The 115,343-nt window shown below is 44.3% G+C and carries 96 protein-coding genes and 3 tRNA genes; 19 read left to right on the forward strand and 80 right to left on the reverse strand.

Translation table 11 applies throughout. The features are described 5' to 3' along the window. Window positions 1–343: 343 nt before the first annotated feature. The gene (locus KSW37_RS01190) at window positions 344–1,513 is read left to right on the forward strand and encodes an ATP-binding protein (protein ID WP_217313103.1); all 1,170 of its coding nucleotides are present in this window, start codon (window positions 344–346) and stop codon (window positions 1,511–1,513) included. Between the two features lie 78 nt (window positions 1,514–1,591). Here KSW37_RS01190 and KSW37_RS01195 read toward each other — a convergent pair whose 3' ends face one another. From KSW37_RS01195 to xyl3A, 6 genes are all read right to left on the reverse strand, one after another. Beyond that, a complete protein-coding gene (locus KSW37_RS01195; protein ID WP_233401147.1) occupies window positions 1,592–1,690 on the reverse strand; it encodes an AAA family ATPase in 99 nt (32 codons plus the stop codon). 161 nt (window positions 1,691–1,851) lie between these two features. Then, window positions 1,852–4,389 (reverse strand): glycoside hydrolase family 31 protein, encoded by a 2,538-nt coding sequence (locus KSW37_RS01200; protein ID WP_217313104.1) that lies wholly within the window; start codon window positions 4,387–4,389, stop codon window positions 1,852–1,854. Between the two features lie 66 nt (window positions 4,390–4,455). After that, a complete protein-coding gene (locus KSW37_RS01205) occupies window positions 4,456–5,946 on the reverse strand; it encodes a family 43 glycosylhydrolase (RefSeq protein WP_119238019.1) in 1,491 nt (496 codons plus the stop codon). 20 nt (window positions 5,947–5,966) lie between these two features. After that, the gene (locus tag KSW37_RS01210; RefSeq protein WP_217313105.1) at window positions 5,967–6,671 is read right to left on the reverse strand and encodes an acetylxylan esterase; all 705 of its coding nucleotides are present in this window, start codon (window positions 6,669–6,671) and stop codon (window positions 5,967–5,969) included. Between the two features lie 13 nt (window positions 6,672–6,684). Then, window positions 6,685–9,201 (reverse strand): glycosyl hydrolase family 8, encoded by a 2,517-nt coding sequence (locus KSW37_RS01215; RefSeq protein WP_217313106.1) that lies wholly within the window; start codon window positions 9,199–9,201, stop codon window positions 6,685–6,687. A 23-nt stretch (window positions 9,202–9,224) separates the two neighbouring features. Then, a complete protein-coding gene (xyl3A, locus tag KSW37_RS01220; RefSeq protein WP_217313107.1) occupies window positions 9,225–11,831 on the reverse strand; it encodes a xylan 1,4-beta-xylosidase in 2,607 nt (868 codons plus the stop codon). 273 nt (window positions 11,832–12,104) lie between these two features. On the opposite strand from xyl3A, the gene KSW37_RS01225 reads away from it, so the two are divergent. Both KSW37_RS01225 and KSW37_RS01230 read left to right on the forward strand, forming a co-directional pair. Next, window positions 12,105–14,015, forward strand: a complete 1,911-nt coding sequence (locus KSW37_RS01225; RefSeq protein WP_217313108.1) for a sialate O-acetylesterase — start codon at window positions 12,105–12,107, stop codon at window positions 14,013–14,015. A 1,011-nt stretch (window positions 14,016–15,026) separates the two neighbouring features. Beyond that, on the forward strand, window positions 15,027–15,995 hold the full coding sequence (locus tag KSW37_RS01230) for an Rpn family recombination-promoting nuclease/putative transposase (protein WP_217313109.1): 969 nt from the start codon (window positions 15,027–15,029) through the stop codon (window positions 15,993–15,995). Window positions 15,996–16,238: 243 nt separating this feature from the next. Here the strand turns inward: KSW37_RS01230 and KSW37_RS01235 are convergent, their stop codons facing one another. Next, on the reverse strand, window positions 16,239–17,708 hold the full coding sequence (locus KSW37_RS01235) for a DUF1593 domain-containing protein (RefSeq protein ID WP_217313110.1): 1,470 nt from the start codon (window positions 17,706–17,708) through the stop codon (window positions 16,239–16,241). Window positions 17,709–17,976: 268 nt separating this feature from the next. After that, window positions 17,977–19,476 carry a glycoside hydrolase family 43 protein gene (locus tag KSW37_RS01240; RefSeq protein WP_217313111.1) on the reverse strand — a complete coding sequence of 500 codons (1,500 nt, stop codon included), beginning with the start codon at window positions 19,474–19,476 and terminating at the stop codon, window positions 17,977–17,979. Between the two features lie 670 nt (window positions 19,477–20,146). Here KSW37_RS01240 and KSW37_RS01245 point away from each other — a divergent pair. Continuing rightward, window positions 20,147–21,271 carry an ATP-binding protein gene (locus KSW37_RS01245; protein ID WP_118141050.1) on the forward strand — a complete coding sequence of 375 codons (1,125 nt, stop codon included), beginning with the start codon at window positions 20,147–20,149 and terminating at the stop codon, window positions 21,269–21,271. A gap of 110 nt (window positions 21,272–21,381) precedes the next feature. Here KSW37_RS01245 and KSW37_RS01250 read toward each other — a convergent pair whose 3' ends face one another. From KSW37_RS01250 to KSW37_RS01305, 12 genes are all read right to left on the reverse strand, one after another. Further along, window positions 21,382–22,839, reverse strand: a complete 1,458-nt coding sequence (locus KSW37_RS01250) for an alpha/beta hydrolase family esterase (RefSeq protein ID WP_217313112.1) — start codon at window positions 22,837–22,839, stop codon at window positions 21,382–21,384. A 3-nt stretch (window positions 22,840–22,842) separates the two neighbouring features. Then, entirely contained in the window at window positions 22,843–23,772 is a 930-nt protein-coding gene (locus KSW37_RS01255; RefSeq protein ID WP_217313113.1) for a hypothetical protein, read from the reverse strand. A gap of 199 nt (window positions 23,773–23,971) precedes the next feature. Further along, a complete protein-coding gene (locus tag KSW37_RS01260) occupies window positions 23,972–25,309 on the reverse strand; it encodes an ATP-binding protein (protein WP_217313155.1) in 1,338 nt (445 codons plus the stop codon). Window positions 25,310–25,459: 150 nt separating this feature from the next. After that, window positions 25,460–26,719, reverse strand: coding sequence for a DUF6057 family protein (locus tag KSW37_RS01265; protein WP_217313114.1), 1,260 nt, complete (start codon window positions 26,717–26,719; stop codon window positions 25,460–25,462). 27 nt (window positions 26,720–26,746) lie between these two features. Further along, window positions 26,747–28,207 carry a TolB family protein gene (locus KSW37_RS01270; protein ID WP_217313115.1) on the reverse strand — a complete coding sequence of 487 codons (1,461 nt, stop codon included), beginning with the start codon at window positions 28,205–28,207 and terminating at the stop codon, window positions 26,747–26,749. A gap of 363 nt (window positions 28,208–28,570) precedes the next feature. Then, entirely contained in the window at window positions 28,571–30,754 is a 2,184-nt protein-coding gene (locus KSW37_RS01275) for an endo-1,4-beta-xylanase (RefSeq protein ID WP_217313116.1), read from the reverse strand. A 14-nt stretch (window positions 30,755–30,768) separates the two neighbouring features. Beyond that, complete coding sequence (locus KSW37_RS01280; protein WP_217313117.1) at window positions 30,769–31,752, reverse strand: DUF5627 domain-containing protein; 984 nt, start codon at window positions 31,750–31,752, stop codon at window positions 30,769–30,771. A 33-nt stretch (window positions 31,753–31,785) separates the two neighbouring features. After that, window positions 31,786–33,579, reverse strand: a complete 1,794-nt coding sequence (locus KSW37_RS01285; RefSeq protein ID WP_217313118.1) for a RagB/SusD family nutrient uptake outer membrane protein — start codon at window positions 33,577–33,579, stop codon at window positions 31,786–31,788. Window positions 33,580–33,601: 22 nt separating this feature from the next. Then, window positions 33,602–36,436 carry a SusC/RagA family TonB-linked outer membrane protein gene (locus KSW37_RS01290; RefSeq protein ID WP_217313119.1) on the reverse strand — a complete coding sequence of 945 codons (2,835 nt, stop codon included), beginning with the start codon at window positions 36,434–36,436 and terminating at the stop codon, window positions 33,602–33,604. A 53-nt stretch (window positions 36,437–36,489) separates the two neighbouring features. Beyond that, window positions 36,490–38,430 (reverse strand): RagB/SusD family nutrient uptake outer membrane protein, encoded by a 1,941-nt coding sequence (locus KSW37_RS01295; protein ID WP_217313120.1) that lies wholly within the window; start codon window positions 38,428–38,430, stop codon window positions 36,490–36,492. 14 nt (window positions 38,431–38,444) lie between these two features. Continuing rightward, complete coding sequence (locus KSW37_RS01300) at window positions 38,445–41,579, reverse strand: SusC/RagA family TonB-linked outer membrane protein (protein ID WP_437183104.1); 3,135 nt, start codon at window positions 41,577–41,579, stop codon at window positions 38,445–38,447. A 142-nt stretch (window positions 41,580–41,721) separates the two neighbouring features. Further along, window positions 41,722–43,119 carry a cellulase family glycosylhydrolase gene (locus KSW37_RS01305; protein WP_217313122.1) on the reverse strand — a complete coding sequence of 466 codons (1,398 nt, stop codon included), beginning with the start codon at window positions 43,117–43,119 and terminating at the stop codon, window positions 41,722–41,724. A 485-nt stretch (window positions 43,120–43,604) separates the two neighbouring features. On the opposite strand from KSW37_RS01305, the gene KSW37_RS01310 reads away from it, so the two are divergent. Together KSW37_RS01310 and KSW37_RS01315 are read left to right on the forward strand one after the other, a co-directional pair. Continuing rightward, window positions 43,605–47,711 (forward strand): hybrid sensor histidine kinase/response regulator transcription factor, encoded by a 4,107-nt coding sequence (locus KSW37_RS01310; RefSeq protein ID WP_254368525.1) that lies wholly within the window; start codon window positions 43,605–43,607, stop codon window positions 47,709–47,711. Between the two features lie 207 nt (window positions 47,712–47,918). Continuing rightward, complete coding sequence (locus KSW37_RS01315) at window positions 47,919–49,589, forward strand: glycoside hydrolase family 43 protein (protein WP_217313123.1); 1,671 nt, start codon at window positions 47,919–47,921, stop codon at window positions 49,587–49,589. Between the two features lie 88 nt (window positions 49,590–49,677). Here the strand turns inward: KSW37_RS01315 and KSW37_RS01320 are convergent, their stop codons facing one another. After that, window positions 49,678–50,511, reverse strand: a complete 834-nt coding sequence (locus KSW37_RS01320; protein ID WP_254368528.1) for a bifunctional metallophosphatase/5'-nucleotidase — start codon at window positions 50,509–50,511, stop codon at window positions 49,678–49,680. A 71-nt stretch (window positions 50,512–50,582) separates the two neighbouring features. Continuing rightward, window positions 50,583–51,314: a 5'-nucleotidase C-terminal domain-containing protein gene (locus KSW37_RS01325; protein ID WP_217313157.1), complete on the reverse strand. Its 732-nt coding sequence runs from the start codon at window positions 51,312–51,314 to the stop codon at window positions 50,583–50,585. 313 nt (window positions 51,315–51,627) lie between these two features. Here KSW37_RS01325 and rplS point away from each other — a divergent pair, with 313 nt between their 5' ends. Further along, a complete protein-coding gene (rplS, locus tag KSW37_RS01330; RefSeq protein ID WP_117727195.1) occupies window positions 51,628–51,993 on the forward strand; it encodes a 50S ribosomal protein L19 in 366 nt (121 codons plus the stop codon). 139 nt (window positions 51,994–52,132) lie between these two features. Here the strand turns inward: rplS and KSW37_RS01335 are convergent, their stop codons facing one another. Next, entirely contained in the window at window positions 52,133–52,357 is a 225-nt protein-coding gene (locus tag KSW37_RS01335; RefSeq protein WP_153082714.1) for a hypothetical protein, read from the reverse strand. 212 nt (window positions 52,358–52,569) lie between these two features. Between KSW37_RS01335 and KSW37_RS01340 the strand changes: the two genes are divergently transcribed. After that, window positions 52,570–53,754 (forward strand): phosphoribosylaminoimidazolecarboxamide formyltransferase, encoded by a 1,185-nt coding sequence (locus KSW37_RS01340; protein ID WP_217313125.1) that lies wholly within the window; start codon window positions 52,570–52,572, stop codon window positions 53,752–53,754. Between the two features lie 21 nt (window positions 53,755–53,775). Beyond that, window positions 53,776–53,976: a hypothetical protein gene (locus tag KSW37_RS01345; RefSeq protein WP_006848784.1), complete on the forward strand. Its 201-nt coding sequence runs from the start codon at window positions 53,776–53,778 to the stop codon at window positions 53,974–53,976. Window positions 53,977–54,121: 145 nt separating this feature from the next. Here KSW37_RS01345 and KSW37_RS01350 read toward each other — a convergent pair whose 3' ends face one another. The 5 genes from KSW37_RS01350 to hpt form a co-directional block, all read right to left on the reverse strand. After that, a complete protein-coding gene (locus KSW37_RS01350) occupies window positions 54,122–55,312 on the reverse strand; it encodes a peptidoglycan DD-metalloendopeptidase family protein (protein WP_217313126.1) in 1,191 nt (396 codons plus the stop codon). 151 nt (window positions 55,313–55,463) lie between these two features. Further along, complete coding sequence (pgeF, locus tag KSW37_RS01355; RefSeq protein ID WP_217313127.1) at window positions 55,464–56,303, reverse strand: peptidoglycan editing factor PgeF; 840 nt, start codon at window positions 56,301–56,303, stop codon at window positions 55,464–55,466. Window positions 56,304–56,308: 5 nt separating this feature from the next. Next, window positions 56,309–57,469, reverse strand: a complete 1,161-nt coding sequence (obgE, locus tag KSW37_RS01360; protein ID WP_118064531.1) for a GTPase ObgE — start codon at window positions 57,467–57,469, stop codon at window positions 56,309–56,311. Window positions 57,470–57,536: 67 nt separating this feature from the next. Further along, the gene (locus tag KSW37_RS01365; protein WP_022122168.1) at window positions 57,537–58,109 is read right to left on the reverse strand and encodes an adenylate kinase; all 573 of its coding nucleotides are present in this window, start codon (window positions 58,107–58,109) and stop codon (window positions 57,537–57,539) included. 161 nt (window positions 58,110–58,270) lie between these two features. Beyond that, window positions 58,271–58,810: a hypoxanthine phosphoribosyltransferase gene (hpt, locus tag KSW37_RS01370; protein ID WP_153138214.1), complete on the reverse strand. Its 540-nt coding sequence runs from the start codon at window positions 58,808–58,810 to the stop codon at window positions 58,271–58,273. A gap of 166 nt (window positions 58,811–58,976) precedes the next feature. Here hpt and KSW37_RS01375 point away from each other — a divergent pair, with 166 nt between their 5' ends. Further along, entirely contained in the window at window positions 58,977–60,491 is a 1,515-nt protein-coding gene (locus tag KSW37_RS01375) for an NAD(P)H-hydrate dehydratase (protein ID WP_153084624.1), read from the forward strand. A gap of 29 nt (window positions 60,492–60,520) precedes the next feature. Here KSW37_RS01375 and KSW37_RS01380 read toward each other — a convergent pair whose 3' ends face one another. Beyond that, window positions 60,521–61,528 (reverse strand): transcriptional regulator, encoded by a 1,008-nt coding sequence (locus tag KSW37_RS01380; protein ID WP_217313128.1) that lies wholly within the window; start codon window positions 61,526–61,528, stop codon window positions 60,521–60,523. A 487-nt stretch (window positions 61,529–62,015) separates the two neighbouring features. Between KSW37_RS01380 and KSW37_RS01385 the strand changes: the two genes are divergently transcribed. The 8 genes from KSW37_RS01385 (at window position 62,016) to KSW37_RS01420 (ending at window position 73,816) form a co-directional block, all read left to right on the forward strand. Further along, window positions 62,016–62,600, forward strand: a complete 585-nt coding sequence (locus tag KSW37_RS01385; protein ID WP_217313129.1) for a DUF3575 domain-containing protein — start codon at window positions 62,016–62,018, stop codon at window positions 62,598–62,600. A 12-nt stretch (window positions 62,601–62,612) separates the two neighbouring features. Beyond that, complete coding sequence (locus KSW37_RS01390; RefSeq protein WP_217313130.1) at window positions 62,613–64,040, forward strand: DUF3868 domain-containing protein; 1,428 nt, start codon at window positions 62,613–62,615, stop codon at window positions 64,038–64,040. A gap of 160 nt (window positions 64,041–64,200) precedes the next feature. After that, window positions 64,201–65,667, forward strand: coding sequence for an Mfa1 family fimbria major subunit (locus KSW37_RS01395; RefSeq protein WP_217313131.1), 1,467 nt, complete (start codon window positions 64,201–64,203; stop codon window positions 65,665–65,667). A gap of 340 nt (window positions 65,668–66,007) precedes the next feature. After that, the gene (locus KSW37_RS01400; RefSeq protein ID WP_217313132.1) at window positions 66,008–67,123 is read left to right on the forward strand and encodes a FimB/Mfa2 family fimbrial subunit; all 1,116 of its coding nucleotides are present in this window, start codon (window positions 66,008–66,010) and stop codon (window positions 67,121–67,123) included. A gap of 34 nt (window positions 67,124–67,157) precedes the next feature. Then, the gene (locus KSW37_RS01405) at window positions 67,158–68,903 is read left to right on the forward strand and encodes a hypothetical protein (protein ID WP_217313133.1); all 1,746 of its coding nucleotides are present in this window, start codon (window positions 67,158–67,160) and stop codon (window positions 68,901–68,903) included. Between the two features lie 24 nt (window positions 68,904–68,927). After that, the gene (locus tag KSW37_RS01410) at window positions 68,928–70,817 is read left to right on the forward strand and encodes a hypothetical protein (protein WP_217313134.1); all 1,890 of its coding nucleotides are present in this window, start codon (window positions 68,928–68,930) and stop codon (window positions 70,815–70,817) included. A gap of 14 nt (window positions 70,818–70,831) precedes the next feature. Continuing rightward, window positions 70,832–72,715 (forward strand): hypothetical protein, encoded by a 1,884-nt coding sequence (locus KSW37_RS01415; RefSeq protein ID WP_217313135.1) that lies wholly within the window; start codon window positions 70,832–70,834, stop codon window positions 72,713–72,715. Window positions 72,716–73,009: 294 nt separating this feature from the next. Beyond that, window positions 73,010–73,816, forward strand: coding sequence for a DUF5106 domain-containing protein (locus KSW37_RS01420; protein ID WP_217313136.1), 807 nt, complete (start codon window positions 73,010–73,012; stop codon window positions 73,814–73,816). Between the two features lie 164 nt (window positions 73,817–73,980). Here the strand turns inward: KSW37_RS01420 and KSW37_RS01425 are convergent, their stop codons facing one another. The 5 genes from KSW37_RS01425 to KSW37_RS01445 form a co-directional block, all read right to left on the reverse strand. Further along, window positions 73,981–74,463, reverse strand: coding sequence for a hypothetical protein (locus KSW37_RS01425; RefSeq protein ID WP_153138239.1), 483 nt, complete (start codon window positions 74,461–74,463; stop codon window positions 73,981–73,983). A gap of 438 nt (window positions 74,464–74,901) precedes the next feature. After that, window positions 74,902–75,915, reverse strand: a complete 1,014-nt coding sequence (locus tag KSW37_RS01430; protein ID WP_153139364.1) for a class II fructose-bisphosphate aldolase — start codon at window positions 75,913–75,915, stop codon at window positions 74,902–74,904. Window positions 75,916–76,178: 263 nt separating this feature from the next. Continuing rightward, entirely contained in the window at window positions 76,179–77,399 is a 1,221-nt protein-coding gene (locus KSW37_RS01435) for a sugar MFS transporter (protein ID WP_217313137.1), read from the reverse strand. A gap of 42 nt (window positions 77,400–77,441) precedes the next feature. Continuing rightward, window positions 77,442–79,004, reverse strand: a complete 1,563-nt coding sequence (locus KSW37_RS01440) for a glycoside hydrolase family 43 protein (protein WP_217313138.1) — start codon at window positions 79,002–79,004, stop codon at window positions 77,442–77,444. A 279-nt stretch (window positions 79,005–79,283) separates the two neighbouring features. Next, entirely contained in the window at window positions 79,284–82,325 is a 3,042-nt protein-coding gene (locus KSW37_RS01445) for a PEP/pyruvate-binding domain-containing protein (protein ID WP_217313139.1), read from the reverse strand. 97 nt (window positions 82,326–82,422) lie between these two features. Between KSW37_RS01445 and KSW37_RS01450 the strand changes: the two genes are divergently transcribed. Next, entirely contained in the window at window positions 82,423–83,010 is a 588-nt protein-coding gene (locus tag KSW37_RS01450) for a septal ring lytic transglycosylase RlpA family protein (protein ID WP_217313140.1), read from the forward strand. Window positions 83,011–83,118: 108 nt separating this feature from the next. On the opposite strand, the gene KSW37_RS01455 is transcribed toward KSW37_RS01450, so the two are convergent. The 46 genes from KSW37_RS01455 to KSW37_RS01680 all read right to left on the reverse strand — a co-directional run bounded on the left by KSW37_RS01455 (window position 83,119) and on the right by KSW37_RS01680 (window position 115,335). Then, complete coding sequence (locus KSW37_RS01455) at window positions 83,119–83,943, reverse strand: glycine zipper family protein (RefSeq protein WP_217313141.1); 825 nt, start codon at window positions 83,941–83,943, stop codon at window positions 83,119–83,121. 174 nt (window positions 83,944–84,117) lie between these two features. Continuing rightward, window positions 84,118–84,612 (reverse strand): 50S ribosomal protein L17, encoded by a 495-nt coding sequence (gene rplQ, locus KSW37_RS01460; protein ID WP_022122155.1) that lies wholly within the window; start codon window positions 84,610–84,612, stop codon window positions 84,118–84,120. A 31-nt stretch (window positions 84,613–84,643) separates the two neighbouring features. Beyond that, on the reverse strand, window positions 84,644–85,639 hold the full coding sequence (locus KSW37_RS01465; protein ID WP_022122154.1) for a DNA-directed RNA polymerase subunit alpha: 996 nt from the start codon (window positions 85,637–85,639) through the stop codon (window positions 84,644–84,646). 12 nt (window positions 85,640–85,651) lie between these two features. Further along, entirely contained in the window at window positions 85,652–86,257 is a 606-nt protein-coding gene (rpsD, locus tag KSW37_RS01470; protein ID WP_006848811.1) for a 30S ribosomal protein S4, read from the reverse strand. Between the two features lie 57 nt (window positions 86,258–86,314). Continuing rightward, window positions 86,315–86,704: a 30S ribosomal protein S11 gene (rpsK, locus tag KSW37_RS01475; RefSeq protein ID WP_022122153.1), complete on the reverse strand. Its 390-nt coding sequence runs from the start codon at window positions 86,702–86,704 to the stop codon at window positions 86,315–86,317. 21 nt (window positions 86,705–86,725) lie between these two features. Further along, window positions 86,726–87,106, reverse strand: coding sequence for a 30S ribosomal protein S13 (gene rpsM / locus KSW37_RS01480; protein ID WP_006848813.1), 381 nt, complete (start codon window positions 87,104–87,106; stop codon window positions 86,726–86,728). Between the two features lie 99 nt (window positions 87,107–87,205). Then, complete coding sequence (rpmJ, locus tag KSW37_RS01485; RefSeq protein WP_006848814.1) at window positions 87,206–87,322, reverse strand: 50S ribosomal protein L36; 117 nt, start codon at window positions 87,320–87,322, stop codon at window positions 87,206–87,208. A 17-nt stretch (window positions 87,323–87,339) separates the two neighbouring features. Further along, window positions 87,340–87,558, reverse strand: a complete 219-nt coding sequence (infA, locus tag KSW37_RS01490; RefSeq protein WP_006848815.1) for a translation initiation factor IF-1 — start codon at window positions 87,556–87,558, stop codon at window positions 87,340–87,342. Between the two features lie 287 nt (window positions 87,559–87,845). Next, entirely contained in the window at window positions 87,846–89,183 is a 1,338-nt protein-coding gene (secY, locus tag KSW37_RS01495) for a preprotein translocase subunit SecY (protein WP_006848816.1), read from the reverse strand. Between the two features lie 4 nt (window positions 89,184–89,187). Next, window positions 89,188–89,634 (reverse strand): 50S ribosomal protein L15, encoded by a 447-nt coding sequence (gene rplO, locus KSW37_RS01500; RefSeq protein ID WP_006848817.1) that lies wholly within the window; start codon window positions 89,632–89,634, stop codon window positions 89,188–89,190. A gap of 26 nt (window positions 89,635–89,660) precedes the next feature. Beyond that, entirely contained in the window at window positions 89,661–89,837 is a 177-nt protein-coding gene (gene rpmD / locus KSW37_RS01505) for a 50S ribosomal protein L30 (protein ID WP_006848818.1), read from the reverse strand. Between the two features lie 16 nt (window positions 89,838–89,853). Continuing rightward, entirely contained in the window at window positions 89,854–90,366 is a 513-nt protein-coding gene (gene rpsE / locus KSW37_RS01510; protein ID WP_006848819.1) for a 30S ribosomal protein S5, read from the reverse strand. A gap of 6 nt (window positions 90,367–90,372) precedes the next feature. Beyond that, on the reverse strand, window positions 90,373–90,717 hold the full coding sequence (rplR, locus tag KSW37_RS01515; RefSeq protein WP_022122151.1) for a 50S ribosomal protein L18: 345 nt from the start codon (window positions 90,715–90,717) through the stop codon (window positions 90,373–90,375). 18 nt (window positions 90,718–90,735) lie between these two features. Beyond that, window positions 90,736–91,308, reverse strand: coding sequence for a 50S ribosomal protein L6 (gene rplF / locus KSW37_RS01520; RefSeq protein WP_217313142.1), 573 nt, complete (start codon window positions 91,306–91,308; stop codon window positions 90,736–90,738). 14 nt (window positions 91,309–91,322) lie between these two features. Continuing rightward, on the reverse strand, window positions 91,323–91,718 hold the full coding sequence (rpsH, locus tag KSW37_RS01525) for a 30S ribosomal protein S8 (protein WP_006848822.1): 396 nt from the start codon (window positions 91,716–91,718) through the stop codon (window positions 91,323–91,325). A gap of 74 nt (window positions 91,719–91,792) precedes the next feature. Beyond that, complete coding sequence (gene rpsN / locus KSW37_RS01530; protein WP_006848823.1) at window positions 91,793–92,095, reverse strand: 30S ribosomal protein S14; 303 nt, start codon at window positions 92,093–92,095, stop codon at window positions 91,793–91,795. 5 nt (window positions 92,096–92,100) lie between these two features. Further along, the gene (gene rplE, locus KSW37_RS01535) at window positions 92,101–92,655 is read right to left on the reverse strand and encodes a 50S ribosomal protein L5 (protein WP_022122149.1); all 555 of its coding nucleotides are present in this window, start codon (window positions 92,653–92,655) and stop codon (window positions 92,101–92,103) included. Beyond that, window positions 92,655–92,972, reverse strand: coding sequence for a 50S ribosomal protein L24 (rplX, locus tag KSW37_RS01540; protein ID WP_006848825.1), 318 nt, complete (start codon window positions 92,970–92,972; stop codon window positions 92,655–92,657). Before rplX ends, rplE begins: the two co-directional genes overlap by 1 nt. 20 nt (window positions 92,973–92,992) lie before the next feature. Beyond that, window positions 92,993–93,358 carry a 50S ribosomal protein L14 gene (rplN, locus tag KSW37_RS01545; RefSeq protein WP_006848826.1) on the reverse strand — a complete coding sequence of 122 codons (366 nt, stop codon included), beginning with the start codon at window positions 93,356–93,358 and terminating at the stop codon, window positions 92,993–92,995. A 2-nt stretch (window positions 93,359–93,360) separates the two neighbouring features. Continuing rightward, window positions 93,361–93,627, reverse strand: a complete 267-nt coding sequence (rpsQ, locus tag KSW37_RS01550) for a 30S ribosomal protein S17 (RefSeq protein ID WP_006848827.1) — start codon at window positions 93,625–93,627, stop codon at window positions 93,361–93,363. A gap of 2 nt (window positions 93,628–93,629) precedes the next feature. Beyond that, a complete protein-coding gene (gene rpmC, locus KSW37_RS01555) occupies window positions 93,630–93,824 on the reverse strand; it encodes a 50S ribosomal protein L29 (protein ID WP_006848828.1) in 195 nt (64 codons plus the stop codon). Window positions 93,825–93,826: 2 nt separating this feature from the next. Next, window positions 93,827–94,255, reverse strand: a complete 429-nt coding sequence (gene rplP, locus KSW37_RS01560; RefSeq protein ID WP_006848829.1) for a 50S ribosomal protein L16 — start codon at window positions 94,253–94,255, stop codon at window positions 93,827–93,829. Between the two features lie 16 nt (window positions 94,256–94,271). Continuing rightward, window positions 94,272–95,003 (reverse strand): 30S ribosomal protein S3, encoded by a 732-nt coding sequence (gene rpsC / locus KSW37_RS01565; protein ID WP_006848830.1) that lies wholly within the window; start codon window positions 95,001–95,003, stop codon window positions 94,272–94,274. Between the two features lie 9 nt (window positions 95,004–95,012). Continuing rightward, a complete protein-coding gene (rplV, locus tag KSW37_RS01570) occupies window positions 95,013–95,417 on the reverse strand; it encodes a 50S ribosomal protein L22 (RefSeq protein WP_006848831.1) in 405 nt (134 codons plus the stop codon). A gap of 35 nt (window positions 95,418–95,452) precedes the next feature. Beyond that, window positions 95,453–95,719: a 30S ribosomal protein S19 gene (gene rpsS / locus KSW37_RS01575; RefSeq protein ID WP_006848832.1), complete on the reverse strand. Its 267-nt coding sequence runs from the start codon at window positions 95,717–95,719 to the stop codon at window positions 95,453–95,455. A 10-nt stretch (window positions 95,720–95,729) separates the two neighbouring features. Then, window positions 95,730–96,557 (reverse strand): 50S ribosomal protein L2, encoded by an 828-nt coding sequence (gene rplB / locus KSW37_RS01580; protein ID WP_022122147.1) that lies wholly within the window; start codon window positions 96,555–96,557, stop codon window positions 95,730–95,732. Between the two features lie 8 nt (window positions 96,558–96,565). Then, entirely contained in the window at window positions 96,566–96,859 is a 294-nt protein-coding gene (rplW, locus tag KSW37_RS01585) for a 50S ribosomal protein L23 (RefSeq protein ID WP_006848834.1), read from the reverse strand. Window positions 96,860–96,876: 17 nt separating this feature from the next. Further along, the gene (gene rplD, locus KSW37_RS01590; protein ID WP_022122146.1) at window positions 96,877–97,506 is read right to left on the reverse strand and encodes a 50S ribosomal protein L4; all 630 of its coding nucleotides are present in this window, start codon (window positions 97,504–97,506) and stop codon (window positions 96,877–96,879) included. Continuing rightward, entirely contained in the window at window positions 97,506–98,120 is a 615-nt protein-coding gene (gene rplC / locus KSW37_RS01595) for a 50S ribosomal protein L3 (protein ID WP_022122145.1), read from the reverse strand. The genes rplD and rplC overlap by 1 nt, the downstream gene beginning before the upstream one ends. Before the next feature lie 19 nt (window positions 98,121–98,139). Then, on the reverse strand, window positions 98,140–98,445 hold the full coding sequence (rpsJ, locus tag KSW37_RS01600; protein WP_006283658.1) for a 30S ribosomal protein S10: 306 nt from the start codon (window positions 98,443–98,445) through the stop codon (window positions 98,140–98,142). 111 nt (window positions 98,446–98,556) lie between these two features. Further along, window positions 98,557–100,671: an elongation factor G gene (gene fusA, locus KSW37_RS01605; protein WP_217313143.1), complete on the reverse strand. Its 2,115-nt coding sequence runs from the start codon at window positions 100,669–100,671 to the stop codon at window positions 98,557–98,559. A gap of 27 nt (window positions 100,672–100,698) precedes the next feature. Next, complete coding sequence (gene rpsG / locus KSW37_RS01610; RefSeq protein ID WP_006848838.1) at window positions 100,699–101,175, reverse strand: 30S ribosomal protein S7; 477 nt, start codon at window positions 101,173–101,175, stop codon at window positions 100,699–100,701. Between the two features lie 183 nt (window positions 101,176–101,358). Next, window positions 101,359–101,739 carry a 30S ribosomal protein S12 gene (rpsL, locus tag KSW37_RS01615; protein WP_006848839.1) on the reverse strand — a complete coding sequence of 127 codons (381 nt, stop codon included), beginning with the start codon at window positions 101,737–101,739 and terminating at the stop codon, window positions 101,359–101,361. A 243-nt stretch (window positions 101,740–101,982) separates the two neighbouring features. Further along, window positions 101,983–102,309 (reverse strand): DUF3467 domain-containing protein, encoded by a 327-nt coding sequence (locus KSW37_RS01620; RefSeq protein WP_217313144.1) that lies wholly within the window; start codon window positions 102,307–102,309, stop codon window positions 101,983–101,985. 231 nt (window positions 102,310–102,540) lie between these two features. Further along, window positions 102,541–106,875: a DNA-directed RNA polymerase subunit beta' gene (rpoC, locus tag KSW37_RS01625; protein WP_217313145.1), complete on the reverse strand. Its 4,335-nt coding sequence runs from the start codon at window positions 106,873–106,875 to the stop codon at window positions 102,541–102,543. Window positions 106,876–106,906: 31 nt separating this feature from the next. Beyond that, the gene (gene rpoB / locus KSW37_RS01630) at window positions 106,907–110,719 is read right to left on the reverse strand and encodes a DNA-directed RNA polymerase subunit beta (RefSeq protein WP_217313146.1); all 3,813 of its coding nucleotides are present in this window, start codon (window positions 110,717–110,719) and stop codon (window positions 106,907–106,909) included. Window positions 110,720–110,830: 111 nt separating this feature from the next. Next, entirely contained in the window at window positions 110,831–111,208 is a 378-nt protein-coding gene (gene rplL, locus KSW37_RS01635; RefSeq protein WP_006848843.1) for a 50S ribosomal protein L7/L12, read from the reverse strand. 56 nt (window positions 111,209–111,264) lie between these two features. Then, window positions 111,265–111,783 (reverse strand): 50S ribosomal protein L10, encoded by a 519-nt coding sequence (rplJ, locus tag KSW37_RS01640; protein WP_217313147.1) that lies wholly within the window; start codon window positions 111,781–111,783, stop codon window positions 111,265–111,267. Between the two features lie 18 nt (window positions 111,784–111,801). Further along, a complete protein-coding gene (rplA, locus tag KSW37_RS01645) occupies window positions 111,802–112,494 on the reverse strand; it encodes a 50S ribosomal protein L1 (protein ID WP_217313148.1) in 693 nt (230 codons plus the stop codon). Between the two features lie 21 nt (window positions 112,495–112,515). After that, window positions 112,516–112,956, reverse strand: a complete 441-nt coding sequence (rplK, locus tag KSW37_RS01650; RefSeq protein ID WP_006848846.1) for a 50S ribosomal protein L11 — start codon at window positions 112,954–112,956, stop codon at window positions 112,516–112,518. A gap of 58 nt (window positions 112,957–113,014) precedes the next feature. After that, window positions 113,015–113,557 (reverse strand): transcription termination/antitermination protein NusG, encoded by a 543-nt coding sequence (nusG, locus tag KSW37_RS01655; protein ID WP_006848847.1) that lies wholly within the window; start codon window positions 113,555–113,557, stop codon window positions 113,015–113,017. Between the two features lie 12 nt (window positions 113,558–113,569). Next, on the reverse strand, window positions 113,570–113,758 hold the full coding sequence (gene secE / locus KSW37_RS01660; RefSeq protein ID WP_006848848.1) for a preprotein translocase subunit SecE: 189 nt from the start codon (window positions 113,756–113,758) through the stop codon (window positions 113,570–113,572). Window positions 113,759–113,774: 16 nt separating this feature from the next. Then, a tRNA-Trp gene (locus KSW37_RS01665) sits at window positions 113,775–113,847 on the reverse strand. Between the two features lie 63 nt (window positions 113,848–113,910). Next, window positions 113,911–115,107 (reverse strand): elongation factor Tu, encoded by a 1,197-nt coding sequence (tuf, locus tag KSW37_RS01670; RefSeq protein ID WP_022122139.1) that lies wholly within the window; start codon window positions 115,105–115,107, stop codon window positions 113,911–113,913. 69 nt (window positions 115,108–115,176) lie between these two features. Beyond that, window positions 115,177–115,248, reverse strand: a tRNA-Thr gene (locus KSW37_RS01675). Between the two features lie 14 nt (window positions 115,249–115,262). Further along, window positions 115,263–115,335 (reverse strand) — tRNA-Gly (locus tag KSW37_RS01680). Window positions 115,336–115,343 lie beyond the last annotated feature (8 nt).

Below are 115,343 nucleotides of genomic sequence, written 5' to 3' on the forward strand. Positions count from 1 at the left end.
ACCTTTCTAGGGATAGCTCCTTAAAAAGAGTAACCTAGTTAGGTATAATGGGTATTCGCTGACAACCCATATAGTGATAAAATAAAAAATGCGTAACTCATTTAGTGATAAGAAAAATAGATAGTAACATATTTAGTTTAACCATCCTAAAGGTGACAACTTTTTCACGTATAAGACAAAATCAAATTTGCTTCTCTAAGTATTTTATCGCTACAACCTTATATATATTCGTAAATTGCACTGAGTAGAGTGCAATTTACGTTAAAAATTGCACTCTACTCAGTGCAATTTCGTATTTAATTTGTATATTTGCACCCATAAAGAACAATATAACAGCCATAATATGGAACAATTACAAGCTACATTCGACAAATTGCTGAGAGAAACGAGTACTACGTTTCATCGCTATATGTATAATCGCATCAATTGGGATGCTCGTATGATTGGATTAATGGGACCAAGAGGTGTCGGTAAAACAACTTTGGTGCTTCAACACATCAAAGAACAACTACCAAGAAAAGACTCTCTCTATGTACAGGCAGAAGATTTTTATTTTGCCAGTCACAGACTCACCGAACTGGCAGATTCATTTGCAAAGATGGGAGGAAAGTATCTTTTCATTGATGAAATCCATAAATACAAGGATTGGGCAAGGGAGCTGAAATTGATATATGATTATCATTCTGAACTCCATATAATGTTTACAGGGTCATCTGTTCTCGACATAGCAAAGGGGGCATTTGACCTGAGCCGTCGTGCACTTATGTACGAGATTCAAGGACTCTCGTATCGCGAATATCTAGAACTCTTTCATGGAATCCATTTTCCTGTATGTACGTTAGACCAGCTCATGCAACAGGAAGTCGATATACCAAATGGTTTCTTGCCTCTAGAACATTTCGCGGACTATCTGCAACGAGGATATTATCCTTTTTCTGATGGCGATATCAGAATGTATATTCAGCAAGTAGTCAATGCAACGATAGAAACCGATATTCCACAATATGCAGACCTTACGGTTTCAACAGCAAGAAAGCTCAAAAGACTACTTGCCATCATCGCTCAAAGTGCGCCATTCAAGCCTAACATGAGCCAGATAGGAGGTCAACTTGAAGTTTCAAGAAACAATATAGCCGACCTTTGCGCCTACTTGGAGAAAGCAGGACTTATAGGGCAACTCCGTTCTTCAACAGGTGGCATTCAAGGACTAGGCAAAGTGGATAAGATCTATCTGGATAATCCAACACTCATTTATACCCTTGCTGGAAAGAGTGTGGAGATAGGAACAGTTAGAGAAACTTTCTTCTTCAATCAGACACGCTCTCTCATGCCTGTCACAGTATCCCCTATATCAGATTTTCTGATTGACGGGAAATATACATTCGAGGTTGGCGGAAAGAAGAAAAAGCAAAATCAGCTACAGAACATAGAGAATGGATATGTGGTAAAGGATGATATAGAAACGGGCTATGGCAACATCATTCCATTATGGATGTTTGGCATGCTCTATTGATAGATAATCCTTGATTACAGAAAAGATGACCCCACATTTTTTGCTCGGTCATCTTTTCTGTTGCTATTCCCCAAACTTTCACCAATCCAATACGATAGTCTTATCTACATAGAGAAAGTCCTCCTCTCGAATCTCAGAGAAAGTCTGCATGCCTATTGGATATAACTTCGTTGCCATATTATCAACAATTTACTATTTACGTTGGCAAAGATAAGCAAAAATCCCGAAACCGCCAAGCGATTTCGGGATTTATTATGTATTCAACTGTGCACCCAATACCTTAAAGGGAATTTGATCACTCTATCAACGTCTATCAAAGAGTTTATATGATGTAACACTTACAGCTGTATCTTTACAGCCTTTCCGTCATATTCCACACTCTTGTTTGCCTGCATAGGCTGATCGCCCGCTCCACTATTGGCATCCACCAATACGATATGGAATCTGCGATGCTGGAGCATTCCCTTATAGCTGCCCTTGCGTGGAGCGATGTTCAGGGTTCGGTCTGCTTCATTCCAAACAAACTGGATTTCAGAGAATTTACCCTTCTCGTAATTATAGTTGTCGCCCTCGTCCTCATAGAGCGTAAATTTACCATCAGCACCAGGATAGACACGGATTTCCAGCTCATCCCAAGGCTTCTCTGAACTATACTGCACTTCAGGACCGAATGGCAGGATGGTACCTGCCTTGATGAATACAGGCATGATGTCGATAGGACAAAGGCGCTGGATATCCTGACCGCCCTCATACTGGGTGTTGCTCCAGAAATCATACCATTTATTACCCTTTGGCAAGTAAACATTCACAGGCGCAGCTGCCTTCCTTACATCAGGATAGATGGTATGGCCCTTCTTCTCCTTATCCTTCCAGGTGTATAAAGGATTGGTTACCGGCTTCACCAGGATGTTGCGGCCGAAGAGATACTCATCGTTCAGGCGGGAAGCCTTCTTGTCTGCCGCATAATCCATTACCAGGGCACGCATCATGCTTCCGCTATTCTGTACACAGTCGCCAGCCGTACTGTAGATATAAGGCAAAAGTCGATAGCGCAGCTTGATGGCCTTAATCATAGCATCATAAGCCCAGTCGCCCTGCTTTCCGAATTCATACAGTTCGCTTACCATCGGCGAAGAACAGTGGTTGCGCATCAATGGCATGAAGGTTCCCCACTGCATCCAGCGGGTCTGCAGTTCCTGAATGGCAGGGTTCTTTGGATTCTGTTCAAACTCCCAGTAGAAGAAACCACCCAGGTCGGTATTCCAGAATGGGATACCGCAGAGCGAGAAGTTCAAGCCCGATGGAATCTGATTCTTCATCTCGTTCCAGGAAGCCAGCACATCACCGCTCCAGCAAATGGTGCCATAATGCTGAATACCGAGACTGCCGCTTCGGGTCATCTGGAGCGAACGCTTTGTGTTGCCCTTCATCGCTCTCTGGTGCTCATAGATGCTCTTGTTGTGCAACAATGGGAAGGCGTTCTTCACGCCCAACCATGAACCATCGAAGGTCTGATAGTTCTCATCGCCCGGCTTCTCAAAATGGTCTGGCTCCGTAGAATCGGTCCACCAGGCATCAAAGCCCATCTGGTAGAGATGACTAAGATACTTCCAGTAGAGGTTGCGAGCCTTCGGATTGAAGACATCGTATGGCATCACGCCACTGTTTCTTGGCCACGTTTCAAAAGGAAGGAGGGCATTCATCTTCTTCAGTTCACGATACTGCTCTGTCCAAGGACCGAAACTTGCCCAGATGGAAATCATCAGATGGGCATCGTTCTTATGAACATACTTCACCATCTCTTCCGGACTCTTCAGGCGAGGTTCTCCCTGTGCCTTCATCTGCTTCATATCGGTAGGAAGATACTTGGCATAGGCTGGATCGCCCACCTTATTAATATAATATGGGTTCTGGAACTTCATCGCATTCCAGTTGGAGTCGCATCCCCAATACTGCCAGTCCTGCACGATAGCATCGGTAGGAATCTTCAGTTCGCGATACTTATCCAATACGCCAGCCAGTTCATCGCTGGTCTTATAGCGTTCACGGCATTGCCAGAAGCCCATCGCCCATTTCGGGAACATCGTAGCCTGTCCGGTCAGTTCTCGGATGCTGGCGATGACTCCATCCTGCGTACCATCCTTGTACATGAAATAGTAGTCGGCGCAGGTTCCCACTTCGCTGGTGAAGGAAGTACATGATGGCTGGTTGCTATTGTTCTTGGATGCTACAATATCATTGAAATAAGTTTTTCCCGCATTGTCCCAGTAAAGACCATAGCCCTTCTCACTGGTGAAATAAGGGATGGCGATATAAGTGTTATGATTCCAGAGTTCAATATTCTGTCGACCACGCTGATTCATGTAAACATCGCGCAACTGTCCCAGGCCATAGATTGCCTCGTCATCAGCAAGACGGAAGTCCTGCTCTATGCGGTACTTGCCCTTGTTGGCTTCATCCTTGCGAGCTTCCAGACGAGTCTTCGTATCGGTAAGCAGCAGCTTTCCATCCTTCGAAAGGAAGCGGATTTCGCCAGTCTGCTGATTCAGTTCGACGGAAATAAAACTAGAATTGATTTTTACAATATCTCCGTTTTCCTGTATTTGAACGCCCTTCATCTGCTGAGGTTTCAAGATGACAGAATAGCTTTTCTTCTGAACAGGAGCACCAAGTCCGGCATCAGATTTCAAGATGCGGACGATGGATGGAGAATAAAATTCGATGGTTACATTCTGCTGAGCCACCTGACGGGTGATAGACTTGGCAGCCGTACCTTTCTGGGTGCCTGCCACCTTTACGCTCTTGGCGCTGAGTTCACTTGGAACGCCAACGACAGCGATGCCCAAAAGGGCAATGAGAGATAAATTCTTTAGCATACTTCTGTTTATTTTATTAGAGGGTTTATGATTGGGACGCTTCTCGATTGTCAATTCATCATGAATTTATTGTTGCCTGAAATTCCATTTAGAATTATCGCTATTGAAATCGAAGGGAGCCAAGCCTGGGGTACAATCGCCGAGTGAAACCAATGCCAGTTTCTCTTCTGTGCCTGGCACAGCCTTCGGCATGATGCGATAGGTACCATCGGTAAGCTGCTCGATGCGCCAAAGCTGGGCATCTTCACCCGTAAACTCAGGTTTGGCAATGACATCATGCTGAGCGGTTGCGGTAAGATAGCGAGTAGTGCCTTCTATGCAGATTTTATAATAAGGACCACCCAGATAACCACCCTTTCCGGCAGGCATGATACTCCACTTCTGATGAGGGCGGAACATATAATCGTTCATTCTTACCTTCACCTCGCCCTTAGGCCATTCTGCCTCTACCTCCTTCAAGGTCTGAGGTTCGATATTCTTCAGAGGCTTGGTCGGCTTGATCCAGAAAGGTTCGATATCCCGCTGCATTCTCACGAAATCTACGGCAATCTCCAGGGCATAACCTCTTCGTTCCGATTCTATCTCGTAGGTTCCGGCATGAAATTCATCACCAGCCACAGGCCAGTCGTTCTTCCACAACAAAGGACGGATAGCCAACACGCTTCGTCCTCCCTGTCTGAAATCAGACTCATAGTGGAACGACATCTTTTCTACACCCTCTTCCTCAATATAGCGTCCGAAGTGACCGGGACCCGTCTTCAGATTGTTGGCAGCAATCACCATCTTTCCACCGCCCTGCAACATCTCTCTGCCCACATTATCTACGTATGGACCGGTTATCTTTCGCGAACGTCCCACCACGATATTGTAGGTAGAATTAGGACCATCGCAACAGGTGCCATGAGTGCCGAGAAGATAATACCAACCATTGCGGTAAATCAAATCAGTAGCTTCACAGTCGATGGCGATATTGACGGGTTCGTTGCCTTCCATCCGCTTACCTGTCTTCGGGTCGAGTTCTACCAGACGGATAAATCCGAAATAGGTACCATAACTGAGCCAGAGTCTGCCGGTAGTAGGATCGAGCAACAAGCCCGCATCAATGGCATCACAATCTTCATCATCTAAGGATGAGGCAACCACCACCGGTTCAGTATATTTGAAATCAGGCGATTTCGGATCGAGCGTTTTGTTCCACATCGTCAGGACATCACCGCGATGACTGCCTCCCAATCCACCACCCGTAGCACTGTAGGCTACAAGATAACGGTCGCCAATCTTCAACACATCAGGAGCCGCTCCTCTGCCGGGACGAACAGCACCACCCTGCCAGGTCCAGCCATCCTCCGACCAGATTCCACCTTCACCCGTTCCAAAGGTATAATACTTTCCATCACACAGGGCAATGGTAGAAGGGTCATGAATGAAAGGTTCGCCCACCTGGGCTTCTGCCTCGTAAGCAGAGGAAGACAACAAGGCAACCAAAGCAGCGACATAAAGTTTCTGCTGAGCAGCAACCGGGCTAAAATATCTGAAAAATATATTGTTCTGTTTCATAACTTTCTTTATTGATTGCACTACTTCACGTGAATAGACAGGTTTCTGACAGGCTTGCCCTGTCCGTCGATGAATCGGACACAGAAGTCGCTCATACCAGGACCATTGATTACCGCACCACGAAGGATATTCCTACCTTTCTTCAAGGTAAGCTTCTTAGAAACCACATCATCGCGAACCATTCTTCGGTCGCCTTCGAGCATCACCGCCTCCTCGCCATTGAGCCACCACATGGAAGCACCATTCGAGCCAACAGACAAGCGGACGTCTTTCATCTCCTCAGGGCAATCGATAATGGTAACCGCCCAGAACAAAACACCATACTTGGGCTTCTTAAACGAAGTAGCGAAACGGAAGAGCTTCACATTAAACAGCTTACTGTCCAGCGCATGCCATTTCAGTTTTTCCTTGCCCACCTTCACGACGGCTCCATCCTTAGGAACTGTTTCCATCTGTTTAGGGAAATACTGCGTATGGAATATCTCCTTCAGATAAGAATCAGTAAAAACGACATTGCTCTTGACCGGCATAGAGATGGGTTCCAGAAGCAACCATCTCTGAATAAAGCCAGCCGCATTAGGCATGACAGGCTGCTTGCCGACAGGTCCGAAATAAGGATTAATGTCTACAGGTAATTCCTTATTTTGGGCATCCGCAGAGGAATGTCCAAAAAGGAATACACATAAACAAAACAATCTAACTATTTTATTGAAAAAGTTGTTCATAGACTATTCATTATTATTGAGGTTCGATAATCTGATAACGGCCACTCAGATGCATGAAGGCGAAGAGACGCAACAGTCCGTCGTAGTAGCCATCGAAGAAGCCTTCTTTATCTGGTTCATGCTTGGCATTCCAGAAATGACTGACGAATTCCCTGCCCTTCACATGATTGCTGACCAATGATGCCGCAGCCGAAGTGGCAACAAAACCGATAGAATGGCGGAGTGCCTTAGGAGCTGTACCTGCCGGCAGAATATCTTCTACCATTGTGCCATCTACATTATACTGGTCCAGGAAAGAATCAATGCCCTTACTATACAGGAAGTTCTGCAGCGTATTGGCATATTTCTGCTGCCACTCCTTATCCTTACAAGCCCAGGAATAATCGAGCGCTATGTTCATTGGCACTCGCCATGAGTCATAACGGAAAGCATCACCCAACAACTGACCGGTCTTCATCAGACTGCCATCATAGTTGCAATAGTCCGGGTTCAAGCCCGTCTTCTCATTGATGCACTTATGCAGGAACTCACGGCTTTTCTCAGCACACTCCTTCCAGAACTGGGAACGTCCGTCGTTAGCCCATTTCGCCCAAACCTCGTAAAAGGCAGGGAGATGGTAAGAAGGATCGGTAAACTTCCCGCCCCAATGATCGGGCGTAAAGGTGATGAGCTGATGTTCAAGATTGATAAGCGGAGCTGTGCGGTCCATTCCCGCCTTCTGCATGCTGCAATCCAGAATATGCTGCGCTTCCTTCAGATAGTTGATGTCTGTATCATTGCCCCATCGGTTGGATGCAAAGATGAGCGAAGTTACGAAATAGAGTTCACCATCCGATGCGGCTCCCTGCGCATTTCTCGTTCCATCAGTCTTGCAGCTCCATGCGAAATAGCCCTTATAAGGTCCTTCCTGATGCTGCATGTATTTCTTGCTCCATCGCCAGAGACGGTCGAAGATGTCCTTCTTGTCAAACTGCACGGCAGCCATCATTCCATACGACATGCCTTCGGTTCTCACATCATTGTTCTTTATATCGCTGACATATCCCATGGAATCGCCCACCTCGAAATAAACCTTGTTTTTACCATAGAACACATCATTGAACACTTCGTTCACCTTCTTGTCAATATCAGCCTGCTTATAGCCCATCTCGGCAAAGAGATTACGATACTGGTGAGTTTCGAAAGCTCCCTTTTCCCAAGGCAAAGCATCAAAGCCCAGCCAGTCAACCTCTACGTCGGCACCACTCTGCAAGGATACATGGAGAGCATGAACGCCCAAAGGAGCATGGAGCACCTGGGCACGGATATTCTTCCAGCCAGCCGACTTTGGAATCTTCACCTTAGCGATGATATTACCCTTCTTGCCATCGGCTCTGACTACGAGCACACCGCCCTTTGAAGACTTGGCACGAACGGTGATTTCTTCCACCTTCTCATTACCGAAATCCACCTTATTATATATAAGAGCAGTATTCGATTTAGAGAAGAGAGTCTTCCATCCGGCGAAACAGTTGTTTTTATCCAGATAATCAATACCAATACCCTTGCCTTGCAGCGCAGAATAGCGGTCAATCTGAATATGCGAACGTGCCTTCGTCAATCCCACACCTCTTAGTGTAGGTATCACCTTCTGTATCGTTCCGTCAGGATTGAAGTTCAGAGAGTCGACTCGCACCGAGCGGTTCTTGTCGAACTTAGGCGAATAATCATTATGATGATAGAAGAGATACCACTGTCCCTGATATTCCACGATGCTATGATGATTGGTCCAGCACTTCGTAGGCGACTCATCCATGATGATGCCCTTGAATGTGAAAGGTCCCATCGGATGGTCAGCCATGGCATAAGCCAGCGTTTCGGTTCCATCCTTTTCACGTACCCAAGGGAAGGTGAAATAATACTTACCGTTGCGCTCGAAGGCAAATGGGCCTTCCTTGAATCCCTCAGGCAATCCCTCTACAGGCTTAGGTTCCGAGGCAAGTTCCATCATGTCAGGTTTCAGCTTAGCCATGTGCAGACCAGCACCAGCCCAGTAGATATAAGCCTGTCCGTCCTTATCTATCAGCACACAAGGGTCTATGCCGTGCACACCCTCTATGGGGTTCCACATCGGCATAAACGGTCCTTCCGGTTGGTCAGCAACTGCCACGCCTATTCCGAATCCCTTCTCCTCCCCCTTGGGAGCGGCAGGGAAATAGAAGTAATATTTCCCGTCTTTCTCTACACAATCAGGAGCCCACATCGTATAACTCCCATCCTGTACCCAAGGTACTTTATCCTGCGAAACGATGACTCCATGATCCTGCCATTCTGTAAGATTGGCAGAAGAGAAAACGTGATAATCTGCCATGCAGAACCATTCCTTCAGTTTCTCGATAGGACTCGGAATGTCATGAGAAGGATAAAGATACATCTTCCCATTGAACACGCGAGCCGTAGGATCAGCAGAATATTGTCCGCTGATTACCGGATTCTGAGCCGAAGCTCCTGTCGATAACGCCAGCATCAAGGCGCACATCCATGTCTTCATACTATTAATTATGATACAGTTACTTAATATTCAACAGAAACATCCAGTTTCTTCAAATCCTTATCAGCCGAACTGCTGCCGTAATAAACCTCATACTTTCCAGCCTTGGCACGGACGGTATTGGTTGCAGCATCGAAGAGTTCGAAGTTTCTGCTATCCAGCGTTATGACAGCCTCAGCAGTCTTTCCTGCCTTCACCTCCACTCTCTCGAAAGCCTTCAAGCTCTTCAATGGTCCTTCGGTATCGGCAGGATTCTTCACATACACCTGCACCACCTCGGTTCCATCCTTCTTTCCAACATTACTTACCGGTATCTTCAGCGTAATCTTCTCACCCTTCTTCAGGATAGAGTTGGAAAGTGTAGCATCGCCAATACGGAAAGAAGTGTAGCTCAAGCCGTAACCGAATGGGAAGAGCGCATCGTTCATATAACGATAGGTTCTGCCCTTCATGCTGTAATCCTTGAAATCAGGCAACTGCTCTGAATTCTTATAGAACGTAATAGGCAACTTGCCGGCAGGATTGTACTCTCCGAAGAGTACACGAGCCACTGCCTCTCCACCTTCCTGACCAGGATACCAGGCCTGGAGAATGGCATCGCAACTCTCTGTCTCTGGAGTCAAGGCGATAGCCGAACCCGAACAGTTGACAAAGACAACCTTCTTGCCCGCCTCCTTCAAAGCCTTCAGGAAATTGCGCTGAACCTTCGGCAACTCGATGTTGGTGCGGTCACCACCCTTGAAGCCAGAAATCTCGATAGGCATTTCCTCACCTTCCAACTGTGGAGAGATGCCACCTACGAAGACTACAGTCTCACAATCCTTCAACTGCTTGAGCGAAGCCTGATAGTCGATAGGATTCTCGTGTCCGATATTGAACTTTATATCCGCATTATAGTTAGGCATCTCGTGATAGCGAATCTCTATCTTATACTCCTTACCCTTCTCAGCTTGGAACTCGATACGACTCTCGGTAGTGCGCCAGATGGAATGCTCTGCCTTCTTCTCACCATTCAGATAAACCTCGTAGTGACCGCAACCAGCCACGTCGAGCAACACCTTGTCTGTCTGCTTAGGACGGAACACGGTTTCATATTTTGCAGAGAAGCCCACCAGCTTCACATTAGGAGCGAAAGAATGCTGACCATAGGTAGTTACCTGCACAGGATTCTTCTCCTGGGTGATGGTAACAGGCTTGCCTTCCATCTTGCGGTTGTTCCAGAAAGTACCCTTAAAGCCCAGCTTGCCATCCATGCTACACTGGTCGAAGTAAGAATCCAGAATCTGGTCGTTCACCAAGTCGCACCCTTTAAAGGTGACGACCTGGTTTTTCTTCAAACGACTCTTGATACCATCCAGGATGGTAATTGTCTGTCGTGGGGTACCATTATAGTTTCCCCACATCATCGGTTCGTTATCCACATTTGGTCCGATGAAAGCAATCTTCTTTACCTTTTTATCGAGAGGTAATACCCCATTATTGTTTTGGAGCAGCGTCATGGTCTGCAGAGCCATATCGAGCGAGAGCTGGCGATGCGCCTTGCTGCAAAGCACCGATACAGGGATCTTCGACCATGATACAATCTTGTTGTCATCCATCTCCCCCAAGTCGAAACGACCTTCGAGCAGACGAATCACATGCTTATCAACTTCTTCTTCAGTCAAGGCACCATACTTCACAGCCTCAGGCACTGACTTATATACATAATTATATCCACACTCCACATCCGTACCAGCCAGCACGCCCTTGACAGCCGCATTTCTGGCATTGCTCGAAACCTTATGATTCTCCCAGAAATCGGTAACAGCGCCACAGTCGGAAACCACCAGATACCTGAATCCCCATTCATCTCTCAAAATCTGCTGCAGCAATCGGGTACTGCCGCAGCATGGTTCATCATCCCAACGCTGATAGGCACACATCACCTCACGCACCTTGGCATCCTGCACCAGTGATTTGAAGGCAGGCATATAAGTTTCCCAAAGGTCGCGCGGTGTAACATCGGTAATATTGTCTGTATGGCGAGCCCATTCTGGTCCGCTATGAATTGCATAGTGCTTGGCACAAGCCCAGAGTTTGCGGTATTTCGTATCTTCAGGTCCCTGCAATCCGCGCACCACGGCACATCCCATCCTACTGGTAAGATAAGGATCCTCACCATAGGTTTCCTGTCCACGTCCCCAGCGAGGATCACGGAAGATATTCACGTTTGGAGTCCAGACCGAGAGGGCATGGAAACGGGTTACATCTCCACCCTTCTGCTGCAGTTCATTCCATTTGGCACGCATCTCATCAGATGTTGCATCAAAGACGCTATACACCATTCTATCGTTAAACGATGCAGCCATTCCGATAGGTTCCGGAAACACGGTTACATCTCCCATATTCGCCACACCATGCAGCACCTCGCTCCACCACTGGAATCTCTTGATTCCCAATCGTGGGATAGCCGGCGAATCATCCAGCATCAGAGAAGCTTTCTCTTCCAAAGTGAGACGACCACACAAATCTACCGCTCGCTCATGAGCCGAGAGGGATGGATTCTGATAAGGCAACTGATGAGCCAAAACATTACCAGCAAACATGAGGGAAATAAACAGCAAAGCTGCATATATAACATTCTTATTCATTATTTTACTTTTAAGCTATTAGTAATCGGATTGTTATTTATCGATGCAAAGGTAAGCAAAAAAGCAGTATTCTACTTTATTACATGTATCAAATACATTTTATTATGTAACAATGCCAGAGAAAAGACAGAAACACCTTTTATTATATAGAAGAATGAGAGATAGGGAAAAGTTATTGATATATGAGACAAAGCACGTATGAGAATCTTTTCATAACTTTGCAAACAGAACAGAAGATGAAAATCAATCTAATAATTTAATTAAATATAAACTATGAAGAGATTATCAATCTTAGCATCGATGCTCGCGATGGCGTGCCTGCCGATGATGGCACAGAAAACGGGCAGTAAGGTTCAGGAAAAGCCTGATCCTAATTTTCAGATTTATCTCTGCTTCGGACAGTCGAACATGGAAGGAAATGCGGCTATCGAAGACATCGACCGAACGGGCGTGAACCCGAGATTCCAGGCTATGTATGCCGTGGATGATAAAAAGGCGGGATGGAAGAAGGGACAATGGCACACCGCCGTGCCACCACAGGCAAGACCCTCTACAGGACTGACTCCTGTTGACTATTTCGGAAGAAAGATGGTGGATAACCTGCCAGACAGCATCAAGGTGGGAACCATCACCGTGGCCGTGGGCGGAGCCAGCATCGACCTCTTCGATAAGCGAACCTATAAGGCTTATCTCAAGAAACAACCCGACTGGATGAAGAACTTTGCATCCCAGTACAACGGAAATCCATACGCCCGACTGATAGAACTGGCAAAAATAGCCAAGAAGCAGGGTGTTATCAAGGGCATTCTCCTGCATCAGGGCGAAACCAACAACGGCGATGCCAACTGGCCTAACCGAGTAAAGACAGTTTATAACGACATCTTGAAGGATTTGAATCTGAAGGCAGAAGACGTACCTCTGCTCGTAGGCGAAACCGTACAGAAGGATATGGGCGGAAAATGCTGGGCACATATCGCCATCGTTGATGATATTGCCAAGACCATTCCTACAGCCCACGTCATTTCTTCAAAGGGCTGTCCGCAGCGTGGCGACGGTCTCCACTTCATCGCAGAAAGCTACCGCACCATGGGCAAGCGCTATGCAAACATGATGCTCGCCCTGCAGGGAATCATTCCAGACAGCAACTATCCGCGTGTAGATAAGGACCGCAGAGCTTATGTAAAGCTCCATGCTCCTGAGGCAAAGAAAGTAATCTTCGACATCTGCGGCAAGCAATATGAGATGAAAAAGGATTTGGATGGCGACTGGTACGGCGTTAGCGATCCGCTGGTAGTAGGATTCCACTACTATTTTCTGAATGTAGATGGCGTGCAGGTTGTTGACCCTGCCAGCGAAACCTACTTCGGCTGCTGCCGTGAAGCAGGCGGTCTGGAAGTTCCAGAAGGAGCTGAAGGCAACTACTATCGTCCTCAGCAGGGCGTAGCCCATGGTCAGGTTCGCTCAGTATCTTACTATGCAGCCTCCCAGAAGCAGTTCCGCCGCGCCATGGTTTACACCCCTGCCGAATATGAAACCAACACCACCAAGCGCTATCCTGTGCTCTATCTGCAGCATGGCATGGGCGAAGACGAAACGGGCTGGAGCAAGCAGGGAATGATGCAGCACATCATGGACAACCTGATAGCAGAAGGCAAGGCTGAGCCTATGATTGTGGTCATGGAGAGTGGCGATGTAAAGAAGCCTTTCGTTGCCCGTCCAGGCAAGAATGTAGATGAAGAGCGCAACCACTATGGAGCTTCTTTCTATGATGTGATTATCAAGGATCTGATTCCGATGGTTGACAAGACATTCCGCACTTATACCGACCGCGAGCATCGTGCGATGGCTGGATTGTCATGGGGCGGTTGCCAGACATTCAACACGGTATTGCCTCACATGGACAAGTTTTCTGCCCTTGGAACCTTTAGCGGTGCACTCTTTGGCGTGGATGTAAAGACCTGTTTCAATGGAGTTTTTGCCGATGCAGAGAAATACAACAAAAACATTCATTATATGTTTATGGGCTGCGGTTCGGAAGAGAACTTCGGTACCGAGAAGATGGCACAGCAGTTGAAGGAACTGGGCATCAAGCTCGATGTTTACGTATCACCAGGCACTCATCATGAGTGGCTCACCTGGCGCCGCTGCTTCAAAGTGTTTGTTCCTCATCTCTTTAAATGGTAAACAAATTAAGTGGTAAACAAACTATCAGACATAATAAATCCCAGAACCGCTTGGAAGAGCGATTCTGGGATTATTTATATACTTCTTGCCATTGAATTCCCGCACTGAAATTACGTCACGACGTATCTTTTACTACGTCCGGACGTAACTTTTGCTGCGTCGGGACGTAGCAAATCCCTCAAAAACACCGTTATTTTGCTGATTTTATGCAAAAAGTGGTAATAGGTGGCAATAAAGTGGTAATAAAAACACCCCTTATTGCCACACGTTATCTTCTAATAATCATAGAGTTAAGTATAAGTGTGGCAAATGTGGCATTAAATTAGAAAAAAAAATACACATGTAACACTACAGGATACTGATATAGCTCAGTAAGCTAACTCAAGTAGTTCAATCAGCTAACCCAAGTAGTTCAGTAAGCTAACCCAAGTAGTTCAGTAAGCTAACTCAAGTAGTTCAATCAGCTAACTCAAGTGACTCAATCAGCTGACGCAGATATCTCGACAAGCCGAAGGATACGTCTCCGTTAGCCTACGGAGTCGTATCCGTAACCCAATGCAGTCATATTCTTAACCCAATGCAGTCGTATCCTTAACCCCACGCAGTCATATTCTTAACCCCACGCAGCCATATCTGTAGGCAAACGGAAGCACATCATGGCAAACTATCAGACATAATAAATCCCAGAACCGCTTAGAAGAGCGATTCTGGGATTTTTTTATACCATTTGTTCATTATTTATATTATATAGATTAATTCGTTACTGAAGTTTCGCATGTAAGCCCCACACGCCCTGAACCAACGGTCACCGGCCGAAGGGAAAGGTAAAGGGCGTGTGGGTAATTTCAACCGTACAGGTCGAAAAGTTTTAGAAAAAGTTATCAGATAGTATTGGGGATAGCAAAACCTTTACTTTTTTACCTTTTTACTTTTTTACCTTTAAAAATCCCAGAAATCTCTTGCAGATATGAAAATAAAACCGTAACTTTGCGGCATGGATTTTTAATACAGATGATTATGAAACAGGTAGAAGAAAGATACATCAGCTTGCTGACCGACTTCGGTTTCAAGCGAATTTTCGGAACAGCAATGAACAAGGATTTGCTCATTTGCTTCCTCAACAGCTTGTTTAATGGCAGACAGGTTGTAAAGGACGTATCGTATCTGAACCCGGAGCATGTGGGAGATGTCTATACCGACCGCAGAGCCATCTTTGATGTATATTGCGAGGGCGAAAACGGCGAGAAGTTCATCGTTGAAATGCAGAATGCGTACCAGACGTATTTCAAGGATCGCGCCCTCTTCTACTCCACCTTCCCTATCCGAGAACAGGCGCCCAAGGGGAATGAGTGGGATTTCAAGCTCAATCATATCTATACCGTTGCCCTGCTCAACTTCAGCATGAACGAGGATGCATTCGACAAGGAGAAAATCCGCCATCATGTGCAGTTGTGCGACACTGCTACCCACAAAGTATTTTACGACAAACTCGAATATATCTATGTAGAGATTTCCAAGTTCAACAAATCCCTGGAAGAATTGGATACACTCTACGAGAAGTGGCTCTATGCACTGAAGAATCTCTATAAGCTTACCCAGCGCCCTAAAGAACTGTGCGATAAAGTCTTCGACCGCCTCTTCGAGGAAGCCGAGATAGCCAAGTTTACTCCGCAGGAAATGAGGGAGTACGAGACCAGCAAGATGGCATATCGCGACATCAAGAATTCCGTTGACACCGCTAAGCGTGAAGGTATAGCTGAGGGTATGGAAAAGGGAATGGAATTAGGTATGGCGAAAGGTAAGCAAGAAGGTCTTGCGGAAGGTATGGAAAAAGGTATGGAGAAAGGTAGAGCAGAAGGCAAGCATGAGGCCAACACAGAAACAGCACAACGATTGCTGGCAATGGGACTTTCTGCCGAACAGGTTTCCAAAGCTACCCAGCTACCTTTGGAAATCATTAAGAATCTGAGCAATACATAAAAAATATAATAGCGGAGATATTGATGACAAATATCACCATAATAAATCCCAGAACTGCTTGGAAGAGCGATTCTGGGATTTTTTATACCATTTGTTTAATATTTATATTATATAGATTCTACATCATCGTTCACATTATTATATATAGTACGATGCGAGCATTGTAAAACGTCTCATTTGTTATATGTTAAATATCAATTACTGAATTATCTTTTTCTGATAACATTGCCTTTATAGTTATGTTTATCGCTGCCCAGAAAGGTTGAATGTCTCGCCAAGTTTTGGGCGGATGATGACCCTTCTGTAACTGGTCAGTGCCGGAGTCCCATTGTCTGTCACTTCACAGATTATATGCAGTTCTTTTCCTGCCGCATCCTGGGGGATACGTAGAATGGCATTAGCTTTGTCTGCCTCTCTGATACTTACCATTGAGGTGTAAGTACCCGCTTCCGGCAATATCCACCAGTGGAATGTCAGTTTATCTTTATCCGGATCCACAGATTTTGAAGCGTTTAATTGGAGTTCCTCTTCTGTTTCTGGTTCAATTATAATCGGGTTCAATCCCTTTTCACCATTTACGATAACTATCGGGTTACGGTTTCCTTTGCCGTATGCAGCCCAATCCATACGTGCCATGAAGTTGGCGAATATTGCGGGATAGAAGTATTTTTCATATTTCTCCGATATGCATCTGACTGCCGGATCTGCATTTGTGTAACATGTTGTCAGACTGTCTGGTGACAGTCCCCATCGGAAATAGCCACCCCAACCAGCCTGGCTACATACGGTCGGATCGTTTAATCCATTTGGGGTTACATGTAGGAAAGAAGGAGTGTCGCCTTCCACTCCGTATTTGTTTTTCGGATATATTTTCCCTAGATTCCCGTGATTTTGTATATGAGTTGCGTATTCGTTCCAATTCTGGCTTCCTATGGCGTTCTGCACGATCCAGGCGCTGTCGTCCCAGAAAAAGCGGATATCCTTGCCGCAAGTCTTGCGGATCCATTGATGAGAACTGAAGGCATAATCCACAGGGGGACCTCCGCATACATCTTGGTCTGTAATTGTATAAACACACAACTTATTCAGAAACTTTCTAACTTCCGTTTCGCTTCGTTCCTGCCTGACAGTCCATATCGCTTGAGCCAGTGTATTTGCACCGCCCCAAACCATAACCCATAAGGGACGGTCGTCCTTTTCGTCAACCAGGTCGATAATCATTTGGCTACCTTGTGAGCGATTCTCCTCTCCAAGTTTGCTTACGCCTAAATCTCTGCTGCCAAATGCAGTCCTGCTACGCAAATAGGCAGCACTTGGCCAATAACCCAACGTTTGTTTGCCAGCTTCCTTTTCTACTGGCAGGAAACCCTTTTGTCCGGATCGTTTCATTAGATTCGGTAGATCCTCCTCGTAGGCATTAATTACTTTCTGCATGTTTTCCATCCATTCGTCCGGATAAGATCTCCCGCAGCTGTTCCATCCTCCTGTCGCAATCAGTCCCTCTATTTCATAAAGGTCAGCATGGACCAGCAGGCGGACCATTGATTCCATGTCATCGGGTTCAAGGTCTGTCGGTGCAATATCCGTAAGTACGACAATACGTGGTTTCAGGGAGGAATCCGCAACTGTTTTCGCTGCAGTTTGCATTGAACATAGAAGCAAGATGCCCAGCATTCCAGCGATTTTCCATTGTAGTTTAATAATATGTCCCATAGTCCTTAATTACGCAACACTATTATAAATTAAACTTTTTAAACACCTGAGCAGCAAAAAGTTCTTGAACAAGTCAAGCGGCAGAGCCGAGCGGCCCAGGATTTTGCCATGTCGAAGAATTCACTTATCTTAGTGTTGCAAAAACAAACAAGAGAATCCAACGATAGCACAGCTTCCATGCATAGTCTCCTCAGCGCGGGATACGTACAGGAAGTTAAGGAGAGTGCATCATAATGGGCAATGCACCCTCCTTGTCATCAGGAAGTTATCATTTGAACTTCCATTCGTCGAATGTGATATTGTTTCCTTTCAGGACAAAACAGAGGTCCATTGTGCCTGTCATATTCTTTTGAAGTTGGGATTCTATGAGTTTCATTTGCGGGGTACCGACTTTGATTGAAGCTATGACTTCTCCGTCCGGCCTATCCCGGCGAACTTCTATGATTCCGTTTCCGGATGCCTTAATTTCCAGACTGGAAGGTACTTTGTTGAATTCCACACCTCTGACAGCAATGATGCCAGTCTTGTTGGGAACGGTAACGGCATACATGTCCCCGATGCTTTTTCCATTTGTGAACTTGACACCTTGTGTGGCTGCTGTGGTTTCGGCCTGCTGGATGATGAACGGATTCATAGGCTGTATCTGTTTTACGCCTTTCAGAGTCTGATTACCCATGTGGATATTCACAGTATTCTCGTCAACTTGTATTTCATCGACACAAACATTACGAAAACCAGCTGTTGTATTGAAACTATGTTGCAAACTCATTGTGTGATAGAATACATACCATTTCCCGCGGAATTTGTGTAGATGTGTATGATTGTTGCTGTAGTCAAATCCATAATCTCCAGGGTTTTTCATATAGTTGTGCTGGTATTTCCAACTTTTGGTTACCAGCGGAGTTTTGCTAGTCATGTAACTCATGCAACAGGTGGTTGGTTTCTCTGTCGGGAGAGGCCAGTCGCTAAAATCTTGCCAATCTATGTTATAAGTATAAACGTATGTGCCGTTGATGTAGTTTAATTCGTTAGCTTCGAAATGATGGGGAGCCCTGATGGGCTTTATCGGGCCATCCACACTAATCATGTCTTTTCCCAAACGCATAATGCGAGCACATCCTCCGCCTACTGTCAGCCAACCTTTTCCTTTGTCATCGATGACTACACCCGGATCGAAAGCGGCTTTGCATTCTCCTGCTATGCCGGGAGTGTTTGTGTCTACCAAACTATGATTCAGCGGGCTTGACCACGGTCCTATAGGGGATGTGGATGTCAGCACCGCGGTTCCACCCCCGCTATTGGAGAAATAGAGGTAGAAGTGAGTCTTGCCGTCCGCTTCCTCACGTTTTGCGATCGACGGTGCCCATGATGTTTGTATCCATGGGGCGATGCTGTCTGTTTTAATAATTCCGTGATAGGTCCAGTTTGTCATGTCATCGGAAGACATCATCACCAGAGATTTGATGTATTCGTAGGAGTTTTTTCCGTAACCGCCTATTGAATCATATTGTTGCTGATCGTTTGTTGCGTACACATAAATTCTGCCTTTATATTCTACTGCAGTTGGATCCGCTGTAAACATAAAATCCAGCAGGGGATTTCCATCTCCTGTGGTGAGTTTAGGGGAAACGTCCGGCATGGTTACATAAGGTACGGAATCATTTTTCAGGGACGGATTTTCTCCGGCCTGCGCATTTTGCTGGTGAGATATCATACATGCAGCAATGGCCATTGATAAAACGGGGGTCTGGATATTTTTCTTTTTCATTCGTATATGATTAAATTGTTTATTCGTTGCAAAATTACAAGAATAATCCGACATAGGCTTTGCGCCATATATCAAATACTTTATCAAACGTATCAAAATGCACTGGGAGGGCAGGTTTGTTACCTGCCCTCCCAGTACTGAATGATTACAAGCGTAGGGCTTGATGCCTACAAGTGACGTAAGTAATAGTGAGAAGAATGCCTTCCGCATATCTTTTGGCGGTCGCCAAAAGATATGCGATTCTAGGACTTGCAATCATTAGGAACAGGAGTTAAAGGCATTAGCTTCTGGAACAACAATCATCAACTCCTAGGGCTACAAGCAACAGATACTAGATTAAGAATTTTCACAACCCATAACATTGGGTATAAACTAAAGTTACATGGCACCCTATTAACAAGGCAAAAATAGCTCAAAAATGTCCCTAATCCAAAAAATCAGTACGAATTTTCGGATTATAATCCAAAAAAACAGTGTTATTTTTTGGATTAGCGAATATTTTCATTACCTTTGCAGAAGATTAGCTGCACTCGGCAATTTGAAAGCGAACTTTCATTGCGCTCATTTGCATAATCTTTGCAGAAGATTAGCTGCACTCGGCAATTTGAAAGCGAGCTTTCATTGCGCTCATTTGCATAATCTTTGCAAAAGATTTAAACATAAGAATAAAATGATAAGAAGGAAACTACAAGAAACGATAGAGGCCAGAATGTTTGGTGGTAAAGCTATTATTATAATAGGTGCCAGACAAGTAGGAAAAAGTACGCTTTTCAAAATGATACTTGAAAAACGTACGGAACCTATATTGCAATTAAACTGTGATGAGCCAGAAGTAAAAGAAATGCTATCCCAGGTGAATAGCCAAGAACTAAAATTGCTCATTGGCAAACACAAGATTGTCATGATAGACGAGGCACAAAGAGTAGAAAACATAGGGCTAACCCTAAAATTGATTACCGACAACTTCCCTGAAGTACAATTACTGGTAACAGGCTCTTCCTCATTTGAATTACAAAACAAGCTCAATGAGCCACTGACCGGCAGAAAGTTTGAGTATCATCTCTTTCCATTGTCCACTGGTGAATTACTCGAATCTCAAGGCTTACTTACAGTAAAACAAACACTAGAGAATCGCCTCATCTATGGCTCATACCCAGATGTCATCAATCATACAAAAGATGCAAAAGACATCTTGTACAATCTGTCCAACAGTTATCTCTATAAGGACTTGCTCACCTTAGAGAGTATACGCCGACCTGCATTGCTTAGCAAGCTACTCACTGCTTTAGCACTGCAAGTTACTAGCGAAGTTTCATACAATGAGCTGGCACAGACAGTAGGTACGGACAGCAAAACCGTGGAAAAATATGTAGACTTGCTAGAAAAATGCTATATCATCTTCAAGCTAAATGGTTTTAGCAGAAACCTGCGCACAGAACTGAAACGAGCCAAGAAGTTTTACTTTTACGACAATGGTATCCGAAATGCCATATTGCAAAACTTTGCGCCTTTGGCCCTTCGACAAGATGTTGGTGCCTTGTGGGAGAACTTCGTTATCAGCGAAAGAATAAAAGCTAACCAGTATGAAGGAAGATATGTAAACAGCTATTTCTGGCGAACCAACCAACAGCAAGAGATAGACTACATCGAGGAAAGCGACGGACAGTTTACTCTCTTCGAAATGAAATGGAATCCAAAGAGAGCAAATACTCAGTTTCCTGCTTCCTTCCTAAACACATACGATGTGAAGGATAAAACGATCATCACTCCCGAGAATTGGCTAGAGCACCTATAAGAAACAAAAAAGTCCTTTCACCTTTCATCTATCTGAAATGCAAGAAGATAGATGAAAGGTGAAAGGACATCTAAACAACAAAACTATTTTTATTTTATCACAAAACCTAACTACTTCATCACAATTTTTCTACCCTTGTGAATAAAGATTCCGCTTGTAGGATGGCTGACACGTACGCCCTGAAGCGTATAGTAAGCATCATCCTGCTGGGAAGGCTGGGCTACTACCGATGGCTGAGTGATGCCAGTAGACTGGTAAGCATCATTGGCAAGATAATAGCTTGGACCATTCCAGTTGGTGCTCCAGCCCTGAATATTGCGGGCTGAGAAATCGGCGTTGGCTATCAGATTCTCTGATGTTCCTTCCTTCACCAACACCATGTCGTCAATATCGAGTGTACCACCGTATTTGCCAAATACAAACTGGAAGGTATCCAAGGTGAAGTTGGCTGTGAAATTCCAGGTCAGCGTCTTCCAGTCGCCAGCCTCTACATGATAGGCTGCCAGATACTGCACATCATCGCTTCCACCCCACTGGTTCTTGTGGTCGCTTGCATTCCAGATAGGCCAGAATCCCAGCTCAGCGCAATCTGCAGAAGTTCTCACCTTCATGGTCAGCGTATACTTGGCACCCTTCTCCAAAGCCTTTGGCAAGGTGTAGATAGCCTGACGGTCCCAGAGGTTCTCGCCCACAGTACTCTCGTAACGGATGAAATAGTTGCGGTTTTCCACAGGCACCGAATGCTGGTTCAACTGATGAAGCTTGAAGAAGTTCCACAGTTCCTGGGTAGAATTTACCCCGTTAGGCTCATTGGAATGCCAATGTCCCTTACCGTCGATGGCTATCAGGGTTACCTCTACCCCGTCGTTCACATTATTATATATAGTGCGTGTGGCTTTCGGACCTGTGCAATTGGCAGGATAAGGGCGGATTACCTGCGGGTTGCTTGCATCACATCCCTCGTAGGCAGCCCACTTCTTTACATATTCCTCAATGCTAGGATAACCGCCAGCCATGTGATAAGGATCGCCCGTATATTTGAACACATCATCACCGGTTCCGTGAATATGCATGATAGGCACCTTGCGGTTAGCTTTAGGCTGCTTACCGATATCCACACCACTAACCGGTCCGAAAGCGGCAATCTTATCACCCAAGGTTTCCAGGCAGTGATAGCCCAGCCAACTGCCCATGGAGAAGCCCGAGAGATAGATACGGTTCTTATCCACATTGTGCTTCAGCTCCATATCCTTCATGATAGCCTCCACAAACTTCACATCACCCATACCGCCGGTATCCCACATTCTGTTATTACCCAACGGATAGGTAACGATAAAACCTTCGGTATCAGCCAGCGCACTCCATTGCGTCTGCTTCTGCTGATACTCAGGGTCCTGATTCATACCATGAAGAGAGATTACCAAGGCTGGTGATTTCTCTACATTCTTTGGTACATAAGTGAGGGTCTTACGAGTAGAAGTCCCCACTTTCACCTCTTCCCAAGTCTGTGCCGCCATCTGGAGGCACAGAACCATGAGGAGAGATGCGAGCATTGTAAAACGTTTCATCTGTTACTTGATAACCATCTTTTTACCATTCTTGATAACGACACCCTTGTAACCTTTGCCTACCTGCTGACCTGCAAGGTTGAATGCCTTGCCATCCTGCAGCTTGACGCTCTCGATGTTAGAGATACCTGTGGTTGTAGTAACCAACCAAGCACCGAGTACAGATACCTGGGCAGGATTTTTGTCTGGGTCGGTATATTGTATACCCATAGTCTTGATGACAGCACCTTCCTTGGTGGTGAAGGTAATCTCATCGCTGCCGTTGAATGAAGGCCACTCAGAACTATTATCCTCGTAATCTACACACATCTGAACATTTGGGGTTGGCTCTGCCAATTTCACTTTCACGGTAACATTGCTCTTGCCAGCCAAACCATTGATAGCGAGCTGCTGCCATTGTGAATTGTAAGAAACTACACCCTTATAAGCTACTGTGTTATCAGTACCAGCCCAACCGGTAAAGGAGGCATTAATTTTCTTTTCAGTACCGTCAGCGGCAACCAAAATCATCTTCTTAACTTTCAGGTTCACTTCCTCAGCATCGGTATGCTGCACGCTTACACCTACGATGTAAGGATGCTCCTGGTCGAAAGAAAGCTCAAACTTCTTGGTAGCTCCATCGCCCACAGCTCTTCCGTAGGCAGGAGTTGGATCGCCTTCAGCATCAGCAGAAGCCTTCCAAGTATAGTTTACCTGGCAGTTGGCAGGAAGCGGCTCTTCGAACTCGAGGATATACTTAGGATAATCTGCAGAATTGACATTGCAGGCAAACTCTGCTGCACCCCACTGCTTGGAGATAGTGAAGTCATAAACATCAGCATCGTAGGCAAAACCTGCATTCCAACCACCACCCAAAACAAGAGGAGTCTCTGTCTGAGCATTCACACTTACAGCCATGAAAGCTGCTACAATCAAAGTAAATAACTTTTTCATAAGCTTTACAATTTGTTATTAAGTTAATAAATTCAGTTATAAGATTGAGTTGTTTCTCTAATCTGTTGGCAAAAGTAACAGAAAAGGCAGAAAAAGACTTTGCGTGGTATAACAAATACTTTGTGAGAAGTACCAAATAGGTTTGATAGCCAACATTATAACGAAAATGATACACCATCAAACCTATTTGAAGAGGAAATCACAACAAAGGAGTCATATAAATCGGTAAGAGGAGCGTTTGTCCATCTTTCTTCAAATCCTTTGTATACATGAGATATCTCTTATCTATTCGATCAGAATATTTAGCACAAAACTCGTCTAGTGACTTATGAGTATTATATCCTGAGGATTTCACCTCTATCGGATAAATTTTCTTTCCTCTTGAAAGAAGGAAATCCACTTCATAACTTTTATGGCTAGTGGCATGAGGGAAAGTATAATAATAAAGTTTATTGCCAGAAGCTACTAACATCTGCGCTACAAGATTCTCATATACATATCCCATATCACTACTCAGCTTATCACTCAAAAGCTTTTCATAAATAATATTTTCAGTATGATCTTTGTCCCAAAAGGCGAGAGTCACAAAAAGCCCCGTATCTGCCGTAAACATTTTATAGAAATTACCATCACTATGAAGAGCCAGACCTACATTCGGATCATTGGCATGATAGGCAAAATTTACAACCATACTATCCTTCATTTCCTCCAATATACCCATTATGTTCTTACGTTCAGAATCATCCAACACACTAGCTACTTGGTATCTAGATGCATTATTATTCAGCTGAGCAGGTATATTAGCAAAAAGTTTAGCTGCTCGTCCACTATTGTCGATCTTTCTAAAATCATCCAAATAGAGTTCCAAAATTTCCCTTTTCACAGCATCCGTCTTACTAAGATTATTCGTCTCAAGATATTCTTTTACAGCTTGTGGCATTCCACCAACAAGCATATAAAGGCGAAGCCGACGCATAGTTTCTCGATGAGCAGCTTCCAAAGGGATCCGTGAATCAAAAAATTGTTTGAGCAAGGGCATCGTAACTTTATCCCCTAAAGCCCAGCAAAATTCCTCAAAGTCCATTGGATACATTTCCAAACGCGTCTCTTCACTTGGGATGATAATATTAGCTACATTCTTTTTTATACTAATTAGAGAACCCGTCTCTATATAATCGTATCTACCATCAGCCACTAGATGTTTAATAGCTTGGCGAGCCTTAGGACAAAGTTGCACTTCATCAAAAATAATCACAGACTTTCGCTTCTCCAAGACCACCTGATAAATAGACTGAAGGCGAAGAAAGATAAAATCTAAATTCATTAAATCTTCAAAAAGATCTGTAACAGCCTTTGAAGCCATAGAGAAATCAATCAATATATAGCTTTTGTACTCTCGCTCAGCAAAAGTACGCACTATAGTAGATTTTCCTATGCGTCTTGCTCCCTTGATAAGAAGCGCAGACTTCCCCTGACGCTCTTGCTTCCAAGCAAGCATCTTATCATATATTTTTCTTTCAAACACAATATTTGCCATAACATTTTGATTTTGAGTGCAAAGATACAAAATATTCCAGATTCCCCAAATGTTTTTGCCCAAAATGTTCCAGATTCCCCAAATGTTTTTGCCCAAAATGTTCCAGATTCCCCAAATGTTTGGTCAAAACAGAGGAAAAATATACAGAGCCTAATACATCACATCCTTCTCTGGGAAGCTATGGGATAGCGGACCATAGAGGGGATGGGCATCCAAAAGCTTGACACTGCGGGTGAGAGGAAGCACATCCTCCGCCCACTGGCGATAGAAGGTGGCATCATGCAAGATGTAGAGATACTTGCGCGCCAACTGCTCATGGCCACTCACCAGTTCGGTCTCAGCAAGACGCTTCAGCATTCTGCCGCTCTGGTTACCATTGGCAATGAGCTGCTTAAACTCGAAGGCATATCGGCGAGAAGCATTCACCAAACCAAGATGGAAGAAGAGGTCACTCTTCATGCAGATATTGATGGGATGATCCAGCTTGCCATACGAAGCCATAAACTGGCGCATCCCATCATCACTCAATGCCCCCGTCTTCCATTGCGCCAACTTCACAGCCGCCTCGCTCGCCGTAGCCATCGGAGCCTTCTTAGCAGCCTTATCCAAGATGGCATGCCAATCCTGTCGGCGCACCAACATACTATACTCCATCTGCTCATATACATCAGAGGTATACCACTCATGAGGGAAGAACGCCGTAGGATCGCGCAAATAATCAATGCCACGAAACACACGAGCCTTGGGATAAGGCAGCATTCTGGCACTATCCAACTGCACAAACAAGCCTACCACCAGCACAGCCACCAAGCCCATCGCCCAGTTCTGCTTATCCTTCTGCCTGCACAAGGCATAAGCCACCAAGCACATTGCTGCCCATATCGCCATCGGTCCCACTAGCCAATAGCCCAAAGTGAGCAATAGCAGCAGATAAATAATGGCAGGTCTCCAAGCCGAGAAGATGTTACTAGGCATCAGCAGCAACATAGCCTCAGTAAGCAGCAAAGCCATAGGCACAGTAGTCATCACATCCTTATCGCCCATGATCGCCCACATTACAATAGGCGGCAGAAACGACAGGAGATAACATCTCATACCGTCCTTACAGCCCATCCTTCTCATCAAGAGCCAGGTGATCCGTTGCAAGCCGCCCATGAGTAGCGCCAGGAGCAAGGCGCCCAGCGGCAGATTGTTATAGCACTGCACCAGCATCTCAGCCAAATAGCGAGCCACGCCACCTGGTTCTGCCAGTCTATCCATCAGATAATCCCCATTCCATAAGAAGAGCTGCATCTGCTCATGATAAGCCAATGCGCAGGGATAGGCATATCGCCAGAAGATGTACAGGGCAGCCATGAAGCCAGCCGCCACCATCCATCGGCTTCTATCATTATTCTTCGTATCTTTCATTTTCCGTATACCTTATTATATATAGCATTACTTAGCCACCCGCCATTCCATACGTTTAGGGTTGTTGATATGCCCAGGCATATCCTCTATCTCCACCTTGCGCAGCGTGAAGTCGGGCGTATTATATGAATACATGCGGCGCAGATTGTCCTCCCTAGGTCGGCGTTGCGGCAGGAGGAAAGGCTTGGTAGAATGGCCCTGCCTGTCCACGCTAGCCAGATAGATGCGAGTATACAGGCCGTCCTCTCGCCTACTGGTAAAGAGATACCATCCGCCACTCTTGCTCCAGTTGTGGAAACTGTCAGAGTCATCACTGTTGGCAGCGTCCAGGGCATGAGCCTTGCCAGTCTTCAAGTCTAACAGCCATAGGTCAGCCTCCGGATGCCAGATAGAGAAGTAGCCATAATCCAGCGTGGTAAACATCAGATATCTGCCATCGTATGACGGACGAGGCCAAGTGATGCTCTTGCCCAAAGCCACTGCACTGATGAGCGTATCCACCATTTCGCCCAGCTTGCCCGTCTTGGCATCGAAGCCCACACGGCAGAGGCTATATCGGCTCTCACGGAAATGCTGCTTCGGATCTCTGAAAGGCGCGGTGATATAATAGAGCCACTTACCGTCTGGCGAAAACACAGGGCAGTTCTCCAGATTCTCCTTGGTGGCAAAGCGAGCATCCACCATCGCCTCATGCGTCTCGGGATTGTAGATGAAGATATCAGAGCTCATATCGAAATACTCGATGCGCTTCTTAGCCTGAGAATGAAAATACTGCTGCGTATCATTGGTACTGAAGGCGATAAACTTGCCCGATGGATGCCAACAAGGGAACACCATCGGACCACCCACCTCCAGATTCTTCGACTTCATCCAGTCGTCCTTGCCCTGATGGCGAATCAAGGTAGCACCCTTCTCGCCACGGATATGCAGCGTAAACTCATCGGGATTGGTGGCATTGGCGGTATGACAATTCACACAACTGCCCGGCACCTCGGTGGTGCGATAGATGGCAAACTCATCAAAGTTGGAGAGGCAACGCTGAAAGAGTCCCTGCATACCATAGAGCTCATAGCCAGGAGCCACCATGCGATAAGTGACGCCCCACTCCTTCATCCTCTGCTTATCCACGAAGATGTCAAAAGGCTTGAATTGTCTCCACTGTCCGTCCTTCTTGGCGACAACAGTAAGGGTCAGTTTTCCGCCTCGATTATCACGTAGCAGTTGATGCCATTGTTCGATGTCAAACTCCGCATCCTCTCCCGATGTCTCCATCGCTCCCTTCCTGGATCCCTTTATCTGTACCGACATAGCCGTATATCCCTCATCTTCCATGCAGAAGTTGAGCGGAGCGATATTGGCAGGCACGGTAACGCCCACGTAGTCGGGATAGATGGCAGGCAACTGGCTCACCATCGTTATGTCATGTGGCTTTTGCGAGCAGCCCACCAGCAGCAGGCAGCCCATCAGCAAATAATATATCTTTTTCATGGGTACAAAGATACTACTTTTTTCAGAAACACCCTTTGCGTCATGTAACAAATACTTTATCAGGAATGCAAATGTGCAACCAAATGAAATACTTTGGCAGTTGTTCTAAAACAAACGTTCCCCTCTATGCAGCCAGAGCCTATGTGAAAGATTTTGGCACGAAAACGCACTTTTTCTCGAAAAAAAGTGAGAAAAAGTGCGTTTTCGTGCCATTTTAAGTAAAAAGGTCGGTCGTGTCTTCTCGACACAACCGACCTATCACGACTAACATCATTTCGGTTAATCCTTTATATGATAAAACCTAAACTAATGTTTCTTTATATTAGATGGCGTGAGCCATAGGATAGGCTCACACCACAAATATTACTTAGCATCATTCCAGTACTCTGGAGCACCGAGACCAGCTGCGAAGCCACCATAGGTGTGCTTGCGGTAGTAGTCCTTGTCCCAAAGACCAGTAGGAGCACCAGCACGCCATCCGCTGTTAGCAGGAGAGTCTGTAGGACACCACTGACAGATACCCCACTGCTGAGCCTCAGGGATGATTTCGAAGTACTTCTTGATGACGAACTCATAAAGCTCACGCATCTGCTTGTGCTGCTCCTCAGTCATATCGTTGGTGTTTACACTCTTGCCTGTTTCATCCACATAACCCATATCCAACTCAGAGATACGAACCAACTTGCGAGAGTCAGCCATCAACTTCAACATGTTGACAATAGCATTCTTCTTTGACTCCTGAGTCTTAGGATTAGCATAGCAAGAGATGTGCATCTGGCTACCGATACCATCAATCTTGGTAACACCATCAGCCTCCCAATCCTTGATCCACTGAATCAAGCTCTTGAGTTTGCCATTCTGATCCCAATCACTCTCCAAGTTATAGTCATTGATGAAAAGCTTCAAATCCTCAGGGTTGCCATTGTGGGCAGCAAAGCCTTCACGAGCAGCCTTTACTGCAGTGCGAACATAGTCGAGGTCGCCAAGATAATCCTGCCAGTAGAAATTGCTGGCTGCATCCGCTGCAGATACATTACCACGAGTAGCCGACTGAAGGTCGTACTTACCATCACCATCTTTATCAGCTCCAGAAAGAGCCTCGTTGACAACGTCCCAAGCCTTTACCTTACCATCACAAGCTTCCATCATACCATCTACCCACTTGTTCATAGCCCAAGTCAAAGTATCCTTCTTCTCTTCATCTGTCAAAGGAATCTTATTTGCCTTCTTCATGTAGTAAACCTCGAAGTCATCGATGTAAATGGTACCCACATACTTACCAATGTTCAGCAACAGACGTTTTGCATTGTCACCATTACAAGTAGTAGCAACATCCACTTCCTTCCAATCGGTAGTAAACTTGATGGTTGGGAAGTCGCCACAGCCCTTGTAGCCATCAGGATTCTGGAAACCAGCTCCAAATGAACCATCAACAGAACCCTTGATCTTCATCTTCAAATGATAATTCTTACCATTTTCGAAAACAAATCCTGGCTCATAGTTAATCTGAGACTCCCAAGCATTGCCTCTTGCGGTAACATTACCAACTTCGCAGACACCATTTACATTTGTTGGAGCCTTGTCCATACCCCATCCACCGAGGCTTTTGTCATCATCGAAAGTAAGATGTCCTACGGAAACAGGGACTTCCATGACTGGAGCCTCAGAGTGAGTGAAAGTGACAGACTTCCAGTAAATCTTACCAGCAAAATCACCATGCTGGAACATAAGACCATTATTGTCCATGGTAGGAGTAACCTTCAGTAGAATCTCCTTGTAACCAGCATTAGCAGGAATCTTAAAGGTCTTCTGGTCTCCACCACCCCAATCGCCTACCTTGAAGTGAATGTTGGCATCCTCGTCTCCTTCTGCCTTGCAGACAATCTTCACGGTATACTCCTGACCTGTCTTAAGTGCTATACCGTTTACCATCCAATACTGAAGGCGATAGAAAGGATCTATTTTAGCAGGGTTAGTGATAACCATGGCACCATCCTTGTTCCACTCCGTTGTAACAGAAGCAGGAGAACCGGTCCAACTGTATGCCGTAAGGGTGGAACAATCCAAGTCGTAGTCGATCTTCTCAACCTTTGCTCCTGGATCCACCTTGATTTCCCTACCCTCAATCAAGCCATTCAAGTACTTCAAAGGCTGCTGAGAGTGCCATGCCAAAGTATGTCCATAAACAGAAAGACCTGCGTTTGTGGCATTTTTAACATAAGTCTTAACCTTCTCGAAGTCCATGCTTCCATCATCTGCCACACAAGAAGCCATTTTCATGGCATTACCTGCCACGGTCTCATTGAAGTTGCTATTGGTCAAGGCATATACTAACTCTTGTTTGTTATACTCATCAACCGTAGTTCCAATACCGAGATGGAAGTTTGGCTTGTCAGCAATGTAATCCTTGAGAGCATCATACTTTTCCAAATAGCCATATTCAGCCAACTTATCAGGACGCACCGTCTCGAAGTTCTGGTCGAAGTGGTCTGCACATGAGGCCAAAAGCATGGCCCCAAATGCAGATATTATTATTTGTCTTTTCATAACTTATACGATCATTAATTGTTATAGGTAAATGAGAACTCCTCCTTGGTTACTCCACTGCGCTGCCAAACGAGTTTCTCGTTGAGATTCTTCTTCACCCCACCAGCGAAGGTAATCTCAGCATTGAGTTCCATCAAGTCACGATACTTGTTGTTCCAAGACAACAAGGCATCGTCTGCCCAAGAACCTGTACCTGTAGCCTTCACACCATCGGTAAGAGAAGTGATGGTACACTTGTCATTGGAATCGAAGGTCAACAAGAGGTCAGCCTTCAAGATCTTACTGTCTTCCTGGAACTCTACAGAATAAACTGAGCTATTCAAGCTACGAGTATTAATCTGCACCTTAGATGCCTTCTCAATGTTATCGGTACTTGTATTGTGATTGGTCAACCACCAGCCACTATACTTGTTCTGATACTTCACGCAATACATCACATAATCCTGTGGAGCAGTCTCCCAAACAGAAGCATTGGTACGAGAGCCTGTTCTACCTTCCTTCAAAGTACCAGTAGCGATTCTATCGAAACCAGTCTGATTCTGCATGACCAAAGGAATCACGTATGTATTCTTGACAGCATCAGGATCATTGAAGAAAGCATCAGTGAGCTGCACCTCAGTACCGCCCTGCATACCACCATTGAAATTGAAAGTAGTGGTTGCGAGCTGATAATACTCAGCAGGCATAGCCTTCACAGGAGTTCCATCGGCAAATGTCAAGTGATCACACAAGCTGTTGTCAACGGCAACATTAACCGCTGCTTTTCTGCCATTGTATGAGCCTCCGAAGGTAGCCAAGATTTTGCACTTGTGCGCCTTGTCCAATGTTGTATCATACTCATCATCACCCAGCACAATGGTACGAACTGGTGATTGATAAGCAAAGTAAGCAGTAGTTCCACCCTCGTAATCATCGAAAGTTTGGTCTCCATTCTCACATGCAGTGAAAGAAGCCATCAGTCCTAAGAGGACAGCTACCATTTTGATATAACGTTTCATAATCATTAGTCTTATTTTAATGTTAGTCGTTTATTATTTCCATCCCTCGTTCTGCTTGAGATTACTATATTTCAAAATCTCAGAATAAGGAATTGGACCATAGAACATATAGTCATCATACTTACGCTCCTCTGCCTCGAAGGTCTTATAGACGAAAGCACCAGTTGTCTCGTCTGTTGTGATGTTGATACCCTTGGCAGCCTCATTGAGATTAGCCTTCCAGCGACGCAAGTCCCAGAAACGATGATTCTCGAAGCAGAGTTCCAGGCGACGCTCATTGCGAATCAACTCACGCATTTTCTCCTTGCTCTGTGCGCACTCTTCCAAGTATGGGTCTTCACCAAACTCGCCTACGCCAGCACGCTCACGAATTGCCTTGATGACATCGTATGCAGAATAGTCTGCTCCACCTACCTTAGCCTTAGGACCTTGAGCCTCATTGGCAGCCTCAGCATAATCAAGAAGAATCTCTGTCGTACGGATACGAGCATTCAAATGCTTCTGCTTGGTAGTTGAGTTAGGGTTGAGGTTGATGTCTGAGCGGAGCAACTTGCGGAGATAGTAGCCAGTCTTGGTTGACTTTCCATTCTCCTTGTTAAGTCCATCTGTAGTCTTAGAGTCTGCCGCAGAGTTTACCTCGCCATCTGTAGAACCTATCTTATCGCCATTCACCAAAATGTAAGCCTTCAGACGAGGGTCACGGTCAGCATAAGGATCATTGGCATTATACTCAGAGTTTGCATCTGTGATAGGATAGCCATTCGCCATTGGAAAGGCATCCACCAAGTTCTGGGTTGGGTTCACACGACCCTTACCATAGAGAGTTGGAGGATAGTTGTCACTCTCCAAAGAGTTGTTCTCATCAATGCCACCACGCCAGATTATCTCCTTAGGGTTCACAGAAGTTGCACCCAAGCCCTCGATTACGCTCTTGTTGTCGAACCACTTCCATCCATCAGGATCGCAAGCACTCAAACCACCGAAGTTCTTCAAGCAGTCTGCAGCAAGCTTGGCTGCATCCTCGTAGGTAAATGTACCAGCAGAGGCATAAGCTGGAGATGCTGCCATGATAGCAACCTGAGCCTTGAAGGCTGAAATGATTCTACCATCAATCTTACCACGGTGGTTGTCACCGAAAGCACGGTTATACTCTGCATTGGAAGCACCTTCCTGTGCATACTTGGCTGGAACCTTGTCCTCATCCACATCACCATACTGCTCTGGGAGATACTTCAAAGCTTCATCGAAGTCGGACATAATTTGGTCAATGCACTCCTTGAAAGTGTTACGAGGCAAGTTGAAATCAGAAGAGGCTGTCTCTGATGCGAGATGGATAGGCACACCCATCAACTGACCATCTACCATACCGGCATGAGCACGGAGCAAGTAGAAAAGATGCAAGCCTCGCAAAGCATAGGCATTGCCCTTGTAATTGTCACAATACATCTGGTTGAGCACCGGTGTAGAATAAGACCACTGTACCTTGTCGCAGTTCTCCAACATCAAGTTGCAGTACTGGATGGCGTGATAGCGACCGTCCCACTGTGACACAGGGTTCATGTTTGCATCCCAAGAACCAGTTGCCATCTTCTTGTAGTTATCAGAGTTGTTGTTGGTGACAGCATCATCTGTAGCAACGTCTGTAACTGGAGAATTGGCATAAGGCAATGCCAAGTATGCATTGTCAAGAATACCACGAGCAAACTGTGGATCCTTGTACATCTGGCTGATATCTTGGTTATTTTCCAAGGCTGGTTCAAACAAGTCGTCACAAGATGTGAGCGAGATTGCAACCGCACTTATCAATAATAATCTTGATAATTTCATAATTTTATTCTTTTTATAAATCTTAGAATGATACCTTAGCACCGATGCTATAGAAGCGATTCAAAGGTGCCGAACCTGAATTGTTAACATTCATCTCCAGTATCTTGCGCTCCTTGGCGATGGTCAGCAAGCTGTTACCATTTACAAAGAGTTGGAGACCGCGAACGAAGCTCTTCATGAACATTGACTTAGGGAAGTCGTATGTGAGCTGTACCTTCTGCAGGTCGAAGCGGTCTGTAGAGTACATCCAGAAGTCTGAATTCTGGTAGTTATTGGTACCAGCCTCTGTGGTCAGACGTGGGAAAGTGGCTGTGGCTGCAGTCTCCTTGGTCCATCTACCACGCATCTCTGCTGTATATTTGGCATCACCGCCTACCCAGTAATAGGTAGAGTTCTTAACAGCCTTGGCACCAAAGTTACCTGTACCGAGCAAGAAGAGAGTGAAGTTCTTGTACTTCAAGGTCACGTTCAAGCCGAGTGTGTAAGGTGTGCCATACCATCCACCCTTGCCCAGGTAAACCTGGTCCTTGCTATCGATAACGTTATCACCATTCTGGTCCTTGTACTTCAGGTCGCCCGGACGGATGGTTCCGCCAATAATCTGGGTTGGAGAGTTCTTGATATCATCCTCATCCTTGAAGAAGCCCTCACACTCGTAACCCCAAATGGCATCGAGAGGCTGTCCCTGACGATACTGGTAAGCATCAGCATACTGTGAGTCATCACGCTTGGTAGCCTCAGTGGTATAATAAGTAAAGTTTGCACCTACACCGATGCCTAACTCACCAATCTGCTTTTTATAGTTCACACCCAAGTCGAAACCTGTACGCTTATCCTCATTGTAGTTCATATATGGTATGAATGAAGACTCCGGATAGTAGCTAAAGAGATAGCTAGGCATCTGGTTGCGAGCCTGGATGATACCATTGGTCCACTTTGACAAGAAATAAGATGCATCCAAGCTCAAAGACTTATCAAGCACCTCGGCATGAAGAGAGACTGAGAATTCCTTGCGATGCAAGTAATTGAAGTCTTTGTTCTCACCATGCTTTGACTGAACTGCTGAGTGACCAGAACCTCCGTTCCAATCCCACCAACCACCATTTTGGTATACACCTAAGTACATATAGTAGTTGTCGATACCCAAATCGGTCTTCAAGTCAGTATAGCTTGCGCTCAAGGTCAAATCATCAAAGAATGAATTCTCCAAGAACTTCTCCTTAGACAAGCGCCAACCCAATGTTGCTGATGGAGAGAAACCCAATCGGTTAGAAGAAGGCAACTTTGCAGACCAAGGTGTAGCCAAAGAGAAATCGGCATAATACTTATGGTCGTAGTTATAAGAGAGCTGCAAGCCCATGTTGGCATTGCTTGTCTTATGATACTGACCAGAAATTGTCTGCTGATAACCGTTAGCCACCAACATGGCACTTACGTTGTGTACGCCATCGAAGGTGCGGTCATAATCAAAGTGCGCATTGAATGCGATGGTCTGGTTGTCGGTAGAACCAGAGATATTCTGCACACCAGACTTCTTATCCACCGTGCCATTGTTGTTAAGACCTACGATGACATCCTTGCCATTGAAGTTTGCCCAAGTTGGCTGGAAGGTAGCGTAAGTATTATTAAACGATGTGGTATAGAGCGTAGCATAGTCGATGGCCACCATCGTGTGGAAGCTCAAGCCCTTGAGTACAGATGAGAGGTCGAAGTTGACACCTGCATCAAACTGGAACTGACGGCTATGATAAGTATTGGTACCAGAAGCATAGATGTCACCAAAGACATTACTCTGATCCAAGTTTGTACCACCCAAGAAGTATTTGCCATCGATGATGTTGTTGGTTGCCCCAATCATGGTCAAGGCATTCTTCGCATTAGGGTCAATCATGTCAATCGGAATCAGCGGAGCCACACGGTTAGGACGGAAAGTACGAGCCAACTCCCAATACTTATAACTATTGTTGGCAGACTTAGAGCCATAATAGGTAGCATTGGCGTTCACGTAAGCCGTTATAAAACTATTCAAGAGAATATCGACATTACCTCTCACGTTGAAGCGGTCTGTATAATCCTTCTTAGCAGCACCAAAGTTCAAGTTGTCGCCTGCACGGTTATAACTGATATTGGCATAGAAGCGCGCACGCTGGTTACCACCTTCTATCTCTGCAGAAACCTCAGAGCGATTAAATGCCTTCTTGACATAATCAGAGGAATAGAAATCTACGCTTGGATAACGATAAGGATTCTGACCTGACGCAAAGTTGTAGATGCTCTCCGAACTGTATGGAAGGTTGTTTGGGTCACCACCATCGTTGAGGAAAGCCTCGTTGTAAAGGCTCATGTACTCAGCTGAACCAAGATACTCAGGGAAAGCCTTGGCAACATTCCAACCTGTGTTGGCATTGACCTTCACTTTCAATCCTTCTGTCACACGACCACGTTTGGTAGTAATCATGATGACACCATTGGCAGCGCGGCTACCATAAAGCAGAGATGCCTGAGCCCCCTTGAGGAAAGAGATGTCCTCAATCTCGTCAGGACGTACATTGTTTGCTTCACGAGGCACACCATCAATCAAGACGAGGGCATTAGAGTAACCCCACATGCCGTTGCCATTGTAACCTGCCACATAGCCCTGCATGTTATCAAGACTATAGGTATTATAGTTCTTCTCTGTCAATTCTCTGACATTGATACTACCGACACCACCGAGCACGTCAGTCTTCTGTACCTTCTTGAAGGCAACGTTGACCAATGCGCTGTCAGCTGTTTCCTGAGCTGACGCTGGCAACTGTGCAAGAAGTGCCGTAACGACTGTCAAAGCAGAGTATATTTTGTTTTTATTACTTTTCATATATGATATGATATTTTCGAAGTTTATGTTTAAGAAAACACTCATCTATCGGATTACCATCCTGGATTCTGACCAAACTCTGGATACAAGTAAACATCACTTTGCTTCAATGGCAAGAGATAGTGTTTCTCGGAGAAATCACGAGTAAGAATTGTCTTCTCGCTCCAACCAGTAACCTCTGCATCACGAGGATCTTTCTTGGTGAAGTCATAATTACCTACACGCTTAAACTCTTGTGAAGTCTTGATGTTATATGGATACTCTGTGAGGAGCAACCAGCGCTGCAAGTCGTTCCAACGGAAACCCTCGAAAGCCAACTCTACGGCACGCTCACGACGAACCTCATCCATAAACTTCTGCTGATTTGCAGCATACTTATCAGCCACATGACCTGCCTCTACACGATCACGAAGCACGTTGATGGCATCGACTGCTGTCAGATTACACTTGTTGCTCTTGTAGTTGGCACCCTGTACGGCAGCACCTGCCTCTGCATACATCAAATAGATGTCAGCAAGACGCATATAAGGCAAATCGCACTGCAAAGCACCACCCCAGTTATACATTCCATCATACTTGTTAGCCTGGTGAGGAACCAACTTCTGGCAATAGTAGCCAGTACGGCAACCCTGTGATGAAGAACTACGCAAGTTACTGCCCGTGTACATCTGAACATACTTGAACTGATAGTCAGGATCATCCTTACCAATCGTTGTATTGATATACTGGAAGCCATCAAATACGATATCATGATAGAAACGTGGGTCACGACCCTTGAATGGGTGTGTAGGATCAAAACCAGACTCAGGATCATCTAGAGGAAGACCATTTGCCATACCATAATAGTTGACATAGTTGGCTGTAGGCTGGTGAATCAACGCATCATGCTGAACGATTTCATTGATCTTGATACCCCAGTTCTTGGTAAAGTTCCAGTTAGAACCATTTGCGCCAATATAAGGAGCACGCAAGATAGCCTCTGTAGAACCTGGCTGTTTCCAACCCTTACCTGTGGTACGGAAGATGTCAGAGAAATTGGTCTTAGAATCTTCTGATGCCACATGGTCGTAAATGTTGTCATACTTATACTCTGCCAACGCATAAGGTGTACTGCCTGAATTAACCTGAGAAATAGCCTCTGCCAAAGCATCAGCTGCCTTGGCTGCAAACTCCACATTATATCTATAGGTATCACCATTCTTGGAAGCTCCTACCTCTGCACCAAGATTGTTTAAAGGAGAAGCCGCCCAAAGCAAGACCTTGCCTAAATAACCCAAGGCACAAACCTTTGTGATACGAAGGTCGTTCTTGCCCAAAGTTTTCTTACCAATAGTTGTCTTATCCCAATCATTAGGGAGAAGGTCGGCTGCTGCACGGAAATCTTCAGCACACTTAGTGGCACACTCTTGGAATGAAAGGCGAGGCAAAGTCAAAGCCTGGCTACCATCCAACACGGTATCTACGTATGGCATACCACCATAAAATTCCATCAACTCCTCATGCCACCATGCACGGAAGAAGAGCAACTGTCCCTTGATGATATTTTTCTCTTCCTGGGTACAGTTTGTCATCTTCTCTAAATTTTCAAGACCCAGGTTGCACTTACGGATGCAATACCAGGCATGCTCCAAAGAGTGACTGAACTTGTCTGTTGAAGTAGAGCTAAGTCCATCGGAATGCAAGAAACTCTGTGGGTCATTGTACCAATAACGATAATCACCCAAGTCGAAGTGAGCGGTCTCGTGGCTATCACCCAAACCAGTATTCAAGATTTCATCCTCACCCCAATTGAAAGAACAGCACCAATAGTTGGACTCCTTGTTTGGAATACAGTTGTAAACCTCCTCTACAAAGCCTTGGAAGTTGGTGAAGTTCTTGAATGCCTCGTCAGCATTAACTGTAGAATCTGGAGTCTTGTCCAAATAGTCTGTACAAGAAGCGAATCCACAAGTAAGACTCAGAGCACAAAAAAGATTTAATATATTTCGTTTCATTATATTATGCTTGTTTAAAGATTAAACTTGACACCGAAGTTAACACGCTTCATGGTTGGATAAGCACCATAGGCACCACCATTACTTGAGAAGTTAGACTCACGGTCGTCTGGCATGCGGGTCCAAAGCCAAAGGTTGTTACCACTTACGTAAATCTTGAGGTTGTTCAAACCAAGCTTCTTGATCCAACCGCCATTCCAAGTATAAGCGATTTCCACGTTCTTTAGACGGATATAGGAGCCATCACAGAGATACTGCGTGCCATAATAAGCTGCACTACTCATTGGCTTAGAGAGGTATCGAGGGGTAAGAACATCCGCATTGATGTGGTCATTGCTCCACCATGTACCCTGATTGTAAACGTTGTTAACCTCGTCCTGAGAGAAGCTAACCATCGTTACATCACGAGTAACGTTGGTTACACCATAGAACTGTGCAAAGCAACTGAATCCCTTATACTCAAAACCAAGTGTGGCATTGTAGGTGTTCTGTGGACTACCTGTATACCCGTAAGGAACGATATCGTTCACATTATCCACCTTACCATCACCATTGAAGTCAACGATATAGTAATCACCAGGCAGACGCTGGCTATCATTAGAATCCATCTTTGGAGAACCATAGAGTTCATCATAATTCTGTATGAATCCCTTGTCCAGATAAGTGTAGGTCTGACCGATAGAGTGACCAGCCTGCTTGCGATATGAAGGAAGAAGTGCCGCATCATCCTTTATCTTAATCTTATTTGTGGCATGGGTCATATTGAAGTTTGCCCACAAACGCATCTGATTAGCAAATACCTTGTTGAACTTCAACTCCAATTCATAACCACTTGTTGTAACCTTACCTAAGTTGGAAACCGGAGCGTTCTGTCCGTAGTAAGATGGAATAGAACGGTCATAGCCCATAACGAGAATATCGGTACGTGTGTCGTGGAAGATATCAACGGCACCTGTAATCAAGCCGCCCAAGAAACCATAGTCGAGACCGAAGTTCACTTTCTTCACTTTCTCCCAGTGTACATTTGGATTACCTACAGAAGCCTCACGATACCATTGATAGATAGAAGACTTGTCACTATCCGTTGTACCCATACTGGTGGTGCCACCGTATGCCCACTGGCTCATATAGAGGAAACGGTCACCGACATTGTCATCACCAATCTCACCGTATGATGCACGGAGTTTCATCATATCCACAATCTTATGCTCACGAAGATACTTCATGAATGGTTCCTCAGAGATCATCCATCCCAGCGCTCCAGAACTGAAGAATGCGAAACGGTTGTCTGGAGAGAACTTCTCAGAACCATTGTAAGCACCATTGTACTCGAAGAAGTAACGAGAGTTCCAATCGTAAGTGGTACGGAATACCCAGTCCTCACGATAAGAAGGAATCATGGCACCCGTTGCATGCTCTTGTCGGCCAAAGAGACCCATCGCAGTAACATTGTGCTTACCAAACTGGCGTCCCCAATTGAGCTGGAGCTGATAATTGAGATTGCGCTGAGTAGCCCAGTCTTTTACGCTACCACCATTCACGGTCCACTTGTTACCCATGGTATAGTCGAACTTATCATAATTCTCGTATGCCTCCTTATAAGAGACGTTACCTGTCTCAGGATCAATCCACTTAAGCTGAGGATTATTATTCATATCATTGATACCACGATCGCTATCCAAGAAGGTATTGTCCCAAGAAATCATGCCACGTGCCGAGAGTCCCTTTGTAATAAAGTCAAGTTTCTGCTCCAACACAAAGTCTGTAGTGATACGAGTGGTGGTAGATTCCATTGTACCACCGAGAGCTATCTGCTGGGCAGAGTTTGTCACGTTGGTAGTACCAGGCATATATCCCCAAGATCCATCGGCATATTTCGGCATGAAGCAATCTGGAGCGATGTTGTAGGCACCAGACCACTGCTGGCTTATTTGCCAATCGCTATAGCCACCGCTACTGTTCGCCCATGGAGCCTTGCGAACACCATTGGAACCTGCGATATTCACCTTAAATACAGTTGACTTTGTGATATTGAAGTCGAGGTTGGAACGAACGTTCACACGATTATAGCTATAACCTGTATCATAATTACGTCCATTGCCGAAGTCCTTGTAAAGGTCACCCTCTGACACGAAGTCAACGCTTGCGAAATACTTCACGAATCTTGTACCACCAGCAACATTGACATTGGCATTATAAGACATCGTGTAGTCTTTGAACAAATATTTCTGCCAATCTACATTAGGATAACGCTCTTTTTGCTCCAAAGTAGTCTGATTGCGATAGTTCTCGATGAAACTCATAGGTTTCATCTTGTCAAAGCTACCAGGAGCGATGTTCAACTCATGCTCGATGGCAGTATTTCTTGCGACAAGAGCATCGTATGAATCTAACTTGTCTGGGAGCTTAGAAGGAATCTTCATGACAGCATTGGCAGTAACACTAATCTGCGCCTTTCCTTCAGTACCACGCTTGGTGGTAATCAAGATAACACCATTGGCACCTTTCACACCATAAACAGCAGTAGCAGAAGCATCCTTCAAGACAGAGATGGTAGCTACAGACTGCATATCAACGCTTGACATTGGTCGCTCGATACCATCTACCAAAACGAGAGGAGAAGAGTTGTTCCAAGAAGAAGCACCACGAATCTGAATCTGAGGTTCCTCTTCACCCGGCATACCACTAGATGCAGTTGTAACAACACCCGGAAGGTTACCTGTCAGGGCTGCGCCGATATCACTAATACCCGCAGCTCTCTCCAACACCTTACCAGTGGTCTGGGTGATGGCACCCACGACAGAAGCCTTCTTCTGCTGACCGTAACCAACGACTACAACTTCGCCGATGGCATTGTCGTCTTCAAGAGTAAGTTTGAACTCTCTCTTCTTACCAATTTTTACTTCCTTGGTCTTCATACCTACGTATGTAAATACGAGGATAGAATTCTCTGAAGGAACACTGATACTGAAATTACCATCAAAGTCGGTGACCGCACCGACGCTGGCATTACCTTTCACTTTTACAGTGGCACCTATCAGAGGCTCACCTGTACCGTCAACAAGATTACCCTTGACCTGGATTTTCTGTGCCTGAGCATTCAGGCTGCAGAAAGCTCCCACCAAGCATAAGGCTGCTGTCCGTTTCATTGTTAACACTTGTTCAATCATGTTCTATTCATTTTTGATTTATGCTTTAAAAATTTAGGCGTGCGCTAAAACTGTTTATTCACGGCGGCAAAGGTATGGATTTCTTTCGAAACAAACTTTGCGTGGTGTAACAGAAAGTTTATCATTTTAGAAAAACCTTGCGAGAACGTATTTTTCCATTACTTAACAGTTGTTTTATTATATAAACACCTGCAGTTGGCTTTTCAACCTCTTTTCCTTCTATATTATAATATAAGGTGGAAACCACGTCTGCCGGGGTTTCTAATTGTTTAATTTCTGTTGTATTTTGTTTCAAATACCACTCTTTATACCAGTTCATACAGGCATAGCCGCAACATTCTTCGAACAATCCGTGTTTCTTGGCATTCTGGAAACCAGGAATCACCTTGCCCGTTCTAAGATATTCATCAATATCGTAATATTCCTGTGGATGGGTAAGGGTCATACCGATATTGCCAAAGTGGTCGTGAACTGCTTTCCATGCCAATCCCCATTTCGAGGTAGATGCTGTTGCCCAGCTTCCCAAGTTAGGTTGTGTCCACTGTCCCCACTCATTGTAGTGACCTTCGCTCGCCTTGTCAGGATCTTCCGGACTCCAGTCTATCTCCGTTACCATGATAGGTTTACTGGTAACCATAGGCACTTGAGCCTGGAATTGCTTGATGAAGGCATCGTGATTACAGTTCTTGTCGCTGGCATTATACCATCCTGAATAAACATGTACAGCATAAGAGAAGTTGTCCTCGCTATCGGTGATAGGATACTTGGTGTAATCCTGATACTGGCTCTGATAACCTGCGCCCGGAACCCAGATGATTCCCTTGAAGCCCTGCTCGCGAATCACATCCACCACCGGCTGGAAGTAATCATGCAATGCTTTATCCGAATTAGAGCCATCTTTCAGATGAACCCTCACCGGCTCATTGGCAAGTTCGATAGAGATAATACCCGAATTCTGCTGGATATACTCATCGGCAGCAAAGGTCTTCCAGATAGCCTTCAGATAGCGGTTGTACTTGTCGTCAACACGGATATCACCAGGACAGACACCCGGCGGACGTACGATGACGTAGAGTCCATGTGCTATAGCATCCTTGATGAGAGGAATATAGAGTTTCTGGAGATAGAGACGATAGCGCTTCATGTTGAATGCCGAGATATCTGCCTCGTTCTCTGCTTTCTTTGTCGGATCGTTGGTCCAGCATGGATCCATGTGCAATCGGAACACGGTACAATAAGCACCCTGCTTCTTGTCGGTAATAGCCGAGAACTGCTTAGAGAAATATTCCAAGCAAGGCTGAATGTCGGCTTCAGAATAGTCAGCCTTCCACTGCTGCCATCTCCAACCGTTGAAGTAGCGGTTTGGCGTATCCATTACGCCATGCAAGACAACAGTCTTGCCATTGGCATCTACCAGATTCTTACCCTGCACACGGAGTGCCGGCAGATTATCTGCAGCCAGCCCCGCCATTGACAGCATAGCCATAGCGAGTGATATTAACAATTTCTTTCTGTTCATTGTTATAATTATTTTTAGATTTATCATATATTGTCAGTCACCTTATTATATTATGAAGGATTGTCAGGTTCCAGTTTACAGAAAAGGATGCTGGTCTTTTAACATAGAATGGCGCGTAATCACTACGCACCATTCCCGAAAACCAATTAATCATGATTCTATATAAAAACCATAATATCTAAATCCTTTGAAAATCTTAAACCTAATTTCATAAACCTATTTATAAACCTAACTAACCTACATAATCAAAACTGTTAAAAAACAACCTAATTAAAAACGATGCAAAGATACTCCTAATCTTTCATATACACTTTATGATAAGTAACCAATACTTTTGCTGTCGTATCACACGTAGCATTAACTTTACCCTACGTAACATTTTAACATCTTTTTTGATACATTCTCGTAAAAAACATACTCTTCCATGCATTATTCTCCCATTTATTTTGTATTTTTGCAAACGAATATAAAAAAATCGAAAGACAATGAAACCAAAAATCATGATGATTTCCATGAAATCAAACCTCAGAATAGTGAGATACATCGCTCTTTTACTGATGTTTATCTTCTGTCTCACTGCACAGAACATGATGGCGCAGCGAGGAAAATTTTTCAATTCAGACAACCAGCTTTCGAGCAACCTTGCCACTCAGGTGTTCCAGGATTCAAATGGTTTCATTTGGATTGCCACCCGTAACGGCTTGAATATCTATGATGGCTATAACTTTATGGTCGTCAGAAAAGCCAACAACAACTGTAACGGGCTCAACAGCAACTATATCAACTGTATAACACAGGATGAAAAGGGGCGTATTGTGCTGGGAACAAACAAGTCGCTACTTATACTTAATGGTAAAAGGTTCTGCAACGTACCTATGCTCGATTCAAGAAATAAGCCTATAAGCACTTACGTTACCCAGGTAAGCCGTTTGCACAATGGCGATATTGCTGTCGTTACCTCCGGTTACGGCATCATGACCAAGAAAATAGATGCAGACGCCTGTTACACCATGAAAGGAGAAGTGGAGAACCTGAAATACATACATAAGATTCTGGAAGACAAACAAGAAAGGCTCTGGATTATCCTGGAAAACGGAAAGCTGTTACGGAAAGAAAAGAACGGCAAGCTTGTTTCACGCATCATGGGAACAGAGCAACTTAACACACAAGATATCAGGCAAGACGACAAGGGCAACATCTATCTTGCCACCAAGAATGAAGGTGTTTACCTTCTCAAGGCAGGTTCAACCGCCTTCACCAAGATAGCCGGCATAGGCAATCTTCCTATTGACAACATCTATATCAGCCGCGACCAGCGCTTGTTTATCGGTTGCGATGGTATGGGTATCTTCGTGTATAATCCTGTAACAGGATTCTTGCAAAATAATCCTCTGTTCAGCCGTGAAGTAAATCTTGCCAAGAGCAAGATTAACAGCATTATAGAAGATTTTACGGGAAACATCTGGGTGAGCATGCTCCAGAAGGGCGTATTCATGCAATCGCAGGCCCAATGCGATTTCAACTATATGGGCTACCGTTTGGGCAACCGCAACGTGATAGGTGAAAACAGCATCACAAGTCTGTGTGCCAACCAGGGCAATCAAGTCTGGGTAGGCACCGACAAGGATGGTCTCTACCTCTTTGACCTAAAAACCGGTAGTATCAACAGCCATTTATTAAGCAACACCACGGTACTGACACTCTGCAAAGACCATAAGGACAGAACATGGGTAGGAACCTATACTGACGGTATGGGATTTATAGACGCGGGGGGATCTTTCCATCCATTCAGCCTAGGCATTGGCAACCAGACGGGCATCTTCGATATCCAGGAAGACCCGCAGGGCAATATATGGTTTGCTACCATGGGCAAAGGACTTTTCCGCCTTTCTCCAGATGGAAGCATCAAGCAATGGAAAAAACAAGAAGGTGCTGACAACAACCCGAAAAAGAATAGCATTCCTAATGATTACCTCGTAAAACTTAGCATCTCAAAAGATGGTAAGCGGGTTTTCGTAGCCACTTCTGTGGGTCTGGCTTGCTATGACCAGCAAAAAAACAGCTGGACTTCCACTTTCGGTGGCGTCAACTGTCTGAACAAGGGCAGTTTCTCACATTGCGTTTATTCTGACAGCAAGAACCGCGTATGGTTTGGCACTGAAGACGGCGCAATCTGCTATGATCCGAAGAAGGGATATGCTCATCCGAAGATCTATAACACTGAACTTGGACTTTCAGACAACAGCGTAGCCAGCATCATAGAAGATTACAAGGGTAGAATCTGGATAGGAACTACCTGTGGCTTGAACCAGGTAGATACAGAAAAAGGTACCATCAACAAGTACTACTCAGACAATGGCTTACAGAGCAATGAGTTCAGCGATGCAGCAGCCTGCACGCTCTGGGGAGGAGAGATGCTGGTGATGGGCGGAACCGGTGGTATCAACTGGTTTGATACGGACAAGGTGAAACAGCATCCTTGGCAGGCAAAAGTTACCATATCAGGACTTCTTGTGGGCAACAAACCTGTATACCAGGATATGAAATCGGGCATCTATACTATCACCGACAAAGACGCCTACAACAGCGACGAGTTCTCCTTATCTCATGAAGACAACACCTTCACCATCCACCTGTCTACTCTTACATATAATAATGTAGAGCAGATCAGTTACGCCTACAGCATCAATGGTGAGGATTGGCGAACCATACAGTCTGGCATGAACGAGCTGTCATTCTCACACATGCCAGCAGGTACCTATAAGTTCCGTGTCAAGGCCATCTGCAACGGATACGAAACCCCTGTCAAGGAGTTCTCCATTATCGTTCACCCAGCCTGGTACGCCAGCATCTGGGCAAGACTCTGCTATCTGCTTGCCTTCCTGGCGCTCTGTCTGCTCTACATCAAGCACCGCAAACGCAAGATGGAAGACCAGCTTATATTGCAGCAGCATATCCATGCGGAAGAGATGGGCGAAGCAAAACTGAAATTCTTCATGAACATCAGCCACGAAATCCGTACCCCATTGACCCTTATCCTCACTCCGCTGTTCACGCTGATTAAGGAAGACAAAGACGCTCACCGACAGGGCATCTACGATATGATGCGTAAGAACTCGGAACGAATCCTGCACCTGATTAACCAGATGATGGACCTGAGAAAGATTGACAAGGGACAAATGGTGATGCACATGAGCGAAACTGATATGGTTGCCTTTATTGGCGATGAATACAAACTCTTCTGCCAGCAGGCGATAGCCAAGAGTATCCAATTCACCTTTGAGCACGAAGACGAGACCCTCCCGGTATGGATAGACCGCGACAACTTTGACAAGGTATTGATGAATGTCCTGTCAAACGCTTTCAAGTTTACACCGACAGGCGGCAGAATCCGTATCACCCTCTCCCACTCGCCTCATCATGTCCGCATCGCCATCAAGGACAGCGGCAAGGGCATTCAGGAGGAAAAGCTCGAAACGATTTTCCAGCGTTTCTATCAGAGTACCACCACTTCTACTGACCGGAATGTAGGTACGGGAATCGGTCTCGACCTGACGCGCTCGCTCGTGGAACTGCACTACGGAACCATTACAGCCGCCAACAACAAGACACTTGATGAAGCCGACTGGAAGGAAGGAAGCCAGTTCCTCATCACGCTGCCTCTGGGCAACGAGCATCTGAAGCCGGAAGAAATGATAGATGCACCGGAGCCACAGGCTGCTGAAGACATCAGGGAACTGGAAGAAAACATGGAGGAAGGAAATAAGGAGAATAGTGCCGATACTGCCAATGACGCCGAAGAAGATTTCATAAGCAAGGCAAAGAGCACCATCGCTGTGGTAGAAGACGATGAGGCAATACGTAATTTCCTGAAGACCCAACTACAGGAAACTTACAATATCCTTACCTTCTGCAACGGAAAGGAGGCGCTGCCGGAGATTATCAAGCAGAAGCCAAACCTCGTTATCTCAGACATCATGATGCCAGAGATGGACGGAAACACGCTCTGTACCAAGATCAAGAACAATGTGAACACCAACCACATTCCGGTGATTCTGCTCACAGCGATGAGCAGAGAGGAAGACCAGCTGACCGGTTTGCAGTCGGGTGCCGATGCCTATTTGGTGAAGCCGTTCAATATGGACATTCTGCGCCGCACCATCATCAACCTGCTCAACGTGCGCCGTACTTTGAAAAACAAGTTTATGGGCAACGAGAGCCAGAGCGACAGGCAGATCGCGATAGAAAAAGGCCTGTCGCCAAAAGACCAGCTGATGGAACAGGTGATGAAGGTAATCAATGATAACATGGATAATGAGGACCTGAGTGTGGATATGATTGCCCGCGAAGTAGGACTGAGCCGTGTGCATCTGCACCGCCGAATGAAGGAACTGACCAACCAGACACCACATGCCTTCATCCGCAATACCCGTCTGCAATATGCCGAAAAGTTGCTGAGCCACTCTAACAAGACGATATCAGACATCATGTTTACCTGCGGTTTCTCCAACCCAGCAAGCTTCAGCACCATGTTCAAGAACTTCTATGGCTCTTCGCCTCGCGATTATATGCAGGCTCACCGGAAAATCTAGCCTTTTCACTGCAGAAAAGGCCAGATGTTTCCAAAAATAAAGTATTTGTTACAAATAGAGATATTTATGATACGCCTCGCAAAGTGTTGGTAACATGCTGTGGGGGTATATTTAAAAGGAAAGCGGTAACTTTGCAGCAGTAATCTGAATACATGTTTCAGCCATGAGTTCAGATACTCATTCTGTAAATTTTAATCCTATAATAAAATGAAGAAAATTGCAATCTTATCGCTTTCCCTGACGCTTGCAGCCGCTGCACAGGCGCAGACAGCTGAGTTTGACTATTTCAAGTATGCGGGAAATGACGCTCGCTTCAATGTTGAAATCGACAAGACTCACCAGTATTACAACCCGGTACTGGCTGGTTTCTATCCAGACCCATCCCTCTGTCGCGTGGGCGACACCTACTATCTGGTAAACTCTTCGTTTACCTTCTTCCCAGGTGTGCCTCTCTCAACCAGTAAAGACCTGGTCAACTGGCAGCCTGCCGGTCATGTTCTCGACCGCACATCACAGGTTCCATTGAAGGGCCAGCAGGTATCAGCCGGTATCTTCGCACCAGCCATCAGCTATAACAAGAAGAACAAAACCTTCTATATGATTACCACCAATGTGGGAGCCGGCAACTTCTTTGTGAAATCAAAAGATCCTTCCAAAGGCTGGAGCGAGCCTATCTATCTGAAGAAGATTGACGGCATCGACCCTAGCTTCTTCTTCGATGACAACGGAAAGGGATATATCGTACATAACGGTCCGGTAGTTGGCGGTGCCGACTATGAGGGTCAGCGTGCTATCCGCTGCTTCGAATTCGACGTAAAGGGCGACAGCATCAAGGGCGACTTCAAGGAGATTCTGCGTGGCGGAACCCATGTAGAGGCTCGTCCTATTTGGATTGAGGGTCCTCACCTCTTCAAGAAGGGCAAGTTCTATTATCTGATGTGTGCAGAAGGTGGTACAGGCGGATGGCACAGCGAGGTTATCCTGCGTGCCAAGAAACCGATGGGACCATGGGAGGAATGCCCTAACAACCCTATTCTTACCCAGCGTACCGGTCTCGACCCTAACCGCAAGGACCCAGTATCAAGTGCTGGTCATGCAGACATCGTAGAAGATGGCAAGGGTAACTGGTGGGCTGTATTCCTGGCTTGCCGTCCTTATGAAGAGGATATGTACAACACAGGTCGCGATACTTATCTCCTGCCTGTAACCTGGAAGAATGGATGGCCAGAGATTCTTGCCAAGAATACTCCTATCTCTACCGTTGGAGAGAAGGCTGGCTTGAAGCCTGCAAAGAAGAATGAGTTCTCAGGCAATTTCTCTTATGTGGATAACTTCGAAGCAGATAACAATAAGGTGGGGCTGAAAGAGTTGAATCCACGCTGGATGTTCCTCCGCGACTTCGTTGACTGTTACAAGGTAGAAAACGGCAAATTGAAGTTCAATCTCCTGCCAGGCAACATCTACAAGCGTGAACCGATGTCTGCCATCTGGGCACGTCAGCAGCACGGCACCTTCACAGCTGAAACAGAAATCAACTTTACTCCTCGCAACGACAAGGATATCGCAGGCTTGGCACTTCTCCAGAAGGAAGACCACAACTTCGTATTGGGTAAGACCATGAAGAATGGCAAGCTGATGATTACCCTGACACGTGCCGAGAAGAACAACGTAACTATTGCCTCTGCTCCTATCAAGGGAGGTAAGCTGAAGCTGAAGGTAGAAGGTCATGACAGATATTATGATTTCTATTATGCTGAAGAAGGCGGCAGCTGGCAGCTTCTTGCCAAGGGTGTAGATGCATCTAACCTGAGCACCCAGAAGAGCGGTGGCTTCCTCGGTGCCTGCATCGGTCTCTATGCTTCTTCCAACAAGGAATAAGGATTTGAGAAAAGATTAACGTTTTAGGAATAGATAATTAAAGAAAAGGTTGATACCTCGCGTTTTGCCTGGTATCAACCTTCTTCTTTTATTTATTCTTCACAATATCCAATGTCATTTTTCCTACCCAGATGGCGCTCTTGCCGTTCTGGTCGATTGGCACCGGTTTGCCATCGAGATTATTCAGATACTCCAACTGCTTGAAGTAGGTATGGCTATGACCGCCCAGTATCAGGTCGATGTCACGGGTGGCTGGGGCTACCTCAGAATCGTCGATGCCATCTATCTTCCAGCCCAGGTGGGAGATACAGATGATGACATCACACTTCTCTTTCTTCTTCAATATCTCTGTCATTTCCTTTGCCTTGGCGATAGGATCGAGATATTTGATGCAGCCATAGTTGGCTTCGATTACCAAGCCGGCAAGTTCCGGACACAAGCCGAAAACGCCAATCTTCAGTCCCTTGCGCTTGATAATGGTGTAAGGCTTTACGATATTTGCCAGTTCGGTACCAGTGAAATCATAGTTGGAGCAGACGATAGGAAACTTCGCCATCTTGAAGATGCGCACCATGTTGTCTATTCCGAAATCAAACTCATGGTTTCCGATGGTAGCAGCGTCATATTTCATCTCGTTCATCAGTCCTACTTCCACATCTCCCTTGAAGAGAGAGTAATAAGGTGAACCCTGTGAGAAATCGCCACTGTCAAAGAGCAGCAAGTCGGGATTCGCCTTACGTTCCTGACTGATCATCGCCACCCTACGGAGGAAACCGCCACGATTTGCAGTTGCCGTATCTGCGAGATTCGGATTGATGGGCATCACGCATGAATGCGTATCGTTGGTATGGAGCACTACGAGCTGCTTTACCACCTTTGCCTCTTTCTTAGCTTTAGCCTGAACGGCTGCCGGCTGCATCATGAAGGATGCCAGAGCCAGACCTATATATAATAATGTATGTTTCATCAGAATTATCAACTATAAACTATCAACTATTCTACCACGCAGCGGCCTTCAATCTTAGATTCCACCACCTTGCCCTGTGCCTTCATCTCACGGAAATAATTCATGATGATGTAGCGCACATTGTTCTCTTTCTGCTTAGGAGCAAAGACATCGGTTCCGCTCTTGAAGGCTACGAGCTGGTCATTACCTTCGGCAAGATAATCGAGGGTTGCAACGCGGTAACTCTTCTCCGGATTAACTGGTTCACCGTTCAGCGTAACGCTCTTCAGCTTGCCATCCTTGGTGATAACCATTCTAACAGCATGGCTCAAGCCTTCGCCGCCACGATGAGCTATCTGCTGGAAAAGCTCCAGAACCTTATCACCCTTCAGGGTCAGGAAACAGATTTTGTTCTCGAAAGGAGCCATATCGTTCACATCGCCTACAGTAACCTTACCCTTGGCAAGATTAGAACGGATGCCACCCATATTGTAAACAGCGAAAACAGGCTGTTCTTCAAACTGTTTGCCACCCCATACCAGGATATCACAGAGCAAGTTACTGAGTTCGCTCTCCGGACGGTGACGGGTCATATCATGAGCAATATGACCTACAACAGGGCCCATGATACTGTCTACCTTACTCTTATAAGGAGCAATGAACGCAGCCGCCTCAGCATCGGGCTGGGCATCCCAACGTTTGTCGATAAGAATGCGAGTGCGTTCCACCTTCGCAACCTTGAAATTCTGAGCAAAAGCAGGACTTGCCATCAGCAGCATCACCGTTGATGCAAGTGCCACCTTCATACCATTCTTTTTCTTCATATTTATTGTTATCTTAATGTTTTGGAGTGCAAAAATACAAAATAAATCTGTGAAATCCGTGAAATCTGTGGGAAAAGACGCTGACCAGAAAGAAAAATAGTTAAATCTGCGAGAAAAAAGAAAGAAAGTGACTGAAAATTTGCGAGATACAAGAAAAAGTAGTAACTTTGCACCCGCTTTTCGGCGTAACCGCTGTTGTCTGGGCAGAAGTGTTGTCCAAGTCCATGTTGCGTTGGAACGACAAACAATTTTTAATTTTATACAAAAAATGGATTTGATTAAAGTTGCTGAAGAAGCATTTGCAACCGGCAAGAAGTTCCCTGAGTTCAAGGCAGGTGACACTATCACAGTCGCTTACAAAATCGTCGAGGGTACTAAGGAGCGTATCCAGCTCTATCGTGGTGTTGTTATCAAGATCTCTGGTCATGGTGACAAGAAGCGTTTCACAGTTCGCAAGATGTCTGGTACTGTAGGTGTTGAGCGTATCTTCCCTATCGAGTCACCAGCTATCGATTCTATCGAGGTGAACAAGCATGGTAAGGTTCGTCGCGCTAAGTTGTATTACTTGCGTAAGCTTACTGGTAAGAAGGCTCGTATCGCTGAGAAGAAGACTGTAGCTAAGGGTGCAGAATAATTTTTCTTAGGAGACCTAATCAGAAAAAATAAAGGGAATCCAGTCTCACGACCGGGTTCCCTTTTTTATGCTAATAATCTTAACCAAAAACCTTCAAACAAATCATGGTTGACAGCTAAACCAACCATGTTCCATTCTTTTATTTTTCGCCCGCATCATAATTCACGAGCCCATCCTCCGTGCCGTGTAAAGCACCTTGGAAATCATCCCAACTCTGGAATCCGGCGAGCAGCGCCAACTTGTCCAAAGTCTGGCGGGAAGGCTTCTCCTTCCCTTTCAATACATCCCACATTTTGTGGAAAACATGTGCCTTGCCAACCTTCTTTTCTAAGTGTTCAGCAAGAACTTTCAAATCCTGTTTCATAACAATCCTCTCATATTTTCTAACTGGGAACAAAAGTACTGAAAAAGAATGAAACAGAGTTCATTTTTCCCGACTTTTTTATGTTTTGGGGTAAAAAAAATGCTTTATATCATAAAAATGCTGTTTTTTAGGGCTTTTTACGAAACAGAAGTCCAATATCTCAATCATTTTTTGTAACTTTGCGCCAAATTCCAAAATACATTTCTTAGAAGATGAAAGAATTAGCACTTAAGTACGGATGTAATCCAAATCAGAAACCTTCTCGCATCTATATGGATGACGGAAGGGAACTTCCTATCGAAGTGATCAACGGCCGTCCTGGCTACATCAACTTCCTGGATGCCTTCAATTCCTGGCAATTGGTCAAGGAGCTCAAGGCTGCTACAGGAATGCCTGCTGCCGCTAGTTTCAAACACGTTTCTCCTGCCGGTGCAGCTATCGGCTTGCCTCTGAGCGACACATTGAAGAAGATTTACTTCGTTGATGATGTCAAGTTTGAGCTCTCTCCATTGGCTTGTGCCTATGCTCGTGCGCGTGGCGCTGACCGCATGTGCTCTTATGGCGACTTTGTTGCGCTGAGCGATGTATGCGACGAGGCTACAGCTCTCCTCATCAAGCGTGAGGTAAGCGATGGTGTCATTGCTCCAGGCTATACTCCTGAGGCTATCGAGGTTCTGAAGGAAAAGCGCAAGGGTACCTACTGCGTTATCAAGATTGATCCTGACTATGTGCCAGCTCCTGTCGAGCACAAGCAGGTGTTCGGTGTTACCTTCGAACAGGGACGCAACGAGGTGAAGCTCGATGATCCTGCTCTCTTCGAGGATGTTCCTACCAAGAACAAGACTTTCACTCCTGAGGCTAAGCGCGATCTGATTATCTCGCTCATCACCCTGAAGTATACTCAGAGTAACTCTGTATGCTACGTAAAGGATGGTCAGGCTATCGGTATCGGTGCCGGTCAGCAGAGCCGTATCCACTGTACACGTCTGGCTGGTTCTAAGGCTGATGAGTGGTGGTTGCGCCAGTGCCCTAAGGTGATGAACCTGCCTTTCAAGGAGAAGATCCGCCGTGCCGACCGCGACAATACCATCAATGTCTACATCTCTGATGAGTGGGAGGATGTATTGCAGGACGGCGTTTGGGAGCAGTTCTTTACTGAGAAGCCTGAGCCATTGACCCGCGAGGAGAAGAAGGCTTGGATTGCACAGAACAAGGGTGTATCATTAGGTAGTGATGCTTTCTTCCCATTCGGCGACAATATTGAGCGTGCTCACAAGAGTGGTGTTGAATACATAGCAGAAGCAGGCGGTAGTATCCGTGACGATCATGTTATTGATACCTGCGACAAGTACGGCATCGCTATGGCGTTTACTCACGTTCGCCTATTCCATCACTAATTTATTATATAATTAAGGTATATGAGTGACATTGACGATATTATCATGGGCGGTATGGTCTTCAAAGGCGGTGGTGGTCCTAAGAAGGATGACGACGACAAGGTGAAGACCAAAGCCAAGAAGAAAAAGTACATAACGGGTGCTCACGGTAGTGGCTCTGCCCGTCAGAAGGCAAAGTATCGCCAGCAGAGAGCCAATCGTAAATCCCAGAAGAAGAAATAAGAAGGAAAAATATAATTAGCCTTAAGGGTAAATACAATTAGCCTTAAGGGAAAAAACAAGAGGGTGTGTCATAGGACTTATGACACACCCTCTTTGCTTTATTTTGCAGCAAGTGAAATCATGATAAGATATTGCCGTTTATCTATCAGTTCTTGACGCTCTTCACACCCTTTCCCTTGGTAAGATGCAAGGTAGCGGCTTTCAGCTTATGGTTGCTGTGGTCGAAGATGATGGCTGGATCCAGGCGCTTGCCGTCGAAAGACACCTCGAAATGAAGGTGCTCTGTGGTAGCCCTACCGGTGCGGCCCGTCAAACCGATTACCTGACCAGCCTTTACCTTATCCCCCTTCTTCACCTTGTTCCTACTCTGATGACTGTAGAGCGTCTCGAAACCATAAGCATGCTTGATACGGATACAGTTGCCGTAGCCATAGTAGGGTCCTGATGCAACGACCGTACCGTCAAAGGCAGCCACGATCTCATCATTCGGGCACGTCTTGAGGTCAACCCCCGAATGGCGGCGCTTGCCACCATAAGGACTGATTACCTTGGCACCCGGCAAAGGATAAGCCCAAGCTGTCTTTTCTATCTTCTCCAAATCAAGTTCGAAAGTATTGGTAATGGTAAACGGATCATGAACCTCATCAGGGTCGAGCGTCATTCCATCTCCTATTCCACCCTTTTTCTTGCCAGATGCCTCCTTGTCAGCCTCAGCATTTCTTCCTACAGAAGAATCTTTGCCGCCGATAACCGAAGCGATGACACGGGCACCCTGCTTGCGGAACTGCACCGTCTGGCGGCGCAACTTATGCGATTTCAACTCTATGAAAGTTTCCGGATTCAACCTACCGCCATTCACCATGATAGAGAAGTCGCAATAAGTTTCACCCTCCTTAGAGCCTACAATAGCAATCGTCTGTCCGGCATCCACATGCTGTCCAACCTTAACCAGGTTCTCGGCATTGTTGGCATAAACGGTTTCCAGACCGCAATCGTGGCGCACCACAATGACATTACCCATTGATTCCGACTTTCTGGAAAGCCGCACATAACCTTCGAGCATCGCCTTGACAGCATCGCCTTTAGAGGTAGAGATACGCAACACATTATTGTTCAGAAGGGTTGCTTTGCCCACAGGAAGCGGGAAGGAATATTCCTTAGCTCGGAATATCTCAAAGTCTACATTAAATGCCTGACTCTGGGCAAAGAGACCGGGTGTTGCAATACTCACCTGCTGCTGTTCGGCTGCCGTGAATACATTTTTAGCGGGCATAAAGCTGCTCAGCGAGAACACCATGAGTCCTGCCACAGCCAATAGCCGCAATCCTTTTTTCATTCTTTTCATTATTTACTTTTTCTTTCTGATTTTCAAAATATTCTATAAACTATTAACAGAAAAACATCCATTTCTCCCTCTCCGTTCTGATAGAAAAGGAAAAATGGATGTTATCTTGAAAACTATCTGATACTTACCTGCTAGCAGGCTTTTACTTCAACAAGATACCTGTGAAGATTCTGCCGCTCTCGATACCCAGCTTTCTAGCAGAGAAGTACTCATCGCTGTGGGCAAAGGTACAGATGCCACAATCCTGGATATTCTCTTCGGCCACTCCACAATGCAGAAGTATCTGTTTGTTGCAGAGCGGAAGATTGAGATGCCATTTCAGCGGCTGCACGATATTACCCTCAGCTGCCAGGCGCTCACGCTCAGCAGGATCAACCGAGAAGGCGGCATTAGGACGCTGCTCGGCAATCTCTTCCATAGGGAAAGCTGCCTGCTCAAAAGCCTCGTAAACCTCATCGCCCACCTCGAAATGGTCAAGCGAAATGCCCGGACCTATCACAGCCTTCAACTTCTTCGGGTCGGTATGATAGGTAAACGCCATCTCCTGAATGGTTTTATGCACGATGCGAGCCAGCGTACCACGCCAGCCGGCATGGATGGCAGCCACAGCCTGATGCTCCTCATCATAAAGAAGCACAGGGATGCAATCGGCAGTAGAAACACCGATGCATACACCTTTCTGGTCAGTCATCACGGCATCTACACCTTCGAGCACCATCTTGCGGATATTCTCAGGCATGGTGAGAAACTCGCCGGCAATATTGCGCACCTCTACTCCATGTACCTGATGGGGCATGATGATATGGTCGGTAGTGATACCGAGCTCAGCAGCCAGACGCTTGCGGTTCTCTGCAATATGCTCGGCAAAATCACCGCAATATTCGTTGATATTGAATTCGCTATAGTTGCCCTGGCTCACTCCTCCCTTGCGGGTAGTAGAGAAAGCCATGACGCCAGAAGCTACCTGATATTCTTTGATCATAACATTTATTCGTATTCGAAATCATCGAGGTCGTCAACATCCTCGATTTCATCCTCATCAATATATTCTACTACATCCTCGCCCTCTGCAGCCAGTTCCTGCTGGAAGCGAGACATATCCTTGTCACGGTGAACAAGCGTATCTTCGGCAGTAATCTCCTGAAGCTTGTTGCTCTCAGAATTGAGTTCCTTCCAGAGCACATCCTTCAGTTCCTGGATACCCTGTCCGGTAACAGACGAGATGAAGACCACCGGAAGATCGGTAGGCAAGGTTTCCTTGAGCATTTCAATCAGCTCTTCGTCGAGCAGATCGCACTTGGTGATAGCCAGCACGCGATGCTTGTCGAGCATCTCAGGATTAAAGTTCTCCAGTTCGCCCAGCAATACTTCATATTCTTTCTTGATGTCGTCAGTATCGCCAGGAACCATGAAGAGCAACAGAGAGTTGCGCTCAATATGACGGAGGAATCGCAAGCCCAAACCTTTTCCTTCGCTCGCGCCCTCGATGATGCCAGGAATATCAGCCATGACAAAACTCTGGTGATCGCGATAATCTACGATACCCAGCGATGGTTCGAGCGTAGTAAACGGATAGTTTGCAATCTTAGGACGGGCACTTGATACGGCACTCAGCAAAGTTGACTTACCGGCATTAGGGAAACCTACCAGACCTACATCGGCAAGGAGCTTGAGCTCCATGATGATGGTCATCTCCTGCATAGGTTCGCCCGGCTGCGCATAGCGAGGAGCCTGGTTGGTAGAGGTACGGAACTGGAAGTTGCCCAATCCGCCACGACCGCCCTTGAGGAGCAGAACTTCCTGCCCGTCATAAGCCACATCGCATACAAACTTGCCTGTTTCGGCATTATAAACCACGGTACCGCAAGGCACATCGATATAAATATCCTTGCCATCGGTTCCATGACACTTATCACGGCCACCATTTCCACCATGCTCGGCGAAGAAGTGGCGCTGATACTTGAGGTGCAGCAACGTCCAGTAGTTATGGTTGCCGCGGAGATAGATGCTTCCTCCACGTCCGCCGTCGCCACCGTCTGGACCGCCATTAGGCTGGTACTTTACGTGGCGCAGGTGCATGGAGCCCTTGCCACCCTTACCAGAGCGGCATTGTATCTTTACGTAGTCTACGAAATTGGATTCAGCCATTTATTCTTTTCTTTTTATTTAATGAATAAATCTTCCCCACCATAGCGGGGAAGATTCTTTATCTTGATTACAAGTTGTCGATTACATTGCAAACACGTGCGAAGATCTCATCTACAGTACCGAGACCCTCGATGTGGTGATGAATGCCTTCCTTCTCATACCAGTCGATGAGCGGAGCAGTCTGTGTATGATAAACATTGAGACGCTTCTTGATAGTCTCCTCGTTATCATCAGAACGGCCGCTTTCCTTACCGCGGTTAATCAGGCGAGCCATCAGCTCATCCTCAGGAACTGCCAACTCAATCATCGCAGCAATCTTATGACCACGCTCAGAAAGCATCTTCTTCAGAGCCTCAGCCTGTGGAGTGGTACGTGGGAAGCCATCGAAGATAACACCAGCGTGATCCTTACCGAAGCTATCGTATACACTTGCGAGGATGTCAATCATCAACTCGTCTGGAATCAACTGACCATTGTCGATATAACCCTTAGCTGTCTTACCAAGTTCTGTACCGTTTTTGATTTCGTTACGAAGTACGTCACCTGTAGAAATGTGACCGAGACCATACTTCTCGATCATCTTGTCGCTCTGTGTGCCTTTACCTGCACCTGGAGCGCCGAAAATTACGATATTTTTCATTTTTACCTTAATATATATATAAAATATTTATGTTGTGTCAGAAACTTAACTATATTTATTAACCCACTTCTGCCCCTTTGGAGACAAAAGAACTGCAAAAACAATTCCAAAGAGAACTGTTACAACGCCTAAGAAAAATAATGCATCCATTTTATGTCCCCCTATTCTTCTACAATCGTGTAGATGTCGCGGAGATTTCTGCCTTCTTGGTCATAATCTAATCCATATCCTACGATGAAATCGTTAGGAATTTCCATAACAGCATAGTTGATATCAAGATCAACCTTCAAGTTGCCTGGTTTCACGAGGAGGGAACAAACCTCAACGCTGGCTGGGTTCATCTTCTTCAGGTCTTCAATCATGTGAGCCATGGTGAAACCGGAATCAACGATGTCCTCTACGATAACCACGTGGCGGCCTGCCAAATCTTGGTTCAAACCCATCAGAGTCTTCATACTGCCCGTTGAGCTCGTACCTTCGTAAGAAGCATACTTCACAAAAGATATTTCGCTAGGTATCGTAATCATTCGCATCAAATCGGCGGCGAAGATAAACGCACCATTCAACACTGCCAGAAAAACAGGTTTCTTGCCTGCATAATCCTGGTTGATACGGTCGGCCACGACCTGTACTTTCTTCAGAATCTCAGCCTCAGGAATCGATGTCTTGAAGCTCTTATCCTTGATCTTTACTATGCTCATAGTCTGTTCTATAATAATATTTTCTGCAAAATTACGAAAAAAACATGAAACTTCGTGCTTTCATCAACTATTTTTTGTACTTTTGCATGAAAATAACCGTTTATCTGCATGAGTTGACAAATTATCACGACAGTTCGCGCAGATAATACTAAGATTATCAGATAATATGAAGATTTTCACAAGCGCTCAGATTCATGAGTTGGATAAATACACCATTGAGCACGAACCTATCAGTTCGCTCAACCTGATGGAACGTGCAGCCAAAGCGCTGACACGTGCCATAAAAGAGGAATGGTCTAACCGCACTCCAGTAGTTGTCTTCGCCGGTCCGGGTAATAACGGCGGCGATGCGCTTGCTGTGGCGAGAATGCTCAGCGAGGATGGATATGATGTAAGTGTATACCTCTTTAATGTACAGAATAAACTGTCGGCAGACTGTCTTGCCAACAAGAAGCGTCTGCTGGATGCAAAGAGAGTGAAATTTACTGAGATTACCACCAACCTGGACCCTCCCAAGCTGAATGCAGAAATGCTGGTGGTGGACGGACTCTTTGGAAGCGGACTCAACAAACCATTGGCTGGCGGATTCGCTGCGATGGTGAAATATATCAACCAGAGTCCTGCCAAGGTAGTAAGCATCGATATTCCTTCGGGACTGATGACCGAGGACAATTCCTATAATATCCATGCCAACATCATCCGTGCCAGTCTGACCCTTACCCTGCAGCAGAAGAAACTGTCGATGCTGATGGCGGATAACCAGCAGTACCTGGGCAGACTGCGCGTGCTCGACATCCGACTTTCCCAGGAATTCATCCAGAACACGGAGTGCCGGTGCCGCATACTCGAAGAGAACGACATCCGTCCACTCCTAAAATCGCGCAGCGACTTTGCCCATAAAGGCAGCATGGGTAATGCGCTGCTCATAGCGGGAAGTTACGGCATGAGCGGTGCTTCGGTATTAGCCACCAAGGCTTGTCTGAGAACCGGTGCGGGCAAGGTTACAGCCCATACCCCAAAACGGAATTATGAAATCATGCAGATTTCGGTACCTGAAGCGGTACTGCAGATGGATGCTGAAGAAACCATATTCAGCGAACCGGTAGATACAGAGATGTTCGATGCGCTGGGCGTAGGTCCCGGATTGGGACAGAACGAGACAACAGCCATCGCCCTCATCGCCCAACTGCGCCGTGCAACCTGTCCGCTCGTCATTGATGCCGATGCGCTCAATATTCTTTCCAGCCACAGGGCGTGGATGCAGCAGTTGCCAAAGAATATCATCATGACTCCTCATCCGAAGGAGTTCGACCGGCTTGCCGGAAATGCGAGCAGCAGCTGTACCGAAAGACTGATGAAGGCAAGCGAACTGGCTGAACGCCTCCAGGCATACATTATATTAAAGGGACATTATTCTGCACTCTGCCACCCTGACGGAAAGATTGACTTCTGCAGTACGGGCAACAGCGGTATGGCTACAGCAGGCAGCGGTGATGTGCTGACTGGTATCATCACCGGTCTTCTGGCAAGAGGATACAAACAGGAAGATGCCTGTCGACTGGGTATGCATCTTCATGGTCTGGCAGGCGATCTTGCTGCTAAAGATCTGGGCAAAGAGAGCCTCATCGCCAGCGACATCATCCAGTATCTTCCGAAAGCATTCCTCAGATTGGAAGAATAATTATCTGGGAATAAGAATATCCATAAAAGTCAGGAGCTCTCGGCTCCTGACTTTTTTACTTGTTTCTGCGCATCATAGAACCTTACTTCCAAGGTTCTCCTTAAATCATCACGACGGTCCATATTCAACTTTTTGCGAATATGGCAACGCTGGCTGGTGATATTTGATTCACTCTTATTGAGTTTTGCACAAATTTCCTTTAAAGTCCGCCCCTGGAGAATCAGCTTGCATATTTCTTTTTCGCTGAACGTAAGACCATCACAAACCTGATCCCACGCCACTCTATCCAATTCTTCATTAAACAGATGTTCAGAAGCATGGGTAATAATCTTCTCCCGGACATCAGGAGTCAGCCGCTTCATCAGGCTTTCTGCTGCTTCCAGTTCATTATCCTTCAAATCGGCAAGCATATTCAACGCCTTGTTTTCAACCCGAGCCATCCGTTTCGGCTGGCGCAATCCCTTGGTTACAATACTCATATTATATACTGCCACATAAACCAGCATCATGAAACCCAGGAAAACAGTCTTCATACTGAACAGAGCTGGCATAAGCGGAGTGCTGAACAGGTATATCAGCAACATCGGTATCATACCCACCGTGATGATGGTGCAAGTCTTATACAAGGTTTGGCTCAACGCTGTAATAGCCAGGATAAAGACGACAAACAGGTTGCAGATAACGCTCAAATTATCATTAGCAAAACCGAAATTGATGCAAAATACGCTATCAAGAGCCAGTTTGGCGAACATCAGAAGATAAAGAGAAGAGATACCCTTCACGAAAGCTATCTTCCGTTTCCAGATCAGGAACTGCAGGATGCAGAACACGAATGTATGCAAGCCACAGAGGCTTAAACCATAAGGTTCTTTCACCAGCAGAAAGAGCATAATATGATAAGGTATGATAACCAGCTCGCTTATCGTCAAAAGTAGAAAGGCGATAATGCGTCGGCGGTCTACCACACCACAATATTGAGGGCATAAATGATGCTCAACCCTCACAATCAGATTTACAATGTCATTCTTCAGTTTCATTTCGTATTGGTTATTTTCTTAAATCTTACTGATACTTTCGTAAGTCAAACGGCTCTTTTTCTAGGAAATTGCCATTTTTTAGGGAATTATCGATTTCGGCTGCAAAATTACAAATAATATCATAGATTCGTGTTCAAATATCAGAAAATCGTGCAATTTTAACGATTTTAAGCATAAATCAGTGTACTATTTTGCTAAAAAGAGCATTTTTCAGTATTTTTCAGTGCTAAAAAGTTTGGTCGTCTTAAATATTCACTATACTTTTGCAACCGTAAACCAAAAATTTGAGATACAGATGAGCTAAAAAGTAAGTTGAAAGTAAACTGAAAGGAAAAAGAAAGCAGTTGAAAGTAAACTTCAGGAAACAAGAGTTCTCAGTAACTTCAGGTATTGGTAATTATTATAATAAAGAGTATAAGTAAGTAAAAGGTGATTCTAAATCATTCAATGTATTTTTTCAATAAAAATTAATTGAGGTATGAAGAATATGAAGAAAAGGATTTTAATTGCGTTAGTGGCACTCGGCAGTCTTATCTGTCCTGCTCTAGCGCAGAAAGCAGCGGTAAAGACCAACTTGCTGTATGATGCAACGACAACCATGAACTTGGGTGTTGAATTCGGTCTTTCCCCAAAATGGACACTTGACGTATCCGGAAACTACAATCCTTGGACGTTTTCAAAGAACAAGAAATGGAAACACTGGCTCGTTCAGCCAGAGGCCAGATACTGGTTCTGTAACAAAATGATGGGTTCATTCATCGGCTTCCATGCCTTGGGTGGATCTCACAACATCGGTGGCATGGATCTTGACTTCAAGTTCCTGGGCACTGATTTCTCTAAACTGAAAGACTATCGGTATGAAGGATGGTTTATCGGTGCAGGTGTAGCTTACGGCTACGCTTGGGCTCTCTCGAAACATTGGAATTTGGAAGCAGAACTTGGCGTAGGCTATATCTACTCTAAGGCAGATAAGTTTAACTGTGCACAATGCGGAGATAAACTTGAAGATGACAAGGCACACAACTATGTGGGCCCGACGAAAGCTGCCCTCAACTTAGTGTATGTTTTTTAAAAAGAATCTGTCATGAATACATATAATATAATAGGTAGTATGTTCGGAGCCTTGCTTATCGCTCTTCCTATATCAGCCGATAATACCCAGCAGGCTTACAAGAATCTGAAAATCCAGAATAAGGCAATCAGAAAGGTTGGCAACCAGGTGAAAGTGGCTATGGACTTGAATCTCGACCAAATTCAGCTTGCCAGCAACAATGGTCTCATCTATACCCCAATGATCCTCAACGAAAAGGATACACTTTTCATGCCGAGCGTTGAGGTGATGGGTAAAAAGAGATATATTTACTATCAGCGTAACCAGAAAACGGCTACGGCAAACCCACTCATCGTAGCACTCCGTAAGAACAAGACAGCACAGACGCTTCATTATGAATATGACGCTCCGTTCTGCGACTGGATGAAGAACTCAAACTTCGCCATCAGCAATGATGCCTGTGGCTGCAACCAGCAACTTCTCGACGAAGGTATTCTGAATCCGGAAGGACGTGCATTCGCTACTCCGAAGAATCTCTTCAACGCTTATGTACAGCCTAAGGCAGAAGCCGTAAAGGCAAGAAAGGAGAATGGTTCTGCCCGTTTGAACTTCAAGGTGAACAAATGGGATATCCTGTACGATTTGGGCAACAATGCCAGAGAATTGGATAATATCCGCAAGACGCTCGACCTTGTAAAGAACGATTCGGATGTTACCATCACCAAGATAACCCTCCACGGCTATGCATCACCAGATGGCGGATATGCCAACAACAACAAGTTGTCGCTTAACCGTACACAGGCGCTTTTGCAGCATATTCTGAAGACCTATCCAATTTCTTCAAAACTGTTTGCGACCACAGCTACAGCGGAAGACTGGGCGGGAACCATTAAGTATGTAAAAGAGAATGATATTCCTCAGAAGGAAGCTGCACTTGAGATCATCAACAGCAACATGAAGCCAGATGCCAAAGAGAAAGCATTGCTCAAGAAGGCTCCTCAGGCTTATCACCATCTCCTGCAGAATGTATGGCCATCACTTCGCCGTACCGATTATACGATAGAATATGATGTTCAGGCATTCAATGTAGAAAAGGCTAAAGAGGTTATCAAGACCCGTCCTCAGAAGCTCTCTCTCCAGGAGATGTATCTGGTAGCGCAGACTTATCCTAAGGGTAGCGACGAATTCAACAATGTATTCGACATCGCTGTAAGAATGTTCCCTGAAGATAAACTTGCCAATCTCAATGCAGCCTCAGCAGCCATCGAACGTGGCGACAAGGTGAGTGCAGAGAAATATCTCCTGAAAGCAGGCGACAGCGCCGAGGCAAACAATGCCCGCGGTTGTCTAGCTGCCATGAAGGAAGACTATCAGACAGCCAAGCAATACTTTGAGAAAGCTGTTGCCGGCGGTTTGAAGGAGGCGCAGGAAAACCTGGATAAGGTAAACCAGTCGCTTTAAAGTAAGTATTTACTTTCTATTTATATAAGTATAAGTTAAAAGATGATGTTAAATACGATCCGTTTTCAGCGGATTGTGCCAATATGTGCGAAACCTAATTTTGAGAATAAGAATTAATTAAATATATTGTATAACTTTTTTTGTATTAAGTAAAAAGATTATGAAAAAAATGAATTTGCTCGTAATGAGCTTGGTTTCAGCCGCAGCTTTGTCATTCACTAGCTGCAGTGACAGTGAGGATTTGGCAGGTAACAGCCAGAATGTTGATGGTTTCTACATCACATTGAATGTTCAGACTCCAAAGGCTAATGGTACAAGAACTAGCCAAACAGATCGTACACCAGAGAATGCAACAGACGATGAGGCTAAGGTAACAACTGGTACATTCTACCTTTATGATGGCAACACCTGTGTCTTCCAGAAGAGGATTACAAAGGATGATTGGGAGAAGGCTACTTCAAAGGACAATAACGAAGGTATCACAAAGGCTATCAAGGTTTCAGTAAATGGTGTTGCTGAGAACCACCCATATCACGTATATTTCCTTGCAGGTGAAGAGACTTCAAATACACCTACTACAGCAGAGTTTACTGGCGAATACACCATCGATAAAAAAAATCCAACTTCCATCAGTCTTAACTTGGCTAAAGCTGGTTCTTTCGTAATGTTCAACCAGAATGATGCACAGCGTCATTTGGGTGGCGATGCTGCTACTGTAACATTCACAAGTGCTAACAAGACTGCCGCAAACCCAGCTAAGTGCGAGAATATCTACTTGGACCGTGCTGCTGCCCGTATCGATGCGCCTAACGCAACTAATGCAACAGAGATTACAACAGGTAAAGGCGATAACGCTCCTGCAACAAAGAATCTTGATTTGGTTGAGAACATTGCATACCAGAACTATGCCGTTTCTAACTTGAACACCAAGACTAACGTAATGCAGAAGTGGGATAGCGAGTACAAAAAATTCTCTGCTCCAGCAGGTACTTATGTTCTTGACTATGATACTTATGGTGACAAGTACAACAACAATGGTAGCTTGGTTAACTTTGGTTCTGCTGAGTCAACCTATATCCTGGAGAATTCAACAGCCAATCTTAATAATGCTACAGCATTGTATCTCTGCTACAAGGCAAACCTTACCACTACATCAGATAAGGATTTCGAGGATGGTACATTCTATCGTTATGATGGCAAGATCTATACTTCTCTCAACCAGATTTATAATGACCCTTCTGTAGAATATCCATTTGTTAACAAAGATACAGATGTTAAGGTTGAACCAGCAGAGGCTATTAAGGAAATCAAGGACGAGAATGGCAAACTGAAAGACGAAAATACATTGGCTACATTCCGCCAGAAGTACAACATCGATGTATATGAGCAGGGTTTGATGTATTATCGCGTAGCTTTGGATGACCAATCTTACAAGTTCTCATCAACTGGCCTTTACTCAATCCTCCGTAACAGCATCTACAAGATGAATGTAAATGCAGTTTACGACCTCGGTAGAGACGTTCCAAACGGTCCTACACCAGACGATAAGAAGCCTAACTACTACATGCAGTGCACTGTAACCGTTAATCAGTGGGTAGTAAGCGAACAGCCAGTTGAGTTGAAGTAATATTCCGTCAAACCAGACAGATAAAATATAAATACTTATATATATACCAAGACTCTCGGGGGAGAAATCCTCCTCCGAGAGTTTATCAATCAAACGTTCCTTCTAAAAAGCAACGAAAACATTCTTAAAAGATAACTAACATTGCCGCCCATGTATAAAAGGCGGGAGACACAAAGACGTGCCGTCATACCCCAACCCGAAAGGCTGGCACTTTTCATCCTTAGAAAATAACGATGCCGAAGGCAACGAAACAGAGAGCTGATAAAGCAAAGATATTCGCAACCTACGGCACTCTCTATATAAAATAAGTAAAAGTAAAAGATTATAAAAGATAAAGAATATGGCACATTTCCTCAAAAACAAATGTTGCAAGCTGGTTTGCATCTCAGCCATCGCACTCACTACTCTTTCATCATGCATGAAAGATGATATCACAGGCTGCCCTACAGCTAAGTTGTCGCTCAAATTCGACTATACTTATAATGTGAAAGAGGCTGATGCTTTCTCTGCTGAGGTGAAGAACCTTAACGTTTATGTATTCGACAAGAACGGTAAGTTCGTAGATAACTATACCGAGTCGGCTGACAAGTTTGAAACAGGTCATAAGATGGAAATCACAGACCTGCAAGCAGGCAAGTATACCTTCGTCTGCCTGGCTCGTGACAAGCAGCCTGCCGCAATGGGAACAAGAGCCGAAGGTGATGATGAGACCGAGTTTAGCTTTACTAAACTTACCCCAGGTATCTCTACCATCAACGACCTGCAAGAGGAAATGGGCAAAAAAAACGAAGAAGAATCTGTAAACGACAAGCACTTCACCGCACTCTATACCGCACAGGACTCCCTCAACTTTGATGGAGAAAACGATGTGCAGGGAAAATTGAGTCTGATGAAGTGTACCAAAACATACCGCGTGGTGATGCTTCCATTCGAACCCGACCAGGAAGGATTCACAGCCGAAAACTTCGATGTAGAAATCAAAGGTTCCGCTGCCCTACTCGACTATAAGGGCGACAAGGTAAAGCCAAAGGCAATCACCTATCTTCCTTATGAGAAGAAACTGGTAGAAAACCACAGCGGCAAGACCGAGGTAGAAGGCGAAGACGTAGAAAAGGCGCTGGTTTACGACCTGTCATCATCACGTATGTTCGAAACAAAAGATGACAACAAGAGTCGCGCTGCCGACGGATCCAGCCAATATGATGACAAGCGCATCGTCATCACAGACAAGCGCATCAACAAAGTCATCTTCAACCACTCCCTGCCTTGGTTTCTCTCACTCTGTGCCAGCGACCGCTACGGCAAAGACTGGAGCGACCAGCAATATCTGGACCGTCAGGACCATTACACTCTGGTATTCTACGTGCCAGCTCCAAGTTCTACCTACAGCATGGATGCAAGAATCAAGGTAAACAACTGGGTTCTGAATCTTCAGAATGCCGACCTGGGAAAATAAGAAAAGAAATCAGTATAAGTAAAAGAAAGGAAATATGAAACGCTATCAATCTACTCTGACCAAGATGACACGCCCAGTGTGTATGGCACTCGCTGCCTTGCTCATGATAGGCGCAATGGCATCCTGTTCAGAGAACGAAAATACAGAAACTGCTCTAGGCGACAATGCCTATCTGAGCCTCAGTTTCTCTACCGGCACCGGAAACAGTACCAGAGCCGGAGAAACTAGCGGAAAGGTTCTTGCCGACAATGAGACTGATGCGAATCCTACTCAGGAGAGCGACATCCACAACATCAAGGTGTGGGTGTTCAAATCAAATACCGGCGATGAAGCCACTCCTATCTCCTATAAAGCAGAAACGCTGAGCGAAGTGAAGAATGGTAACTATACCCTGAACCTCCGATTTCTGAGAAAGATTGGCGGCGAAGAAGTAAAGAACATCGACCTTTACATCCTGGCAAACTCTGAGAGCATCAACATGCTGGACCAGATGAAAGGCAAAGACCTCAGTTCTGTTACCCGCAAAGATCTGAAAGAAGTCAGCTTTACCTCACCTTTCGGTATCAATCGCGATGGTAGTGCAGAAAACCAAGAAGTGCCAGCCGGAAAGGGACTCCCTATCTCCCGTGCCATCACTCAAATCTCTGTAGACAGCCATGTGGCTGATACAGAAGAAGGAGCCAAAGACAAAGGCATCAAGATTCCTCTGGTTCGCGCCGTTTCGAAACTCCATTTTTACTTTGCCCGCAAATCGGGTACTGATGCCAATACCAGTCAGGTAAAGGTAACAAGAATAGAGGTAGAAGGCAAAACCATCCCTACTGCCAGCTACATCTTCCCTGATGAGACTGAATACAAAGAAAATGATGACAACCAGGTTGTTACCAGCAACAAATACAATTCGGCTACAACCTACGTATCAACAGCTCTGAAACTGGCAGGTGTAGAGAACAAGGATATCAAGGCAGTGGAGGATCCTAAGAGTTTCATCAAAAAGAGTAATCAGACAGCCCAGGAATATCTGGATGCTTTTAAACAGGCAGGCATTGGTTCTCATGATCTCTGTTATCTCCGTGAGACCAACAAAGCCATCAAAGGCACCATCTACTATTCATTAGATGGCGGAACAACCGAGAAGCACGAGACCTTCAATATTCCTTCTGCTGGAAATGCCATCAGAAACAGAGAACTGGTAGTTTACGGTTATTTCCTCAACGGACAGATGGGCAAGCTCACCGTTACTCCTACTATCCAGGAATGGCAGGATGGAGGAACATTCGATTTCATCGATGCCTCTACGAATGTTGAAATCCCTGACAGCGGAAAGACAGACTGGGGCTACAAGGTATATTACGGTTTCCCTAAACGCGGACCGAAGATTACGCTCAATAATATCGATACCAAAGGTAAACCTTGGATTCTCCAGACAGACAACCCGATGTTCGGATTCGTACAATGCGATGAAAATGGCAATTATGAGGAAAAAGAACCGGTTTACGATCCAATCATTACAGACCAAAACGATGGTAAAAAAATAATTGGATATACTTATCATATAGATGATTTCATCATCAATGAAAGTGGTGAGAAGAAGACGCTCTACTTCTATGTGGTTCCGAAAAACAGACTGGATCTGGCAAAGCCACACAATGTAAAGGCGCAGGTTTTCCTGACCAAATATCCAAACGATAAGTTTGTCCTGAATCCAGGTTTCAAATATAATGGATGCAAGAAGGGCAAATTCGCCGGTAAGGATATTCACTTTGAACAAGTATTATAAAGACAACAGAAAATAACATTCATCATGAAGAAGTTATATATAGACATAAGATTCGCAAAATGCATCTTGGCTCTTACGGCAGGATGGCTCATGGCAGGATGCTCAGCTGAAGACGAACTGGGAAACGGTTCGGCTGCACAACAGCTGAGCATGACTCCCATGGTCAACGACCTGCAGACCACAAGAGTGAAGGAAGAAGAGAATCTTAACGAGAAAAATCTGTTATCTCTCGACTTCAAGATGTTCGAACCAACATCCAACGAACGCAGAATAGACCGTCAGTTCGACACCCCTGCAGAGAACAAAGCAGAGGAACTGGCTTCTGGCAACTGGAAATCGACACTCAATCTTGATGTGGATAATGCTTATCCTTACTATGCTGTAGCCAATGCAAAGGATAATCTCAAGGGGAAGAATCTGGCAGAACTCCTTGCCTGCACCCAGCAGGATGAAGACATCTGGAAGCCAGCTACCATGGTAAGCGACAAGAAATTCCTGATGAGCAGCCAAGGTAAGTATACCATCACCCAAGATCCGGAACAGAATATACCGGTAGAACTGGTGAGAGCGGCAGCCAAAATCAAGCTGAACATCTCTTCTACGGTGAAGGATTACCATATTAAAGAAGTAAAGTGGAAGTTCATCAATTACAATACCAATACAGCTATCTTTGCCGGTCAACCAGCTCCTCAGAATATCATAAAAGATAATCAAGAGAATAAGGCTACAGCAGAGAAAGACGAAAAGGGTAATGATATCTATAAGGTAACAACTTACAGCTATTCCACAACATGGAACGGGAAAGATGATATGCCACAGTTTGTTACAGCTGTTACTTTCGAAAAAAATACGGATGCAAATACAAAAATTACCAAGGAACTGGTTATCCCTGTCCGTGATCCGCAAGGCGAAAAGAAGTTAGACCGCAACTATATCTATACCGTCAATGCAGTCATCAAATATCTGGATACCAAGACAGATATTGATTACAACGGAAAGGAAGACTATCTGCAATGGCAGATTGCCAAATGGACCGTAGGTGAAGATACCCACGTCAATGCGGATGGTGCAAGCTATCTGGTGGTATCTCCTACTGCCATTGATATAAAAGGTGGTGAAAGCAATGAATTTCTAGATTGCACCATGCGCTGGTTTGCATCTTATGAATGTGAAATTACGGATCGAACTAATTATTATTTTGACAGATATGGTAACAAGAAGTCCGGACAGGATGAACAGATCGATGCAAGATTCGAAGAGTCTACCGGAAATCGCTATAGAGGATGGATAGACGTACATTCTGGAGCTCCTTCATACTGTACTATTCAATACTCCTATTTTAACATCAAAGTTAAAAATGCAGACAAGAAACAGGAAATAGCCGTAAGAAAGTATCCTTCGGTCTATTCAATGAATGTAAGAAGCGAAGGTACAAATAATTTTGAAGAGAAGAATCATCTGTACACGATACAGTTCTCCAGCAACAAGTATGCTACAGATTACACCATTGCCAAACCTGTAGTCAACAATGAGAATATGTCTGCCGACAATACGGTATCTCCTGCTTACATCCTTGCATCAACCGCAAAGGGTGAAACAATAGTCGAGGATAATCAGGCAGCAAGAGATTACTGTAAAAAGTATCAGGAAAAGGCTACGACTTATAAGGGTGAAAGTCTCAAGCTGAATGGTTGGCGACTTCCTACAAAGGAAGAAATCAACAGAATCTACAAGTTAGGCAACGAAGATAAGGCGATAAGCAAAGAGCTGCTGAGAGGCGAATACTATTGGACGCTGGATGGAGACAAGACTGAGAGGAACGGCAACAACCCGCAGAACGGTACCTACGTTCGCTGCGTCCACGACCTGACTCCGGGAGAAATAGAACTGATAGAGAAACAAGGTGAAAAGTAAAGAAGGTAAATGACATGAAAGAAATAAAATTATATATCGGAATCATAGCAGTCCTGTTAACAGCAATGTTGACAGGCTGTTCTGACAGTATAGCCGACAGCGAACCTTCTAAAGACGAAACCGAAGAAGGTTACTACACAGCCAGTTTCAATGTATCCATCCCCAACTTCGAACAACAGGTAACCCGAAGCACCGTGTTCATGAATGAAGGAATTCCGAAAGACAGCATGAAACTCTTCTGCTTTGATAATGAAGGTCAGTTTATAGGTTTCGGCAAGGTTACAGAATTTAAAGAAATCAAAGGATTCACAAGAGACAATAATGGTACAATTCATGATGATGGAGACATTCATCCGAATGGAAGCACAGAACCACATAATTTCTATGCAACCATACCAAACCAAACGTCCCGTATCCATCTGGTTGCCAACACTGGAAGCCAATACCAAACCATCAACTGGGGCAACCAGGCAAATTGGGTGGGTATGCATGAGAATATGCTCATGACTACATTTGAAACAGAAAATGGTGAAGACCAGGCTGCCAAGGTTCGCTATTGGGGATATATCAAGAAAGACTCTCCGGAAGAACTGAAAGAGTATCTGAAACAAGATACCAAAAAGAAAGATTATATCATTCATCTCATCAGAGACAGAGCGAAGATTTCTGCAGACTGGAGCGATGCGGTAAAGAAAGCACATCCTGATATAATAAACGACTTTAAAATGACAGTCATCAATGGTGTGGCTTACGGAACGCTGGCTCCCTTCAACAGAGACAGTCTGTTATTCAACCCTACTACAGGAGATGATAAGTGGGAATGGAAGGTAAATTATGTTACCCCAGCCATCAACACCCGAAGACTGAAAGGTGATGTTGGTCAGATGTTCAACCCGACAGGTGCTTTCGAAGAGCACAATCTGCCAACAGATCCTGCTAAAGTGATTTTATGTCATGATGGCATCTATTACCTGATTTACTTACAGGACAGCCAGAATAAGCCATACGCCATCAAGCGTAATTATGAATATAAAATCATCATTGATAAGCTGGATACGAGTTATGGCTCTAATAATTCTGAGGTAGCATTGAAAGGTGCACCGGCAAACAACCCTTGGATTAGAGTAGAACAGATTGTACCGGGCGTTACTGATGGAAATTACGAACTGGCTATCGTCGGAGGTACTTATAAGACTGTAAATACAGGTGAAAATACTGAGCAGATGGTACAGTTCACTTATAAGGGCGATGATGCAGCCAACAAGCAGCCTAAGGCTTTCGTGGCTTTATGGACTGAGAACCTGTCATTCGCAACTGCAGATGCCCCAAAGGTTACCGACTATACTTATGACGAAGCATCAAAGACCGGTACCGGTACCATTAAGTACAAGCTGGACAAGATAGACAAGACCTGGCGAGAAGGCATCATCTACCTCACCGACACAGTGCATGGACTCAATAGAAACATCCATCTCTATAGTGTGAGTGAGGCTAATTATGACTTCAAAAATGCCAATAATATAAGTGCAACATTGAACAGCGAAGGAGATTTCACCATCACCATTCCTAAGGATTATCCTGACGGACTGATGCCTGTGAATTTCAAAATCGCATCCAATGATATCAATCCAAAGGACTGGAAGGTAGAAATAGGTGATACTGGAGCCGAAACGGAAGGCAAATGCAAAACAGGCAGCTGGTTTACCTATAAGGCTGAAGTAATCCAGAGGAATTCAGGAACTCTTCTGGAGGAGAAGGGAAAAAGAACCTATACATATACCTTTAAGTTGAGGAATGTACGCAAGAATGCCCAAAAAGGTGACAAGGGATACTTCTGGCTGAAGGCAGATAACTTCAACCAAGGAAAGGCCAAGAAGTTTGAATTCACCTATCAATAAGTAAGTCTTAGAAGAGTTTAGTTCATATATCTGTATCGGGGCGCATATCGTTTCAAAATATAAATGCCCCCTAAATATCAATGAAATAGGTAATAAAATAATTATCATTTACTATACAAATAGTATGCGGGAACCAATAAATTAAACTAGACTGGTCGTTGGAACTGTAGTTGCCGAGGTGATCTCACCTTCTATAGTTCCGCGGCTTTTTTTATATTAAAAACCTTGCCACTTTCAATTTTATTTTGTAATTTTGCACCCGTTAGTAATATCATTAATTCCAATATAAAGATGATGGCAAGATTCATATTCCTCAGTTTCTTCATGCTGGTTGGAGCCTTAGCCCCAACCAAGGCTCAGAACAGTTTCCCATACCCTGCTCTGCCAGACAGTCTGCGCAGCGTAGAGCAACGTGCTGCATACCTGAGCGAGCACTATTGGGACAACTTCAACTTTTCCGATACCCTGGAACTGGCAAACAAGGAGATGGCAGAACAGGGCTTTGTCAACTTCATCGATATTCTGGCACGTTTCGACCAGGAAATAGCCCAGAAGGGTATTGCAGCCTTTACAGCCAAAGCTTACCAGCAGAAGCCATCTAAGGAGAAGTTTGAAAGCCTCATCGAGCATTATTATGAGAACCCTGAGTCGCCCATGCGCAATGACAGGGTATATGCCCTGTTTCTGGAAGACATGGCTAAATCGCCATACTTCGATGAAACCGAGAAAGAAAGAATAGGATTTAAACTGAAACAGGCAAGAAAGAACTTGCCTGGCACACAGGCTACCAACATCCGTTTTATGCTGGAAGACGGTAAGCCTCATCAGTTGAGCGATTACCGGGAAAAGAAGGTTATCTTATATTTCTACGATCCTGACTGCGAGAACTGCCACAAGATATCTGCATGGCTCGACAAACAGACAATACCAGCCGGCTTCAGTCTGCTCCGCATCGTAGCAGATAACCGCTTGAGCACGATTTACGGGCTCAAAGCCATGCCAACCATTTACCTGTTGGATAAAGAGAATAAGGTGATATTAAAAGACTGTACACCTGAACAGCTCATGGAAACGTTACGGGGAACTGAAAACAGAAAGTAAAACTAGACTGGTCGAAAGAAGCGACATCTGTTATTGAATAAACATATCATTTACTATCATTTGTCTTAACTTCGTATATTATATATCAACATACCATTCATTATAATTGTAACTTCATATCATTTATTATATATCTGAATTGCATTTTACTATTTATATGTATCTTAATTAGCTCGGGAAGAGTCATACATCAACTTGAACTCCTCACGAACGTGATCATTGCGCTTTACAACAACCACATAGTCACCATCCTTAACTGTTCCTACCTTGGCAACAAGCGTATAATAACCATACTGACCAGACTTTCCATAATCACCTGTTTCGGTAATGATTAACTTCTTGCCAACCAACTGAGTTGCAAACTTGATATTTGTACCTTGGTCGAAGATTACATTCTTATGAGTCAGCATCAGCTGACCACCCGGAAGAACCTTGCAAACCAACTTCTCATCATTCTCAGCCTTACTGTTAGACTCCTCGCTTACGGCAGAGCCCGCAGTCATGGAATAGCTGAGCAAAGAGAAACCTGACTCATCGGTGGTAACGCGACTAACTGTTTCACCCATTTCATCGTCAGATGCACTGCAACTAACAAATCCTATTGTCATCATAGTCATAGCGATGACCATCATAAAATACTTCTTCATAGTTATACCATTTACTAATTGTTTTCATTATCATTTAAACCTGTCATCTTCAGATTCCAGCCTTTCGGCCATTACCATCCGATGCTTTTAAAAACAAACACCTTTCGGTCTAAATCATCTTTTACAATTACACAAATGATATGTTGGGAGGAGTGATATCATTTACTATTGGTTATCATTTACTATTGCTTATCATTTACTATAGGGCTTGTACCCCTCTTACATGTCCTTTTCTTTCGTTTGTACATTGCAAATATAGGAAAAAAGTCAATAGGATGCAAGTTTTCATAGTTAAATAATGTAAAGGTTTTCATGTTATCGTGCACAATGTGCCTTGTCTGCTGACAGTTTGAATGACTACGAGAAAAAAGGGGATAAAACAAAAGCGGGAACCCTTTCGGATTCCCGCTCATATCTTGTGTTGTAAAATCTCGAAGATTAGTCGAGGTTAGCCAACTTGTTGTCAGAATGAAGAACATCCTTGATCTTGTGGCTATAGAGGTCAACCATGTACTCACGAGCCTTACCGCAGTACTGACGTGGGTCGAAGTACTCTGGGTGAAGAGCCAATGTCTCACGAACACCTGCTGTGAAAGCAAGACGAGAGTCAGAGTCGATGTTGATCTTGCAAACAGCGCTCTCAGAAGCCTTAGTCAACTGCTCCTCTGGGATACCAACTGCATCTGGCAACTTACCACCGAACTTGTTGATGATATCAACATACTCCTGAGGAACTGAAGAAGAACCGTGGAGAACGATAGGGAAACCAGGAAGCTGCTTCTCAACTGCTGCCAATACGTCGAATGCCAATGGAGGAGGTACGAGGTGACCAGTCTTAGGGTCACGTGTGCACTGCTCTGGCTTGAACTTGTAAGCACCGTGAGAAGTACCGATAGAGATAGCCAATGAATCAACACCTGTACGTGTAGCGAAATCAACAACCTCCTCAGGCTTTGTATAGTGAGACTCCTCAGCTACAACGTCATCCTCAACACCAGCGAGGACACCGAGCTCACCCTCTACAGTTACACCGAACTGATGAGCGTAGTCAACAACCTTCTTTGTCAATGCGATGTTCTCCTCGTATGGAAGAGCAGAACCGTCGATCATTACAGAAGAGAAACCGAAGTCTACACAGCTCTTACATGTCTCGAAGCTATCACCGTGATCGAGGTGAAGCACGATCTCAGGATGGTTGCAACCCAACTCCTTAGCATACTCTACAGCACCCTCTGCCAAGTAGCGGAGCAATGTAGGGTTAGCATACTTACGAGCACCCTTAGATACCTGAAGGATAACTGGTGACTTCAAGTTTGAAGAAGCCTGGATGATAGCCTGGAGCTGCTCCAAGTTATTGAAGTTGAAAGCAGGAACGGCCCAACCGCCCTTGATAGCTCTTGCGAACATCTCCTTAGTGTTCACAAGACCGATTTTCTTGTAATCTACTGCCATAATTGTTATTAATTTTATTGTTTAATGAAACATTCTTTTCTTTCATATATATAATAAGGTGTAGAACTTATGAGGCTCTTTCCTTACCGAGTGCAAATTTACTTTTTTCTTTTGAGACAACAAAATGATAATTCGATTTTTCGTGTTGCAATCGAGTTAAAAAAGTTAATTCCGCACCTATATCCTACAAAACACAAAGTTTTTGCTAAACGCAGTTAGCAATTTAACATCTTTATATTTACATCTTTCTGTCCAACCGCCAGTTACTTCTTGGCAAGTTTATATTCACGAGCCGCATAAGCCAGAACGATGACAAATCCTACGAGCGGTACCAGGAAAGGAAGCGTGAAATGAGTACGGTCGGCGATGAGTCCCATCAACAGGAAACCGCAACCTCCTATTGGCGTCATCATCAGAAGCGAAGAGGCTGTCTTGGTAAGGTTGCCCAAACCCGTGAGGGCGATACTGAAGATGGTAGGGAACATGATGGCCTCGAACATATAGTTGCAAAGCAGGGCTACCAGCGATATCTTACCCAGATTTGACAGAACTAAAAGTATACAGACAACACACCCCAAAGCGCAGATCAGCAACATCGTTGTTGCCTTGATGCGGCGCATAATCCAGGAACCGAGAAATCTGCCTACCATAAAGAATGCCAACGCACAAGTCAGGGCTACGGAAGCCGTGCGGTCGTCCATCCATTTCATGCCCGTTACGAAATTGATGAAATAGGAATTGATTGAAATCTCTGCCACTTCATAGCTCAGCAAAGCCAGAAGTCCAAACACGAACATCTTGTGATGGGAAAAGAGTTTGCTGATATTAGAACCGGCTGCCTCATCTTCTGCTGTTGCCACATGACTGATTTCCGGTAAATCTACACGTGAGAAAACCAGAGCTATCACCAAAACCAGAATACCCAGAATGGTATAAGGCACCACCACATTGCCGCCCTCTTCGGTCTGGTTGAAGAGGAACTGACCGATGCAAAGTGTGGCAAAAATGCCACCCAATCCATTAAACGACTGCGATAAGTTCAGTCGGCTGGTAGCTGTTTCCTTGGCACCCAGTTCGGTAACATAGGGATTGGCGGCTGTTTCCAGGAACACCAAACCGCACCCGATAATGAAAAGGCAGAGCAGGAATGCTGAGAAACTGCCCACCGCAGCACCTGGAATAAAGAGCAAGGCGCCCACACCAAAGAGGAGCAGACCGAAGACCACGCCACGGCGATAACCATAACGGTTGATAAAGAAGCCAGCAGGTATTGCCATCAGGAAATAACCCAGATAGGTAGTAACCTGAATAAGGGCGGAATGAGTAATACTGATGTGCAGAGCATTCTGGAAATGCTTGTTGAGCACATCCAGAATGGCACGAGCGAAGCCCCACAAAAAGAAGAGCGACGTAATGAGAATGAACGGGACAAGATATTTCCTGTCGTTTGTCTGATTTGTTTCTGTCTGTTGTTCTGTTAACATTTTATTTATCTTTTCTTCTATAAAGAGTTATAGAAATACATTTTATTTTTCGTTGTAATGGAAATAGCCAAAGTCGGCATATCCACTCTTTTCCTTGCCTTCTGCAAACATACCGAGAACCACGCCTGTAAATCCACCGGCAACCTCAGTACTCATCAGGGAACAGTTCATGGAACCCAAATCATAGAATTTCTTTCCATCAAAAGAATAGGCAAAACGGTACATCTCGCCATCGCTGCTGATACGCAACTTTACGGCGTCTTTGCGCAAACGGGGAACGCCTTTCACTACATAGTCGATGCTTTTCAGTTTGCAGCGCAAAGCCACCTGTTTCTTTGAAACGAAGAGGTCGAGATGACCATCATGAATCTGATAGACAGACAGACCTGCCTCAGCATCACCTTTCGTTACGACATCCGTCTCCAAGATAAAGTTGGCACTCTCCTGCCTGCGCCCCACAAAGGTAGGCTGCTGATTCTGCGTCAGGGTTCCATGAGGATAAAGACGCACGAAGAACTTCTCATCCACGGCCATCGTATCATTGCGCAGATATTTGTCAGGAATAGGATTCTGCAACTGTACCCATTCGAAAGATCCGGTCGTCGGTGCATCCTCTGCATCTGCTTCAAGATGTTTTTCCAAAGGAACACCAGGCAACAGTTTAGCCTTCATCAACGTATCTGCAGGCAATCCGCCGTTCACAACAGGCCATTCTCCCTGCTTCCACTCCACAGGAGCCAGGTAGGTTTCTCTTCCGAGATGATGATAAGAACCGCCAAAGTTGCGATAGGCCAGGAATACCATCCACCAGCTTCCGTCGGCAGCTTGAACCAAGTCGCCATGACCGGTACCCTGAATCTGCATCGATTGTCCCAGACGGCTGCAGTTGGTAAGAAGCGGATTGTTCGGATTACTCTCGTAAGGTCCCTCGATATTCCTGCTACGGGCGATAGTAAGACGATGCGCCAGTTCGGTTCCACCTTCTGAAATGAGAAGATAGTAATAGCCGTCTTTCTTATAAATATGCGGTCCTTCAGGATAGCGTCCGCCATCCCCCTGCCACAGTTTCCTGCTCTCTGTAAGCTGTTCGCCCGTCTTTGGGTTTATCTCACAGAGCCAGATGGCATCGCCCGGATTGCTCACCATGTAGCATTTTCCGTTTTCGAAATAAAGCGAAGGATCGATGCCCTGCTGCTTCAGCCAGACAGGCTCGCTCCAAGGACCACGGGGGTCTTTGGCAGTAACCATGAAGTTGCCACCGTTGCCTACATTGGTAGTTATCATATAATAAGTTCCCTCATGATAGCGGATGGTAGGCGCATAGATGCCAAGCCACGAACTGGCACCCTTCAAAGGAACCTGACTCTCGCGGTCGAGCACATTACCAATCTGCTGCCAATGAACCAAATCCTTACTCTGGAAGATTGGCACACCGGGGAAATACTGGAATGAAGAGTTGACGAGATAGAACGTATCTCCTACCCGACACACGGATGGGTCGGGATGATAACCTGGAATAACCGGATTACGATATTCCTCAGCTGATACCGGCAAGCATGTCAATACCAGCATCCATAATAGTACAAACAGTTTTTGCTTTCTCATAAGGCATTCATTTTAGATGGGAACAAAGGTAAGGCTTTTCGATGAAAATTCCAAACTTTCCCAGGATTATTTGTTGTTTATATCAAATAAAATTGTCTTTACTATCAGATGAAATCTCCGTTCATAGACGTTGAACGGCGGTTCAGCGTCGATGAACGGCGGTTCAACGTCGCTGAACGGACATTCAGCGTCGATGAACGAAGATTGTATTCTACTGTAAATACATCTTTAACTAGAAATAAAAAGTTTCTGATGTCTGTTCAGAGACAACTCTTCCCGTCATTCCTTCGGAATCAAGACGGCTCCTTCCTGTTTCTTACCATCCATCAGGATTCTCATCGGGTGCTCAAAGCGCACATGACGGACATATTGAGTCTCCTCAACAGCCGGCATTGCATCCAGGATTTCCTTATTTACAAAGCCGCCTTCACCGGTATTTGTATCTACCGTAAAGTATCCCACGCCAAAAGAGGTGAGGTTCTGGAAGAAGTGAGTACCCTGGCTCGGATCGATATTGTAATTCTTCAGAGCCACCTCTACGATAACCCGGGCTGCGCTGATATGCGGCCACTTCACAGGTACACCCAGATAATGGTCGCTGGAGCCCCAACGGCCAGGACCTATCAGCACATAGTTCTTGCCGTCAGCAAGGAACTTGCGGTTGATTCGTTCTATATCATCGGCTACATAAAAATTATTCATCGCAGAGAAATGGTCATCATACTTCACATAAACCACATCAACCACATCTTCGCTGATGCCATGACCCAGCGAATTGTGCGAACGCAACAGGCAGTCGGAATCAGGGATAGCCTTCACATCTTCATCAAGCATCTCCTTGGCATCGACGATAGGACGAATCTGAAGAAGATAGAATTCACAAGTCCTGTCATTATTGATATTGCAGGCAAACTCTATCTCCACTGGTCTGCGCATAGCCCCTGCTCCATACTTCATCGACATCTGCAGTATCTCTGGCAAAGGCACCACTCCATGCTGGAGCACACTTGAGAAGGTTATCAGTTTGCGGCCATTCTCATAGACTCCATCATTGATGACCTGATCGTATGGATCAAAAGTAGATGCGATATAGGTAAGACTCTGGTCTTCTACAGCATCCTTCACCCGGAGTTTGAGGATATTAAAGCCATCGTCTACCTTGAAATCATTGCCCACATGCTTCATATCCAGCGCATAGAACTGGGTCTGGGTGTCGCGCAGAGCCAGCTCGGTTTCAGATGTCTGGAGCACCTGATTCGGATGGTAAGGACAAACACGAAGGGTCTGACCTCCATCTACGATATATTTGCCCAAGCCCAAGGCAAGACTGGCTATACCCTCTTCAGCTTCTTCATCACCTATCGGATAATAATTGAGCGAACGGAGCACACCGCTCATGGTAGGATAAAACCTTGTACCATAGTCTTTGCCCACAACCTGCTGCAAGATAACAGCCATCTTTTCCTGATCGATGACATTGCTCGTAGCGGTCATGTAAGCCTTCGAGTCGCGATAGAACACAGAAGCATAGACACCCTTGATGGCACAGGCCAGCATCTGCAGCATCTGATACTTATCTTCCAGATATGGAATCATATAGGTAGAATAGATACCGGCAAATGGCTGATAGTGGGCATCTTCGAGCAGCGAACTTGAACGGATTGCGATAGGACTCTTGGTTGCCTCAAAGAAGGTGAAGAAGTCGGCTATCAGCGAATCGGGCAGCTGGGCATGCAGGAAGTGCTTCAGAATCTCATCGTCGCTAGCATCACTCAAAGCTATCGGATAGAGATTGTTGCTCATCATGAACTCGTCGAAGATATCGGTACAGAGCACCACGGTTTTCGGAATCTGCACGGTGGCATTCTCATACTGGTTGAACTCAGGATGGCGCTTGATGATGTTGTCGAGGAAGGCTAGTCCCCTACCCTTTCCGCCCAGGGATCCTTCACCAATGCGGGCAAAGTGGGCATACTTGTCAAACTTCATGCGGTCGAAAACTGCTACGACACCGATGTTTTTCATGTGACGATACTGCACGATGGCATCGAAGATAATCTGTCGGTGAGCATCCACATCCTGCAATTTCTCCCAGGTAACATGCTTCAGGAAAGCAGATACAGGGAAGATGGCACGAGCACAAAGCCAACGGCTCATATGGTTGCGGCTGATATGATAGAGCATGGAATCATTAGGAATATTGAAGATGTTATCCTGCAATTCCTTCAAACTATGAATGCGCATAATCTCCTCATGGGTCTTAGGATCACGGAATATGAAATCGCCAAAGCCCATGTGCTCTTCCATCAGACGGCGAAGATCTACGCTCATCTTCTTCGAGTTCTTGTCAACAAATCGGAAACCTTCAGCCTCTGCCTTCGCACGATTCTCACTTTCAGAACTTTCTATGATAAGCGGAACGAAAGGATCGTTCTTCCTGATATAACGGAAGAGTTGCAAACCAGCATCAGGACACTTCTCGCGACCGAAAGTATCCGTACGATGCTTAGGCTTCTCTTCAGGCATCACCTCATTACCAAAAGCTTTGGCAGCACTCTTTAACGGGAAACGTGCATCGCTGATTACACCCAACGTGTTATCAGAATACTTGTCATACAGTTTCTGGGCTTCCTCATAAGTACGAGCCAAAACCACCTTAGGACGGCCACGCATACGCATGGTAGCTGCATGCCGGTTCAAAGCCTCCTTAGAAAAGTTCTTACTCTGCTCCAATATGTAATTATAGAGATTAGGCAATATAGAACTATAGAAACGGATAGAATCTTCTACCAGCAGAATCATCTGCACGCCTGCTTCCTGTATGTCATGCTCAAGATTCATCTTATCCTCTATCAGCTTGATGATTGACAGAATAAGATTGGTGTTGCCAAGCCAGCAGAAGACATAATCGAAGATACTCAAGTCTTCATTCTGCATACGCTTGGTAATGCCATGAGAGAAAGGCGTAAGAACTACACAATGGATATTGGGAAACTTACCCTTGATGTCGCGCGCTACGTCGAAGGCATCATTGTCAGCATTGCCAGGCATGCAAATCACCAGATCAATGACGGTAGAACGCAGCACAGCAGCAGCCTCTTCGGTAGTAGAAACCTGAGTAAAGGTTGGCGGATAGCGGAGACCAAGCTCCATATATTCATTATATATCTTCTCCTCGATACGTCCATCATCTTCAAGCATGAACGCATCGTAAGGATTGGCTACAATCAGTACATTGTAGATACGGCGCATCATCAGATTCACAAACGATACGTCTTTCAAGTAGAATTTATTCCACTCCTGAGGTATATTATTTTCCATAAATGAAGTTAAAGTTTGTGCAAAGATACTGATTTTCTGAGATTTACTTGCATCTTTCAGCATTTTTTTTTATTTTTGCGCCATAAAACATGAAGATATGGTTACAAAATCTTTCATCACAGCCATCTTGGCTATATTCAGCATGGTTCCATGCTACGGACAAAAGCACCAGCACGGCAAGGCATCATATTACTCTAAGAGAGCAACAGGTGCCCGCTCTGCAAGCGGACAGAGAATACATCATGACAGTTTAACATGCGCACATCGGTTTTATCCCTTCGGAACGCATCTCAAGGTTACAAACCTTAGCAATGGCAAAAGTACTATCGTAAAAGTCATTGACAGAGGTCCGTTTGGAAGAGGTAGAATCATTGACCTATCATGGAAGGCTGCAAAAGAAATTGGTATGATTTCACAAGGCGTAGCTACTGTAAAAGTTGAAATGCTGGAAAGCCCGATTCCTTACAAGCCAGAGGACACAAAATTGCCTAAGATTGATTTCGAAGTGGCTGAAACTGAATATGAATTTCCTAACAAATGGGGAACTCCTAACAGGAATAAGAAAAATCATCACAGCAGTAAAAAAGAAACAAATAAAATTACTTCAAAGGTAATAAATAAAACAGAGCACCATAAAAGCAAAAAGGTAACCAAGTCTGAATTAAAAAAGCACAATATAGATTAAACAAAAGGTAAAGGCGAGAATCATCATTGATTCTCGCCTTTACCTTTGTATATATAACAGAATCCTAAAATAAGATACTATCACACATTTCATTATCATACCGGAATTTTATCTGGATTTTGTCGGAATATCAAACTGATTAACCTTAGAAATCGTGTTACCGCCTTGTATAACTGAAACACAGAAACAAGCTGTACCATTCTTCAAACGGTTATCAGCCTTGACCATTGCTGTATATCGAATCACATGGCCAGGAGCAATACTTTCTACATGAACACTTGGAGAAATGAAAATGTGCTTATTGCCGGTAGTCTCAATAACGGTAGGAACTACATCAAATAAAGTGTGAGGTCCGTTATTTCGGATTTCAAAAATAACCTTAGCTGTTTCATTCCGATTCAAAGTATTGTCCTCATTGGAATCAACAAAACGAGCATTCATTATTTCCAAAGAGGATGAATAAGCATAATTCTGCCCCAGTTCTTCCAGAGTAGAACTAGGAATAGTAGCTACAGGCTGCTGAGCACTATAACTTCCGGTATAATCCCTATCATTGAAATCATAAATCCTATCATCACCCGAATTAGTTGAATCAAAGATTTCGTCATTGGAATAAACTGGAGAAGATTGCTGGTAAACTCCATCCTGATAAGAATGATGATCACGGTGTGATCTATCCCGATAAACAGATTCTCTTTGCTGCTGAGACTTCTGGTCAGCCTGACTACCAATGGCCGCTCCAACGGCAGCACCACCAGCCATGCCAATAATAGTACCCATATCAGAACCTCTAGGACCACCAGACAAGCCACCAATAGCTGAACCAAGAATAGAACCAAATGTGGCACCAGCATAAGCGCCACTTCCCGTATAAGTATCGCAGCTACTCAACAGCAAAGAAGAGCAAGCTACAAAAAGCATAATCTTTTTCATCTTCATTAAGCTTAAATTTCTGCTGCAAAGATACAAAGAACTAAAAGAATAAAAACAAAAAAATCCCTAATAATGATTAGGAAAAACCCTAAAAGAGCAGATAGTTTTGAAAAAGGGACAAAAAAGCGCCCTTGTAAAGACAAGGACGCTAAATTTATCTGAGATGATTGAAAATTATTCAGCCTTTGGAGCCTCCTCAGTTGCAGGAGCCTCAGTCTCAGCTACAGGAGCCTCTTCAGCCTTTGTTGCCTTACGACTACGACGAGTCTTCTTAGCAGCAGCCTTCTGAGTCTTAGCCATATTCTCATCAAAGTCAACGAGCTCGATGAAAGCAATCTCAGCTGCATCACCCTGACGGGTACCCAACTTGATTACGCGAGTGTAACCACCTGGACGGTTAGCTACCTTCTCAGCTACCTCACCGAAGAGAGCCTTAACAGCATACTTATTCTGAAGATAACGGAAAACTACACGACGTGAAGTTGTTGTATCGTTCTTAGAACGAGTAATCAATGGCTCAACATACTTCTTAAGAGCCTTTGCCTTTGCGAGGGTCGTAGTGATTCTTTTGTGCTCGCTCAAGATAAGTGATGAAGCCATGTTAGCCAACATCGCGTTACGATGAGAAGCAGTACGACCTAAATGGTTGAATTTCTTATTATGTCTCATTTTTTGTTTTTACTTTTTGGACTTCGAACCTTTAAGATTCCTTGTCTAATTTATACTTTGAAATATCAGTTCCAAAAGACAGATTCAGACTCTCGAGCAAATCATCAAGCTCTGAGAGCGATTTCTTACCAAAGTTGCGGAACTTCAAGAGGTCAGTCTTGTTAAACTGAACCAAATCACCAAGAGTCTCAACATCAGCTGCCTTCAAGCAGTTGAGGGCACGAACACTAAGATTCATGTCTACGAGACGAGTCTTAAGCAACTGGCGCATATGAAGAACCTCTTCATCAAACTCCTGATTACTCTCCTGATCCTGTGTCTCAAGAGTAATCTTCTCATCAGAGAAGAGCATGAAGTGATAAATAAGAATCTTCGCAGCCTCTTTCAGAGCATCCTTTGGACTAATGGAACCATCTGTTGTAATTTCAAGTACGAGCTTATCATAGTCGGTCTTTTGCTCAACACGATATGGTTCTACAGCGTACTTTACATTACGTATAGGGGTGTAGATGGAATCGATTGGGAGAACGTTAACGTCAGTGCAGAATTGACGATTCTCATCAGCAGGAACATAACCACGTCCCTTATTAATAGTCAAATCGATCTGCATCGAAGCTTTGGCATCTAAATGACAAATCACCAAATCAGGGTTTAACACTTCAAATCCAGTCAGATACTTACCGATATCACCTGCTTTGAATTCTGTAGAATTCTCAACGGTGATACTAACTTTCTCATTCTCGAATTCTTCTACTACTTGCTTGAATCGAACTTGTTTGAGATTCAAGATAATGTTAGTAACATCTTCCTTAACACCAGGAACTGAAGAGAACTCATGCTCAACACCCGCAATGCGGATAGTGTTAACAGCATAACCCTCCAATGATGAAAGGAGAATGCGGCGCAAGGCGTTACCAATGGTAACACCAAAGCCAGGCTCCAAAGGACGGAATTCAAATTTTCCGAACTGGTTATCAGCCTCTAACATTACTACTTTATCAGGTTTTTGAAATGCTAATATCGCCATTAATGTAATGATTTATTTAGAGTACAACTCAACGATTAACTGCTCCTTAATATTCTCTGGAATGTCGGCACGCTCTGGCTTGTGCAAGAACTTACCGCTCTTTGAATTATCGTCCCACTCAATCCATGGGTACTTGCTATGATTGAAACCTGCAAGAGCTGCTTCGATAACCTCGAGAGACTTAGACTTCTCACGAACACCAACAACCATACCAGGCTTAACTGCAAAAGAAGGGATATTAACTACCTTACCATCAACAACGATGTGCTTGTGACCAACCAACTGACGCGCAGCAGCACGTGTTGGAGCGATACCAAGACGGAAAACAACGTTATCAAGACGGCACTCGAGATTCTGAAGAAGAACCTCACCAGTAATACCATCAGCCTTAGCAGCCTTATCAAACATATTACGGAACTGACGCTCTAATACACCATAAGTGTACTTAGCTTTCTGCTTCTCTGCCAACATGACACCGTACTCAGACATCTTACGACGACGGTTGTTGCCATGCTGTCCAGGAGGGAAGTTTCTCTTGGACAAAACTTTGTCAGCGCCGAAGATTGGCTCACCAAAACGACGCGCAATTTTAGATTTCGGACCTATATATCTAGCCATAATATTATATAAATGCTATATTGTTTGTATCTTAATTAATAATGCTAACCTCAAGCGTTATACACGACGACGCTTTGGAGGACGGCAACCATTGTGTGGTAATGGAGTTACGTCAACGATTTCAGTAACCTCGATACCTGCACCGTGAATAGCACGGATAGCAGACTCACGGCCGTTACCTGGACCCTTAACATAAGCCTTAACCTTACGAAGACCAAGATCAAAAGCGACCTTTGCACAATCCTCAGCAGCCATCTGAGCAGCATAAGGAGTGTTCTTCTTAGAACCACGGAAACCCATCTTACCAGCTGAAGACCAAGAAATGATCTGACCCTCATTGTTAGCAAGAGATACAATAATGTTATTGAATGAGCTATGAACGTGAAGCTGACCGATAGCGTCAACGCGTACATTTCTCTTCTTAGATGTTGCTTTTTGCTTTGCCATAATTAATTTCCTCCTTCAGAATTACTTAGTAGCCTTCTTCTTATTAGCAACAGTCTTCTTCTTACCCTTACGTGTACGAGCATTATTCTTAGTGCTCTGACCGCGAACTGGAAGACCATTACGATGTCTAACTCCACGATAGCAACCAATATCCATCAGTCGCTTAATGTTCATCTGGATCTCAGAACGGAGATCACCTTCAACTTTGAACTCAGCGCCGATAATTTCACGGATCTTAGCTGCCTGGTCATCAGACCACTCGCTAACCTTCAGGTCACGGTTTACACCGGCCTTATCCAATATCTTTGCTGAACTACTTCGACCAATACCATAGATATAGGTCAATGCGATTTCGCCACGCTTATTCTGGGGCAAATCTACTCCAACAATTCTTATTGCCATTGTTTAAATAAATAATTAAAAAATTAATACCTTTCGTTTAAAGCGGTGCAAAAGTACAACTATTTTTTGAAATAACGGCACTTTTACAATACTTTAACATTAACCCTGACGTAATTTCATCTTAGGGTTCTTCTTGTTGATAACGAACAGACGACCTTTACGACGAACGATCTTGCAGTCAGCTGAACGCTTCTTTAATGATGCTCTTGTCTTCATAACCTTATATATGATTATTATTTGTATCTAAAAACAATTCTACCTTTGGTAAGGTCATATGGACTCATCTCCACCTTTACCTTATCACCAGGTAAAATCTTGATGTAATGCATTCTCATCTTACCAGAGATATGAGCTGTGATGTCAACTCCATTCTCTAATTCTACTCGGAACATCGCATTTGACAATGCTTCTACAATAGTTCCATCTTGCTCAATAGCGGCTTGTTTTGCCATAATATAAATATTTGTCCTTCTTAATGTTAAACTTCTACGAATGAAGATAAAATTTTGCTTTATCTTTTCGAGCAACCTTGTGTCATCAATATCTGATGAAAAACATAATTAGATGACATATTAGCGGGAAAAGGCTCTCCAAGTGGATAAGGATAACCTATCCAAATGGAGAGTCGTCTCACATAATATAGTAAATTCAAGTCAGCCTTACTTATATAAAGAAAAAACTGAACTCAAAAAAATTTCATCTTCTGTCTTCAGAAATTTCTCATTTCAAAAGAAAAAGATTAATATGCAGCAACACCACCCTGACGGGTATGGCCTGAATTCAAAAGACCATCATAGTGGCGCATAAGCAAATGACTCTCGATTTGTTGTAATGTGTCAATGACAACACCAACCAAAATCAATAGAGATGTACCTCCAAAGAATTGAGAGAAAGCTTGCTGTACATCGAGAAGTCCTGCTAAAGCAGGCATAATTGCGATAAACGCAATAAATAACGAACCTGGTAAAGTAATACGAGACATTACGGTATCAATGTACTCAGCTGTATCCTTTCCTGGTTTTACGCCAGGAATGAAACCATTATTACGTTTCATATCCTCAGCCATCTGAGTAGGATTCAATGTAATAGCTGTATAGAAATAAGTAAATGCAATAACCAAGATTACATAAACAACATTATATAGCAAACTACGATTATCCATCAACTGCTGAACAACACTACTAGCATTTTCAGACTGATAGCGAACTATCGCCAATGGAATAAACATTAAAGCCTGAGCAAAGATGATAGGCATTACGTTAGCAGCAAAAAGCTTCAAAGGAATGTACTGACGTGCACCACCATATTGCTTATTTCCAACCAAACGTTTAGCATACTGTACAGGAATCTTACGTGTACCTTGTACCAAAAGTATTGAAGCACAAACTACAGCATAAAGGATAAGGATCTCAACGATGAACATGATAAGACCACCACCAGAAATTGCCTGCAAACGAGAAGTTACCTCCTGAACGAAAGCCTGTGGCAAACGGGCGATAATACCAATCATAATAATAAGAGAGATACCATTACCTACTCCCTTGTCAGTGATACGTTCACCTAACCAAAGGATAAACATACTACCTGCAGCCAAGATAATTGTTGCCGGAATCATGAATACCGTCCAACTGATACCTGTGGCTAGAGCATTAGCAGCCTGCATTTTCAAATTCAAAAGGTAACTAGGAGCCTGAAAGACCAAAATGGCCACAGTCAGGACTCTAGTATACCATTGTATTTTTTTGCGACCGCTCTCGCCCTCACGCTGCATCTTCTGGAAATAAGGCACAGCGACAGCAAGGAGCTGCATAACGATTGAAGCTGAGATATAAGGCATAATTCCGAGTGCAAAGATAGATGCATTGGAAAATGCACCACCAGAGAACATGTCCAATAGCGACATAAGACCGCCAGAGGTCTGCGACTGAAGTTTTTCCAACATGCCCGGATTGATACCTGGAAGTACCACAAACGAGCCAAAACGGTAAATAGCCGTAAACAGAAGAGTAATGAGGAGTCTCTGACGGAGATCCTCTATCTTCCAACAGTTCTTTAGTGTCTCAATAAACTTTTTCATTTACTTAGATTATAGTTGCGTTACCACCTACTGCCTTGATTGCTTCTTCGGCAGTCTTTGAGAAAGCATTAGCTTCAACTTCCAATTTTGCTTTAAGTTCACCGTTACCGAGAACCTTTACAAGCTCCTTGCCGTTTGTGAGGCCAGCAGCCTTAAGTTCCTCAATACCGATTTTTGTAAGGTTCTTTGCTTCAGCAAGAGCCTGAAGAGTAGAAAGGTTTACTGCGAAGTACTCCTTGTGGTTGATATTCTTAAAACCAGCCTTTGGAACACGACGCTGCAATGGCATCTGACCACCTTCGAAACCAATCTTTCTCTTATAACCAGAACGAGCCTTGGCACCCTTATGACCACGTGTAGAAGTACCACCGAGACCAGAACCTGGACCACGACCAATACGACGACGTGAATGGGTAGAACCTGCAGCAGGTTTCAAATTATTTAATTTCATAATCGTTCCTAATTTAAAAAGATTAATTAATCAACTACACTTACGAGGTGATGAACCTTACGGATCATACCACGGTTGCTAGGAGTATCCTCTACCTCAACAACCTGAGAAATCTTGTGGAGACCAAGACAAGCGAGTGTACGCTTCTGATCTACTGGAGCACCGATTTTACTCTTAATCTGCTTGATTTTAATTGTTGCCATATTCGATTTTTCCTAATTAACCGTTAAATACTTTATCCATACTGATACCACGCTCACCTGCTACAGTATAAGCATCACGCATCTCTGCAAGAGCTGCGATAGTAGCCTTCACAAGGTTATGGGCATTTGAAGAACCCTTAGACTTAGCGATGACATCCTTGATACCTACGCTCTCAAGTACTGCACGCATAGCACCACCGGCCTTCAAACCAGTACCGGCAGCAGCTGGCTTAATAAGAACCTTAGCACCACCAAATGAAGTTTCAACCTCATGAGGTACAGTACCCTTGAGTACAGGAACCTTTACCAAGTTCTTCTTAGCAGCTTCAGTACCCTTTGCGATAGCAGCTGTAACCTCACCTGCCTTACCAAGGCCGTAGCCGATTACGCCATTACCGTCACCTACAACGACGATAGCAGCGAATGTGAAAGTACGACCACCCTTTGTAACCTTAGTTACACGGTTGATAGCAACCAAGCGATCCTTAAGTACTTCTTCGTTATTTACTTTTACTTTATCCATTGCCATAATCGTTTAAAATTTAAGACCACCATTACGAGCACCTTCAGCCAACTGCTTTACACGACCATGGTAAAGGTAACCATTACGGTCGAAAACTACTGCCTCAACGCCAGCAGCCTTAGCCTTCTCAGCAATGAGCTCGCCAACCTTAGTTGCCTGCTCCTGCTTAGGCATCTTCTCCAAACCGAGTGAAGAAGCTGATGCAAGTGTAGTGCCTGTCAAATCGTTAATAACCTGAGCGTAAATCTGCTTGTTAGAGCGGAATACACTAAGACGTGGACGCTCAGCTGTACCGTTCACACTCTTACGAATGCGGAACTTTATCTTAATTCGTCTTTCTACTTTCTTTGTTGTCATAATCGTAAATAATTAAAATTACTTAGCTGAAGCACTCTTACCAGACTTTCTGCGAATAACTTCACCCTTAAAGAGAATACCCTTACCTTTATAAGGCTCAGGCTTGCGGAAAGAACGAATTTTTGCACAAACGAGTCCCAACAACTGCTTGTCGCAAGACTCCAATGTCAAGATTGGGTTCTGGTTTCTTTCAGACTTAGTCTCAACCTTAATCTCCTTAGGCAACTGGATGAAAATAGGGTGAGTGTAACCCAAAGCAAACTCAATGATATTACCCTGGTTAGAAACACGATAACCAACACCTACCAATTCCAAAACCTTTGTATAACCAGCGCTTACACCAACAACCATGTTGTTAACGAGAGAGCGATACAAACCGTGGAAAGCCTGCTTCTGCTTGATATTTACAGGACTATTTTCATCGATTTCAAAGCTAATCTGACCATCTACATTATTAAACTTGATAGATGGATCAATCCACTGAGAAAGTTCACCCTTAGGGCCCTTTACTGTACAAACATGAGAAGTCTCATCATAGTTTACAGTAACACCTGCAGGGATACTAATTGGCAATTTTCCTATTCTAGACATATAAAAGCCTCCAATTAATAAATATAGCAAAGAACCTCGCCACCGATCTTAAGATCAGAAGCTTCTTTGTCTGTCATTACACCTTTGGATGTAGATAAGATTGCAATACCTAATCCGTTAATAACTCTTGGCATGTCCTTGTAACCGGTATACTTACGCAAACCTGGAGTTGACACGCGCTTCAAACACTTGATAGCGTTTTGCTTTGTAGTTGGGTTGTACTTCAAGGCTACCTTAATTGAGCCCTGAGGACCATCCTCTACAAACTTGTAATTGAGGATGTAACCTTTCTCGAAGAGGATCTTAGTGATCTCTTTCTTCAAGTTAGACGCAGGAACTTCTACAACACGGTGATGAGCCATGATTGCATTTCTGAGTCTTGTCAGATAATCTGCTATTGGATCTGTCATAAAATATAAATGTTTAATTAATCGGGACTACCCCGACAATATTAAATAAAAAAATATTCTTACCTTTGAAAGGATTACCAGCTAGCCTTCTTTACACCTGGAATCAAACCAGCAGAAGCCATCTCACGGAACTGGATACGAGAAATACCGAACTGACGGATATAACCCTTTGGACGACCAGTAATCTTGCAACGATTGTGAAGACGGATTGGGTTTGCATTCTTAGGGATAGCCTGAAGCTTACGAGCTGCCTCGTATGCTTCGGCTGGATCATTAGAAGTTGCAATAATCTTTTTCAGTGCTTCGCGCTTTTCAGCGTAACGAGCTACAAGCTTTGCACGCTTAACCTCGCGAGCTTTCATTGATTCTTTTGCCATATCTCTTAATCTTTATTTGCGTTCTTGAATGGAAGACCAAAAGCCTTCAAAAGAGCAAAACCTTCTTCATCAGTCTTAGCTGTTGTAACGAAGGTAATATTCATACCCTGAATACGATCAATCTCATCGATATTAATCTCAGGGAAGATAATCTGCTCTGTGATACCTAATGTATAGTTACCACGACCATCAAACTTGCTCTCAATACCCTTGAAGTCGCGAATACGAGGAAGAGAAACACGAACGAGCTTCTCTAAGAACTCATACATACGCTCACGACGCAAAGTTACCATAACACCGATAGGCATCTTCTTACGAAGCTTGAAGTTTGCAATATCCTTTTTAGAATATGTAGCAACAGCCTTCTGACCGGTGATAGCAGTAATCTCATTGATTGCTACATCAACAATTTTCTTGTCCTGAGTAGCATCACCAAGACCCTGATTGATGACAATCTTCTTCAATACTGGAATCTCCATAGCAGAAGAGTAGTTGAACTGCTTCTGGAGAGCAGGAGCGATTGTCTCCTTATATACTTTCTTTAACTGTGCTGTATCCATTACTTGATTTCCTCCCCTGACTTTTTAGCGATGCGAACAACGTTTTTACCCTCATGCTTGATAGCAACACGAGTAGCCTTGCCACTCTTAGGATCAATCAAACTCAAATTTGAGATATGAATAGGAGCCTCCTGCTTAACAATACCTCCCTGAGGATTCTTAGCAGATGGCTTAGTGCTCTTAGAAACCATGTGCACACCTTCTACGATAGCACGGTTTTCCTCAACGAGGACCTTAAGCACCTTACCTGTCTTGCCCTTATCTGCACCAGCAATAACGATAACGGTATCGTCTTTCTTAATATGTAACTTACTCATTACTTCTTACTTTTTAAATATTAAAGAACCTCAGGTGCCAAAGAAACGACTTTCATATTTACTGCACGAAGCTCACGAGCAACAGGACCGAAAATACGGCTACCACGAAGCTCACCTGCATTGTTGAGCAATACACAAGCGTTGTCATCGAAACGGATGTAAGAACCATCTGCACGACGAATTTCCTTCTTTGTGCGAACAATCAAAGCCTTTGATACTGCACCCTTCTTCAAATCACTTGATGGGATAACGTTCTTGACTGCAACAACAATAACGTCACCAACGCTAGCGTAACGACGGCCTGTACCACCGAGAACTCGAATGCAAAGAGCCTCACGAGCACCGCTGTTATCACATACTGTAAGTCTTGATTCAGTCTGTATCATAATTACTTAGCTTTTTCTACAATTTGTACTAATCTCCATCTCTTTGTCTTAGACAGAGGACGAGTCTCCATGATCATAACTGTATCACCTACGTTAGCCTCATTATTCTCGTCATGTGCATGGTACTTCTTTGTCTTCTGGACAAATTTACCATAAATAGGGTGCATCTCCTTGAACTTAGCTGCAATAACAATGGTTTTATCCATCTTGTTGCTAATAACAACACCCTGTCTTACTTTTCTTAAATTTCTTGTTTCCATCTGGACCATTATTATTTGTTAAGTTCTCTCTGACGAAGTTCAGTTTTCATACGTGCAATATCACGACGAGCAACCTTAATCTCTGATGGATTCTCAAGTGGAGTTACATTATGATTGATCTTCTTCTTGTTCAAAGCATCAACAGCTGCCTCCAACTTCTCAACCAATTCTTTGGTCTCGATATTTTTAATTTCTGCAATCTTCATAATTAAGCGTTTTTATCGTAATCACGTCTAACAATAAACTTAGTCTTAACAGGAAGTTTCTGAGCGCAAAGGCGAAGACCTTCTTTTGCAATATCGAAACTAACTCCTTCAACTTCGAAGAGAATTCGACCTGGTGTAACAGGTGCAACCCATCCTGCTGGATCACCCTTACCTTTACCCATACGGACATCAGCAGGCTTGCGAGTGATTGGCTTATCAGGGAAAATTCTAATCCAGACCTGACCTTGACGGTTCATATAGCGGTTCAATGCTACACGAGCTGCCTCAATCTGACGACTATCGATCCACTTTGATTCAAGAGTTTTGATACCAAAAGAACCGAAAGCCAATTGTGTACCTCTGTGAGCGTTGCCTTTGTTGCCACGACCATCTTGAGGTCTTCTATATTTAACTCTTTTTGGCTGTAACATGATAGCTTTCTAAAATTTAACGGTTATTGTTTCTTTTACGATTACCACCACGGTTGTTAGAGCGACCGTTACCACGGTTGTTGCTCTTATTGTCCTGTGAGAAGTTTGGAGTAAGATCAGCCTTACCATAAACCTCACCACGGCAAATCCAAACCTTAATACCAAGCAAACCTACCTTTGTAAGTGCCTCGCACTGGCAGTAGTCGATGTCTGCGCGGAATGTATGAAGAGGTGTACGACCCTCTTTGTACATTTCTTTACGTGCCATTTCAGCACCATTCAGACGACCTGTAATCTGTACCTTGATACCCTCAGCGCCTGCACGCATGGTGTTAGCAACTGCCATCTTGATAGCGCGACGATAAGCAATCATGTGCTCAATCTGAGTCGCAATATTCTTACCAACGATAGTAGCATCAAGTTCAGGCTTTTTAACCTCGAAGATGTTGATCTGAATATCTTTCTTATAAAGCTTCTTCAACTCTTCCTTCAACTTATCTACATCCTGACCACCTTTACCAATGACAATACCTGGACGGGCTGTACAAATAGTAATGGTAACAAGTTTCAATGTACGTTCGATAATAATACGAGAAATGCTTGCTTTAGCAAGACGCTCGTTAAGATACTTACGGATTTTCTGATCCTCAACGAGGTTATCACCGAAGTTCTTACCACCGAACCAATTTGAATCCCAACCACGGATAACACCAAGTCGGTTACTAATCGGATTAACTTTCTGTCCCATTCTACTTAATTATTTTTCGTCATTAGTTTTTGCATCAACAAAAAGAGTTACATGGTTAGAACGCTTACGAATTCTATAACCACGACCCTGTGGTGCAGGTCTCATACGTTTCATTGTAACGCCTTCGTCAACGAAGACCTTACTAATATAAAGCTCACCGTCTTCAGCCTTGCGATTATTCTTAGCTTCCCAGTTAGCGATAGCTGAACGAAGTAATTTCTCTACATCAGCTGATGCCTGCTTCTTAGAGAAGCGAAGTACTCCGAGTGCACGGTTAACCTCCATACCACGAATCATGTCTACTACATAGCGCATCTTACGTGGAGAAGAAGGAACGCCTACCAACTTTGCGAAGTACAAGTTTTTACGGGCTTCTTTCAATTTCTCAGCCGCAATATGTTTTCTTGCTCCCATTATTTACTTAAATTTTAAATGGTTTAACCCTTAGCTTACTTTCTGTTACCAGAGTGACCGCCAAAGCGACGTGTTGGAGCAAACTCTCCAAGCTTGTGGCCAACCATATTCTCTGTAACATAAACAGGGATAAATTTGTTACCGTTATGAACTGCAACAGTATGTCCTACGAAATCAGGAGATATCATTGAAGCTCTAGCCCATGTCTTAACAACATTCTTCTTGCCACTCTCGTTCATAGCGAGAATCTTCTTCTCGAGAGAAACGTTGATGTATGGACCTTTTTTAAGTGAACGACTCATAATTTACTCTTTATTTTTTGTTAGCTCTTTCGATAATATACTTGTTAGAAAGCTTCTTAGGTGCGCGAGTCTTAAGACCCTTAGCGTACAAGCCCTTACGTGAACGTGGGTGACCACCACTCTGGCGACCTTCACCACCACCCATTGGGTGATCAACAGGGTTCATAACAACACCACGGTTGTGTGGACGACGACCCAACCAGCGTGAACGACCAGCCTTACCAGACTGCTCAAGAGCGTGGTCAGAGTTACCAACACTACCAACTGTAGCCTTACAAGCACTCAAAATCTGGCGTGTTTCACCAGAAGGGAGCTTAATTACACAATAACTGCCCTCACGAGAAGTCAACTGAGCAAAATTACCAGCCGAACGAACCAACAAGGCACCCTGACCAGGACGCAACTCAATGTTGTGGATCACTGTACCAACAGGGATGTTTGCCAAAGGAAGACAGTTACCAATCTCAGGAGCAGCTTCTGCACCTGACATCAAAGTAGCGCCTACCTCAAGTCCGTTAGGAGCAATAATGTAACGTTTTTCACCATCAGCGTAGTAAAGCAATGCGATACGAGCCGAACGATTTGGATCGTACTCGATTGTCTTAACAACTGCTGGAACACCATCTTTCTCACGTTTGAAGTCGATTAAACGATACTTCTGCTTGTGACCACCGCCAATGTAGCGAACGGTCATCTTACCGGTGTTGTTTCGACCGCCGGTAGAACGTTTACCGTAAACGAGAGACTTCTCTGGCACGGATGCAGTAATATCCTCGAACGTGCCAATAACCTTGTGTCTTTGACCCGGAGTAACCGGTTTTAATTTACGTACTGCCATTTTTTATTTTAAATATTGCTGTAAAAATCAATTGTATCGCCCTCCTTAAGAGTAACGATTGCCTTCTTGAACGCATTCTTCTGACCCTTAACAAGACCTGCCTTTGTATAACGGGCAGAGCGCTTGCCAGCGTAACGAATAGTGTTCACGTCAACTACTGTAACATTATACAGACTCTCAACTTCCTTCTTAATCTCGAGCTTATTAGCCTCAGGACGAACAACGAAGCCATAGCGGTTAGGCTGCTTGTCTGTAATCTTGGTCATCTTCTCAGTAACCAATGGTTTGATAATAAATGCCATATTCTAATATCTCCTTTTTACTTTGTTAAGATCTGGTCGATAGTCTCCAGCGACTTTTCAGTAATCACTACTACATCAGCGTTCAAAACTTTGTACGAATTGACGTTAGATGCGAGGATAACCTCAGCGCGCTGTAAGTTACGTGCAGACAAATATACGTTTTTATTTGATTCTGGCAAAACGAAGAGCACTTTTTTGCCCTCAATTTTGAGATTCTTAATAATACTTAAGAATTCTTTAGTCTTTGGAGCCTCAAATGTAAAATCTTCCAACATTACAATTGCGCTTTCCTGTGCCTTATAAGACAGAGCAGACTTACGAGCAAGAATCTTTACTTTTTTGTTGAGCTTGAAGCGGTAATCACGTGGCTTAGGACCAAAAACGCGAGCACCACCTACGAGTACAGGTGAGTTAATATCACCACGGCGAGCACCACCGCCGCCCTTCTGACGACCTAGCTTACGAGTAGAACCGCTCATCTCGCTTCTCTCCTTAGACTTAGCTGTACCCTGACGCTGGTTAGCGAGATACTGCTTTACGTCAAGATAGAGAACGTGATCGTTAGGCTCAATGCCGAAGACTGCATCATTAAGAGCTACCTTGCGGCCGGTCTCCTGACCTTTGATATCTAATACGCTAACTTCCATTATTTCTCAATTAAAACAGTTGAACCTTTGCATCCAGCGAAAGAACCCTTAACAATAAGAAGATTCTGCTCTGGAATTACCTTTAACACCTGAAGGTTCTGAGTTGTAACTCTATCACCTCCCATTTGGCCGCCCATGCGCATACCCTTGAATACCTTTGCAGGGTAAGAACAAGCACCAATAGATCCCGGCTTACGAGCGCGGTCATCCTGACCGTGAGTAGACTGACCTACACCACCGAATCCGTGACGCTTAACAACGCCCTGGAAGCCTTTACCCTTTGATGTACCAATTACATCAACGAACTTGCAATCGTTGAAGATTTCAACTGTAATTGTGTCACCGAGGTTGTACTCCTCATCAAACTTGAACTCGGCCAAGTGCTTCTTAGGTGTTGTGCCTGCCTTCTTGAAGATTCCCATCATAGGCTGAGAAGTACGCTTCTCCTTTGCCTCTTCGAAACCTAACTGATAAGCCTTGTAACCATCCTTTTCTACAGTTTTAACCTGGGTTACAACACAAGGACCTACTTCGATAACAGTGCACGGAATATTCTTACCGTCGGCACTGAAAACGGATGTCATTCCGATTTTCTTTCCAATTAATCCTGGCATTTCAATTTAATTTAAATAATTAGACTTTGATTTCTACTTCTACACCACTTGGCAATTCAAGCTTCATCAAGGCATCAACTGTCTTAGCTGTTGAGCTGTAGATGTCGATGAGACGCTTGAAATCTGAGAGCTGGAACTGCTCGCGAGACTTCTTGTTAACGAAAGTACTGCGGTTTACAGTAAAAATACGCTTGTGTGTTGGCAATGGAATAGGACCGCTAACGATAGCGCCTGTTGCCTTTACAGCCTTCACAATCTTCTCAGCTGACTTGTCAACCAACTGGTGGTCGTAAGACTTCAGCTTAATTCTGATTTTCTGACTCATTTTTAAAATTAAGTTATTATTATATGAATTATTTAGTCTAATGGAAGAAGAGGTACGCTGCTTAAGAGTCATTCGCTAAGCAGCGCCTCATCTTACCGTTATTCTTTGTTATTAAAGGAGTTCTGCGTGACCCTTAACCTCCTCCAACACAGCCTTAGCAATTGTTGAAGAAAGAGGTGCATGATGATCGTACTCCATAGAACTTGTTGCACGACCAGAAGTGATAGTACGCAAAGCTGTTACATAACCGAACATTTCAGCCAATGGAACCATTGCCTTTACGATGCGAGCACCGCTACGACCTTCTTCCATACCCTGAACGAGACCACGGCGCTTGTTCAAGTCACCGATTACGTCACCCATGTTCTCTTCTGGAGTAACAACCTCTACCTTCATGATAGGCTCCATCAAAACTGGACCTGCCTTAGGGCAAAGTACCTTGAATGCCTGATGTGCTACCAACTCGAATGACAACTGGTCAGAGTCAACTGGGTGGAAGCTACCATCGGTCAAAGTCACCTTCAAACCTGTCATTGGGAAGCCACCGAGTACACCATTTGACAAGCAGTCAGCGAAACCCTTCTGTACAGATGGGATGAATTCCTTAGGAACGTTACCACCCTTAACCTCGTTGATGAACTGCAAGTCGCCCTCCTTGTAATCCTCGTCCTTAGGACCGATGGTTACATCGATACAAGCGAACTTACCACGACCACCAGACTGCTTCTTGTAAGTCTCACGGCTCTGAGCAGTCTTAGTGATAGCCTCCTTATAGTTAACCTGAGGCTTACCCTGGTTACACTCAACCTTGAACTCACGCTTCAAACGGTCGATGATGATATCCAAGTGGAGCTCACCCATACCAGAGATAATTGTCTGACCACTCTGCTCATCTGTACGAACAGTGAAGGTTGGGTCCTCCTCAGCCAACTTAGCGAGGCCATTATCCATCTTAGCGATGTCTGCCTGGCTCTTTGGCTCAACTGCGATAGAAATCACAGTATCAGGGAATGTCATAGACTCCAATACGATTGGGTGCTCCTCATCACAGAGAGTATCACCTGTACGAATATCCTTGAAACCTACACCTGCACCGATATCACCAGCATCGATAGACTCCATTGGAATTTCCTGCTTAGAGTTCATCTGGAACAGACGGCTGATACGCTCGCGCTTACCTGAACGTGGGTTGTAAACATAAGAACCAGCAACAACCTTACCTGAATAAACACGGAAGAATACCAAGCGGCCCATGAATGGGTCTGTAGCAATCTTAAATGCGAGAGCAGATGTTGGCTCATCCTCAGATGGCTTACGATCCTCTTCCTCCTCAGTATCAGGGTTAGTACCGACGATATTTGGAGTATCCATTGGTGAAGGCAAGAATGCACATACATAGTCGAGCAATGGCTGAACACCCTTGTTCTTGTATGAAGAACCGAGCAACATTGGGCAGCACTCCATAGCGCAGCAACCCTTACGGATAGCAGCAAGAAGCTTCTCCTCTGGAACATCCTTACCATCGAGATAAAGTTCCATAACCTCGTCATCGAAGTTTGCAGCGCCCTCAAGGAGCTTATCACGCCACTCAGCAGCCTCGTCAACCAAGTCTGCAGGGATATCCTCAACATCATACTCAGCACCCATAGTCTCATCGTGCCAAAGAATAGCCTTCATCTTAATGAGGTCAACTACACCCTTGAAGTTCTCCTCTGCACCAATAGGAATCTGAATAGCAATTGGATTAGCGCCCAAGATATCCTTCATCTGCTGAACTGTCTCGAAGAAGTTAGCACCAGAACGGTCCATCTTGTTTACATAACCGATACGAGGTACATTGTACTTATCAGCCTGACGCCATACAGTCTCGGACTGAGGCTGAACACCATCAGCTGCAGAATATGTAGCAACAGCACCATCAAGCACACGGAGTGAACGCTCAACCTCAGCAGTGAAGTCAACGTGTCCCGGAGTATCGATCAAGTTGATCTTATAAGACTTACCGAGATAGTTCCAGTTACAAGTTGTAGCAGCAGAAGTGATAGTAATACCACGCTCCTGCTCCTGGGCCATCCAGTCCATTGTAGCAGCACCATCGTGTACCTCACCAATCTTATGAGTCTTACCTGTATAGAACAAAATACGCTCAGAAGTTGTTGTCTTACCAGCATCGATATGCGCCATGATACCGATGTTACGAGTCAAATGTAAATCGCGATTTGCCATTTTCTTTTAACTATATTATAATTTAAATTAGAATCTAAAGTGAGCGAATGCACGGTTAGCCTCAGCCATACGATGCATATCCTCCTTACGCTTAAATGCGCCACCCTGATTATTAAAAGCATCCATAATCTCTGCAGCAAGCTTATCAGCCATAGTCTTACCGCCACGCTTACGTGCAAAAAGAATAAGATTCTTCATAGAAATACTCTCCTTACGATCAGGACGAATCTCAGTAGGAACCTGGAAAGTTGCACCACCAATACGACGGCTCTTAACCTCTACCTGAGGAGTAATATTATCAAGTGCCTGCTTCCAGATTTCAAGAGCAGACTTTTCCTCGTTAGACATCTTAGCCTTTACAATATCAAGTGCATTGTAGAAAATCTCATAAGATGTATTCTTCTTTCCATCATACATCAAATGATTAACGAACTTTGAGACCTTCTGGTCATTGAAGACTGGATCTGGAAGGATCACTCTCTTCTTTGGTTTTGCTTTTCTCATTTTAAATAAAACTTTTTTTTAAAATTCTGCATGGGGCTGTATAATGTTCTTCAACGCTCGCACCCGAGCATTTACTCAACCTGTTTACTTCTCCAGCAAAACATTTATTAAATATTTTAACCCCAACTCCCGACCTTCTCCGACCGTGAGTTTGCGGTTTTGTCTAAATTTTAAGAAGATATATTACTTCTTTGCCTTTGGACGCTTAGCTCCGTACTTAGAACGGCGCTGTGTACGATTTGCAACACCTGCAGTATCAAGCGTACCACGAACAATGTGATAACGTACACCAGGAAGATCCTTTACACGACCACCACGAACCAAAACAATTGAGTGCTCCTGCAAGTTGTGACCCTCTCCTGGAATGTAAGAGTTTACCTCCTTAGAGTTTGTCAAACGTACACGTGCAACTTTACGCATTGCTGAATTAGGCTTCTTAGGAGTTGTTGTATAAACACGAACGCAAACACCACGACGCTGAGGACAAGAATCCAAAGCTGGTGACTTGCTCTTGTCTACAAGAACTCGTCTGCCTTTTCTTACTAACTGTGAAATAGTAGGCATAATTTTACTTTTTAATTTATATATTTATTTTTATTTATTGTCTTATTTCGATGTAAGCCACTACTTTATAGAGCCTTTTCGGGGTGCAAAGGTACGATTTTTTCGGCAAACTACCTAAATATTAAGGAGACTTTTAAAAAACGAGGGCTAGTTTTAACTTTATATAACTATTAAAAACGAATATTATAAAGAAAAAGCGGAATTTAGCAGAGAATTTAGTCTTAGTATGTATGTTGTAGTACATTACGCCTCACCCTTTGGTGTGCCGAATGGAGCGATTGTACGTTCTTGCTCATCAGACAACTTAATTTTACCGAAGGACTGCTCGTAGTTATAAATATTGCTCTGCAATGCCTGGAGCAATCGCTTAGCATGCTCAGGTGCCATGATAACACGACTCTTGATCTGAGGTGCCGGCATTCCAGGAAGTGCACATGCGAAATCCAAGATGAAGTCTGAACTAGAATGTGTAATCAGTGCCAAGTTAGAGTATGTACCCTCTGCAACTTCAGGGCTGATGCCCATCTGCAACTGATTCTGCTGCTGTTGATTATTCTTATTTTCTTCCATAATTTTACTAAGTTAATAGGATTAAACTTTAAATGATAGTGCAAATTTACACATAATATCTGAAAAAAACGAATAATCTGCCACTTATTTTAAAAAAACATCATAAGACAACAGAAGAGGTAATCCTAATTCTTTTCTTTTTTTCATCAGTTGCAGATAACAAAAGGGTGCGCCATAGACTTATGACGCACCCTCATTATACCTATTTATATATAGTACTCTATTCTACAATTATTCTCCTATTGGAGTATCAGCATAGTCGAGCACATTTTTCTTATTAGCCTGCATACGCTCATATTCTTCTTTAGAGCCTACGATAAGCTTATCCCACTGACGAAGACCTGTACCTGCAGGAATCAAGTGACCGCAGATAACATTCTCCTTCATTCCCTCAAGGTAATCAACCTTACCACGGATAGCAGCCTCATTCAAAACCTTAGTAGTTTCCTGGAATGATGCAGCACTCATAAAGCTCTTTGTACCAAGAGCAGCACGAGTAATACCCTGGAGAATCTGAGTAGAAGTTGCAGATACGGCATCGCGAACCTGTACAAGTTTCAAATCGCGACGTTTCAATGCAGAATTCTCATCACGCAATCTACGAGCCGTAATGATCTGACCTGGTTTGAGACTTTCACTATCACCACCGTCAGTAACGACCTTCTTACCCCAGATACGATCATTCTCTTCTGCAAAATCAAGTTTATCGACCAACTCTTGCTCCAAGAATGTTGTATCACCTGGATCGTCAATACGAACCTTACGCATCATCTGGCGTACCACAACCTCAAAGTGCTTATCATTAATAGCCACACCCTGAAGACGGTAAACGTCCTGAATCTGGTTAACAATATACTCCTGTACTGCTGTAGGACCCATGATGGCGAGAATATCGCCAGGAGTTACACTACCATCAGAAAGAGGAGTACCAGCACGTACAGCATCATGTTCCTGTACCAAGATCTGCTTAGAAAGAGATACAAGATACTTCTTCTGATCGCCAGTCTTAGATGTTACGATGATCTCACGGTTACCACGCTTTACCTTACCCATAGTTACCTCACCATCGATTTCTGATACGACAGCAGGGTTAGAAGGGTTACGAGCCTCAAGAAGCTCTGTTACACGAGGGAGACCACCGGTGATATCACCAGCACCACCTACCGCACGAGGAATCTTAACCAAAACCTCACCAGTAGTAATTGTCTGTCCATCCTCAACTGCCAAGTGACCACCTACAGGGAAGTTGTATGTACCAAGGATTTCACCATTAGCATCGATAACATCACAAGATGGAACCATTGCCTTATTCTTGGAATCGGTGATAATCTTCTCCTCCAAACCTGTAGTCTCATCGACCTCAGCACGATAAGTCTGATCCTTCTGAACGTCATTGAACTTCAATGTACCCGCATACTGGCTGACGATAACGGCGTTGAATGGATCCCAACGAGCGATAACAGTATCCTTTTCTACGATTTCACCCTCCTTGTGATACAATGAAGAACCATAAGGAACATTCAAAGTTGCAAGAACGATGTTTGTATTAGGATCCACGAAACGGATTTCAGCCAAGTGGCTTACTACCTTTTCGCACTTGATATCGTTGCCTTCCTCGTCTTCCTCTACGAATGGTACTGTGCTCAACTCGTCAAACTCGATACGAGACTTATTCTTCGCAGCAATCTTAGCATTGGCAGCAGCGTTAGATGCAATACCACCGGCGTGGAATGTACGGAGAGTCAACTGAGTACCTGGCTCACCAATAGCTTGAGCAGCGATGACACCAACGGCTTCACCCAACTGTACCATACGGGCTGTTGCCAAGTTACGGCCATAGCACTTCATGCAGACACCCTTTTTGCTCTCACAGGTGAGAACAGAACGAATTTCAACACTCTCGATAGGAGATTCATCTATAGCCTTTGCCTTAGCCTCGGTGATTTCTTCACCTGATTTGACAATCAGTTCACCAGTTGTTGGATGAATAACATCATGTACAGATACACGACCCAGAATACGCTCATAAAGAGATGAAATAATCTCATCGCCATTCTTTAAAGCTGTACAAACCAAGCCACGCAATGTACCACAATCCTCTTCGGTGATGATAACATCGTGAGAAACGTCTACAAGACGACGAGTCAAGTAACCGGCATCGGCAGTCTTCATAGCGGTATCAGCAAGACCCTTACGGGCACCGTGAGAAGCGATAAAGTACTCCAATACAGACATACCCTCCTTAAAGTTAGAAAGGATAGGGTTCTCAATGATCTGCGCACCCTCTGCACCTGCCTTCTGAGGCTTAGCCATCAAACCACGCATACCAGACAACTGTTTAATCTGATCCTTAGAACCACGGGCTCCGGAATCAAGCATCATGTATACGGCGTTGAAACCCTGGTCAGCTTCGGTCATCTCCTTCATCAGGATATTACCCAAATCTGTATTTACGTGAGTCCACGCATCAATAACCTGGTTGTATCGTTCCTTGTTGGTGATGAAACCCATATTATAGTTATTGGTAATTTCCTCAACCTCCTTGCGACCGCGCTCAACAATAGCTTCCTTCTCTGGTGGAATGATAATATCACCAAGGTTGAATGACAATCCTGCGACATAAGCCATACGATAACCTAAGTTCTTGATTCCATCAAGGAATTCACAAGCCTTAGCCATACCAACAGCCTTGATAACATTAGAAATCAAACCACGGAGGGTTTTCTTGGAAATCACATCATTGAAGAAGCCAACTTCATCAGGAATGATACCATTAACGATGACACGTCCAACAGAAGTTTCTACCATTCGTTTCTGGATTGTACCATCAACCAAGTCGTCAACTACGACCTTGATCAAAGCATGAAGATCACATCGGCCCTCGTTACGAGCTATCAATGCCTCTTCAGGACCATAGAATGTCAAGCCCTCACCCTTTGCACCTGGACGAATCTTAGTAATATAGTAAAGACCAAGCACCATATCCTGAGAAGGAACGGTGATAGGCGCACCATTAGCAGGGTTAAGAATATTATGGCTCTGAAGCATCAGAATCTGAGCCTCCAAAACTGCCTCATTACTCAAAGGAAGGTGAACAGCCATCTGGTCACCATCGAAGTCGGCGTTGAACGCAGTACATGCCAATGGATGCAGCTGAATAGCCTTACCCTCGATCATCTTAGGCTGGAATGCCTGAATACCAAGACGGTGAAGTGTAGGAGCACGGTTCAGCATAACCGGATGACCCTTCATCACATTCTCAAGAATATCCCAGATAACAGGTTCGCGACGATCAACAATCTTCTTAGCACTCTTAACAGTCTTAACGATACCACGCTCAATCAATTTACGAATGATGAATGGTTTGTAAAGCTCTGCAGCCATGAGTTTTGGAAGACCACACTCACCCATCTTCAACTCAGGACCTACAACGATTACAGAACGTGCAGAATAGTCAACACGCTTACCCAGCAAGTTCTGACGGAAACGACCCTGCTTACCCTTCAAGGAGTCAGAGAGTGATTTCAAAGGACGATTGCTCTCACTCTTTACAGCAGAGCTCTTGCGTGAGTTGTCGAACAAGCTGTCAACAGCCTCTTGCAACATACGCTTTTCGTTACGGAGGATAACCTCAGGAGCCTTGATCTCAACCAATCTCTTCAAACGGTTGTTACGGATAATCACACGACGATAGAGGTCATTCAAATCTGATGTTGCAAAACGGCCACCATCCAATGGTACCAACGGACGAAGTTCAGGTGGAGTAACAGGAATAATCTTCATGATCATCCACTCTGGCTTATTTATACCTTTACTAGCGCGGAAACCTTCTACAACTTGCAGACGCTTCAAAGCCTCAGTTTTACGCTGCTGACTTGAATCGTTATTTGCACGATCGCGGAGTTCGTATGACAGAGAATCAAGGTCTACATTCTGAAGCAACTGATAAATTGCTTCAGCACCCATTTTTGCTATAAACTTATTAGGATCCGTATCGTCCAAAAGTTCATTGTCACCATTAGGATCATACTGGTCAAGAAGAGCCATATATTCATCTTCTGACAAGAGATCAAGTTTGTGAGAACCGTTCAATTCAAGACCATCAGCATCAGTCTTTCCCTCAAGAATACCAGGCTGGATAACTACATACTTCTCGTAGTAAATGACAGCATCAAGTTTCTTAGTCGGCATACCCAAAAGGTAACCAATCTTATTTGGAAGAGAACGGAAATACCAAATATGAGCAACAGGTACGACAAGTTCAATATGACCAGAGCGTTCACGACGAACTTTCTTCTCTGTAACCTCTACACCGCATCGGTCGCAGACAATTCCCTTATAACGGATACGTTTGTACTTGCCGCAGGCGCATTCATAGTCCTTAGTAGGACCAAAAATACGCTCACAGAACAAGCCATCACGCTCCGGCTTATATGTACGATAATTAATGGTTTCTGGTTTAGTAACCTCACCATACGAATTTTCCAAGATCTCCTCTGGCGAAGCGAGACCGATGGTAATCTTCGTAAAATTATTCTTTACCTTTGTATCTTTTTTGAAAGCCATGTTTCTATATATAAATTAGGGGTTCTCAAAATTAATCAAGTTTGATGCTCAAACCAAGGCCACGAAGCTCATGGAGCAATACGTTAAGTGACTCAGGAATACCAGGAGTTGGCATTGGATCACCCTTTACGATTGCTTCGTATGCCTTGCTACGTCCAACAACATCATCTGACTTAACAGTCAGAATCTCCTGCAAAACGTGGCTTGCACCGAATGCCTCGATAGCCCAGACCTCCATCTCTCCGAATCGCTGACCACCAAACTGTGCTTTACCACCAAGTGGCTGCTGCGTAATCAAAGAGTATGGACCGATAGAACGAGCGTGCATCTTATCCTCAACCATATGACCTAACTTCAAGAAGTAAGTCATACCAACAGTAGCTGGCTGGTCAAACTGCTCTCCAGTCTCACCATCATAAAGGTAAGTAGAACAGAAACGTGGCAAGCCTGCCTTGTCTGTCCATTCAGAGAGATCATCCAATTTAGCACCATCAAAGATAGGAGTAGCAAACTTTACACCCAACTTTTTACCTGCAGCACCCAAGATACACTCAAAGATCTGACCAAGGTTCATACGAGAAGGCACACCCAATGGGTTCAATACCATATCAACAGGACGACCGTCAGCCATAAATGGCATATCCTCCAAACGAACGACCTTAGACACAATACCCTTATTACCATGACGACCGGCAAGTTTATCACCAACCTGAATCTTACGCTTCTTTGCAATATATACCTTAGCCATCTGAAGAATACCTGATGGAAGTTCATCACCAATAGTAATAGCAAACTTACGGCGCTTTAATTCAGCATCAAGTTGCTTATACTTACGGATATAGTTCATAATAAGTCTCTGAATCAAGCCATTGGTATGCTCATCCTTAGTCCACTTATTAGACTGAACACCATCATACTCCAAATTCTTCAAGGCTGTAGCAGTAAAGGTACTGCCCTTGGTAATAATCTCAGCACCTGTATAATCCTTAACACCCTCAGAAGTCATACCTTCTGTAAGAGTAAGCAACTTGTCTACGAGGATATCCTTCAAGTCATCACCCTTTGCCTCATACTCCTCATCAATCTTAGCAAGAATAATCTTATCCTGCTTCTTTGACTCACGGGTCTTGATAGCACGAGAGAACAACTTCTTGTCAATAACTACACCGCTCAATGATGGATTTGCCTTCAATGAAGAATCCTTCACATCACCAGCCTTATCACCAAAGATAGCACGAAGCAACTTCTCTTCTGGTGAAGGATCACTTTCACCCTTAGGCGAAATCTTACCAATCATGATATCACCTGGCTCAATTCTTGCGCCAACACGCACAATACCATTATCGTCAAGATCCTTTGTAGCTTCCTCGCTGACATTAGGGATATCAGATGTGAATTCCTCTACGCCACGCTTAGTTTCACGCACATCAAGAGAGTATTCGTCAACATGTACTGATGTCAATACGTCATCACGAACCATACGTTCAGAAATAACGACAGCATCCTCATAGTTGTAACCCTTCCAAGGAATATAAGCAACAAGCAAGTTACGACCCAAAGCCAACTCACCGTTTTCTGTTGCATAACCCTCTGTCAGGATATCACCCTTCTTTACACGCTGTCCCTTATTACAGATAGGACGCAAGTCGATGGTCATATTCTGGTTTGTACGACGGAACTTAGGAATACGATACTCCTTCAAAGCAGGTTCGAAGCTTACGAACTCATCGTCTTCTGTGCGATCGTAAAGGATACGGATAGTTGTAGCATCAACATATTCGATAACACCCTCACCTTCTGCAGTAACCATAGTACGTGAATCCTCACAAACTTGCTTCTCAAGACCAGTACCTACGATTGGAGCATCATTATGAAGCAATGGAACAGCCTGACGCATCATATTACATCCCATCAACGCACGGTGACCATCATCATGCTCCAAGAAAGGAATCAAACCAGCGGATACAGAAGCAATCTGCTGTGGAGAAACGTCAACATAGTCAACTTGGTCTGGACCAACAACTGGATAATCTGCATCCTGACGACACTTTACTACATCGCGAATGAAAGAACCATCAACAGTTAAAGGAGCATTACCCTGACCGATAATCTTAGACTCTTCATCTTCAGCAGTCAAGTATACAACATCCTCATTAGCCATATCGACCTTGCTATCATTCACCTTACGATAAGGAGTTACAATAAAACCAAGATCGTTTATCTTTGCATACATACAGAGAGAAGAAATCAAACCGATGTTTGGACCTTCAGGACTCTCAATAGGGCAAAGACGACCATAGTGTGTATAATGTACGTCACGTACCTCGAAACCGGCACGTTCACGAGACAAACCACCAGGACCTAAGGCAGAAAGACGACGCTTATGGGTTACCTCAGCCAGAGGATTAGTCTGGTCCATGAACTGTGACAATGGGTTAGTACCAAAGAAAGAGTTGATAACGCTAGAGATAGTCTTGGCATTAATCAAATCTGTTGGAGTAAACACCTCATTGTCGCGAACATTCATACGCTCACGGATAGTACGAGTCATACGAGCCAAACCAATTGAGAACTGGTTAGCCAACTGCTCACCTACTGTACGAACACGACGATTAGACAAGTGGTCGATATCATCAACAGTTGCACTAGAGTTGATCAACTGAATAAGATATTTAATAATCTCAATAATATCTTCTTTAGTCAATACACGTACATCAATGTCAGTATCAAGGTTCAGTTTCTTATTAATACGATAACGGCCTACTTCACCAAGATCATAACGCTTATCCGAGAAGAACAGATTCTGGAAAACCTCACGTGCACTAGCATCATCAGCTGGATCAGCATTACGCAACTGACGATAGATATAGTTAACAGCTTCCTTCTCAGAGTTACTTGGATCCTTTGCCAAAGTGTTGAAGATAATAGTAAACTTGTTAGCAGCTTCCTCATCCTTGTGAAGAAGAACAGTTTGCGCTCCACTCTCAACAATCTCCTCAATATTATCAGCAGTAAGTTCAGTCTCACGCTCCATGATTACTTCATTACGCTCGATAGATACTACTTCACCAGTATCCTCATCAACGAAGTCTTCATTCCAACTCTTCAAAACACGAGCAGCAAGCTTACGACCAATAGCAGCCTTCATATTCTTCTTGTTAACCTTCACCTCCTCAGCGAGATCAAAAATCTGAAGAATATCCTTATCCTGTTCGTAACCAATAGCACGCAACAATGTGGTTACTGGCAACTTCTTCTTACGATCGATATATGCATACATTACATTGTTAATGTCAGTAGCAAATTCAATCCAACTTCCCTTAAAAGGAATAATACGAGCAGAATAAAGCATGGTACCGTTAGCATGAACACCCTGGCTAAAGAAAACACCAGGAGAACGGTGAAGCTGAGAAACAACAACACGCTCAGCACCATTAATAACGAATGTACCGTTATCGGTCATATATGGAATAGTACCAAGGAACACATCCTGGATAAATGTACCGAAATCTTCATGTTCAGGATCTGTACAATACAGTTTCATCTTAGCCTTCAAAGGTACGCTATATGTAAGACCACGCTCCAGACACTCATCAATAGAATAGCGAGGAGGGTCAATATAGTAATCCAAGAACTCAAGAACGAAATTGTTACGTGTATCGGTAATAGGGAAGTTCTCAGAGAACACCTTATACAAACCGTCATTCTTGCGTTCCTCAGGCGGAGTATCCAACTGTAAGAAGTCCTTGAAAGACTTTAACTGCACATCGAGGAAATCCGGATATGGATACGGATTATGCACGCTGGCAAAATTTACTCTGTTATCAACAATTTTTGTAGCCATTAGAAGTTATTAAATGGGTTTTATTAATAATATAATAAAAGACACAAAAAGGTTAGGACTCACCTACTTGGAGAATCCTAACCATTTATATAAAAAAATGTATTACTCTAATTACTTGAGCTCTACCTTAGCACCAGCCTCTTCGATAGCCTTCTTAAGGTTCTCAGCCTCGTCCTTAGCTACACCTTCCTTGATTGTAGAAGGAGCACCGTCTACGAGATCCTTAGCCTCTTTCAAACCGAGACCACAAGCCTCCTTAACAGCCTTTACAACCTGGAGCTTAGCGCCACCAACCTCAGCGAGGACTACGTCGAATGTAGACTTCTCCTCAGCTGCAGCTGCACCACCAGCAGCAGGACCAGCAGCTACAGCTACAGCTGCAGCAGCAGGCTCAATACCATACTCGTCCTTGAGGACTGTTGCCAACTCATTAACTTCCTTAACAGTAAGATTTACTAACTCTTCTGCAATAGCTTTGATATCTGCCATTTTATTCTAAATTTTATTTTTGTTTATACTATAATTAATGATAACATTGTGATTGATTACTCAGGACGCTCGCCCAATGTCTTAAGCACACCATGAATAGTGTTGCTTCCTGATTGAAGAGCTGAAACAACGTTCTTTGCAGGTGACTGGAGCAAAGCAACAATCTCTGCGATAACTTCGTTCTTGCTCTTGAGAGCTGAAAGTTCAGCAAGTTTATCAGCGCCAACATAGAAGCTTTCCTCTGCATAAGCAGCCTTCAATGTTGGAACATCTTCCTTGTCATATTCCTTCAACAACTTAGCTGGTACATTAGCTGTATTAGCAAACATTACAGCAGTAGTACCCTTCAAGTAGCCATAGAGCTCAGAGAAATCGATATCTGAAGCCTCGAACGCCTTGTGAAGCAAGGAATTCTTAACAACAACCATCTTAATCTCGCTCTGGAAGCACTTACGACGGAGTGCGCTTGTCTTCTCTGCATTCAATCCTGTAACATCTACAAGATAGAAATGAGGAAACTCCTGCAACTTCTGTCCAAGTTCAGCGATAATAGTATCTTTAACTTCTTTCTTCATTTTACAAAACTTTTAGAGTTATTCAACTGATTTAGGATCAATCTTGATACCCTTACTCATAGTGCTAGAAATAAAGATACTCTTGATATATGTACCTTTAGCAGCAGCAGGCTTCAACTTGATAACTGTGTTGATGAACTCCTTAGCATTTCCATAAATCTGCTCAGGTGTCATGCCAACCTTACCGATTGAAGTGTGGATAATACCAGCCTTATCAACCTTAAAGTCAATCTTACCTTGCTTAACTTCCTTTACTGCCTTAGCAACATCCATAGTTACAGTGCCACTCTTAGGGTTAGGCATCAAACCACGAGGACCGAGTACACGACCCAAAGGACCAATCTTACCCATGCAAGAAGGCATTGTGATGATGACATCAATATCTGTCCAACCACCCTTAATCTTCTCAACGTATTCGTCAAGACCTACATAATCAGCACCTGCTTCCTTAGCAGCAGCTTCCTGATCAGGAGTACAGAGTGCGAGCACGCGAGTAACCTTACCTGTTCCGTTTGGCAATGAAACAACGCCACGAACCATCTGGTTAGCCTTACGTGGATCAACACCTAAGCGTACATCAATATCAAGAGATGCATCAAATTTGGTAGTTGTAATTTCCTTTACCAACTCTGAAGCCTCCTTCAATGTGTATGCCTTCCCTGCTTCAACCTTATCAGCTACTGATTTTTGATTTTTTGTCAGTTTACTCATTTTTCTAATTGAAGTTTTAAATTATTTACCAGGGAAGTCCCCTTTTACAGTAATACCCATACTTCTTGCAGTACCAGCGATGAGCTTCATAGCTGATTCTACAGTAAAGCAGTTCAAGTCCTTCATCTTATCCTCAGCGATTACCTTTACCTGATCCCAAGTAAGAGAAGCAACCTTCTGACGATTAGGCTGTGCAGAACCTGACTTGATTTTGGCAGCCTCTTTCAATTGAACTGCAGCAGGTGGAGTCTTGATAATAAAATCAAAAGACTTGTCAGTATAATAAGTAATAACTACTGGCAACACTTTACCTGCTTTGTCCTGGGTACGGGCGTTGAATTCCTTGCAGAATCCCATAATATTAATACCCTTAGAACCCAATGCAGGTCCTACTGGAGGTGAAGGATTCGCAGCGCCACCTTTAATCTGTAATTTGATTAATCCAGCAACTTCTTTAGCCATTTCTTTGTTAATATTTAAAATTGAAACTTATAAGGAATAACAATCTCGTAACAGAATACTATTCCTTTTCTACTTGCATAAAACCTAATTCCAACGGAGTTTTACGTCCGAAGATCTTAACCGTAACTTTCAGCTTATGCTTTTCAGCATTAACCTCTTCAACGATTCCGCTGAAACCACTGAATGGACCTTCCATAACCTTAACGGTATCATTAACCAAGTAAGGACAATCAAGATTCTCCTCGAACTCAGTCTCCTCTGCAGAACCCAGCATACGATTGATATCGCGCTGTGGAACTGGTGTTGGTTCATCCAAACCTCCAAGGAAACCCAAAACATTAGGGAGGAAACGCAACGTATGCGCTACATCGCCCTTCAGTTTGGCCTCCACAAAAACATAACCTGGAAGAGAAACTTTTTCTTTAACAACTCTCTTTCCATTACGCACAGTTGCATGCTTCTCAACTGGTATCAACACCTGAGAAACATTTGCTGCTAGTAAGTCATTGTGCTTCATTTCAGCTTCGATGTATTCTTTCACCTTGGCTTCCTTGCCACTTACGGCTTTAAGCACATACCATTTATTTCCTGCGTCTGCCATTTCCTTAAAAAATTAACCTGGATAAACTACACCCATAAAGGCTTTGAAAATAGAATCCATCGCGAACACAACAAGTGCAATGACTAGGGAAGCAGATAATACAACCATTGCACTATGAGTAAGTTCGGCACGTGATGGCCAAGTAGTCTTATGCGCAAGTTCATCGTAACATGCCTTGCAATAATTTACTATTTTATTCATATTATCTTCTATTTAGCACGGGTTGAAGGGCTCGAACCCTCGACACCTGGTTTTGGAGACCAGTGCTCTACCAACTGAGCTAAACCCGTAGAAAGACTCCCACTCCCTTAGGAGGGGAGTCTGATATATATAGCAAATTAGATAAATCTAAATTACTTGATATCGTCGAGAATTGTTGTAATCTGACCAGAACCTACTGTACGACCACCCTCACGGATAGCGAAACGAAGACCCTCGTTCAAAGCAACCTTGTAGATCAACTCTACCTCAATCTCTACGTTATCACCAGGCATTACCATCTCAACTCCCTCTGGAAGCTTGATTTCACCTGTACAGTCCATAGTACGGAGATAGAACTGAGGACGATACTTGTTACCGAATGGAGTATGACGGCCACCCTCTTCCTTCTTCAATACATAGATAGAAGCCTTGAAGTGATCGTGAGGAGTAATAGCACCTGGGTGTACAACTACCATACCACGCTTAACCTCAGCCTTATCGATACCACGGAGAAGCAAACCTACGTTATCACCAGCTTCACCCTCAGCAAGAATCTTACGGAACATCTCAACACCAGTAATAACTGACTTCTTGTCCTCACCAAGACCGAGCAACTGAACTTCGTCACCTACCTTGCAACGACCTGTCTCAATACGACCTGTAGCAACAGTACCACGACCTGTAATTGAGAATACATCCTCGATAGGCATCAAGAATGGCTTATCAATCTCGCGCTCTGGCTCCTGAATCCACTCATCAACTGTATCCATCAAAGTCTCAACAGACTTAACCCACTTCTCAACACCATTCAAAGCACCGAGAGCAGAACCACGTACAATTGGAGTATCCTCCTCGTAACCATACTGCTCGAGGATTTCGCGAAGCTCCATCTCAACGAGCTCAAGCATCTCCTCATCATCAACCATATCGCACTTGTTCAAGAAAACAACCAAGCGAGGTACGTTTACCTGACGTGCAAGAAGTACGTGCTCACGTGTCTGTGGCATAGGACCATCAGTAGCAGCACAAACCAAGATTGCACCATCCATCTGAGCAGCACCAGTAACCATGTTCTTTACATAGTCAGCGTGTCCCGGACAGTCAACGTGTGCATAGTGACGCTTTGCTGTCTCATACTCGATGTGAGCAGAGTTGATAGTGATACCACGCTCTTTCTCCTCAGGAGCATTATCAATCTGATCGAATGACTTAACTGCCTCAGATGTACCGAGCTTCTCGTTCAATACCTTAGAGATAGCAGCGGTCAGAGTAGTCTTACCATGGTCAACATGACCAATTGTACCAATGTTAACATGCGGTTTGGTACGCACGAATTCTTCTTTAGCCATAGCTTTTCTTTTTATTTATATAAATGAATAATCTGTTCCTCTACCATCCTAAAGCATCTAGAACGATAGAGCTGTAACTGAGAGTTGAACTCAGGACCTCTTCCTTACCAAGGAAGTGCTCTACCACTGAGCTATTACAGCAAGTTAATAAATTGAGCGGAAAACGGGGCTCAAACCCGCGACCCCCAGCTTGGAAGGCTAGTGCTCTATCAACTGAGCTATTTCCGCTTATCAAA

The sequence above is a fragment of the Segatella copri genome (genome assembly GCF_019127135.1).
Taxonomy (GTDB): Bacteria; Bacteroidota; Bacteroidia; order Bacteroidales; family Bacteroidaceae; genus Prevotella.

Excerpts from the sequence above, each read along its gene's own strand:
- KSW37_RS01365 (WP_022122168.1), bottom strand. The coding sequence starts at position 58,109 with ATGAAAAATATCGTAATTTTCGGCGCTCCAGGTGCAGGTAAAGGCACA.
- KSW37_RS01245 (WP_118141050.1), top strand. The coding sequence starts at position 20,147 with ATGATAAGAAGGAAACTACAAGAAACGATAGAGGCCAGAATGTTTGGT.
- KSW37_RS01435 (WP_217313137.1), bottom strand. The coding sequence starts at position 77,399 with ATGTTAACAGAACAACAGACAGAAACAAATCAGACAAACGACAGGAAA.
- rpsE (WP_006848819.1), bottom strand. The coding sequence starts at position 90,366 with ATGGCAATGGATAAAGTAAAAGTAAATAACGAAGAAGTACTTAAGGAT.
- rplR (WP_022122151.1), bottom strand. The coding sequence starts at position 90,717 with ATGACAACAAAGAAAGTAGAAAGACGAATTAAGATAAAGTTCCGCATT.
- KSW37_RS01385 (WP_217313129.1), top strand. The coding sequence starts at position 62,016 with ATGAAGAAAAGGATTTTAATTGCGTTAGTGGCACTCGGCAGTCTTATC.
- KSW37_RS01405 (WP_217313133.1), top strand. The coding sequence starts at position 67,158 with ATGAAACGCTATCAATCTACTCTGACCAAGATGACACGCCCAGTGTGT.
- KSW37_RS01390 (WP_217313130.1), top strand. The coding sequence starts at position 62,613 with ATGAATACATATAATATAATAGGTAGTATGTTCGGAGCCTTGCTTATC.
- rpsQ (WP_006848827.1), bottom strand. The coding sequence starts at position 93,627 with ATGGTCCAGATGGAAACAAGAAATTTAAGAAAAGTAAGACAGGGTGTT.
- rpsD (WP_006848811.1), bottom strand. The coding sequence starts at position 86,257 with ATGGCTAGATATATAGGTCCGAAATCTAAAATTGCGCGTCGTTTTGGT.
- rpoB (WP_217313146.1), bottom strand. The coding sequence starts at position 110,719 with ATGGCTACAAAAATTGTTGATAACAGAGTAAATTTTGCCAGCGTGCAT.
- nusG (WP_006848847.1), bottom strand. The coding sequence starts at position 113,557 with ATGGCAGACGCAGGAAATAAATGGTATGTGCTTAAAGCCGTAAGTGGC.
- rplL (WP_006848843.1), bottom strand. The coding sequence starts at position 111,208 with ATGGCAGATATCAAAGCTATTGCAGAAGAGTTAGTAAATCTTACTGTT.
- rpsC (WP_006848830.1), bottom strand. The coding sequence starts at position 95,003 with ATGGGACAGAAAGTTAATCCGATTAGTAACCGACTTGGTGTTATCCGT.
- rpsM (WP_006848813.1), bottom strand. The coding sequence starts at position 87,106 with ATGGCAATAAGAATTGTTGGAGTAGATTTGCCCCAGAATAAGCGTGGC.
- obgE (WP_118064531.1), bottom strand. The coding sequence starts at position 57,469 with ATGGCTGAATCCAATTTCGTAGACTACGTAAAGATACAATGCCGCTCT.
- KSW37_RS01260 (WP_217313155.1), bottom strand. The coding sequence starts at position 25,309 with ATGGCAAATATTGTGTTTGAAAGAAAAATATATGATAAGATGCTTGCT.
- KSW37_RS01230 (WP_217313109.1), top strand. The coding sequence starts at position 15,027 with ATGATTATGAAACAGGTAGAAGAAAGATACATCAGCTTGCTGACCGAC.
- rpmD (WP_006848818.1), bottom strand. The coding sequence starts at position 89,837 with ATGGCAACAATTAAAATCAAGCAGATTAAGAGTAAAATCGGTGCTCCA.
- rpsK (WP_022122153.1), bottom strand. The coding sequence starts at position 86,704 with ATGGCAAAGCAAAAAGCAACATCTAAGAAGAGAAATGTACGCGTTGAC.
- KSW37_RS01465 (WP_022122154.1), bottom strand. The coding sequence starts at position 85,639 with ATGGCGATATTAGCATTTCAAAAACCTGATAAAGTAGTAATGTTAGAG.
- rplN (WP_006848826.1), bottom strand. The coding sequence starts at position 93,358 with ATGATACAGACTGAATCAAGACTTACAGTATGTGATAACAGCGGTGCT.
- KSW37_RS01420 (WP_217313136.1), top strand. The coding sequence starts at position 73,010 with ATGGCAAGATTCATATTCCTCAGTTTCTTCATGCTGGTTGGAGCCTTA.
- secE (WP_006848848.1), bottom strand. The coding sequence starts at position 113,758 with ATGAATAAAATAGTAAATTATTGCAAGGCATGTTACGATGAACTTGCG.
- rplD (WP_022122146.1), bottom strand. The coding sequence starts at position 97,506 with ATGGAAGTTAGCGTATTAGATATCAAAGGTCAGGAGACCGGCCGCAAG.
- KSW37_RS01195 (WP_233401147.1), bottom strand. The coding sequence starts at position 1,690 with ATGGCAACGAAGTTATATCCAATAGGCATGCAGACTTTCTCTGAGATT.
- KSW37_RS01430 (WP_153139364.1), bottom strand. The coding sequence starts at position 75,915 with ATGGCAGTAGATTACAAGAAAATCGGTCTTGTGAACACTAAGGAGATG.
- KSW37_RS01310 (WP_254368525.1), top strand. The coding sequence starts at position 43,605 with ATGAAACCAAAAATCATGATGATTTCCATGAAATCAAACCTCAGAATA.
- KSW37_RS01410 (WP_217313134.1), top strand. The coding sequence starts at position 68,928 with ATGAAGAAGTTATATATAGACATAAGATTCGCAAAATGCATCTTGGCT.
- secY (WP_006848816.1), bottom strand. The coding sequence starts at position 89,183 with ATGAAAAAGTTTATTGAGACACTAAAGAACTGTTGGAAGATAGAGGAT.
- KSW37_RS01375 (WP_153084624.1), top strand. The coding sequence starts at position 58,977 with ATGAAGATTTTCACAAGCGCTCAGATTCATGAGTTGGATAAATACACC.
- hpt (WP_153138214.1), bottom strand. The coding sequence starts at position 58,810 with ATGAGCATAGTAAAGATCAAGGATAAGAGCTTCAAGACATCGATTCCT.
- rplK (WP_006848846.1), bottom strand. The coding sequence starts at position 112,956 with ATGGCTAAAGAAGTTGCTGGATTAATCAAATTACAGATTAAAGGTGGC.
- KSW37_RS01210 (WP_217313105.1), bottom strand. The coding sequence starts at position 6,671 with ATGAACAACTTTTTCAATAAAATAGTTAGATTGTTTTGTTTATGTGTA.
- KSW37_RS01280 (WP_217313117.1), bottom strand. The coding sequence starts at position 31,752 with ATGAAACGTTATATCAAAATGGTAGCTGTCCTCTTAGGACTGATGGCT.
- fusA (WP_217313143.1), bottom strand. The coding sequence starts at position 100,671 with ATGGCAAATCGCGATTTACATTTGACTCGTAACATCGGTATCATGGCG.
- KSW37_RS01255 (WP_217313113.1), bottom strand. The coding sequence starts at position 23,772 with ATGAAAAAGTTATTTACTTTGATTGTAGCAGCTTTCATGGCTGTAAGT.
- KSW37_RS01300 (WP_437183104.1), bottom strand. The coding sequence starts at position 41,579 with ATGAAACGGACAGCAGCCTTATGCTTGGTGGGAGCTTTCTGCAGCCTG.
- KSW37_RS01240 (WP_217313111.1), bottom strand. The coding sequence starts at position 19,476 with ATGAAAAAGAAAAATATCCAGACCCCCGTTTTATCAATGGCCATTGCT.
- rpsL (WP_006848839.1), bottom strand. The coding sequence starts at position 101,739 with ATGCCTACTATTTCACAGTTAGTAAGAAAAGGCAGACGAGTTCTTGTA.
- KSW37_RS01340 (WP_217313125.1), top strand. The coding sequence starts at position 52,570 with ATGAAAGAATTAGCACTTAAGTACGGATGTAATCCAAATCAGAAACCT.
- KSW37_RS01320 (WP_254368528.1), bottom strand. The coding sequence starts at position 50,511 with ATGATGCAGCCGGCAGCCGTTCAGGCTAAAGCTAAGAAAGAGGCAAAG.
- rplQ (WP_022122155.1), bottom strand. The coding sequence starts at position 84,612 with ATGAGACATAATAAGAAATTCAACCATTTAGGTCGTACTGCTTCTCAT.
- rplE (WP_022122149.1), bottom strand. The coding sequence starts at position 92,655 with ATGGATACAGCACAGTTAAAGAAAGTATATAAGGAGACAATCGCTCCT.
- KSW37_RS01275 (WP_217313116.1), bottom strand. The coding sequence starts at position 30,754 with ATGAAAAGACAAATAATAATATCTGCATTTGGGGCCATGCTTTTGGCC.
- rplW (WP_006848834.1), bottom strand. The coding sequence starts at position 96,859 with ATGGCATTTATTATCAAACCATTGGTTACTGAGAAGATGACCAAGATT.
- rpmJ (WP_006848814.1), bottom strand. The coding sequence starts at position 87,322 with ATGAAGACAAGAGCATCATTAAAGAAGCGTTCAGCTGACTGCAAGATC.
- rplS (WP_117727195.1), top strand. The coding sequence starts at position 51,628 with ATGGATTTGATTAAAGTTGCTGAAGAAGCATTTGCAACCGGCAAGAAG.
- KSW37_RS01305 (WP_217313122.1), bottom strand. The coding sequence starts at position 43,119 with ATGAACAGAAAGAAATTGTTAATATCACTCGCTATGGCTATGCTGTCA.
- KSW37_RS01205 (WP_119238019.1), bottom strand. The coding sequence starts at position 5,946 with ATGAAACAGAACAATATATTTTTCAGATATTTTAGCCCGGTTGCTGCT.
- KSW37_RS01295 (WP_217313120.1), bottom strand. The coding sequence starts at position 38,430 with ATGAAACGAAATATATTAAATCTTTTTTGTGCTCTGAGTCTTACTTGT.
- KSW37_RS01285 (WP_217313118.1), bottom strand. The coding sequence starts at position 33,579 with ATGAAATTATCAAGATTATTATTGATAAGTGCGGTTGCAATCTCGCTC.
- infA (WP_006848815.1), bottom strand. The coding sequence starts at position 87,558 with ATGGCAAAACAAGCCGCTATTGAGCAAGATGGAACTATTGTAGAAGCA.
- KSW37_RS01380 (WP_217313128.1), bottom strand. The coding sequence starts at position 61,528 with ATGAAACTGAAGAATGACATTGTAAATCTGATTGTGAGGGTTGAGCAT.
- KSW37_RS01200 (WP_217313104.1), bottom strand. The coding sequence starts at position 4,389 with ATGCTAAAGAATTTATCTCTCATTGCCCTTTTGGGCATCGCTGTCGTT.
- KSW37_RS01290 (WP_217313119.1), bottom strand. The coding sequence starts at position 36,436 with ATGAAAAGTAATAAAAACAAAATATACTCTGCTTTGACAGTCGTTACG.
- KSW37_RS01215 (WP_217313106.1), bottom strand. The coding sequence starts at position 9,201 with ATGAAGACATGGATGTGCGCCTTGATGCTGGCGTTATCGACAGGAGCT.
- rplV (WP_006848831.1), bottom strand. The coding sequence starts at position 95,417 with ATGGGAGCAAGAAAACATATTGCGGCTGAGAAATTGAAAGAAGCCCGT.
- KSW37_RS01440 (WP_217313138.1), bottom strand. The coding sequence starts at position 79,004 with ATGAGAAAGCAAAAACTGTTTGTACTATTATGGATGCTGGTATTGACA.
- KSW37_RS01450 (WP_217313140.1), top strand. The coding sequence starts at position 82,423 with ATGGTTACAAAATCTTTCATCACAGCCATCTTGGCTATATTCAGCATG.
- KSW37_RS01315 (WP_217313123.1), top strand. The coding sequence starts at position 47,919 with ATGAAGAAAATTGCAATCTTATCGCTTTCCCTGACGCTTGCAGCCGCT.
- KSW37_RS01415 (WP_217313135.1), top strand. The coding sequence starts at position 70,832 with ATGAAAGAAATAAAATTATATATCGGAATCATAGCAGTCCTGTTAACA.
- KSW37_RS01250 (WP_217313112.1), bottom strand. The coding sequence starts at position 22,839 with ATGAAACGTTTTACAATGCTCGCATCTCTCCTCATGGTTCTGTGCCTC.
- rplB (WP_022122147.1), bottom strand. The coding sequence starts at position 96,557 with ATGGCAGTACGTAAATTAAAACCGGTTACTCCGGGTCAAAGACACAAG.
- KSW37_RS01445 (WP_217313139.1), bottom strand. The coding sequence starts at position 82,325 with ATGGAAAATAATATACCTCAGGAGTGGAATAAATTCTACTTGAAAGAC.
- tuf (WP_022122139.1), bottom strand. The coding sequence starts at position 115,107 with ATGGCTAAAGAAGAATTCGTGCGTACCAAACCGCATGTTAACATTGGT.
- KSW37_RS01455 (WP_217313141.1), bottom strand. The coding sequence starts at position 83,943 with ATGAAAAAGATTATGCTTTTTGTAGCTTGCTCTTCTTTGCTGTTGAGT.
- rplX (WP_006848825.1), bottom strand. The coding sequence starts at position 92,972 with ATGAGTAAGTTACATATTAAGAAAGACGATACCGTTATCGTTATTGCT.
- KSW37_RS01270 (WP_217313115.1), bottom strand. The coding sequence starts at position 28,207 with ATGAAAAAGATATATTATTTGCTGATGGGCTGCCTGCTGCTGGTGGGC.
- rplO (WP_006848817.1), bottom strand. The coding sequence starts at position 89,634 with ATGAAATTAAATAATTTGAAACCTGCTGCAGGTTCTACCCATTCACGT.
- rpsS (WP_006848832.1), bottom strand. The coding sequence starts at position 95,719 with ATGAGTCGTTCACTTAAAAAAGGTCCATACATCAACGTTTCTCTCGAG.
- KSW37_RS01225 (WP_217313108.1), top strand. The coding sequence starts at position 12,105 with ATGAAGAGATTATCAATCTTAGCATCGATGCTCGCGATGGCGTGCCTG.
- pgeF (WP_217313127.1), bottom strand. The coding sequence starts at position 56,303 with ATGATCAAAGAATATCAGGTAGCTTCTGGCGTCATGGCTTTCTCTACT.
- rplC (WP_022122145.1), bottom strand. The coding sequence starts at position 98,120 with ATGCCAGGATTAATTGGAAAGAAAATCGGAATGACATCCGTTTTCAGT.
- KSW37_RS01395 (WP_217313131.1), top strand. The coding sequence starts at position 64,201 with ATGAAAAAAATGAATTTGCTCGTAATGAGCTTGGTTTCAGCCGCAGCT.
- KSW37_RS01190 (WP_217313103.1), top strand. The coding sequence starts at position 344 with ATGGAACAATTACAAGCTACATTCGACAAATTGCTGAGAGAAACGAGT.
- rpsG (WP_006848838.1), bottom strand. The coding sequence starts at position 101,175 with ATGAGAAAAGCAAAACCAAAGAAGAGAGTGATCCTTCCAGATCCAGTC.
- rpoC (WP_217313145.1), bottom strand. The coding sequence starts at position 106,875 with ATGGCTTTCAAAAAAGATACAAAGGTAAAGAATAATTTTACGAAGATT.
- rplF (WP_217313142.1), bottom strand. The coding sequence starts at position 91,308 with ATGTCTAGAATAGGAAAATTGCCAATTAGTATCCCTGCAGGTGTTACT.
- KSW37_RS01425 (WP_153138239.1), bottom strand. The coding sequence starts at position 74,463 with ATGAAGAAGTATTTTATGATGGTCATCGCTATGACTATGATGACAATA.
- rpmC (WP_006848828.1), bottom strand. The coding sequence starts at position 93,824 with ATGAAGATTGCAGAAATTAAAAATATCGAGACCAAAGAATTGGTTGAG.
- KSW37_RS01620 (WP_217313144.1), bottom strand. The coding sequence starts at position 102,309 with ATGGAAGAAAATAAGAATAATCAACAGCAGCAGAATCAGTTGCAGATG.
- KSW37_RS01265 (WP_217313114.1), bottom strand. The coding sequence starts at position 26,719 with ATGAAAGATACGAAGAATAATGATAGAAGCCGATGGATGGTGGCGGCT.
- rplJ (WP_217313147.1), bottom strand. The coding sequence starts at position 111,783 with ATGAAGAAAGAAGTTAAAGATACTATTATCGCTGAACTTGGACAGAAG.
- rplA (WP_217313148.1), bottom strand. The coding sequence starts at position 112,494 with ATGAGTAAACTGACAAAAAATCAAAAATCAGTAGCTGATAAGGTTGAA.
- KSW37_RS01345 (WP_006848784.1), top strand. The coding sequence starts at position 53,776 with ATGAGTGACATTGACGATATTATCATGGGCGGTATGGTCTTCAAAGGC.
- KSW37_RS01350 (WP_217313126.1), bottom strand. The coding sequence starts at position 55,312 with ATGAAAAAAGGATTGCGGCTATTGGCTGTGGCAGGACTCATGGTGTTC.
- xyl3A (WP_217313107.1), bottom strand. The coding sequence starts at position 11,831 with ATGAATAAGAATGTTATATATGCAGCTTTGCTGTTTATTTCCCTCATG.
- rpsH (WP_006848822.1), bottom strand. The coding sequence starts at position 91,718 with ATGACAGATCCAATAGCAGATTATCTGACAAGACTCAGAAATGCAATC.
- rpsN (WP_006848823.1), bottom strand. The coding sequence starts at position 92,095 with ATGGCAAAAGAATCAATGAAAGCTCGCGAGGTTAAGCGTGCAAAGCTT.
- KSW37_RS01400 (WP_217313132.1), top strand. The coding sequence starts at position 66,008 with ATGGCACATTTCCTCAAAAACAAATGTTGCAAGCTGGTTTGCATCTCA.
- KSW37_RS01325 (WP_217313157.1), bottom strand. The coding sequence starts at position 51,314 with ATGCTGCTGATGGCAAGTCCTGCTTTTGCTCAGAATTTCAAGGTTGCG.
- KSW37_RS01235 (WP_217313110.1), bottom strand. The coding sequence starts at position 17,708 with ATGGGACATATTATTAAACTACAATGGAAAATCGCTGGAATGCTGGGC.
- KSW37_RS01335 (WP_153082714.1), bottom strand. The coding sequence starts at position 52,357 with ATGAAACAGGATTTGAAAGTTCTTGCTGAACACTTAGAAAAGAAGGTT.
- rplP (WP_006848829.1), bottom strand. The coding sequence starts at position 94,255 with ATGTTACAGCCAAAAAGAGTTAAATATAGAAGACCTCAAGATGGTCGT.
- rpsJ (WP_006283658.1), bottom strand. The coding sequence starts at position 98,445 with ATGAGTCAGAAAATCAGAATTAAGCTGAAGTCTTACGACCACCAGTTG.